Source organism: Polaromonas sp. JS666, from assembly GCF_900103405.1.
Taxonomy (GTDB): Bacteria; Pseudomonadota; Gammaproteobacteria; order Burkholderiales; family Burkholderiaceae_C; genus Polaromonas.
This window is the reverse complement of the sequence record NZ_FNHX01000002.1, coordinates 675,298-785,064: the sequence shown is the minus strand read 5'-3', so window position 1 is coordinate 785,064 and position 109,767 is coordinate 675,298. Positions and strand designations below refer to the sequence as shown.

The 109,767-nt window shown below is 65.3% G+C and carries 109 protein-coding genes and 1 tRNA gene (2 of these 110 cut by a window edge); 57 read left to right on the top strand and 53 right to left on the bottom strand.

Annotated elements, in window-relative coordinates:
• The 3 genes in view from uraD to BLQ85_RS08120 are tightly spaced (at most 2 nt apart) and all read right to left on the bottom strand, a layout consistent with a single transcriptional unit that may run on beyond the window.
• Nucleotides 1-1,327 carry the 5' portion of a 2-oxo-4-hydroxy-4-carboxy-5-ureidoimidazoline decarboxylase gene (uraD, locus tag BLQ85_RS08130; RefSeq protein WP_074575788.1) on the bottom strand. 440 nt of this gene lie to the left of the window's left edge, so 1,327 of the gene's 1,767 nt are visible here — the first part of the coding sequence; the start codon lies at nt 1,325-1,327; its stop codon lies beyond the left edge, outside the window.
• A 2-nt stretch (nt 1,328-1,329) separates the two neighbouring features.
• The gene (puuE, locus tag BLQ85_RS08125; protein WP_074575787.1) at nt 1,330-2,265 is read right to left on the bottom strand and encodes an allantoinase PuuE; all 936 of its coding nucleotides are present in this window, start codon (nt 2,263-2,265) and stop codon (nt 1,330-1,332) included.
• On the bottom strand, nt 2,262-2,921 hold the full coding sequence (locus BLQ85_RS08120) for a GntR family transcriptional regulator (RefSeq protein WP_074575786.1): 660 nt from the start codon (nt 2,919-2,921) through the stop codon (nt 2,262-2,264). The genes puuE and BLQ85_RS08120 overlap by 4 nt, the downstream gene beginning before the upstream one ends.
• Nucleotides 2,922-2,991: 70 nt before the next feature.
• Between BLQ85_RS08120 and uraH the strand changes: the two genes are divergently transcribed.
• Both uraH and BLQ85_RS08110 read left to right on the top strand, forming a co-directional pair.
• Nucleotides 2,992-3,345 carry a hydroxyisourate hydrolase gene (gene uraH / locus BLQ85_RS08115; protein ID WP_074575785.1) on the top strand — a complete coding sequence of 118 codons (354 nt, stop codon included), beginning with the start codon at nt 2,992-2,994 and terminating at the stop codon, nt 3,343-3,345.
• Nucleotides 3,346-3,448: 103 nt separating this feature from the next.
• The gene (locus BLQ85_RS08110) at nt 3,449-4,456 is read left to right on the top strand and encodes a tripartite tricarboxylate transporter substrate binding protein (RefSeq protein WP_074575784.1); all 1,008 of its coding nucleotides are present in this window, start codon (nt 3,449-3,451) and stop codon (nt 4,454-4,456) included.
• 151 nt (nt 4,457-4,607) lie between these two features.
• Here BLQ85_RS08110 and BLQ85_RS08105 read toward each other — a convergent pair whose 3' ends face one another.
• Nucleotides 4,608-5,144, bottom strand: coding sequence for a hypothetical protein (locus tag BLQ85_RS08105; protein WP_254779743.1), 537 nt, complete (start codon nt 5,142-5,144; stop codon nt 4,608-4,610).
• Between the two features lie 133 nt (nt 5,145-5,277).
• Here BLQ85_RS08105 and xdhC point away from each other — a divergent pair, with 133 nt between their 5' ends.
• Nucleotides 5,278-6,111 (top strand): xanthine dehydrogenase accessory protein XdhC, encoded by an 834-nt coding sequence (gene xdhC / locus BLQ85_RS08100; RefSeq protein ID WP_074575782.1) that lies wholly within the window; start codon nt 5,278-5,280, stop codon nt 6,109-6,111.
• A gap of 206 nt (nt 6,112-6,317) precedes the next feature.
• Complete coding sequence (locus tag BLQ85_RS08095; protein WP_074575781.1) at nt 6,318-7,523, top strand: urate hydroxylase PuuD; 1,206 nt, start codon at nt 6,318-6,320, stop codon at nt 7,521-7,523.
• Nucleotides 7,524-7,526: 3 nt separating this feature from the next.
• Here the strand turns inward: BLQ85_RS08095 and BLQ85_RS08090 are convergent, their stop codons facing one another.
• Nucleotides 7,527-8,462: a LysR family transcriptional regulator gene (locus BLQ85_RS08090; RefSeq protein WP_074575780.1), complete on the bottom strand. Its 936-nt coding sequence runs from the start codon at nt 8,460-8,462 to the stop codon at nt 7,527-7,529.
• A 93-nt stretch (nt 8,463-8,555) separates the two neighbouring features.
• Here BLQ85_RS08090 and BLQ85_RS08085 point away from each other — a divergent pair, with 93 nt between their 5' ends.
• Nucleotides 8,556-9,650, top strand: a complete 1,095-nt coding sequence (locus BLQ85_RS08085; protein WP_074575779.1) for a tartrate dehydrogenase — start codon at nt 8,556-8,558, stop codon at nt 9,648-9,650.
• A 117-nt stretch (nt 9,651-9,767) separates the two neighbouring features.
• Nucleotides 9,768-10,688: a Bug family tripartite tricarboxylate transporter substrate binding protein gene (locus BLQ85_RS08080; RefSeq protein WP_074575877.1), complete on the top strand. Its 921-nt coding sequence runs from the start codon at nt 9,768-9,770 to the stop codon at nt 10,686-10,688.
• A 28-nt stretch (nt 10,689-10,716) separates the two neighbouring features.
• On the opposite strand, the gene BLQ85_RS08075 is transcribed toward BLQ85_RS08080, so the two are convergent.
• Nucleotides 10,717-11,049 carry a DMT family transporter gene (locus BLQ85_RS08075; protein ID WP_074575778.1) on the bottom strand — a complete coding sequence of 111 codons (333 nt, stop codon included), beginning with the start codon at nt 11,047-11,049 and terminating at the stop codon, nt 10,717-10,719.
• Between the two features lie 144 nt (nt 11,050-11,193).
• Here BLQ85_RS08075 and BLQ85_RS08070 point away from each other — a divergent pair, with 144 nt between their 5' ends.
• Entirely contained in the window at nt 11,194-12,552 is a 1,359-nt protein-coding gene (locus BLQ85_RS08070) for a glycerate kinase type-2 family protein (protein WP_074575777.1), read from the top strand.
• 57 nt (nt 12,553-12,609) lie between these two features.
• Nucleotides 12,610-13,575: a hypothetical protein gene (locus BLQ85_RS08065; RefSeq protein ID WP_074575776.1), complete on the top strand. Its 966-nt coding sequence runs from the start codon at nt 12,610-12,612 to the stop codon at nt 13,573-13,575.
• A 6-nt stretch (nt 13,576-13,581) separates the two neighbouring features.
• On the opposite strand, the gene BLQ85_RS08060 is transcribed toward BLQ85_RS08065, so the two are convergent.
• The 3 genes from BLQ85_RS08060 to BLQ85_RS08050 are packed head-to-tail and all read right to left on the bottom strand — an operon-like array spanning nt 13,582 to nt 17,296.
• Nucleotides 13,582-15,099: an amidase gene (locus BLQ85_RS08060; protein WP_074575775.1), complete on the bottom strand. Its 1,518-nt coding sequence runs from the start codon at nt 15,097-15,099 to the stop codon at nt 13,582-13,584.
• Between the two features lie 11 nt (nt 15,100-15,110).
• Nucleotides 15,111-16,109 (bottom strand): Bug family tripartite tricarboxylate transporter substrate binding protein, encoded by a 999-nt coding sequence (locus BLQ85_RS08055; RefSeq protein WP_074575774.1) that lies wholly within the window; start codon nt 16,107-16,109, stop codon nt 15,111-15,113.
• A gap of 53 nt (nt 16,110-16,162) precedes the next feature.
• Nucleotides 16,163-17,296 (bottom strand): NAD(P)/FAD-dependent oxidoreductase, encoded by a 1,134-nt coding sequence (locus BLQ85_RS08050; protein ID WP_074575773.1) that lies wholly within the window; start codon nt 17,294-17,296, stop codon nt 16,163-16,165.
• Between the two features lie 76 nt (nt 17,297-17,372).
• Here BLQ85_RS08050 and BLQ85_RS08045 point away from each other — a divergent pair, with 76 nt between their 5' ends.
• Nucleotides 17,373-17,981 carry a helix-turn-helix domain-containing protein gene (locus BLQ85_RS08045; RefSeq protein ID WP_074575772.1) on the top strand — a complete coding sequence of 203 codons (609 nt, stop codon included), beginning with the start codon at nt 17,373-17,375 and terminating at the stop codon, nt 17,979-17,981.
• A 17-nt stretch (nt 17,982-17,998) separates the two neighbouring features.
• On the opposite strand, the gene BLQ85_RS08040 is transcribed toward BLQ85_RS08045, so the two are convergent.
• The 5 genes from BLQ85_RS08040 to BLQ85_RS08020 are packed head-to-tail and all read right to left on the bottom strand — an operon-like array spanning nt 17,999 to nt 22,155.
• Nucleotides 17,999-18,628, bottom strand: a complete 630-nt coding sequence (locus BLQ85_RS08040; RefSeq protein WP_074575771.1) for a hypothetical protein — start codon at nt 18,626-18,628, stop codon at nt 17,999-18,001.
• Nucleotides 18,625-19,263, bottom strand: a complete 639-nt coding sequence (locus tag BLQ85_RS08035) for an SCO family protein (protein WP_074575770.1) — start codon at nt 19,261-19,263, stop codon at nt 18,625-18,627. The genes BLQ85_RS08040 and BLQ85_RS08035 overlap by 4 nt, the downstream gene beginning before the upstream one ends.
• Nucleotides 19,264-19,271: 8 nt before the next feature.
• Nucleotides 19,272-19,880, bottom strand: coding sequence for a c-type cytochrome (locus tag BLQ85_RS08030; RefSeq protein WP_074575769.1), 609 nt, complete (start codon nt 19,878-19,880; stop codon nt 19,272-19,274).
• Between the two features lie 18 nt (nt 19,881-19,898).
• Nucleotides 19,899-20,501, bottom strand: a complete 603-nt coding sequence (locus BLQ85_RS08025) for a cbb3-type cytochrome c oxidase subunit II (RefSeq protein WP_007871606.1) — start codon at nt 20,499-20,501, stop codon at nt 19,899-19,901.
• Nucleotides 20,491-22,155, bottom strand: a complete 1,665-nt coding sequence (locus tag BLQ85_RS08020) for a cbb3-type cytochrome c oxidase subunit I (RefSeq protein ID WP_074575768.1) — start codon at nt 22,153-22,155, stop codon at nt 20,491-20,493. The genes BLQ85_RS08025 and BLQ85_RS08020 overlap by 11 nt, the downstream gene beginning before the upstream one ends.
• Before the next feature lie 325 nt (nt 22,156-22,480).
• Between BLQ85_RS08020 and BLQ85_RS08015 the strand changes: the two genes are divergently transcribed.
• Nucleotides 22,481-23,746: an Nramp family divalent metal transporter gene (locus tag BLQ85_RS08015; protein WP_074575767.1), complete on the top strand. Its 1,266-nt coding sequence runs from the start codon at nt 22,481-22,483 to the stop codon at nt 23,744-23,746.
• 29 nt (nt 23,747-23,775) lie between these two features.
• On the opposite strand, the gene BLQ85_RS08010 is transcribed toward BLQ85_RS08015, so the two are convergent.
• The 4 genes from BLQ85_RS08010 to BLQ85_RS07995 are packed head-to-tail and all read right to left on the bottom strand — an operon-like array spanning nt 23,776 to nt 29,024.
• Nucleotides 23,776-24,195 carry an acyl-CoA thioesterase gene (locus BLQ85_RS08010; RefSeq protein WP_074575766.1) on the bottom strand — a complete coding sequence of 140 codons (420 nt, stop codon included), beginning with the start codon at nt 24,193-24,195 and terminating at the stop codon, nt 23,776-23,778.
• Between the two features lie 8 nt (nt 24,196-24,203).
• Complete coding sequence (locus BLQ85_RS08005; protein ID WP_074575765.1) at nt 24,204-25,214, bottom strand: Bug family tripartite tricarboxylate transporter substrate binding protein; 1,011 nt, start codon at nt 25,212-25,214, stop codon at nt 24,204-24,206.
• Nucleotides 25,215-25,248: 34 nt separating this feature from the next.
• Complete coding sequence (locus tag BLQ85_RS08000) at nt 25,249-26,856, bottom strand: indolepyruvate oxidoreductase subunit beta family protein (RefSeq protein ID WP_074575764.1); 1,608 nt, start codon at nt 26,854-26,856, stop codon at nt 25,249-25,251.
• Between the two features lie 2 nt (nt 26,857-26,858).
• Nucleotides 26,859-29,024, bottom strand: a complete 2,166-nt coding sequence (locus tag BLQ85_RS07995; protein ID WP_074575763.1) for a thiamine pyrophosphate-dependent enzyme — start codon at nt 29,022-29,024, stop codon at nt 26,859-26,861.
• 98 nt (nt 29,025-29,122) lie between these two features.
• On the opposite strand from BLQ85_RS07995, the gene BLQ85_RS07990 reads away from it, so the two are divergent.
• A complete protein-coding gene (locus BLQ85_RS07990) occupies nt 29,123-30,025 on the top strand; it encodes a LysR family transcriptional regulator (protein WP_175456057.1) in 903 nt (300 codons plus the stop codon).
• Nucleotides 30,026-30,041: 16 nt separating this feature from the next.
• Here BLQ85_RS07990 and soxR read toward each other — a convergent pair whose 3' ends face one another.
• Complete coding sequence (soxR, locus tag BLQ85_RS07985; protein WP_074575762.1) at nt 30,042-30,521, bottom strand: redox-sensitive transcriptional activator SoxR; 480 nt, start codon at nt 30,519-30,521, stop codon at nt 30,042-30,044.
• A 102-nt stretch (nt 30,522-30,623) separates the two neighbouring features.
• On the opposite strand from soxR, the gene BLQ85_RS07980 reads away from it, so the two are divergent.
• A complete protein-coding gene (locus tag BLQ85_RS07980) occupies nt 30,624-30,974 on the top strand; it encodes an antibiotic biosynthesis monooxygenase (RefSeq protein WP_074575761.1) in 351 nt (116 codons plus the stop codon).
• Nucleotides 30,975-30,986: 12 nt separating this feature from the next.
• Here the strand turns inward: BLQ85_RS07980 and xdhB are convergent, their stop codons facing one another.
• Entirely contained in the window at nt 30,987-33,431 is a 2,445-nt protein-coding gene (xdhB, locus tag BLQ85_RS07975) for a xanthine dehydrogenase molybdopterin binding subunit (RefSeq protein WP_074575760.1), read from the bottom strand.
• Nucleotides 33,428-34,894: a xanthine dehydrogenase small subunit gene (xdhA, locus tag BLQ85_RS07970; protein ID WP_074575759.1), complete on the bottom strand. Its 1,467-nt coding sequence runs from the start codon at nt 34,892-34,894 to the stop codon at nt 33,428-33,430. The genes xdhB and xdhA overlap by 4 nt, the downstream gene beginning before the upstream one ends.
• A 69-nt stretch (nt 34,895-34,963) precedes the next feature.
• Between xdhA and BLQ85_RS07965 the strand changes: the two genes are divergently transcribed.
• From BLQ85_RS07965 to BLQ85_RS07935, 7 genes are all read left to right on the top strand, one after another.
• Entirely contained in the window at nt 34,964-35,896 is a 933-nt protein-coding gene (locus BLQ85_RS07965) for a LysR family transcriptional regulator (RefSeq protein ID WP_074575758.1), read from the top strand.
• 83 nt (nt 35,897-35,979) lie between these two features.
• Nucleotides 35,980-37,539, top strand: a complete 1,560-nt coding sequence (locus tag BLQ85_RS07960) for an ABC transporter ATP-binding protein (protein WP_074575757.1) — start codon at nt 35,980-35,982, stop codon at nt 37,537-37,539.
• On the top strand, nt 37,526-38,638 hold the full coding sequence (locus BLQ85_RS07955; protein WP_074575756.1) for an ABC transporter permease: 1,113 nt from the start codon (nt 37,526-37,528) through the stop codon (nt 38,636-38,638). Before BLQ85_RS07960 ends, BLQ85_RS07955 begins: the two co-directional genes overlap by 14 nt.
• On the top strand, nt 38,638-39,558 hold the full coding sequence (locus tag BLQ85_RS07950) for an ABC transporter permease (RefSeq protein WP_074575755.1): 921 nt from the start codon (nt 38,638-38,640) through the stop codon (nt 39,556-39,558). The genes BLQ85_RS07955 and BLQ85_RS07950 overlap by 1 nt, the downstream gene beginning before the upstream one ends.
• A gap of 91 nt (nt 39,559-39,649) precedes the next feature.
• Nucleotides 39,650-40,807, top strand: a complete 1,158-nt coding sequence (locus tag BLQ85_RS07945) for a BMP family ABC transporter substrate-binding protein (RefSeq protein ID WP_074575754.1) — start codon at nt 39,650-39,652, stop codon at nt 40,805-40,807.
• Nucleotides 40,808-40,895: 88 nt separating this feature from the next.
• Nucleotides 40,896-41,939: an adenosine deaminase gene (locus BLQ85_RS07940; RefSeq protein ID WP_074575753.1), complete on the top strand. Its 1,044-nt coding sequence runs from the start codon at nt 40,896-40,898 to the stop codon at nt 41,937-41,939.
• A gap of 92 nt (nt 41,940-42,031) precedes the next feature.
• A complete protein-coding gene (locus tag BLQ85_RS07935; protein ID WP_074575752.1) occupies nt 42,032-43,321 on the top strand; it encodes a YbfB/YjiJ family MFS transporter in 1,290 nt (429 codons plus the stop codon).
• A gap of 11 nt (nt 43,322-43,332) precedes the next feature.
• Here BLQ85_RS07935 and BLQ85_RS07930 read toward each other — a convergent pair whose 3' ends face one another.
• A complete protein-coding gene (locus BLQ85_RS07930) occupies nt 43,333-43,737 on the bottom strand; it encodes a tautomerase family protein (RefSeq protein WP_074575751.1) in 405 nt (134 codons plus the stop codon).
• Between the two features lie 134 nt (nt 43,738-43,871).
• On the opposite strand from BLQ85_RS07930, the gene BLQ85_RS07925 reads away from it, so the two are divergent.
• The 5 genes from BLQ85_RS07925 to dcd all read left to right on the top strand — a co-directional run bounded on the left by BLQ85_RS07925 (nt 43,872) and on the right by dcd (nt 48,034).
• A complete protein-coding gene (locus tag BLQ85_RS07925; protein ID WP_074575750.1) occupies nt 43,872-44,756 on the top strand; it encodes a LysR substrate-binding domain-containing protein in 885 nt (294 codons plus the stop codon).
• A 270-nt stretch (nt 44,757-45,026) separates the two neighbouring features.
• Nucleotides 45,027-45,662 carry a 7-carboxy-7-deazaguanine synthase gene (gene queE / locus BLQ85_RS07920; protein ID WP_074575749.1) on the top strand — a complete coding sequence of 212 codons (636 nt, stop codon included), beginning with the start codon at nt 45,027-45,029 and terminating at the stop codon, nt 45,660-45,662.
• Nucleotides 45,663-45,685: 23 nt separating this feature from the next.
• Nucleotides 45,686-46,048 (top strand): 6-pyruvoyl trahydropterin synthase family protein, encoded by a 363-nt coding sequence (locus BLQ85_RS07915; RefSeq protein ID WP_074575875.1) that lies wholly within the window; start codon nt 45,686-45,688, stop codon nt 46,046-46,048.
• Nucleotides 46,049-46,105: 57 nt separating this feature from the next.
• Entirely contained in the window at nt 46,106-47,389 is a 1,284-nt protein-coding gene (guaD, locus tag BLQ85_RS07910; protein ID WP_074575748.1) for a guanine deaminase, read from the top strand.
• A 72-nt stretch (nt 47,390-47,461) separates the two neighbouring features.
• Nucleotides 47,462-48,034 (top strand): dCTP deaminase, encoded by a 573-nt coding sequence (dcd, locus tag BLQ85_RS07905; protein WP_007866203.1) that lies wholly within the window; start codon nt 47,462-47,464, stop codon nt 48,032-48,034.
• Between the two features lie 36 nt (nt 48,035-48,070).
• On the opposite strand, the gene BLQ85_RS07900 is transcribed toward dcd, so the two are convergent.
• Both BLQ85_RS07900 and BLQ85_RS07895 read right to left on the bottom strand, forming a co-directional pair.
• A complete protein-coding gene (locus BLQ85_RS07900) occupies nt 48,071-48,493 on the bottom strand; it encodes a universal stress protein (protein ID WP_074575874.1) in 423 nt (140 codons plus the stop codon).
• 83 nt (nt 48,494-48,576) lie between these two features.
• Nucleotides 48,577-49,494 carry a delta(1)-pyrroline-2-carboxylate reductase family protein gene (locus BLQ85_RS07895; RefSeq protein ID WP_074575747.1) on the bottom strand — a complete coding sequence of 306 codons (918 nt, stop codon included), beginning with the start codon at nt 49,492-49,494 and terminating at the stop codon, nt 48,577-48,579.
• 157 nt (nt 49,495-49,651) lie between these two features.
• Between BLQ85_RS07895 and BLQ85_RS07890 the strand changes: the two genes are divergently transcribed.
• Together BLQ85_RS07890 and BLQ85_RS07885 are read left to right on the top strand one after the other, a co-directional pair.
• On the top strand, nt 49,652-50,038 hold the full coding sequence (locus tag BLQ85_RS07890; protein ID WP_074575746.1) for a hypothetical protein: 387 nt from the start codon (nt 49,652-49,654) through the stop codon (nt 50,036-50,038).
• 60 nt (nt 50,039-50,098) lie between these two features.
• Nucleotides 50,099-50,362, top strand: coding sequence for a hypothetical protein (locus BLQ85_RS07885; protein WP_074575745.1), 264 nt, complete (start codon nt 50,099-50,101; stop codon nt 50,360-50,362).
• Here the strand turns inward: BLQ85_RS07885 and pcp are convergent.
• Nucleotides 50,355-51,038 (bottom strand): pyroglutamyl-peptidase I, encoded by a 684-nt coding sequence (gene pcp, locus BLQ85_RS07880; RefSeq protein ID WP_074575744.1) that lies wholly within the window; start codon nt 51,036-51,038, stop codon nt 50,355-50,357. The genes BLQ85_RS07885 and pcp overlap by 8 nt on opposite strands.
• A 44-nt stretch (nt 51,039-51,082) precedes the next feature.
• Here pcp and BLQ85_RS07875 point away from each other — a divergent pair, with 44 nt between their 5' ends.
• The gene (locus BLQ85_RS07875) at nt 51,083-51,934 is read left to right on the top strand and encodes a 2-keto-4-pentenoate hydratase (RefSeq protein ID WP_074575743.1); all 852 of its coding nucleotides are present in this window, start codon (nt 51,083-51,085) and stop codon (nt 51,932-51,934) included.
• 8 nt (nt 51,935-51,942) lie between these two features.
• On the opposite strand, the gene BLQ85_RS07870 is transcribed toward BLQ85_RS07875, so the two are convergent.
• Nucleotides 51,943-52,677 (bottom strand): DUF4136 domain-containing protein, encoded by a 735-nt coding sequence (locus BLQ85_RS07870; RefSeq protein ID WP_074575742.1) that lies wholly within the window; start codon nt 52,675-52,677, stop codon nt 51,943-51,945.
• A 161-nt stretch (nt 52,678-52,838) separates the two neighbouring features.
• Between BLQ85_RS07870 and BLQ85_RS07865 the strand changes: the two genes are divergently transcribed.
• The 3 genes from BLQ85_RS07865 (at nt 52,839) to BLQ85_RS07855 (ending at nt 56,542) form a co-directional block, all read left to right on the top strand.
• Entirely contained in the window at nt 52,839-53,720 is an 882-nt protein-coding gene (locus BLQ85_RS07865) for a KPN_02809 family neutral zinc metallopeptidase (RefSeq protein WP_074575741.1), read from the top strand.
• A 342-nt stretch (nt 53,721-54,062) separates the two neighbouring features.
• Complete coding sequence (locus tag BLQ85_RS07860) at nt 54,063-55,514, top strand: DEAD/DEAH box helicase (protein WP_074575740.1); 1,452 nt, start codon at nt 54,063-54,065, stop codon at nt 55,512-55,514.
• Between the two features lie 98 nt (nt 55,515-55,612).
• Complete coding sequence (locus BLQ85_RS07855; protein ID WP_074575739.1) at nt 55,613-56,542, top strand: YihY/virulence factor BrkB family protein; 930 nt, start codon at nt 55,613-55,615, stop codon at nt 56,540-56,542.
• On the opposite strand, the gene BLQ85_RS07850 is transcribed toward BLQ85_RS07855, so the two are convergent.
• Complete coding sequence (locus BLQ85_RS07850) at nt 56,534-57,397, bottom strand: symmetrical bis(5'-nucleosyl)-tetraphosphatase (protein ID WP_074575738.1); 864 nt, start codon at nt 57,395-57,397, stop codon at nt 56,534-56,536. The genes BLQ85_RS07855 and BLQ85_RS07850 overlap by 9 nt on opposite strands.
• Nucleotides 57,398-57,420: 23 nt before the next feature.
• Here BLQ85_RS07850 and BLQ85_RS07845 point away from each other — a divergent pair, with 23 nt between their 5' ends.
• Together BLQ85_RS07845 and BLQ85_RS07840 are read left to right on the top strand one after the other, a co-directional pair.
• On the top strand, nt 57,421-58,776 hold the full coding sequence (locus tag BLQ85_RS07845) for a hemolysin family protein (protein WP_074575737.1): 1,356 nt from the start codon (nt 57,421-57,423) through the stop codon (nt 58,774-58,776).
• Nucleotides 58,777-58,949: 173 nt separating this feature from the next.
• Nucleotides 58,950-59,822 carry a DUF2726 domain-containing protein gene (locus BLQ85_RS07840; protein WP_074575736.1) on the top strand — a complete coding sequence of 291 codons (873 nt, stop codon included), beginning with the start codon at nt 58,950-58,952 and terminating at the stop codon, nt 59,820-59,822.
• Nucleotides 59,823-59,850: 28 nt separating this feature from the next.
• Here the strand turns inward: BLQ85_RS07840 and BLQ85_RS07835 are convergent, their stop codons facing one another.
• The 5 genes from BLQ85_RS07835 to BLQ85_RS07815 form a co-directional block, all read right to left on the bottom strand.
• Nucleotides 59,851-60,741, bottom strand: coding sequence for a transporter substrate-binding domain-containing protein (locus tag BLQ85_RS07835; RefSeq protein ID WP_083336773.1), 891 nt, complete (start codon nt 60,739-60,741; stop codon nt 59,851-59,853).
• Nucleotides 60,742-60,957: 216 nt separating this feature from the next.
• On the bottom strand, nt 60,958-61,299 hold the full coding sequence (locus BLQ85_RS07830; protein WP_074575734.1) for a hypothetical protein: 342 nt from the start codon (nt 61,297-61,299) through the stop codon (nt 60,958-60,960).
• A 52-nt stretch (nt 61,300-61,351) separates the two neighbouring features.
• The gene (locus BLQ85_RS07825; protein ID WP_074575733.1) at nt 61,352-61,807 is read right to left on the bottom strand and encodes a FecR family protein; all 456 of its coding nucleotides are present in this window, start codon (nt 61,805-61,807) and stop codon (nt 61,352-61,354) included.
• Nucleotides 61,808-61,818: 11 nt separating this feature from the next.
• Entirely contained in the window at nt 61,819-64,119 is a 2,301-nt protein-coding gene (locus BLQ85_RS07820; protein ID WP_074575732.1) for a two-partner secretion domain-containing protein, read from the bottom strand.
• Between the two features lie 20 nt (nt 64,120-64,139).
• Nucleotides 64,140-65,801, bottom strand: coding sequence for a ShlB/FhaC/HecB family hemolysin secretion/activation protein (locus BLQ85_RS07815; RefSeq protein ID WP_074575731.1), 1,662 nt, complete (start codon nt 65,799-65,801; stop codon nt 64,140-64,142).
• Nucleotides 65,802-66,120: 319 nt separating this feature from the next.
• On the opposite strand from BLQ85_RS07815, the gene BLQ85_RS07810 reads away from it, so the two are divergent.
• Complete coding sequence (locus BLQ85_RS07810) at nt 66,121-66,486, top strand: hypothetical protein (RefSeq protein WP_217631806.1); 366 nt, start codon at nt 66,121-66,123, stop codon at nt 66,484-66,486.
• A 131-nt stretch (nt 66,487-66,617) separates the two neighbouring features.
• Here the strand turns inward: BLQ85_RS07810 and BLQ85_RS24205 are convergent, their stop codons facing one another.
• From BLQ85_RS24205 to BLQ85_RS07795, 4 genes are all read right to left on the bottom strand, one after another.
• The gene (locus BLQ85_RS24205) at nt 66,618-67,274 is read right to left on the bottom strand and encodes a hypothetical protein (RefSeq protein ID WP_139200917.1); all 657 of its coding nucleotides are present in this window, start codon (nt 67,272-67,274) and stop codon (nt 66,618-66,620) included.
• Nucleotides 67,275-67,717: 443 nt separating this feature from the next.
• A complete protein-coding gene (locus tag BLQ85_RS07805) occupies nt 67,718-68,899 on the bottom strand; it encodes an acyl-CoA dehydrogenase family protein (RefSeq protein ID WP_074575873.1) in 1,182 nt (393 codons plus the stop codon).
• Between the two features lie 156 nt (nt 68,900-69,055).
• The gene (locus BLQ85_RS07800) at nt 69,056-69,844 is read right to left on the bottom strand and encodes an enoyl-CoA hydratase-related protein (RefSeq protein ID WP_074575729.1); all 789 of its coding nucleotides are present in this window, start codon (nt 69,842-69,844) and stop codon (nt 69,056-69,058) included.
• A gap of 15 nt (nt 69,845-69,859) precedes the next feature.
• A complete protein-coding gene (locus tag BLQ85_RS07795; protein ID WP_074575728.1) occupies nt 69,860-70,999 on the bottom strand; it encodes an ABC transporter substrate-binding protein in 1,140 nt (379 codons plus the stop codon).
• A 144-nt stretch (nt 71,000-71,143) separates the two neighbouring features.
• On the opposite strand from BLQ85_RS07795, the gene BLQ85_RS07790 reads away from it, so the two are divergent.
• Nucleotides 71,144-72,064 (top strand): LysR family transcriptional regulator, encoded by a 921-nt coding sequence (locus BLQ85_RS07790; protein ID WP_074575872.1) that lies wholly within the window; start codon nt 71,144-71,146, stop codon nt 72,062-72,064.
• A gap of 46 nt (nt 72,065-72,110) precedes the next feature.
• Here the strand turns inward: BLQ85_RS07790 and BLQ85_RS07785 are convergent, their stop codons facing one another.
• Complete coding sequence (locus BLQ85_RS07785) at nt 72,111-73,013, bottom strand: LysR family transcriptional regulator (protein ID WP_175456071.1); 903 nt, start codon at nt 73,011-73,013, stop codon at nt 72,111-72,113.
• A 111-nt stretch (nt 73,014-73,124) separates the two neighbouring features.
• Between BLQ85_RS07785 and BLQ85_RS07780 the strand changes: the two genes are divergently transcribed.
• The 13 genes from BLQ85_RS07780 to BLQ85_RS07720 all read left to right on the top strand — a co-directional run bounded on the left by BLQ85_RS07780 (nt 73,125) and on the right by BLQ85_RS07720 (nt 84,537).
• A complete protein-coding gene (locus tag BLQ85_RS07780) occupies nt 73,125-74,084 on the top strand; it encodes a ketopantoate reductase family protein (RefSeq protein WP_074575726.1) in 960 nt (319 codons plus the stop codon).
• Between the two features lie 38 nt (nt 74,085-74,122).
• Nucleotides 74,123-74,524, top strand: coding sequence for a VOC family protein (locus BLQ85_RS07775; RefSeq protein ID WP_074575725.1), 402 nt, complete (start codon nt 74,123-74,125; stop codon nt 74,522-74,524).
• Nucleotides 74,524-75,015 carry a MaoC family dehydratase gene (locus BLQ85_RS07770; protein ID WP_074575724.1) on the top strand — a complete coding sequence of 164 codons (492 nt, stop codon included), beginning with the start codon at nt 74,524-74,526 and terminating at the stop codon, nt 75,013-75,015. Before BLQ85_RS07775 ends, BLQ85_RS07770 begins: the two co-directional genes overlap by 1 nt.
• Nucleotides 75,012-76,232, top strand: coding sequence for a CaiB/BaiF CoA transferase family protein (locus tag BLQ85_RS07765; protein ID WP_074575723.1), 1,221 nt, complete (start codon nt 75,012-75,014; stop codon nt 76,230-76,232). The genes BLQ85_RS07770 and BLQ85_RS07765 overlap by 4 nt, the downstream gene beginning before the upstream one ends.
• A 56-nt stretch (nt 76,233-76,288) precedes the next feature.
• Nucleotides 76,289-77,110 carry a shikimate dehydrogenase gene (gene aroE / locus BLQ85_RS07760; protein WP_074575722.1) on the top strand — a complete coding sequence of 274 codons (822 nt, stop codon included), beginning with the start codon at nt 76,289-76,291 and terminating at the stop codon, nt 77,108-77,110.
• Between the two features lie 13 nt (nt 77,111-77,123).
• On the top strand, nt 77,124-77,792 hold the full coding sequence (locus BLQ85_RS07755) for an amino acid ABC transporter permease (protein WP_074575721.1): 669 nt from the start codon (nt 77,124-77,126) through the stop codon (nt 77,790-77,792).
• Complete coding sequence (locus BLQ85_RS07750; RefSeq protein WP_074575720.1) at nt 77,793-78,443, top strand: amino acid ABC transporter permease; 651 nt, start codon at nt 77,793-77,795, stop codon at nt 78,441-78,443.
• 61 nt (nt 78,444-78,504) lie between these two features.
• Nucleotides 78,505-79,347, top strand: a complete 843-nt coding sequence (locus BLQ85_RS07745) for a transporter substrate-binding domain-containing protein (protein ID WP_074575719.1) — start codon at nt 78,505-78,507, stop codon at nt 79,345-79,347.
• A 27-nt stretch (nt 79,348-79,374) separates the two neighbouring features.
• Nucleotides 79,375-80,148, top strand: coding sequence for an amino acid ABC transporter ATP-binding protein (locus BLQ85_RS07740; RefSeq protein ID WP_305790504.1), 774 nt, complete (start codon nt 79,375-79,377; stop codon nt 80,146-80,148).
• Nucleotides 80,149-80,184: 36 nt separating this feature from the next.
• Nucleotides 80,185-81,228 carry a Gfo/Idh/MocA family protein gene (locus BLQ85_RS07735; RefSeq protein ID WP_074575718.1) on the top strand — a complete coding sequence of 348 codons (1,044 nt, stop codon included), beginning with the start codon at nt 80,185-80,187 and terminating at the stop codon, nt 81,226-81,228.
• Between the two features lie 23 nt (nt 81,229-81,251).
• Nucleotides 81,252-81,704: a type II 3-dehydroquinate dehydratase gene (gene aroQ / locus BLQ85_RS07730; protein WP_074575717.1), complete on the top strand. Its 453-nt coding sequence runs from the start codon at nt 81,252-81,254 to the stop codon at nt 81,702-81,704.
• Between the two features lie 23 nt (nt 81,705-81,727).
• Nucleotides 81,728-83,638: a bifunctional sugar phosphate isomerase/epimerase/4-hydroxyphenylpyruvate dioxygenase family protein gene (locus tag BLQ85_RS07725; RefSeq protein ID WP_074575716.1), complete on the top strand. Its 1,911-nt coding sequence runs from the start codon at nt 81,728-81,730 to the stop codon at nt 83,636-83,638.
• 65 nt (nt 83,639-83,703) lie between these two features.
• Nucleotides 83,704-84,537 carry a shikimate dehydrogenase family protein gene (locus tag BLQ85_RS07720; RefSeq protein WP_074575870.1) on the top strand — a complete coding sequence of 278 codons (834 nt, stop codon included), beginning with the start codon at nt 83,704-83,706 and terminating at the stop codon, nt 84,535-84,537.
• 155 nt (nt 84,538-84,692) lie between these two features.
• On the opposite strand, the gene BLQ85_RS07715 is transcribed toward BLQ85_RS07720, so the two are convergent.
• The 6 genes from BLQ85_RS07715 to BLQ85_RS07690 form a co-directional block, all read right to left on the bottom strand.
• Nucleotides 84,693-84,768: transfer RNA gene (locus BLQ85_RS07715), tRNA-Thr, on the bottom strand.
• 23 nt (nt 84,769-84,791) lie between these two features.
• Nucleotides 84,792-85,799 carry a class 1 fructose-bisphosphatase gene (locus tag BLQ85_RS07710; RefSeq protein ID WP_074575715.1) on the bottom strand — a complete coding sequence of 336 codons (1,008 nt, stop codon included), beginning with the start codon at nt 85,797-85,799 and terminating at the stop codon, nt 84,792-84,794.
• A 47-nt stretch (nt 85,800-85,846) separates the two neighbouring features.
• Nucleotides 85,847-86,704 (bottom strand): tetratricopeptide repeat protein, encoded by an 858-nt coding sequence (locus BLQ85_RS07705; protein WP_074575714.1) that lies wholly within the window; start codon nt 86,702-86,704, stop codon nt 85,847-85,849.
• 18 nt (nt 86,705-86,722) lie between these two features.
• The gene (gene pepN, locus BLQ85_RS07700) at nt 86,723-89,443 is read right to left on the bottom strand and encodes an aminopeptidase N (RefSeq protein WP_074575713.1); all 2,721 of its coding nucleotides are present in this window, start codon (nt 89,441-89,443) and stop codon (nt 86,723-86,725) included.
• Nucleotides 89,444-89,522: 79 nt separating this feature from the next.
• Nucleotides 89,523-90,627, bottom strand: a protein-coding gene (gene prfB, locus BLQ85_RS07695; protein ID WP_139200916.1) for a peptide chain release factor 2 whose coding sequence is annotated in 2 segments (ribosomal slippage) — nt 89,523-90,545 and nt 90,547-90,627 — 1,104 coding nt in all. Because the reading frame shifts where the segments join, the coding sequence is not laid out codon by codon here.
• Nucleotides 90,628-90,700: 73 nt separating this feature from the next.
• Nucleotides 90,701-91,639, bottom strand: a complete 939-nt coding sequence (locus tag BLQ85_RS07690; RefSeq protein ID WP_074575712.1) for an alpha/beta fold hydrolase — start codon at nt 91,637-91,639, stop codon at nt 90,701-90,703.
• Nucleotides 91,640-91,647: 8 nt separating this feature from the next.
• Here BLQ85_RS07690 and BLQ85_RS07685 point away from each other — a divergent pair, with 8 nt between their 5' ends.
• Entirely contained in the window at nt 91,648-93,417 is a 1,770-nt protein-coding gene (locus BLQ85_RS07685; RefSeq protein WP_074575711.1) for an acyl-CoA synthetase, read from the top strand.
• Between the two features lie 54 nt (nt 93,418-93,471).
• Here BLQ85_RS07685 and BLQ85_RS07680 read toward each other — a convergent pair whose 3' ends face one another.
• The gene (locus BLQ85_RS07680; RefSeq protein WP_074575710.1) at nt 93,472-94,137 is read right to left on the bottom strand and encodes a YiaD family glycine zipper/OmpA-like lipoprotein; all 666 of its coding nucleotides are present in this window, start codon (nt 94,135-94,137) and stop codon (nt 93,472-93,474) included.
• Between the two features lie 272 nt (nt 94,138-94,409).
• Between BLQ85_RS07680 and BLQ85_RS07675 the strand changes: the two genes are divergently transcribed.
• The 3 genes from BLQ85_RS07675 (at nt 94,410) to plsY (ending at nt 96,767) form a co-directional block, all read left to right on the top strand.
• Complete coding sequence (locus tag BLQ85_RS07675; protein ID WP_074575709.1) at nt 94,410-95,471, top strand: aldo/keto reductase; 1,062 nt, start codon at nt 94,410-94,412, stop codon at nt 95,469-95,471.
• 105 nt (nt 95,472-95,576) lie between these two features.
• Nucleotides 95,577-96,089 (top strand): aminoacyl-tRNA deacylase, encoded by a 513-nt coding sequence (locus BLQ85_RS07670; RefSeq protein ID WP_074575869.1) that lies wholly within the window; start codon nt 95,577-95,579, stop codon nt 96,087-96,089.
• 45 nt (nt 96,090-96,134) lie between these two features.
• On the top strand, nt 96,135-96,767 hold the full coding sequence (gene plsY / locus BLQ85_RS07665; RefSeq protein ID WP_074575708.1) for a glycerol-3-phosphate 1-O-acyltransferase PlsY: 633 nt from the start codon (nt 96,135-96,137) through the stop codon (nt 96,765-96,767).
• A gap of 22 nt (nt 96,768-96,789) precedes the next feature.
• Here plsY and BLQ85_RS07660 read toward each other — a convergent pair whose 3' ends face one another.
• On the bottom strand, nt 96,790-97,464 hold the full coding sequence (locus BLQ85_RS07660; protein WP_074575707.1) for a retropepsin-like aspartic protease family protein: 675 nt from the start codon (nt 97,462-97,464) through the stop codon (nt 96,790-96,792).
• A 4-nt stretch (nt 97,465-97,468) separates the two neighbouring features.
• The gene (locus tag BLQ85_RS07655; RefSeq protein ID WP_074575706.1) at nt 97,469-97,954 is read right to left on the bottom strand and encodes a YajQ family cyclic di-GMP-binding protein; all 486 of its coding nucleotides are present in this window, start codon (nt 97,952-97,954) and stop codon (nt 97,469-97,471) included.
• A gap of 63 nt (nt 97,955-98,017) precedes the next feature.
• Between BLQ85_RS07655 and murB the strand changes: the two genes are divergently transcribed.
• Both murB and BLQ85_RS07645 read left to right on the top strand, forming a co-directional pair.
• Nucleotides 98,018-99,082 (top strand): UDP-N-acetylmuramate dehydrogenase, encoded by a 1,065-nt coding sequence (murB, locus tag BLQ85_RS07650; RefSeq protein ID WP_074575705.1) that lies wholly within the window; start codon nt 98,018-98,020, stop codon nt 99,080-99,082.
• A gap of 59 nt (nt 99,083-99,141) precedes the next feature.
• On the top strand, nt 99,142-99,945 hold the full coding sequence (locus tag BLQ85_RS07645; protein ID WP_254779741.1) for a glycine-rich domain-containing protein: 804 nt from the start codon (nt 99,142-99,144) through the stop codon (nt 99,943-99,945).
• A 29-nt stretch (nt 99,946-99,974) separates the two neighbouring features.
• Here the strand turns inward: BLQ85_RS07645 and BLQ85_RS07640 are convergent, their stop codons facing one another.
• From BLQ85_RS07640 to BLQ85_RS07620, 5 genes are all read right to left on the bottom strand, one after another.
• Nucleotides 99,975-101,123: a hypothetical protein gene (locus tag BLQ85_RS07640; RefSeq protein ID WP_254779739.1), complete on the bottom strand. Its 1,149-nt coding sequence runs from the start codon at nt 101,121-101,123 to the stop codon at nt 99,975-99,977.
• A gap of 257 nt (nt 101,124-101,380) precedes the next feature.
• Nucleotides 101,381-102,550, bottom strand: coding sequence for a DUF58 domain-containing protein (locus BLQ85_RS07635; RefSeq protein ID WP_083336772.1), 1,170 nt, complete (start codon nt 102,548-102,550; stop codon nt 101,381-101,383).
• Nucleotides 102,551-102,559: 9 nt separating this feature from the next.
• The gene (locus BLQ85_RS07630; RefSeq protein ID WP_074575701.1) at nt 102,560-103,522 is read right to left on the bottom strand and encodes an AAA family ATPase; all 963 of its coding nucleotides are present in this window, start codon (nt 103,520-103,522) and stop codon (nt 102,560-102,562) included.
• A gap of 108 nt (nt 103,523-103,630) precedes the next feature.
• The gene (gene argG, locus BLQ85_RS07625) at nt 103,631-104,968 is read right to left on the bottom strand and encodes an argininosuccinate synthase (RefSeq protein ID WP_074575700.1); all 1,338 of its coding nucleotides are present in this window, start codon (nt 104,966-104,968) and stop codon (nt 103,631-103,633) included.
• Between the two features lie 28 nt (nt 104,969-104,996).
• Nucleotides 104,997-105,323 (bottom strand): pyrimidine/purine nucleoside phosphorylase, encoded by a 327-nt coding sequence (locus BLQ85_RS07620; protein WP_074575699.1) that lies wholly within the window; start codon nt 105,321-105,323, stop codon nt 104,997-104,999.
• Between the two features lie 175 nt (nt 105,324-105,498).
• On the opposite strand from BLQ85_RS07620, the gene BLQ85_RS07615 reads away from it, so the two are divergent.
• Both BLQ85_RS07615 and BLQ85_RS07610 read left to right on the top strand, forming a co-directional pair.
• Nucleotides 105,499-106,074, top strand: a complete 576-nt coding sequence (locus BLQ85_RS07615) for an RNA polymerase sigma factor (protein WP_074575698.1) — start codon at nt 105,499-105,501, stop codon at nt 106,072-106,074.
• Nucleotides 106,071-106,844: an anti-sigma factor gene (locus tag BLQ85_RS07610; RefSeq protein WP_074575697.1), complete on the top strand. Its 774-nt coding sequence runs from the start codon at nt 106,071-106,073 to the stop codon at nt 106,842-106,844. Before BLQ85_RS07615 ends, BLQ85_RS07610 begins: the two co-directional genes overlap by 4 nt.
• A 73-nt stretch (nt 106,845-106,917) precedes the next feature.
• On the opposite strand, the gene BLQ85_RS07605 is transcribed toward BLQ85_RS07610, so the two are convergent.
• Together BLQ85_RS07605 and BLQ85_RS07600 are read right to left on the bottom strand one after the other, a co-directional pair.
• Nucleotides 106,918-107,613 carry a glycine zipper 2TM domain-containing protein gene (locus tag BLQ85_RS07605; RefSeq protein WP_074575696.1) on the bottom strand — a complete coding sequence of 232 codons (696 nt, stop codon included), beginning with the start codon at nt 107,611-107,613 and terminating at the stop codon, nt 106,918-106,920.
• Between the two features lie 227 nt (nt 107,614-107,840).
• Nucleotides 107,841-108,185 (bottom strand): ArsC family reductase, encoded by a 345-nt coding sequence (locus tag BLQ85_RS07600; RefSeq protein ID WP_074575695.1) that lies wholly within the window; start codon nt 108,183-108,185, stop codon nt 107,841-107,843.
• Between the two features lie 170 nt (nt 108,186-108,355).
• Between BLQ85_RS07600 and pip the strand changes: the two genes are divergently transcribed.
• Complete coding sequence (pip, locus tag BLQ85_RS07595; RefSeq protein ID WP_074575868.1) at nt 108,356-109,288, top strand: prolyl aminopeptidase; 933 nt, start codon at nt 108,356-108,358, stop codon at nt 109,286-109,288.
• 48 nt (nt 109,289-109,336) lie between these two features.
• Nucleotides 109,337-109,767, top strand: partial view of a bifunctional tetrahydrofolate synthase/dihydrofolate synthase gene (gene folC / locus BLQ85_RS07590; protein WP_074575694.1) — the 5' end (the start) only. The gene runs 880 nt beyond the window's last position; 431 of the gene's 1,311 nt are visible here — the first part of the coding sequence; the start codon lies at nt 109,337-109,339; its stop codon lies beyond the right edge, outside the window.

Here is a 109,767-nt window from a genome sequence, read left to right as displayed (position 1 = left end):
CCACGGTGCCGACGGAGTCGCCGTCCTGCGCCGCGCGGCGCTCCACATACAGCAGCAGTTCGGCAGCGGCAGCGGCCGCGTCGCGGCGGCGGTTCATGGGCGTGGTGCCGGCGTGGCTGGCCATGCCGGTGATCTCGCAGAGGTAGCGCACATTGCCGTTGATGGAGGTGACGATGCCCAGCGGCAAGTCCAGCTCGTTGAGCACCGGGCCTTGTTCAATGTGGACTTCGACAAAGCCGAGGTAGTCCTCGGCCCGGCGTTTGATCTTGATGATGTCTTCCGGCTTCAGGCCGGCGTTCAGCATGGCTTCGCGCATGGTGATGCCGTCGGCGTCCTTCTGCTCCAGCCACTCGGGCTTGAAGTCGCCTATCAGCGCGCCCGAACCGAGGAAGGTCGCCTTGTAGCGCTGGCCTTCCTCTTCGGCAAAACCCACGACCTCGATGTTGAAAGGCAGGCGCTTGCCCTGGCGGTGCAACTCGCGCACACAGGCCATGGGCGCGAAGATGCCGAGCCGGCCGTCGTATTTGCCGCCGTTGCGCACGGTGTCGTAGTGGCTGCCGGTCAGCAGGGTCTTGGCGCCCGGCGCCGAGGCCTTGTAAACGCCCACCACATTGCCCACCGCATCGATGCTCACGTCGTCAAAGCCGCAATCGCGCATGGTGCGGCTGATGTAGGCCGCGCAGGCGCGGTGCGCGTCGGTCAGGTAGGTCACCGTGAGCTGGCCTTTTTCGAGGTAGCCCGGGTCGCTGTACTGCGACAGGGCCTCGTGCCAGTCCCAGACATCGTTGCCCAGCGTGGGTGCGGCGGCGAACTTGTCATTGAGCCTGAGCTCCACCACGCGGTGGATGTTGCGCAGGTTTTCCTGCAGCTCGAAGTCGGGGTGGTTGAGCAGGCGGCGCGCGAAGGTGTCGATGATCTGCTGTCGGCTCAGGCCGGTGCCGCGCGGGCCGCGCACCGCGAGGATGAAAGGAAAACCGAACTTGGTGTTGTAGTCGGCATTGAGCTTTTGCAGCGTGGCGAATTCTTCGGGCGTGCAGTCGGCGAGTCCGGCCTTGCCCTGTTCGTTCGCGGATTCGGCCGTGAGGCTTTTGCTCACCATGGCCTTGCCGGCCAGCTCGGGGTGGGCTTGTATGAGCTTGACCTGTGCGTCCCCGCCGGCTTGGCGCAGCACCTGGGCCATCGCGTGCTTGAGATGCGCCAGCGAGCGGAAGGGGCGGGCATCCAGCGCTTTTTCGGCCACCCAGGGAGAGTGCTCGTAAAGCCCGTCCAGCAGTTGCAGCGCCTGTTCGCGCGGCGCGGTGTTGACCTGTTCAAGGGTGATGGCCATGTTCAGCTTTCCTGCCGGGGCATGTAAGGGTGGTTGGCCTGCCAGTGGCGGGCGATGTCGAGGCGGCGGCAGACCCAGACGCGGTCGTGCTTTTGCACGTGGTCCAGGAAACGCTGCAACGCGACGATGCGGCCGGGCCGGCCCAGCAGGCGGCAATGCATGCCTATGCTGAGCATCTTGGGCGACGTGTCGCCTTCGGCGTACAGCGCGTCAAAGCTGTCGCGTAGGTAGATGAAAAAGTCCTCGGCCTGCGCAAAACCCTGGGGCAGGGCAAAACGCATGTCGTTGGTGTCCAGCGTGTAGGGCACGACCAGGCGGGGCACGACGGCGCCGTCGGTGCGCCTGACCTCGGTCCAGAAGGGCAGGTCGTCGCCGTAGTAGTCGCTGTCGTATTCAAGCCGGCCGTCGTCGGCCACCAGCCGGCGCGTGTTGGGGCTGTCGCGGCCGGTGTACCAGCCCAGCGGACGCGTGCCGGTGAGTTTTTCAATCGCGTCCAGGCCTATGCGCATGTGTTCGCGTTCCGTGGCTTCGTCGATCTGCTGGTAGTTGATCCAGCGCCAGCCGTGGCAGGCGATTTCATGGCCCAGTTCGGTGAAGGCCGCGGCGACCTCGGGGTGGCGCTGCAAGGCCATGCCGACGCCGAAGACGGTCAGCGGCAAGCCGCGCTTTTCAAATTCGCGCAGGATGCGCCACACGCCCACGCGCGATCCGTACTCGTAAATGCCTTCCATGCTCAGGTGGCGGTCGGCGTAGCTGGGCGGGTTGGCCATCTCGGAGAGGAATTGCTCGGAGCCGGCGTCGCCGTGCAGCACCGAGTTCTCGCCGCCTTCTTCGTAATTGAGCACAAACTGCACGGCGATGCGGGCCTGGCCGGGCCACTGCGCGTGCGGCGGGTTGCGGCCGTAGCCAATCAAATCTCTTGGGTAGTTTGTACTCATGACAGCGCCATGGAAATATCGTTGGTCGGCACCTTGCGGTCGAAGGCCAGGTTTTCCTCGACGTGCAGCAGGTGTTCGGTCATCAGGCGCACGGCCAGGGCTTCGTCCCTGGCGGCCAGGGCCTTGACGATTTCGGCGTGTTCGTCGTTGGAGTGCTCGGCGGCGGTGGCCGTCTGGTACATCAGGGTGATCAGCGCGCAGCGCGAGATCAGCTCGCCCAGCATTTGCGCCAGCACCTCGTTGCCCATGAGTTCGGCCATGCGCACATGGAAGTCGCCCAGCAGCTCGGTGCGGCCGGGCACGTCGTCCAGCGCGGATTTCTCGCGCGCCACATGTTCCTTGAGCGCCTTGATCTTGGCGGGCGTGACCTCGCGCACAAAAGCGCGCGTCATTTCGGCTTCCAGCATGCGGCGCACCGCGAACACCTGGCGCGCCTCCATCGCCGAGGGCGCCGCCACAAAGGCGCCGCGCGCCGGCTCCAGGCGTATCAGCCGGTTTTTCGACAACTGGAACAGCGCCTGCCGCACCAGCGTGCGCGAAACGCCGAAATGGTCGGCGAGTTTTTGCTCCGCCAGCTTGGTGCCCGGGTGCAGCCTGTGCTCCACAATGGCCTTGGTCAGCGCCTCGACGATGGCATGGGTGGTGGATGATTCCATCGGGCCATGATAGCCGCATATTCAAAAACTGTATACACTTTTGGTAAACCGAAATCACAAAGGGACTGCCATGGGCTTGAGCACACATGTACTGGACACCATGCACGGCGTGCCCGCGGGCGGCATGAAGGTGTCGCTGTTCACCACGCAGGGCGGGCAGGCCGCGCTGGTAAAAACCTTCACCCTGAACGCCGACGGCCGCAACCCGGACGGGCCGCTTTACGACAACGCCAGCCTGAAAGCGGGCACTTACCGCCTGGTGTTTGAGGTCGCGGCCTATTTCAAGGCGCGCGGCGTGGTGCTGCCCGAGCCGGCCTTCCTGGACCAGGTCAGCCTGGACTTTGGCGTGGCCGATACCGGCAGCCATTACCACGTGCCCCTGCTGGTCAGTCCCTGGAGCTACTCGACTTACCGCGGCAGTTAATAAGGTAAGGGAAAGCACGGAAGGCACGGTCGCCGCCGTGTCATCCCCGCGTCATGCGGCGCGGCGACAATCAATGGTTTTGATCACTTCTTCCCTTTCCCGCATGAATGTCAAGCCAATGGGCGCCCTGAGCCGCCGCCAAGCCCTGCTGCTGTCCGCAGGCACCGCCGCCAGCCTGGCGCTTCCCGCCGCCATGGCGCAAGGCCCTTCCGGCGTTTACCCGGATCGCCCCGTCAAGATCGTCGTGCCCTTCGCGCCCGGCGCCGGCACCGACGCCATGGGGCGGCTGGTCGCGCAAAAACTCGGTGAGGTGCTGAACGCCACCTTTGTGGTCGACAACCGCGCCGGCGCTTCGGGCGCGATAGGCACGCAGTTCGTGGCGCAGTCGCCGGCCGACGGCTACACCCTGCTGCTGGTGGCCTCGCCTTTCACCACGGTGGCGGCCTCGCTGCCCAGCGCCAACTACGACCCGCTGCGCCACTTCACGCCGGTCGGCATGATCGCCAGCGGCCCGCTGGTCTGGGCCGCCAACACCAAGCTGCCGGCCAGCAACATGAAAGAACTGGTGAGCCTGGCCAAACAAAAGCCGGGCGCGCTCAATTACGGCTCGGCCGGCGCGGGCGGCGTCAACCACCTGGTGCTGGAGCTGCTCAAGGCCCGCACCGGCACCTTCATCACCCACATCCCTTATCGCGGCGTGGCGCCCGCCACCATGGACATGATCGGCGGACAGATCCACCTCGTCACCGGCACCATCCCGGCGCTGCTGCCCTTCATCAAGAACGGTAGCGTCAAGCCGCTGGCCGTCACCAGCGCCAAACGCTCCAGCGCCCTGCCCGATGTGCCCAGCATGGCCGAAGCCGGTCTGCCCGGCATCGACGTGGTCAACTACTTTGCGCTCATGGCGCCCACTGGCACCCCGCCGGCCATCGTCAACACCCTCAACGCCGCCATCAACAAGGTGGTGCTCATGCCGGAGGTGGTCGCCCGCTTCAAGGCCGACGCCGTCGAAGCCGCACCAGGCTCCCCCGCGCTGCTGGGCCACTTCATTGAAGCCGACTACCGTGCCTGGCGCAATGTCGTCAAAACCCAGAACCTCCAGATTGAATAAAGGGCCGGTCCCAGATGGGGGACTGCGGCAAAGCGATGCGAAGCGAGCCGTCTAAGGCCAGCATGAGCCGCGGAACCGGCTTCGCCGGGCCGCAGGCGGGCGGCCCCCTCGGGGGGCAGGGAGCTACACGCAGTGAGCGACCGTGGGGGCCCTAATCTTGTCCTTCAGTGAGCGTGTCCAGCTGGAACTTCCCGCTCTTGTGCCACAGCCAGGTGTCGGTATAGACCACCTTGCCCATGCGCGTGGGCGCCGGGAAGGGCGAGGCTTCCTGGATCATCTTGGTGATTTCCGCCATCACTTCGGGGGCGTGGCGCGGGGCGCGCATCCAGTCCAGGCGGGTCACGCGGCCGGCGCGGTCGATTTCCACATTGAGCACGCCCACCGCGTACAGCAGCGGTGGCATGCGGCCTTTGTAGACGCGCTCGTGATTGAGGCCGTAAATATGCGTGGCGCCGTCTTCGCGGTAAGCGCGTGGTGTGGTCGCCCCTGAGCTTCTGGCCGAGCCTTTCGGGCCCGCGACAGGCCCAATGACCGGTGAGTCGGGTGCCGCAGCAGGGGCGGCGGGCGTGGCCTCGGGGGCCGTCTTGCAGGCGCTGACCACGGCGGCCGCAACGCCGGACAGCAGGGCCACCAGCCAGAAGCGGCGCGGGGCGGGGGAGGAAGATGAAGGCATTTCGGGTGTTGTCATGGTTTGCCTTTCGGCGGTTCATGGTGTTTTGCATATACCCGTCATCACGCTTGCGAAGCGCGCGCTGCCCGGGTGGTGCTAAGGTCTAATTTAGCCCACTATTTCATCCGCTTACAGCGCAAACACGTCACCAATGGTTTCCCGCAACACCGATTTGTTACTGGAGTCCCTGCTGGCCCGCCTGGCTTCATCGCCAGCGGTGCTGGTGCAGGTGGCCCAAACCCAGGGCTCGGTCCCGCGCGAGGCGGGCACCTGGATGGCGGTGTTCGCCGACGCCATCGTGGGCACCATAGGCGGCGGCCACCTGGAATACGACGCCATCGCGCGGGCCCGCGCGCTGCTCGGCGGCGATGGCCCGGCCGATGCCGGCGCGCTGCTGCGCGTGGCGCTGGGCCCTTCGCTGGGCCAGTGCTGCGGTGGTGTGGTGCAGCTGCGCTTTGAGCCGGTACAGGCCGGCGATGCGGCGGCGCTGGCGCAGCGGCTGGGTTCGTCGCGGCCCACGCCGGTGGCGCTGTTCGGCGGCGGCCATGTGGGCCATGCACTCGTGCGGGTGCTCGCGCCTTTACCGTTTGAATTGAGCTGGATAGACAGCCGTGATGGCATATTTCCGGACAGCGCGGCGCCGCGCGTGAGCTGCGAACACTCCGATCCGGTGCAGGCCGCCGTGCCCGGCCTGGCGCCGCAGTCGCGTGTGCTGATCATGAGCTTCAGCCACGCCGAAGACCTGGACGTGCTGGCCGCCTGCCTGAAGCGCCAGCGCGAGCAGGGCGACCTGCCTTACATAGGCCTGATAGGCAGCAAGAGCAAGTGGGCGGCCTTTCGCCACCGGCTGGAGGCCAGGGGCTTTACGGCGGCCGAACTCGCGCACGTCACTTGCCCCATAGGCGTGCCAGGTATCACGGGCAAGGAGCCCGAGGTCATCGCAGTGGCCGTGGCCGCCCAGTTGCTTCAAGCCCAAAGCCTTTGAAAACGTGAATTGCGCCGGCCACTTGTTGCTACAAAGAGTACAAAAACTATAAACTCGCCACACCAGGTCGCAGCGGAGCCGGGAATCAGGGCATCAAATACAAAGCCCCGTTTCTCTTGTTCGTGACCCTTTTCTGCTTACAGCGCCCGCAGTGGTGAGCAGGCTGAGCGCGGTGCCGCCTGGGCGCCGCAAGGGTTAAGAGAGATATGGAAAGCTACCTCCTGGACTGGGCCAACCTGCTGCTGCGCTGGGTCCACGTCATCACCGCCATCGCCTGGGTCGGTTCCTCGTTCTACTTCGTCTTCCTCGACAGCAGCCTCACGCCGCCCGTGGATGAGGACTTGAAGAAGCAGGGCGTCAGCGGCGAGCTCTGGGCCGTGCACGGCGGCGGTTTTTACCACCCCGTCAAATTCGCGGTCAAGCCGCCGCAGCTGCCGGCCCACCTGCACTGGTTTTACTGGGAAAGCTACAGCACCTGGCTGTCGGGCTTTGCGCTGTTCACAGTGTCCTACCTCTGGCACGCCGGCACCTACCTGGTCGACAAATCGCTGATGAACTGGTCGCCGGGCGCGGCGGCCGGCGTCGCGCTGTCTTTCTTCGTGGTGTTCTGGATGCTTTACGACGGCATCTGCCAGCTTTTCGGCAAGGGCAAGAATGGAGACACCATCGTCGGCGCGCTGGTCGCGGTGCTGGTCTGCATTGCCTCCTGGCTGGCCTGCCACTGGTTTGCCGGCCGCGCGGCCTTTTTGCTGGTGGGCGCCATGATGGCCACCGCCATGAGCGCCAATGTGTTTTTCTGGATCATCCCCGGCCAGCGCAAGGTGGTGGCCGCGATCAAGGCCGGTGAGCCTGTGGACCCGGTGCACGGCCAGCGCGGCAAGCAGCGCAGCGTGCACAACACCTACTTTACGCTGCCGGTGCTGTTCGCCATGCTGAGCAACCATTACAGCTTCACCTGGAGCCATCCGCAGAACTGGCTGGTGCTGATTTTGATGATGCTGGCCGGCGCGGCGATACGCCAGTTTTTTGTGCTGCGCCACGGCTACAAGCTGGGCCGCAACCGGCACCCGCTGGGTTATGCGCTGGCGGGCGTGGCGGCCATCATCGGCGTGATCGTCTGGATGAAACCGGCGCCCACGGCTGCGGCAGCGCCGGCCGCCATTTCATCCAGCGCCGGCTATGACAAAGTGCAAGCCATACTGGCCTTGCGCTGCTACCAGTGCCATGGCGAGCAGGTGCAGATGAAGAATGTGCGCCTGGATTCACCCGCGGCCCTCAAGCAACATGCGTCGCAGGTCTACCAGCAGGCCGTGGTCACGCGGCTCATGCCCATGAACAACGCGACCGGCATCACCGAGGCGGAGCGGCAGGTGATCAAAAACTGGTTCGACGCGGGCGCGAAGACTGAGTAGCGGCTACCAGTCAATCGCCAGCCCCGCGGCCCGTGTGGACGGCTTCTCAAAATGCCGCGCCAGGAAATCCACAAAAGCCTTGACCCGGGCCGAATGCTGGTGGCGGGCCGGGTAGACCGCATGGATGTCGGCCGCCGGCGTGCGGTAGTTCTCCAGCACCTGCACCAGCCTGCCGCTGCGCAGGTATTTGGCGATGTCCCACTCGGCGCGCATCAGGATGCCGTGGCCGTCCAGCGCCCAGTTCACCGCGATCTCGCCGTCGCTGGTGCTGAGGTTTCCATGCACCTTGACGGCCTGCGTGTGTTTGCCCGACGCCAGACGCCAGATGCCGTAGGCCTCGTCGCCCTGGCGTATGCCTATGCAGTTGTGCCGCGCCAGGTCGTGCGGCACCTTGGGTGTGCCGTGGCGCGCCAGGTAGGCCGGTGAGGCGCAGAGCAGGCGGCGGTTCGGCGCGATCAAACGCGCCACCACACGCGCGTCGGGCGGCTCGCCAAAGCGTATGCAGACGTCAAAGGCGTCCTCGGTCAGCGGCGGCGGGTTGACGGTGAGCTGCAGCTGCACCTCCATCTCGGGGTGGGCTTTGACAAAACGCGAGATCAACGGCGCCACGTGGCTGCGGCCAAAGCCCAGGGTGGCGTTCACGCGCAGCAGGCCCTTGGGCGCCGCCACGGCGCTGGAGACCTGCTGCTCCATGTCGTCGATGTCGGCCAGGATGCGGCGCGCGTGCGTGAGGTAAATCTCGCCTTCCTGCGTGAGGCTGGCGCGCCGCGTCGTGCGGTTGAGCAATTGCACGCCCAGGCGGGCCTCCATCTGCGCCAGCCGCTTGCTGACCGCCGCCGTGCTGACGCCCAGCTCGCGCGCCGTGGCCGACAGGCTGCCGTAGCGCGCCAGCAGGCTGAAAAAAGCCATCTCGGAAGGGGCTGGGTTGGACGGAGTCATTCGTAACCTGAAGTTAATAATGGACTCACTTTACGTGATTTTGTTGTTGCCGCCAATCGCTACATTGGACGCCTCACAACCCGAGGAATTTTCATGAAGACTTACAAGATCGCCTGCATCCCCGGCGACGGTATCGGCAAGGAAGTCGTTCCGGCCGGCCAGCAGGTGCTGCAGGCCCTGGCCGCCACGCAAGCCAATTTTCGCTTTGAGTTCACGTCCTACGGCTGGGGCGGCGACTGGTACCGCGAGCACGGCGTCATGATGCCCGACAAGGGGCTGGACGAGCTGCGCGACAAGGACGCCATCCTGTTCGGCTCGGCCGGCGACCCGCACATTCCCGACCACATCACGCTCTGGGGCCTGCGCCTGAAAATCTGCCAGGGCTTTGACCAGTACGCCAATGTGCGGCCCACACGCATACTGCCGGGCATAGACGCGCCGCTCAAGCGCTGCACGCCCGAGCAGCTCAACTGGGTCATCGTGCGCGAAAACTCCGAGGGCGAGTATGCGGGCGTGGGCGGGCGGGCCCACCAGGGCCACCCGATCGAGGTGGCGACCGATGTCTCGATGATGACGCGCGCCGGCGTCGAGCGCATCATGCGCTACGCCTTCAGGCTGGCGCAGTCGCGCCCGCGCAAGCTGCTCACCGTGGTGACCAAGTCCAACGCGCAGCGCCACGCCATGGTGATGTGGGACGAGATCGCGCTGCAAATCAGCAAGGAGTTCCCCGACGTCAGCTGGGACAAGGAACTGGTCGACGCCTGCACGGCCCGCATGGTGAACCGCCCGGCTTCGCTGGACACCGTGGTCGCCACCAACCTGCACGCCGACATCCTGAGCGACCTGGCCGCCGCGCTGGCCGGCAGCCTGGGCATCGCGCCCACCGGCAACATCGACCCCGAGCGCCGCTACCCCAGCATGTTCGAGCCCATCCACGGTTCGGCCTTCGACATCATGGGCAAGGGCCTGGCCAATCCGGTCGGCACTTTCTGGAGCTGCGTGATGCTGCTCGAGCACCTTGGCGAGCACACCGCCGCCGGCCAGCTGATGCAGGCCATCGAAGCGGTGACGGCCAACGCCTCCCTGCACACGCGCGACCTGGGCGGCCAGGCCACCACGGCGCAGGTCACCAAAGCGGTCTGCAACTGCTTTGCCGACACCGCCAGGCCCGTGGCCGCGGCGGCCTGATTCCAGAAAACCTACAAAAGGAGACAAGACATGCGATCACAAGAACAAGGGCGCGGCGGGTACGCTTTAAGGCTGGTGCACGCACTGGCCCTGGGTGCCGTGGCGGCGACGGGCTTGATGGGCGCCCCGGCTTTTGCGCAGGCCTGGCCCGCGCGGCCCATCAGCCTCATCGTGCCTTTCCCGGCGGGCGGCACGACGGACGTGCTGGCACGCGCCGTGGGGCTGGAGCTGTCGAAAAGCCTGGGCCAGCCCGTGGTGGTGGAAAGCCGTCCCGGCGCCGGCGCGACGCTGGGTGCGGATTTTGTGGCCAAGTCCAAAGCCGACGGCTACACCTTGCTGATGGGCGCGGTACACCACACCATCGCCACCAGCGTCTACAAAAAACTGCCTTACGACTTCCAGAAGGATTTTGCGCCCGTCAGCACCGTGGCGCTGGTGCCCAATGTGCTGGTGGTGAACCCGGCGGTCCCGGCGAAGAACGTGAAGGAACTCCTGGCACTGGCCAAGGCGGAACCCGGCAAGCTGACTTACGGCTCCAACGGCAACGGCACGGGCCAGCACCTCATAGGGGCGCAGTTTGAAAGCATGGGCGGCGTGCAGATGCTGCACGTGCCTTACAAGGGCAGCGGGCCGCTCACCACCGATCTGCTGGGCGGGCAGATCACCATGTCCTTTGACACCATCACGCCGGTGCTGCCGCACATCAAGGCAGGCAAGCTGCGCGCGCTGGCCGTGACGACCAACAAACGGTCTGCGGCCTTGCCCGATGTGCCCACGCTGGACGAAGCCGGCCTCAAGGGTTTTAACCTCGGCACCTGGTTCGGGGTGCTGGCGCCGGCGGCCACCCCCAGGGACATCGTGGCGCGCCTGAGTACCGAGCTGGCCAGGATCGTCAACTCGCCGGAGTTTCGCAAGAAGATGGACGATATAGGCGCCGAGCCCGTGGGCAACACGCCCGAGCAGATGGCGCGGCAGATCGCGGAAGACACGGAGCGTTTCGCCAGGCTGGTGAAAGACGCCAAGGTCGCGATTGAGTAGGGCGCAAGGGCCGGCGTGCCGGCCCCCGTCACGCCGTGGTTGATTTCGAAAACAGGTTGAGCACCACCACCCCCGCGATGATCAGCGCCATGCCGACCATGCCCCAGAGGTCTATCTTCTGGTGGTGGACAAAAAAGCCGGCGATGCTGATCAGCACAATGCCCAGGCCCGACCAGATGGCATAGGTCACCCCGGTGGGGATGGACTTCATGGTGACCGTGAGCAGGTACAGCGCCACGCCGTAGCCCGCGATGCTGATCAGCGATGGCACGAGCCGGGTGAAGCTCTCGCTGGACTTGAGCGCCGTGGTGGCGATGACTTCGGCAACGATGGCAATGCCCAGGGCGAGGTAGGCGTTCATGCGGTGTCTGCTTTCTTCTTCGGTGGGTGAATGGGTGAAGAACCATTCTAGGCAGCGCGTGTTTTGGCCCTATCCCCCAAACCCCGTGGGTTTGCCGGGTTACTGCCCGGTTACCACGGCACAATCGAGGGTGGAGACCTTTCAATGACCGCAGCCAAGACACCCCACACGATTCCCGACGCCGCCCGCCAGCCGCGCGAGTTCCTCGAGCACCTGTACCGCGCCGCCGTCACGCGCGCGCTGCCGCTGGAGAACACCGCGCGCTACCTGCCCCAGCCGCCCACCCAAGCCAGCGGCGGCCGCACCATCGTGATAGGCGCGGGCAAGGCCGGCGGCTCCATGGCGCAGGCGGTCGAGGCCTTGTGGCCGGCCGACGCGCCGCTCGAAGGCCTGGTCGTCACGCGCTACCACCACATCCCGCCGCGGCCCGAGGGCCTGAAGCAGCGCATAGAGATCGTCGAGGCCGCCCACCCGGTGCCTGACGCGGCCGGCCTGGCGGCCGCCCAGCGCATCCTGGCCATGGTGCAGGGCCTGACCGAAAACGACCTGGTGCTGTGCCTGATCTCGGGCGGTGGCTCGGCCTTGCTGACCCTGCCGGCCGAAGGCCTGACGCTGGAAGACAAGCAGCGCATCAACAAGGCGCTGCTCAACAGCGGCGCGAATATTTCCGAGATGAACTGCGTGCGCAAGCACCTCTCGCGCATCAAGGGCGGGCGCCTGGCCGCGGCCTGCGCGCCGGCGCGCGTGGTGACGCTCACCATCAGCGACGTGCCGGGGGACGACCCGTCCATCATCGCCAGCGGCCCCACCGTGCCCGACGCGACCAGCTGCGCCGAGGCGGTGGCGATTTTGCAGCGCTACGGCATCGAAGTGCCCGGCGCCATCATGAGCTTGCTTGAGCAGGGCGCGCTGGAAACCCCCAAGCCCGGCAACGCGGTCTTCAAAGGTCATGAAGTGCACATGATCGCCACGCCCCAGCAGTCGCTGGAAGCCGCCGCCGCCGTGGCGCGCGCAGCCGGCCTGCAGGCCTACATCCTGAGCGACGAGATGGAAGGCGAATCGCGCGAGGTCGGCAAGGTGCATGCGGCCCTGGCGCGCGCCGTGGCGCTCAAGGGCCAGCCTTTCAGCAGGCCCTGCGTGATTTTGAGCGGCGGCGAGACCACGGTCACGGTCAAGAAGCAGGCCGAGGGCACGCCACGCGAACAACGTGGAAGAGGCGGCCGCGCCGGCGAGTTCTGCCTGGGCCTGGCACTCGCCCTGCAAGGGCAGCCCGGTGTGTATGCGCTGGCGGCTGATACCGACGGCATAGACGGCGTGGAAGACAATGCCGGCGCCTTTGTGGCGCCCGACACCTTGCAGCGCGCGCTGGCCAAAGGCATGAAGATAGACCAGTACCTGGACCGCAACGACGCCTATGGCTATTTCGAGCCGCTGGGCGGCCTGGTGATCACCGGACCCACGCACACCAACGTCAACGACTTCAGGGCATTGCTGGTGCTGTAACCAGAGGTATGTTGTCGGGGGCGCTACAGTGTGGGCTGGTTCGCATCAGGAGTCTGCATGTCCAACGGCAAAAATACACCGCCATCCCTTGACGCTCGCGACAAGGCGGCGATCGAGAGCGCCATCGAAAAGGTTAACCGGCAGCTCAAGATACTGAGGGCCTTCAAGGTATCGGTGAAGCAAACGGACTGGGACTCGAGCGTGGAGTCCTTGCAAAAGAAAATCAACACCACCTTGGCCGACAGCTTTGGCGCGGGTACGCCCGAGTACCGGCAGTTCGCCGTTGCGATTCAGGATTTCCTGCTGGATAAAACCTTTGGTGACCGCTTCTCGGACGACGAACGCCAGCAAAAAGTCAAGGAAGGTGTCGACCTGGCCACTGTTCGCGTGACTGCAGCCAAAAAATTGCTGACAGAGCGCCTTGAGGGTTCGGCCAGCGTCACGCCGGAGGCGGCCCCGGTTGGGGAGGCGGAGCCGGTATCGGCACCGCCACCGCCACCGCCACCGCCGCCTGAGCCGGCATCAGCCCCCCCTGAGCCTGAGCGCCCACCCGCACCAGCCCCCGCGCCTTCATCGTCCACTCCAGAGAGGATTCCCATGTCCAAGACCGAATTCCCTTCTCCCTTTTCCGCCACGGCGCCCGGTACCCGTGTGGCCATCCTGGGCCTGGGCGGCGATGCGGTCGGCGATGCATGCGAGTTCGTGGAGCGGCTGGGCCTGGAGGCGGCGGTACTCGACGCTGTTTCCATCGACCAGCTTGAGGGGCTGCGCAATTTGGGGTTTGTGCTGCTCCTGCCGGGCAACAAACCTGATTCGCCCGCGGCCATGCTGGCCATAGGCTTTATGCTGGCCGCGCTAGGCCGCAGCCGTATTGCCTGCCTGCTGTCCGGAGACGACACCCTGCCGGATGTCCTCAAGGGCGCGACCAGCATGACGGTCGACGAGGGAGGCTTGTGGCAGCTGCTGCTGGCGCGCGAGATGAAGCGGGCGGGCCTGGACGTGGACCTGAACCGCGCCGTTTGAGCGGCATCAGACCGCCGTCAGCCCGCCTCCACCCTGGACGCCCACCATTTCGGGCGGATGCGTCACGATGGACTTGAGCTCAGGCCTGGCTGCCTGCAAGGCCTGGAGGTCGGGCACAGGCCGGCGCAGGCTGTCACTGCCCGCAAACACCTGTTCCAGCGCCTGGCTTGCGGCCAGCAGCTGCGCATCGCCATGCAGCCGCCCTATGACCTGCAGGCCGAAGGGCATGCCGTGCTCGTCCTTGCCGCAGGGCAGGGCCAGCGCCGGGTTGGTGGCCAGCGTCACCACATAGGTCAGGCCCAGCCAGTGGTAGTAGTTGCGCATGGCCTGGCCGTCGATATTGCCGGCGAACAGCTCCGTCCAGGGGAAGGGCGTGACCGGCGTGACCGGCGCGAGGATCAGGTCGTACTGCTCGAAGGCTTTGGCGAAGCGGCGCGAGATGCGCGTCTGCTCCAGGTGCGCCCAGGCGCGGTCGGCCAGCGTGATGGCCGCGGCGATCTCCATGTTGTCGCGCACATTCGGGCCCAGGGTTTCCGGGGCCTTGCGGTAGGTGTCGGCAAAGGCCGCGACAAAACTCTCGGCGCGCAGCGTGTCGAAGGCGCGGTCGGCGTCGTCCAGCTGCAGGTCCACCGGTTCGCAGCTGGCCACCAGCGGGCGTATGGCCTCCACACGCTGGCGAAACACGCGGCGTATCTCGGGATCCACGATGCACATGCCGAAATCTTCCGTCGTACCCACGCGCAGCGTGGACAGGTCCACTGATTTGAGCGGCCAGAAGGCGGAGGCGTCCACCGGGTAGGACAACGGGTCGCGCGCATCGGCCCCCACGCTGGCGGACATCAGCAGCGCCGTGTCGGCCACGTTGCGGCCCATGGGCCCCAGCACCGAAATGACCGACCAGCCCAGCGGCCGCGCGTCATTGGCGACCAGCCCGGGCGAGGGCCGCAGGCCGACCACACCGCACAGCGAGGCCGGTATGCGCAGCGAGCCGCCGGTGTCCGAGCCGGTGCAGATGGGCAGCATGCCGGCCGCCAGCGCCGCGGCCGAGCCGCCCGAGGAGCCGCCCGCATTGAGCGCGGGGTTAAAGGGGTTGCCGGTCGCGCCCCAGACCGGGTTGCGGGTGTTGGCGCCCGCGCCCATGTCGGGCACATTGGTTTTGGCCGTGACGATGGCGCCCGCCGCGCGCAGCTTGGCCACGAGGGCGTTGTCCTTGGCCGGCACATTGCCGCGCAGCCCCACATTGCCGTAAGTGGTCAGCAGGCCCGCGGTGTCCTGCAGGTCCTTCACGCCCAGCGGCAGCCCATGCAACGGCCCCAGCGGGCCGCCGCGCATCACCTGCGCCTCGGCCGCGCGCGCGGCTTCTCTCGCCCGCGTGAAGTCGGTCGCGCAGATTGCGTTGATGGCCGGGTTGAGGTTTTCGATGCGGCTGATACAGGCGTCCATCAACTCTACCGGCGACACCTGTCGGCTGGCGATCAGGCGGCGGAGTTCTACGGCGGAGATGTCGGGCAGCGTGGAGGGCATGGTGTGTTTGTTCAGTCGGTTTTGATTTGCGAGCGTTCGGCCAGCGTCTTCATGCGCGCGATCTCGGCCGTGACCATGCCCGGCCAATCGGCAATCGCGGCATAGCCGGGCTCAAAACCTGCACCCTTGAGCTTGTCGATGATCTCAGGGTTGGCCATCACCGTGGCCAGCGCTTTCTCGAGCCGCGCCTTGACGGGCGCCGGCACGCCCTTGGGCGCCACCACGGCCAGCCAGGCGTTCATGTCGACAGTGGGATAGCCGGCTTCGGCCATGGTCGGCACATTCGGCAGCAGGGCCGAGCGCTTGTTCATGGCCACGGCCAGCACGCGAATCTTGCCCGACTTGAGCTGCTGCGAGGCGGCGACCACGGTGTCGAAAGACACCGGGATCTGCCCGCCCATCAGGTCGGTCATCAGCGGGCCGGAGCCCTTGTAGGGCACATGCGTCATCTTCAGGCCGGTGGCTGTGTTGAACATCGCGCCGGCGAAATTGGAACTGGTGCCGTTGCCGAAGCTGCCGTAGACGTATTTGTCCGGGTTGGCCTTGGCGGCGGCCACAAACTGGTGCACGTCGGTGGCGGTGACCGAGGGGTTCACCAGCATCGCCAGCGCCACCGAGCCCACCAAGCCGATGGCGTCAAAACCCTTGGCCGGGTCGTAGGACAGCTTGGGCTGCAGGGCAGGGTTCAGCGTAAAGGTGGAGTTGGAACTCACCAGCAGCGTGTAGCCGTCGGGCTTGGCGCTTGCCACCGCGGCCGCCCCTATGGCGGTGCCGGCGCCCGGCTTGTTCTCGACCACCACGGGCTGGCCCAGCTGGTCGCCCAGGGCCTTGCCCAGGATGCGCGCCAGCACGTCGGCCGCGCCGCCGGCCGGGAAGGGCGCGACCAGTGTCACAGGCCGTTCCGGAAAGTCGGCGGCGTGGGCGGGCCCGCCCACGGCTGCCAGCCCGCAGAAAAGGACGCCGCCGGCAATCAGCGTGCGGCGCAGTGCATTGAATGACATGTGTTCCATGGTAGGCCTCTTTTGAAGTTTCGGTCGAGAGTGGGACGGGGGCGGTGTCAAGGTCATCGCAGGCGGGCGGGCGACAGTGCGCGGGCATCCAGGCCCTGCTGCAAAAGTTCTTCGGGCAGCGCGGCCTCGCGCAGCAGCGCATCGGCCAGCGCGCTCGCGCCCGCCGCGCTCTGGATGCCGTAGCCGCCTTGCGCCGCGAGCCAGAAAAAGCCGGGGCTGGTGTCGTCATGGCCTATCACCATTTCGCCGTCGGGCACAAAGGAGCGCAGGCCGGCCCAGGTGCTGGCGGGCCGGCGTATGGTCAGGGTGGTGACGCTTTCAATCTGGTGTATGCCCATGGCGATATCGAGTTCCTCGGGCACCACGTCGTGCGGCACCGTCGGGTCCGCATTGGCGGGCGAACCCAGCAACTGGCCCGCGTCGGGCTTGAAGTAATAACTTTCATCGACGTCGACCACGGCCGGCCAGTGCGAAGCGTCCACACCCTCGGGGCCCTTGAAGGTGAAGGCGCTGCGGCGATGCGGCACCAGGCCCACGGGCCGCACGCCGAACACGGCGGCCAGCTCGTCGGCCCAGGCCCCCGCGGCATTCACCACGGTGCGGGCGCGCAGGGCCTGGCCGTCACTGAGCTCCACGGTCCAGCAGCGGCCGTCATGCGCGGCCCGCGTCACGCCGGCACTATTGCGCAGCTCGCCGTCCGCTCCGGCCTTCTGGCGAAAGCCGCGCAGAAAACCCTGGTGCAGGGCGTGCACATCCATGTCCTGCGCGCCGGCGTCGTAGAGCGCGCCGTGCACCAGATCGGGCCGCAGGCAGGGCACATGGGCCAGCGTGGTGCGGGCGTCCAGCGTCTGCAGGCCGGGGCAGTTCGCCAGCAATTCCTTGCGGGTGTTCGCCAGTTCCTGTTCCTGGCCGTGCGTGGCCAGGTACAGCACGCCGCGCGGCTGCATCAGGTCCGGGGCAAAGCCCTCGGGCGGCAGCTCGTAGAAGGCGCGGCTGGCGCGCGTGAGCGCCCGCACCATGGGCGGCCCATAGGTTTCCATGAACATGGCGGCCGAGCGGCCCGTGGAGTGGTAGCCCGGCTGGGACTCGCGCTCCAGCAGCGCGACGCTGCGCTGGCCGGCCAGGCGCCAGGCCAGGGAAGCGCCCGCAATGCCGGCGCCGACGATCAGGATGTCAAATTCTCGCATTTGAGAATTCTCACATGCGAGAATCGTGCCTGTCCAGCCGATTTACCCGATTTAGCCCAAACAAAGGGAAAACACCATGCCTGCACGCCCCGCCCGCGCTCCCGCCGCCGCCCCCGAGGCCGACCGCGTGCAACTTGGTTTGAGCCTGCGCGGCCATCGCAAGGCGCGGCGGCTGACGCTCAAGGACTTGTCCGGCCATTCCGGCGTGGCGCTGTCCACCTTGTCCAAGATGGAGCTGGGGCAGATCTCGGTCAGCTATGAAAAGCTGGCCGCCGTGGCCCGGGCGCTGTCGCTCGATGTGGGGCAGCTGATAGACGCGCGTGGCGCGGCGCCGGCGGGGGCTGCGGCACCCGTCGTGGTGTGGTCTGAAGCAGGCGGGGAGGCGACCTACAGCTCGGGCCACTACGACTACCGCGCGCTGGCCAACGGGTTTCCGGGAAAACGCATGACGCCCGTGCTGGGCCGCGTCATGGCGCGGCAGCGGGAACAGTTCCCCGACTTCATTCGCCACCCCGGGCAGGAGTTTGTCACGGTGCTTTCAGGCCGGGTGCGCATCGAGTTTGAAACCGGTGAAATCGTCGAAGTCGGGCGCCATGAGTCGGCCTATTTCAACAGCGGCATCGGTCACATCTATACCTCGCTGGGCCGTGCCGACGCGCGGATACTGGTGGTCATGAGCGAGTAGCTGCTCTTGCGAAAGACTCAGTGCGCTGTGGGTTCGGTCGCTGCGGCGGCATCGCCGGACAAGGCCGCGGCATCTCTTTGCATCAAGGCGCGCACCAGCCAGGCAAACCATGCAGCGGCAATTGCCGCCGAAATCCACACCAGCATCTGCCCCAGCCGCGCCTGGTCGTCCAGCAGGTAGGCGTTGCAGACGCGCAGCGGCGATGTCTCATACAGGTTGCCGACGACCGCCATCATGGGCAGCGCATTGCCCAGAAAGAAACCCTGCACCAGCAGGCCCGCCGGCCGCCATGACAGGCCGATCGCGGCGCCGCAAGCCAGCAGGGCCAGGTATTTGAGGGTTTCGATGCGGCCGTCCACCAAGGCCAGGTCCAGCACGCGGGGAACCATCAAGATCGCCAGCATCAGCGCGGCGGCGAACAGGCCGCTGATGCCGTGGGCATTCCAGCGGTGCAGGCGCACCGTCCAGCGCTGCGGCAACGCGGCGGCGAGCAGGTAGCCGGCCAGTGCCAGCAAGGGGTATTGCACCAGCATGTGGCGCGTCATGCTGGCCTCCAGGCCGTGCCGCACACCGGGCCAGGCCAGCAGGCACAGCAGGGCCGCGGCCATGAGGGCCATTGCGCCGCGCGAGGGAGTGGGCCGCTTCATGGCGACGGCGCGGCTGCGCCCGCGAGGTGCCGCGCATAGTCGAGCGCGAGCTGCTGCTCCGCATAGTCAAAGATGCGAACCAGCCGGCCTTTCTGGTCGACGAGCAGCAGCGCCGCGTTGTGTTCAAAATCGCCGCGCCCGTCGGGCACCACCACGACCTGGAAATCCGCCAGCAGGTGCTGGGTGGCTTGCGGGTCCGGCATGCGCGCAAAACGCCATAGCGCGGGGTCGGCGCTCAAGCGCGCCGCATAGGCTTGCAGCACGACGGGTGTGTCGTGGCTGCCGTCGAAGCTGATGGACAGCAGCCTCACCTGGCCGCCCTGGCCGCCGCGCTCCCGCAGCGCGCGCTGCATCTGCTGGAAACTGCTGCCCATCGCGAGGCAGACGGTCTGGCATCGTGTGTAGACAAAGTCCACCAGGGTGACCGACTGTCCGTCCGCCAGATATTGCGACAGCGCCTGCGGGCCTATGCCGGGCCCGTCGACTTCGACCGCCGGGCTTGGCACCGGTTGCAAGGCGACTTCAAGCCGGCGCGCGCCCTCGGCGGTCCAGACCTGGAAATCGTGCGTCAGCCACGCGGCGGCGGCGTAAGCCGCCAGGGCCAGCATGGCGCTCAGCAAGGCGGTGCGCAACATCGGCAGGCTTAGGAGGCTTTGCCGGTGAGCGTCTTGAGCTCGGCGCCGCCGTTAAAGGGGGTGGTGCGCGTGCCGGCCTTGCGTTCGGCCTCGAACAATTCAGGCTTGATGGCGCCCGCCTTGTTGGACCATTCGGAGCGGATGTAGCTGGCCACCGCGGCCAGTTCGGCGTCGCTGAGTTGCGGGAAGGCCGGCATGGCGCCCTTGAAGCTGTTGCCCATGACGCTGATCTCGCCGGTGACGCCATGCAGCAGGATGTTGGCCACGGTGCGCTCGTCGCCGGTCACCCATTCGGAGCCGTCCAGCGGCGGGAACACCCCCGGCAGCCCTTTGCCGCTGGCCTGGTGGCAGGCCGCGCAGTTGGCGGTGAACAGCTGTTTGCCGTTGGCGGATGCGCCCGCGGCGGGGGCGGCCGGGCCGGACAGGTCGGCCAGGGTGCGTTTGTCGCCGAGGTCGGCGCGGCCGAAAGAGCCGGACAGCGCGATGTAGCCCGCGCCCCACAGCACCAATGCCGCCGCCCCGACCAGGAAGAGCAGTGGAATGGGCTGGCCTTTTTCGGAGGGTTCGGCCTGTTCGCGCTCCTGTGCCCGGCTCTCGGATGTCTTGTCGTTCAGCATGGCGTCACCTTGTGGGGCTCAGGGCTTGGGGGCGGGCGGCAGCACCGGGTAGGTGTGGTTCAGGCCCTGCAGGTACTTGACCAGGTCCAGCGCCTGGGGCGTGGGCACCACCACCTGGCCCACGTTGGGGCCGTAGGCGGGCGGCAGGGCCAGCGGCGTCTCGCCTTCGCTTTCCGCGTCTTTGGCGTCCTTGACGACGAAGAGGTAGGGGTAGGACGGCATGATGGAGCCGGGCACGTAAGCGCGCGGCTGGTACAGGTGGCCCAGGTGCCAGTCCTTGCTGGGCTGGCGCGCCCCGATGTTGAACAGGTCGGGACCGGTGCGCATGCTGCCCAGCAGGTGGGGCTTGTCGTAGAAATAATCGCCGGGCACCGAGGCCCGGCCCCAGCCGCGCTCCGCATCGGGGCCGAAGTTGCGGTCGCGCGGCTGCTGGCTGTGGCAGTAGACGCAGCCGTTGGCGATGTAGACCTCGCGCCCGCGCAGCTGCGCGCTGGTGTAGCCCTTGAGCTGTGGCGGCGGCTTGATGTCGCGCACCTGCATATAGGGCATGACCACCAGGGCCGCCGTGGCAATGCCCAGCGCCACCATGGCGCCGGATGCCAGCTTGACTTCATTTTCCATGGGGGGCTCCCAGTTCCGCGCTACGCAGGTCGTTGGGCCAGAACAGGGCGGCGCCCGCGCGGCCCGGCCCGAAGCGCAGCGCCATGGCCAGGAAATGGCCGACGAACACCAGGTGGCTGAGCACCATCAGGCTGCCGCCTATGGACCGCCATTGGAGGTAGGGCAGCGTCACTTCCACCGAGGCCATGAAGGGTTGCGCGGCGTCCAGCATGGCCACACCCTGGAGCCAGCCGCCGATGGTGAGTCCGACGAAATAAATCATCGCCCCGACGGCCGCCAGCCAGAAGTGCAGGGTGATCAGTTTCGGGTAGGGCCACTCCCAGTTCAGCACCCGGGGCATCATGAAATAGATGGCGCCGAACAGTACCATGGTGACGAAGGCATAGGCGCCCAGGTGCGCGTGGGCTACCGTGAAATGGGTGAAGTGGGTGATCTGGTTGACGCTGCGCAGCGCCTCCAGCGAGCCCTGCAATGAAGAGGCCAGGTACATCAGCCCGCCGAACATCATGAAACGCAGCGTGGGTGAATAGCGCGCCAGGTGCATGCGCCCCCGCAGGGTGGCGCCCATGTTGATGCTGAAGGCGATCACCGGAATCACCATCATCACGCTTTGCACGATGGACAGCGTGATCAGCCAGCCCGGCACCGGCCCGCCTATGAGGTGGTGGCCGCCCACCTGCCCGTAGAAAAACGCCAGCGTCCAGAAGCCGAGCAGCGAGAGGTTGTAGGAGCGTATCGGCCGGCCTATGACCTTGGGCAGGAAGTAATAGATGGCGCCCACGCTGACCGGCGTGAACCACAGGCCCAGCACGTTGTGGCCGTACCACCAGTTGGTGGTGGCCTGCTGCACGCCGGTGTGCACGCCCGGCATCTTGCCGACCAGGAAGAGCAGGGCGATCCACAGCAGCGCGGCCGTCATGTACCAGACGCTGACGTAGAGGTGCGAAACCTTGCGGTTGACCAGCGTGTACAGCACCGGCAGTATCACCAGGGCAAAGCCGGCGAACATGAAGATCGCGATCTGCCACGGGATCTCCAGGTACTCCATGCCGTCGTTCCAGCCGGTGGCGATGGCGCCTATGCCGCCGGCGATGCCCATGTTGATGAGCGCGCCGCCCAGCATGACCCAGATCGCGCCGTACAGCCGCGTGCGCAGCAGGCGCGGCAGCAGCCACACCACCATGCCCAGCGCGGCATTGGTGATCCAGCCGTAGAGCACGCCGGTCAGGTGCACCGTGCGTATGCGGCCGAAGGTCAGCCAGGCATAGTCGGTGAGCCAGTCGGGCTCATGCAGCTTGATGGACGAGATCAAACCCGCCGCCGAGCCCACCACCAGCCACATGCAGGCAAAGGTGATGAACATGAACACCGGGAAGGCGGTGGAGCGGTCGGAGCTGATGCGGTCCAGCAGCTCGGCGGCGTCTGCGGCGTGCGCCTGGAGGCCGCCTTCCTTCGCCGCCTTCTGCATGGACGCCTGGGCGGCGCCCTGCAGGGCCGGGTCGTCCACCTGGCCGACTTCGCCGTGCGCGAAGATCACCGAGGCGGCGGTCGGGTTCTCCACCAGCAGCCCTTTGCGCAGCGACCAGATAAACACAAACAGGCCGATGATGGACAGCAGGAAGGCGCCCAGCAGGCTGAAGACGGCGCTGTCCATCATGCGGCCTCTTCAGCCTGCGCGGCCTGCTCGCTGTTCCGGGGGGAAACGGTCATGAATCACTCCTCCACTGTGTGTATTGAAGGGAAGCTTGCGCCTGGCGACAGCTTTTTTTGGGCCCTTGGGCCGAAGCCGGCGGTGGCCGCGTGCGGAGCGCCCATCCTACGCTTTTGGCCCCGCGCAGGCCAGCCCGCAAAACCGGCAACGTGCCGGCTGCTATGAATTTTGTAGCTTTTTTGCATTCGATGCGGCGGGCATGGGCGCGCGCCCGAGGTTTTTGTACGAATTAAGTTTCGCCTCATCAAGCCGTGCTAGCCTCGCGCGCATGTTGTTGAACCGCATCCCCTCCTTCCTGCGCCATGTCGGCCCGGGCGTTGTCACCGGCGCCGCCGATGACGACCCGTCCGGCATCGCCACCTACACGCAGGCGGGGGCGCAGTTCGGCACCGGGCTGCTCTGGACGGTGTTCTTGTCGCTGCCCTTCATGATCGCCATCCAGTTGGTGAGCGCCCGCATAGGGCGGGTCACCGGCAAGGGCGTGGCGGCCAACCTGCGGGAGCACACGCCGCGCGCCTTCCTGATGGCCATGGTGTTTTTACTGGTGGTGGCCAACACCATCAACATCGCCGCAGACATCGCCGCCATGGGCGAGGCGTTGCAGCTCGCGGTGGGCGGCGGCGACCACTTCCATGCGGTGGCTTTCGGCGTCATCACGGTGCTGTTGCAGGTCTTTGTGCCCTATCGCAAGCTCGCGCCCATCCTCAAGTGGCTGACGCTCTTCCTGTTCGCCTATGTGATCGCCGTGTTCCTGGTGCAGGTGCAGTGGGCCCAGGTGCTGCACGACCTGGTGATCCCCAAGCTGCAATGGACCTCGGGCTACTGGATGATGATCGTCGCGCTGCTGGGCACCACGATTTCGCCCTACCTGTTTTTCTGGCAGGCCTCGCAGGAAGTCGAAGAGCTGCGCCTCAAGGGCGCGGGCCACGGCTCGGAGCAGGAAGTGCGCCGCGACCTGCGCCGCGTCAAGCGCGACACCTATATCGGCATGTTTTTCTCCAACGCCATCGCCTTCTTCATCATGGTGCTGGGTGGGGCCGTGCTGTATACGGCGGGCATCCATGACGTGACCTCTGCCGCGCAGGCGGCGCAGGCCCTGCGGCCGCTGGCCGGCGACTTTGCCTTCGCGCTGTTTGCCGGCGGCATCATCGCCACCGGCCTGTTGGCTGTGCCGGTGCTGGCCTCGTCAGCCGCCTACGCGGTGGCCGAGGCTTTTGGCTGGCCCGAGGGCCTGGAGCGCCACTGGTACGAGGCCAAGCGCTTTTACGCCATCATCGTCATCGCCACGGTGGTCGGCACTGGCATGGACTTCACCAGCATAGACCCGATGAAGGCGCTGTACTGGAGCGCGGTGATCAACGGCGTGGTGGCCGTGCCCATCATGGCCGGCCTGATGATGCTGGCCGGCCGCAAGTCGGTGATGGGCAAGTTCACCTCGGGCTTGAAGACCACCTGGTTTGGCTGGGGCGGCGTGGTGGTGATGGGTTTTGCGGTGCTGATGATGTTCCGGGATGTGGTTTTGCAGGCGCTCTAGGGCGCCCGGCATCGCACTGCGGTCCTGCGTCAGCCGCAGAGGCTCCTGATCTCCGGCGGTATCGGCACAGCCCGTATGCCGGCCGGGTCGCCTTCGCGCCGCGCGGCGAAAATCCGCACCTCCTCGCATTCCATGACCAGCTGTTCGGCGCGCATCACGCGGTAACGCTGCACAAAACTTTTGTTCCTCCATTCGGCAATGCTGGTGTGGACGGCCAGCGTGTCGCCGTAGGTGGCGGCGCAGACAAAACGTGAACGCGTGTCCACCAGCGGTGTGCCGATCACGCCCAGCGTTTTTTCGGTTTCCTGCCATGAAGGCACGCCGCATTGCACAAAGAAGTGGCGCGAGGCGGCGTCTATCCAGCGAAAGAAGTTGGGAAACCACACAATGCCGGCGGGATCGCAGTCGCCAAATTCCACGCGCACGGTGTGGGTGATCTGTTTGCTCATAGGTGAACTCAGTCACCCTTGATGTTGCGTGCCCGTATGAGTGCACCGAAGCGCGTGCCGTCGATGGCGGCCCGGCTGCCGAAGTCCGACGGCGACATGGGCGCCGGCACCCCGCCAATCGCCGAGATACGATCGCGCACCGCCTGGGTGCCGAGGATTTTGTTGATCTCGCGGTTCAGCCGGCTGACCACCTCGGCCGGCGTGCCGGCCGGTGCGTAGAAGCCGAACCAGGTGTCGGCATCAAAACCCTTGAGGCCGGCCTCCTCCAGCGTGGGCACGTCGGGGAACAGGGGCGAACGTTTGGCGCTGCCCACGGCCAGCAGCTTGAGCTTGCCGGCTTTCACATGCTGCAGGCCTATGCCCGGGTCGAACATGAAATCGAGCTGCCCACCCAGCAGGTCCTGCATGGCCGGGGCCGCGCCGCGGTAGGGCACATGCACGGCGTAGAGGTTGGCCTGGGCTTTCATCATTTCGGCCGCGAGATGCGGCGAGCTGCCGTTGCCCGGCGAGCCGAAAGACAGCTTGCCGGGATTGGCTTTGAGGTAGGCCAGGAACTCTTTGATGTTGTTGGCCGGAAGCGCTGGTTTGACCTCCAGGAACACCAGCACGCGCGCCGCGGCCGCCACGGGCGTCAGGTCCTTGGCCGGGTCAAATGCCATCTTGGGGTAGAGGTGCGGGTTGACGGAGACCATGCCGCCCGAACTCATCAGCAGCGTGTAGCCGTCGGCCGGGGCCTTGGCCACCACCTCGCCGCCGATGTTGCCGTTGGCGCCCGCGCGGTTTTCGATGACCACCGGCTGGCCCAGGACATCGGCCAGCGGCACACCGATGGCGCGCGCCAGCTGGTCGGCCGCGCCGCCCGGCGGGAAGTTGACGATGAGGCGGACCGGTTTGCTTGGCCACGCATGCGCGGCCGGCGCTGACGCGGTTTGTGCCTGGACGGCGGGAAACAACATGCTGGCGGCGGCCAGCGCCAGCACAGGCCATGCGCGCAGGCCGGATGGGAAGGGAAGTTTCATGGGGTGTCTCCTTTTTTCGTTTGAACGGGGTGCTTCAAATCGCCTTGGCGGCGCGTGATTTGCGGTGCGGGTTGTCCACCCACCGGATCGGTTGCGCCTTCACGGGGCGGGCCGGCGCGCCGTGCTGCGCCAACGCCTGGTCCAGCGCCTTGCCGGCTTCGTCTTCCAGTGCCGCGGCGCGCGCCTGGGCAATGGCGGCGGCGCGTAAGTCGTGCGAGGCAAAGGGCGCACCAGCGGCCAGGTGCTCCAGCACATGCATGAGGTTGTCCTTGCCGCGTTCGTTGGTGCTGCCGTAGCCCTTGATCAGGCGGCCGCACAGCGCGATCTCATGGCCCAGCTGCCAGTGCTGGCGGGTGCCTTTCACGACACCCGCCAGCCATTGCTCGATCAATGCCTGCTCCGCGGCAAAACGGCTGCCGCGCACGCGCAGCCACTTGAGGCTGGCCAGCAGGCGCAGCGACAGCATGCCGAAGACGGAGTGCGTGCCCACCTTCAGGGGCATGGCCCATGCCGTCTTGCCCCTGGCCACGCGCGAGCGGTCCCAGCGGGTCACTCGCGCGGCCAGGCCCTGGGGCAGCAAGGCGGCGAATTCCGCCGCGCCGGGCTTGAAGTGGTCGTAGACCCGCAGCAGGTCGGCCGCGCCCGCCCCGGCCTCGCCGCTGACGCGCCGCCAGCGGCCGGCGCTGCTTTTCAGGTCGGCCACCCGCACGATGTCGTCAAACGCCATCCACAGCGCCAGCCAGCGCGCCATCTCGCGCGTGGTGGCATAACCGTTCGTGGCGACGGGGTCGGCCAGCTGTTCGGCCTCCAGCACCTGCCGCAGGCGCCGCACATACAGGTCGGCATAGCCGCGGTCCTGGTACTCCAGCATGCGTGCATGGCCCAGGCCCAGCATCTCGTGCACCGGTTGCGGAAAGAGGCGGGCCAGGTCGGCTTCCAGCTCCTGGGGTACGGGTGCAATTGGATCCTGGCCGGACAGCAGCTGGGTGACCAGGGCTGTTTGCGCGCCTTGTGCGCCTATCTGCCTGAATGCCCGGTCAAAGCCGCGCAGGCTGGCCTCGGCGCCTTTGCCGCCGTGCCGGATGACGGTTTCATAGGCTTCGCGCGCAAAGGGCAGCAGGCCGCTGCCGGCAATCGCGCCCAGCATCACGGCGCTGACCACCGTGCCGCAGTCTTTGGCAATCCGGTCCATGGCCAGCACCTGGCTGGCCCGGCTTTGCGCCGCGATGGCCTGCAGCAGCGGCGCGTCCGCGGTGCGGCCGTCGCCGGCCACCACACGTTCGGCCGTGGTCAGCGTGCGGCTGCTGGAGGTGATGACCAGGGTGCGCTGCGGCGAGCTCATGCCGTTGCCGACCTGGCGCGCGGTTTCCAGCAGCTCGGATGACACCAGGCCGTCGAGCGCGCCCGGCACGGGGTTGAGGCTGAACACCGGCCGCCTGCCTTGCAGCTCGGCCAGCGGCACCGGGAACACCTCCAGGTAATAGGTGGTGGCGCCGGTGCGCTGCGCCACGCCGGGGATGGAAGTGCTTTGCGCCGCGTAGCCGCTGGCCAGCGCGATGTCGACCAGCCATTCGGTCAGCACGCCGCCGCCTTCGCCGCCCAGTGCGCAAATCAGCAGGGTGATGGGTTTTTGTTGATTCATGTTCATGCAGTTTGCATTGCTCGCACCAGCACGGCGCGCACGCCGTCCAGCAGGCGTTCGTGCCACTTGGGGTTCTGGATGACTTCAGCGCGGTAAAACGAAGGGCACAGGGTGGCCGCATGCGCATTGGCGCCGCACAGGCCGCAGCCGACGCAGCCGTCGATCACCGTGGCCACCGGGTCCACCTTGAGCGGGTCGGGGTTGTCTTTTAAGGTCAGCGTCGGGCAGCCCGAGAGGCGGATGCAGGCGTGGTCGCCGTTGCAGACGTCTTCATCGACGCCGTACTTCACGCGCACCACACGCTTGCCCTTCTTCAGCAGGCCGGCCAGCCAGGGCTTGATGCGGCGCTGGCGCTCGAGCTGGCATTCGCCCTCGGCGATGATGACTTTCAGGCCCTTGAAATCAGTGGTGAAAGCCTCATTGAGCGTCTGGCGCATTTCCTCGACGTGGTAGGTGTGCACCGTGCGCAGCCATTGGACGCCCAGGCCCTGCAGGGTTTTTTCGATGGTGGTGTTGGTGCCGGTCAGGCTCTGCAGCTTGTCGGCCGCATTGAACTTGGCGTCCGTGCCGGGCGTGGAAATGATGTCCTGTGTGCCGGTGGCCGAGGTGTAGCCGTTCTTGAAGATCAGCAGCACCGCGTCGTCGCCGTTGAACAACGCCGACTGCACGCCGGTCAGCAGGCCGTTGTGCCAGAAACCGCCGTCCCCCATGATGGACAGGGTGCGCCGCGCCATCATCGGCGACACGCCGGCGCGGCTGGCCAGGCTCATGCCGTAGCCCAGGATGGAATGGCCGAAAGAAAAGGGCGCAAAAGTGCCGAAGGCGTGGCAGCCGATGTCGGCCGCGATATGCACCGGTCCCACGTCCTGTTGGGCGAGCTTGAGTGCGGAAAACACCGGCCGCTCCGGGCAGCCTATGCAAAAGCCGGGCGGGCGCGCCGGCAGGGGCTGGTTCAGCTGCGCCTCGATCTGCCGGCCCACGGCCTCGCGGCGGCCGGCATTGCCCTGCAGCCAGCCGGCGGCCGCCGCCGTGTCCACGTCGGGGGCGTAGCGCGCGACAAACGCCGCCAGGCCGGCGGCCACAACTTCCACCGAATATTCACCGCCCGAAGGCAGCATGTCCTTGCCGTGCAAACGCGTGTTGATGTCGCGCCTGCGCAAAAAAGTCGCGATCTCCTGCTCGATGTACTCGGGCTGGCCTTCCTCGACCACCAGCACCGCATCTTTGCCCAGCGCGAATTCCGCCACCTGCTCGGGCACCAGCGGGTAGGTGACGTTGAGCACGAGGATGGGGATGTCGGTTTGGCCGAAGGCATCGCACAGGCCGAACTGCTGCAGCGACCGGACCAGCGTGTTGTAGATACCGCCCTGCACGATGAGGCCGAGGTTTTTGCGCGGACCGTCCATCAGCTCGTTGAGCCGCTGCTCCATGATGTAGCGGCGGGCGGCCGGGATGCGCTCCTGGGTTTTGAGTTTTTCATGCCGGAAGGTGACAGGCGGGTGGGCCAGCTTCGCGTAGTCGAAGGCGGCGGGTTCTGCCATCAGCTGCCGGGTCGATATCGCGGGCGGGCGGTTGTCCTTGCAGGCAAAGCTGCCGCGCACGTGGCAGGCGCGTATGCGCAGCTCCAGGATGGCCGGCATGTTCGAGGCTTCCGACAGCCGAAAACCGTGCTCGACCATCTCCACCATTTTTTCCAGGTCCGGGCGCGGGTCCAGCAGGCACATCGAGGACTTCAGCGCATAGGCATGGCTGCGCTCCTGGATCACGCTGGCGCCTTCGCCGTAGTCCTCACCGACCACGATGAGCGCGCCGCCCAGCACGCCGGGCGAGGACAGGTTGGACAGCGCGTCGGCGGCGACGTTGGTGCCGACGATGGATTTCCAGGTCACCGCGCCGCGCAGCGGGTAGTGGATGGAGGCGCCCAGCATGGCCGCGGCCGAGGCCTCGTTGGAGCAGGCCTCCACATGCACGCCCAGCTCGTCCATATACGGTTTGGCCTGCACCATGACGTCCAGCAGATGCGAGACCGGTGCGCCCTGGTAGCCGCCCACATAGGCCACGCCGGACTGCAGCAGTGCCTTGGTGATCGCGAGTATGCCCTCGCCGCGGAAAGTCTCGCCCGCGCCCATGCGCAGCGACTCGATCTCCTTGCTGAATGAAACTTCCACGCGTGTCTCCTTATGCCTTGTTGTCGTGGGAAGCCTGGAGTTTGGCCCTCGGGAAACCATTCATCAATAAAATAAGAAAACTATCTAGTATTCATTCAATGCATATCAAAGACATAGACCTGAACCTGCTGAGGCTGTTCGACGCGGTCTACCGCACCCGCAACGTCAGCCGCGCGGCCGAGCTGCTGGACCTGACCCAGCCCGCCGCCAGCCAGGGCCTGACGCGCCTGCGCCTGCTGATCAAGGACCCGCTGTTTGTGCGGGCCGGCGGCGGTGTGCAGCCCACACCCAAGGCCGACCGGCTGGCCGACGCGGTGCGCAGCGCGCTGGCCACGCTGGAGCAGGCGCTCAATGAGTCGGCGCTGTTTGAGCCGCTGCAGTCGCGCAAGGTGTTCCGTATCCACATGAGCGACATCGGCGAGGGCCGCTTCCTGCCGGACCTGATGGTGGCGCTGCGCCGGCAGGCGCCCGGCGTGCGCATCGAAACCTTGCCCGTGGCCCGCGGCGAGATAGCCGCATCGCTGGACAGCGGGCGCATCGACTTTGCCTTTGGCTTTTTGCCCACGGTCAAGGACACCCAGCGCGTGCAGCTGCTCAAGGACCGTTATGTGGTGCTGCTGCGCGCGGGCCATCCTTTTGCCGGCACGCGGCGCGGCGGCCAGGCGCTGCTGGATGCGCTGCGCCAGCTGGAGTTTGTGGCGGTGCGCACCCACTCCGACACGCTGCGCATCCTGCAGATGCTGCAGCTCGAAGACCGGCTGCGCCTGACGACGGAGCATTTCATGGTGCTGCCGTCCATCGTCAAGGCCACCGACCTCGCGGTGGTCATGCCGCGCAACATCGCGAGGATATTTGCCGCGACGGACAACTACGAGATCATCGAGCCGCCGTTTCCCCTGCGCGACTTCACGGTGTCGCTGCACTGGAGCAAACGGTTTGAGTCGGATCCCGGCAACCGGTGGCTGCGGCAGACCATCGTGGCGCTGTTCTCCGAAGGCTGAACGGGCGCGGGGCGGCTCAGCCGGCAGCCTTGTGCTTCACCCACAAGCGCTGCGGCCCCGCACCCTGTTCGCCCAGCTTGTCATAAGGATTGCGCAGCCGGCATTTGTCGATCGACAGGCAGCCGCAGCCTATGCAGTCATCCAGCGTGTCGCGCAGTTTTTTGAGCTGCGCCATGCGTTCGTCGAGGTCGGCGCGCCAGGCGGCCGACAGCCGCTCCCAGTCCGCGCGGCTGGGCGCGGCCTTCGCGGGCAGGGTGGACAGGGCTGCCTCGATATCGGCCAGCGCGATGCCGACCCGCTGCGCCACACGCACAAAAGCCACACGGCGCAGCATCTCGCGCGCATAACGGCGCTGGTTGCCCTCGGTGCGTGTGCTGCTGATCAGCCCCTTGGTTTCATAAAAATGCAGGGTTGAAACCGCCACGCCGCTGCGGCGCGCCATGTCGCCGACCGAGAGCGTGGGGAAGATGCCGGCCTGTTCGAGTTCCGTGCCCATGGCTTTCCTTGAAAAAAGTGCTTGACCTCAACTTTACTTGAGGTTCCAGACTCCTGCTTTTACGGGCCAACCCGGCCCGTTTTTTTCAAAGGAGTTGTTTCCATGTCCAGCGATTCATCCAGTCCTGCTTCCTCTTCTGCCTCTGCCTCCGTGTTCCGAGTCGACAAGTTTGTCGTGCCCTCGCAGTCCATCTCCGCTTTTGTCGAGCGCATCCACCAGGTCCAGCGCATGCTGGGCGAGCAACCAGGCTGCCTGCAAAAACATGTGCTGACCCAGACCGGCGACAGCAGCGAGTTCGATGTGGTGACGGTGGTGGAATGGGCCAACGCCGATGCGGTGGCCGCCGCCCAGGCCGTGATGCAAAAGCGGCTCGCGAGCGAGGGCTTTGACATCCAGGCTTTCAGGAAAAAGCTGGGCGTGCGTGGAGATTCGGGGATGTATCGCGCGGCGTGAGTGCCGTGGTGGTCAGCGCCTACCCAACGCCTCGAGCACATGCTCTGGCGTGGCCGGCGCCTCCAGGGCGATGACTTGACCCGGCCGCGCGAAAGCAACCGCATCCCGCAAAGCCTCATACACACTGATCGCCAGCATCAGCGGCGGCTCGCCCACGGCCTTGCTGCCGAAGACGTTGTCTTCGCGATTCGGTTCGGGCCACAGGGCTATCCTGAAGTGTTCGGGCACGTCGCCGGTCGCGGGGATTTTGTAGGTGCTGGGTGCGTGGGTGCTGAGCAGGCCCTTGTCGTTCCACACCAGTTGTTCGGTCGTGAGCCAGCCCATGCCCTGGATAAAACCGCCTTCGATCTGGCCTATGTCTATGGCCGGGTTGATGGAGGTGCCCACGTCGTGCAGGATGTCGACCTTGAGCACGCGGCTTTCGCCGGTCAGCGTATCGATGGCGACCTCGGTGCAGGCCGCGCCGTAGGCGAAGTAATAAAACGGCCGGCCGGTCAGCGTGGCCTTGTCGTAGTGGATTTTCGGCGTGCGGTAAAAACCGTCGCTCCACAGCTGTATGCGGTTGGCATAAGCCAGTTTCACAACCTCGGTAAAAGGCCGGGTGCCTGCCGGCGTGACGACCTCGCCGTTTTCAAACTGCACGGCGCCCGCGCCGCAGCGGTCCAGGCCGGCGACGAACTGCGCGAGGTTGTCGCGCACATTGCGGGCCGCGTACTGCGCGGCGCGCGCATTGAGGTCGGTGCCGGCCGAGGCGGCGGTGGCCGAGGCGTTGGGGACTTTGCTGGTGTCGCTGGCCGTGGCCAGCACCTGGGCCAGGGGCACGCCGAGTTCGTCGGCCACGATTTGCGCGACCTTGGTGTTCAGGCCCTGGCCCATTTCGGTGCCGCCGTGGTTGACCTGCACGCTGCCGTCGGTGTAGACGTGCACCAGCGCGCCGGCCTGGTTGAACAGCGTGGCGGTGAACGAGATGCCGAATTTGACGGGGGTGAGGGCGATGCCGCGCTTAATGACTTCGCTTTTGGCATTCCAGGCGGCGATGGCCTGGCGGCGCTGCCGGTACTGCGAGGTCTGCTCCAACTTCGCCAGCAGCGGTTCAAGGATGTTGTCCTCGACCTTCATCTGGTAGTGCGTGGTGTCGCGGCGCCGTTCCGGCGCGGTCACGCTCGCCGCTGCGACGACTTCGTCGCTATACAAGTTGCGCCTGCGCACGTCCAGCGGGTCCAGGCCCAGGGTGCGCGCAATGTCGCCCATGATGGTTTCGATGACGATCATGCCCTGCGGGCCGCCGAAGCCACGGAATGCCGTGTTGCTCTGGGTGTTGGTCTTGCAGCGGTAAGAGGCGATCTCCACGTCTTCGAGGAAATAGGCGTTGTCGGCGTGGAAGACCGCGCGGTCGGCCACCGGACCTGAAAGATCGGCGCTAAAGCCGCAGTTCACCGCCATCATGAGCTTGAGGCCGGTGAGCCGGCCGCTGTCGTCAAAACCCACCTCGTATTCATAGGCAAAGGGATGGCGCTTGCCGGTGACCATAAAGTCGTCGTCGCGGTCCAGCCGCAGCTTGACGGGGCAATGCAGCTTGTGCGCGGCAATCGCGGCCCAGACGGCCATCTGGCCCGACTGGGTTTCCTTGCCGCCAAAGCCGCCGCCCATGCGCCTGCACTCCACGCGCACCGCATTATTGGCAATGCCCAGCGCATGCGAGACCCAGTGCTGGATCTCGCCGGGGTGCTGGGTGCTGGAATACACCAGCCATTGCTGCTGCTCCTGCGGCACGACGTAGGCCACCTGTCCTTCGAGGTAGAAGTGTTCCTGGCCGCCGACTTCGAGTGTGCCTTGCAGCCTGTGCGCGGCTTTTTTGAGCGCGGCGGCTGCATCGCCACGTTTTACAAACACCGGCGGCAGCACATAACTTTGGGCCTTGAGCGCGTCCTGCACCTTGAGCAGTGCCGGCAGGGGCTGGATATTGCACACCACCTTGCGCGCGGCGCGGCGCGCCTGCATCACGGTGTCGGCCACCACCACACCTATAACCTGGCCTATGTGCTGCACGGTATCTTGCGCGAACACCGGCTCGTCATGCGAAAAATTGCCCAGCACAGTGTCGCCGGGGATGTCGCGCGCCAGGATCACATCACGCACACCGGGCATGGCCAGGGCCGCGGCTGTGTCAACGCCCAACAGCTTTCCATGCGCGACGGTCGACAGGATGGGGGCGGCATGCAGCGTGCCGCGCAGTTCGGGAATGTCGTCGACATAGGTGGCGGCGCCGGCCACCTGCGCGCGCGCACTTTCATGCGGTGTGGAGCGGCCTGCGGCCCGCGCGCCGGCGGGTTGGCGGGCCAGCGACTGTTTTTGGGCCGGGTCGGCGGGCGGCACGCTGTCGGTACGCGCATTGGCCGCGCGCACCCCGGGGTCGGCCACCACGTCGCGGCTCACGGACATGTCCTTGGCATTCATGCGGCTTCCTCCAGCCGGAAGGAGGCCAGGTTGATCTGTTGCAGGCCCTGGCTTTCGAGCCAGTAGCGCTGCAGCAGGTTGCCCAGTACCTCGCTGCGGTAAGCGGCCGAGGCCCGCATATCGGAGATAGGCGAAAACTCGGCGCGCAGAGCGGCCATGGCCTGGCGCACGGTGGCCTGGGTCCAGGGCTGGCCTTTGAGCACGGCTTCGGTCTGCACCGCGCGCACGGGCGTGGCGGCCACGCCGCCCGCGCCAATCGAGGCGGCGATGACCTTGCCGTTTTCAATTTGCAGATTGATCGCCAGGCAGACGGCGGAGATGTCGTCGTCGTAGCGTTTGGAGATTTTGTAGACCTTCATCGCTTCCCCGGGCTGCGGCCTGGGCACCTTGATCCAGGCCAGCACCTCATCCGCGGCCATCACATGCTTGCGGTAGCCGGTGTAAAGCTGCTCCAGCGGCATCTCGCGGTGGCCGCGCACGCTCATCAGCACGACGTTCGCGTTCAACGCGATCAACAGCGGCATGGAGTCGCCGATCGGCGAGCCGTTGGCGACATTGCCGCCCAGGGTACCCGAGTTGCGCACCGGCAGGCCGGCAAATCGGGTGGCGAAGTTGTGCAGCTGCGGCCGGTCTTTCACCAGGGCCGCATAGGCGTCGACCAGCGTCACGGCCGCGCCTATGGCGATGTGATACGGGTAGTGTTCAACACGCCGCAGCTCTTCGACCTTGGTGACATCGATCACCTGGCCGAATTCCAGGTGCATTTTGGTGACCCAGAGGCCGACGTCAGTGCAGCCGGCGACCAGCTGGGCGCCGGGCTGGTCAGCGCGGGCCTGCAGCAGGCCGGCCAGGGTGCGCGGGGCCAGGTAGGCTGTTTCGGTCACGCCGGGTTCCGAGCGCAGGGACTGGAGCTTGCGCAGCAGCGCGGTCTCATCGACCTTCACGCGCGGCAGTGCCGCCATGGCCTGGGCGGCATCCAGGATGGGCCGGTAGCCGGTGCAGCGGCAGAGATTGCCCGAGAGTGCTTCCTGCGCGAGCTCGCGGGTAATGGGCTCGCCCTTGCAAACGTGGTTTTGGTACATGCCGAACAGGCTCATGACAAAACCGGGGGTGCAGAAGCCGCATTGGGAGCCATGTTCATTCACCATGGCTTGCTGGGCCGGATGCAGGGCGCCGTCTTGCGCCAGGTCCTCCACGGTCCACAAGGCCATGCCGTCCACCGAATGCGCCAGCCGAATGCAGCTGTTGATGGCGCGGTACTGGACCTGCCCGCCGGCCGCCTCGCCCAGCACCACGGTGCAGGCGCCGCAGTCGCCCTCGCCGCAGCCTTCCTTGGTGCCGGTGCAGGCCAGGTCCTCGCGCAGCAAGTCCAGCAGGGTGCGGCCGGGTGGTACATTGCTGACGGAAACAACTTCGCCCCGCCTGATGAAGCGGATGGGTCTGGAAGAAAGTGGAACAGCCATGCTTCAGGTTAAACACTCGCGCCGTGCCCGGCATATCAAAGCCCATATCAAACGCATGGGTGAAAAGGTATGAAAGACCAGGCGCTTTTCGACAAGATAGACCTCCATCTCATCAGGGTCTTGAACACCGTGCTTACTGAACGCAGCGTATCACGCGCCGCCATCCGATTGGGTATGTACCAGCCCGCCGTCAGCGCGGCGCTCAAGCGCCTGCGCGTGCTGGCCGGCGACCCCATCCTGGTGCGCTCGGGCGCGGGCATGGTGCCCACCGATGCCGGCCTGCGCATGATCGAGCCCTCGGCCAGCATTTTGCGCGCGGCCGGCATGCTGTTCAGCGACGCCCGGGGCTTTGACCCGGCCACGGCCGACACCACCTTTCGCCTGGCGGCCAGCGACTACCTGGACCCGCTCTTTTTGCCGCAGCTGGTCGCGCAGGTCAAGGCGCAGGCGCCGCGCTGCCGCATCGAGATCCAGCCGCTGTCGGCCGACTCCGACTACCGCGCGCAGCTGGCCCAGGGCCAGGCCGACATCGTGATTGGCAACTGGGCCGCGCCGCCCGACGACCTGCACATGGCGCGCCTCTTTGGCGACGAGGTGGTGTGCCTGGTGGCCAAGGACCACCCCGCGGTGCGCCGCGGCTGGGACACCGCGAGCTGGCTGGAAGCCGAACACATCGCGCCTTCGGCGCTGCACCCGGGCGCCAAGGGCGTGATCGACGAGCACCTGGACGCGCTGGGCCTGGCGCGCAACATCACGGTGCGCTGCCCGCACTTCGGCCTGATGCCGTCCATGGTGGCATCAAGCTTGCTGGTGATGACCACGGGCCGCCAGTATTGCGAACGTTTTGCCGGCATCCTGCCGGTCGCCATACTGCCCAGCCCGGTGGCGTTCCCGCGCATGATGTATTACCAGCTCTGGCACGAACGCACCCATGCCTCGAATGCCGCGAAATGGCTGCGCGAGAGGGTCAAGTCCGTGGCCTCCATGCTGCGAAAAGAATGACTTTGCGTGACGGCCGGGCATGTGCCGCCGGCCTGGCTCCCTAGAATACCGACCACCCCAAAAAAACGGACACCACGAGACAAATGAGCACAGCGCAGCCCCCCAATGACAGCCCCTCCGGGCCGCAAGCGCGGCTGCGGCTGGAGGGCATCAGCAAAAGTTATCCCGGCGTGCTGGCCAACAGCGGCATCTCGCTGACTGTGCGGCCCGGCGAGATCCACGCCGTGCTGGGCGAAAATGGGGCCGGTAAATCCACGCTGATGAAAATCATCTACGGCGCCGTCAGGCCCGACGCCGGCACCGTGGCCATTGACGGCCAACTGGTGACGGTGCGCAACCCGCACGAGGCGCGGGCCCTGGGCATCAGCATGGTGTTCCAGCATTTCAGCCTGTTCGACACGCTCACCGTGGCCGAGAACGTCTGGCTGGGGCTGGATAAACACCTGAGCCTGGCCGAGGTCTCGGCCCGCATCGTGCAGACCACCCAGGCCTACGGCCTGCAGCTGGACCCGACGCGGCCGGTGCACACGCTCAGCGTGGGCGAGCGCCAGCGCGTGGAGATCGTGCGCGCGCTGCTCACGAATCCCCGGCTGCTGATCCTGGACGAGCCGACCTCGGTGCTGACGCCGCAGGCGGTGGAAAACCTGTTTGTCACCCTGCGCCAGCTGGCCGCGCAGGGCTGCAGCATTTTGTACATCAGCCACAAGCTGCATGAAATCCGCGCGCTGTGCACCGCCTGCACGGTGCTGCGCGGCGGCAAGGTCTCAGGTGAATGCGACCCGCGCCAGGAATCGAATGCCTCGCTGAGCCGCCTCATGATTGGGGCCGAGCCGCCCGCGCTGGAGCACCGCGAGCTGCACGCCGGCGCCGTGGTGCTGGACGTCAAGCGGCTGGATTTGCCCAAGGAAGAACAGTTCGGCGTGGACCTGCACCAGGTGGCGCTGCAGGTGCGTGCCGGCGAGGTGGTCGGTATTGCCGGCGTCTCGGGCAACGGCCAGAAGGAATTGCTCTACGCGCTCTCGGGTGAAGACACCCGCGCCGCCGGCGATGCCATCGTGGTCAAGGGCCAGGCCGTGGGCAAGCTGGGGCCGCACCGGCGCCGCGCGCTGGGCCTGCATTTTGTGCCCGAGGAGCGACTGGGCCGCGGCGCCGTGCCTTCGCTCTCGCTGGCGCGCAACCTGCTGCTCACGCGCAAGGAGTCCGTCGCCGGCAACGGCTGGCTGAACCGCGGCGCGCTGCAGGCGCAGGCCGAACGCATCATCGCCGCCTACAAGGTCAAGTCGGGCGGGCCGCAGGCCGTGGCCAAGTCGCTGTCGGGCGGCAACCTGCAGAAATTCATCATGGGCCGCGAGATCGACGCCCAGCCCACGCTGCTGATCGTCTCGCAGCCGACCTGGGGCGTGGACGTGGGCGCGGCCACGCAGATACGCGGCGAGCTGCTCAAGCTGCGCGATGCCGGCTGCGCGGTGCTGGTGGTCAGCGAGGAGCTCGAGGAGTTGTTCGACATTTGCGACCGGCTTTATGTGATGGCCAAGGGCCAGCTTTCGCCTTCGCTGCCGCGCGCCGACGCCACGGTGGAACGCGTGGGGCAGTGGATGAGCGGCCTGTGGTCGCAGACGGAGGCCTCGCATGCCGCAGCTTGAAGTCCGCCCTCAGCCGTCCTCCTTCTGGAGCTACGCCTCGCCGCTGCTGGCCCTGCTGATCACCGTGCTGATAGGTGTGGCGCTGTTCGTGGCGCTGGGCAAGGACCCGGTCAAGGGCCTGCAGGTGTTTTTCTGGGAACCCATCAAGTCGCCGTACGCCATCGGCGAGCTGCTGGTCAAGGCCACGCCGCTGCTGATCATCGCGCTGGGGCTGGCCGTGTGCTTTCGCTCCAATGTCTGGAACATAGGCGCCGAAGGCCAGTTCGTCATGGGCGCCATCGCGGCCGGCGGCATCGCACTGCTGGCGGAGAAAACCACAGGCCCCTGGATTGTTCCGGCCATCTTGCTGGCCGGCATCGCGGGCGGCATGGCCTGGGCCGGCCTCACGGCCTTGCTGCGCGACCGCTTCAACGCCAATGAAATCCTGGTCAGCCTGATGCTGGTCTATGTGGCCGACATGGTGCTCAACTTCCTGGTCTTCGGGCCCTGGAAGGACCCCAACGGCTACAACTTCCCGCAGACCAAGACTTTTGAGGCCGTCACGCAGATCCCGCGGCTCATGCAGGGCTCGCGCGTGAACATCGGCATCGTCCTCGCGCTGCTGGGCGTGGCCGGGCTGTGGCTGTTTTTGTTCCGCACCTATGCGGGCTTCCGGCATGAAGTCAGCGGCCTGGCGCCCGCGGCCGCGCGCTACGCCGGCTTTTCATCGCGCCGCGCGCTGTGGCTGGCCTTGCTGACCTCGGGCGCCGCCGCGGGCCTGGCCGGCGCGCTCGAAGTGGCCGGCCCCATAGGCCAGCTCACGCCCTATGTGCCGGCGGGCTACGGTTTTGCCGCCATCATCGTCGCCTTTGTCGGGCGGCTGCATCCGGTGGGCGTGGTGTTCTCGGCCATCCTGATGAGCATGTTTTATATAGGCGGCGAGCTCGCGCAGTCGCGCCTGGGCCTGCCCAAGTCCATCACCGGCGTGTTCCAGGGCCTGCTGCTGTTCAGCCTGCTGGCCTGCGACACCCTGATCGCCTACCGCCTGAGGCTGGCCAAGCCCATCACCATGCCGGTGGCCACGCCGCCGTCTTCCGAAGTCCTGAAAGGAGCCGAGTGATGGATTCGACCGCACTGCTGATCGCCGCGACGCTGAGCGCCGGCACCGTGCTGGCCATCGCGGCGCTGGGCCTGCTGATCAATGAAAAAGCCGGCATCGTCAACTTGGGCGCCGAGGGCATGATGTTGTGCGCCGCCATCGCCGGTTTTGCCACGGTGGTGCACACCGGCAACAGCTGGCTGGGCTTTGCCGCCGGCATGGCGGCGGGCGCCTTCCTGGCGGCCGTTTTCGGTGTGCTGGTGATCTGGCTCAACACCAACCAGTACGCGACCGGCCTGGCGCTGAGCCTGTTCGGTGCGGGCTTTTCGGCCTTTGCCGGCATCAAGTACGTGCAGGAAAAACTGCCCGAGCAGGCGCATTACCCGATTCCCTTCCTGGCCGACGTCCCGCTGCTGGGCCCGGCGCTGTTCCGCCAGCATCCCATGGTCTATATCGCGATGGCACTGACGGCCGGGCTGGTCTGGTTTTTGTACCGCACGCGCGCCGGCCTGGTGCTGCGCTCGGTCGGCGAAAGCCCCGAATCGGCGCATGCGCTGGGTTACCCGGTGCGGCGCATACGGCTGGCGGCCGTGGTGGCCGGCGGCGCGCTGTGCGGCCTGGCCGGCGCCTATGTGTCGGTGGCCTACACCCCGCTGTGGGTCGAGGGCATGATCGCCGGCAAGGGCTGGATCGCGCTGGCGCTCACCACCTTTGCCACCTGGCGCCCGGCACGGGTGTTGCTTGGCGCTTACCTGTTCGGCGGGGTGACCATGCTGCAATTCCACCTGCAAAGCCTGGGCGTGAACGTGCCCACGCAGTTTTTGAGCATGCTGCCCTACCTGGCCACCATCGTGGTGCTGGTGCTGATTTCGCGCAACCCGCTGTGGATTCGCGTCAACATGCCCAGCTCCATCGGTAAGCCGTTTTACCCTGGCGCCTGAGGACCTGTTCGGAGTTTCCGCCGCATAATTGCATTTTTTCCGTGCACCCTGTTTTACTTTCTTCACCTTCCTTCCACGAAAGCGAGATGACATGACTGACCTGCAAAAACGTTCCCTGCTCAAGCTGGCGGCCCTGTCCGCAGTGGCTGCGGCGGCCCTGGTGGGTTGCGGCAAAAAGGAAGAGGCGGCACCGGCAGCTCCGGCCGCCGCGCCCGCAGCTGCGGCGCCGGCCGCCAAGGCCGAGCCCCTGAAGGTGGCGTTTGCCTACGTCGGCCCGGTGGGCGACGGCGGCTGGACCTATGCCCACGACAACGGCCGCAAGGCGGTGCAGCAGGCCTACGGCGACAAGGTCGTCACCAGCTTTGTCGAAAAAGTGCCCGAGTCGGCCGACGCCGAACGTGTGATCCGCGACATGGCGGCCCAGGGCAACAAGCTGATTTTCGGCACCACCTTCGGCTATATGGAGCCCATGCTCAAGGTCGCCGGCGACACCAAGGACGTCAAGTTCGAGCACGCCACCGGCTACAAGCAGGCCGACAACATGCGCACCTATGACAGCCGCACCTACGAAGGCGCCTACATGGCCGGCGTGATCGCCGGCAAGATGAGCAAAACCGGCACGCTGGGCGTGGTCGGCTCGGTGCCGATTCCCGAGGTGGTGCGCAACATCAACAGCTTCACGCTGGGTGCGCAGTCGGTCAACCCCAAGGTCAAGACCAAGGTGGTGTGGGTCAACGAATGGTTCAACCCGCCCAAGGAAACCGAAGCGGCCACCGCCCTGATCAACGGCGGCGCCGACGTGCTGTTCCAGAACACCGATTCCTCCGCCGTGCTGCAGACCGCCGAAAAAATGGGCAAACGCGCCTTCGGCTGGGATTCCGACATGACCGCCTACGGCCCCAAGGCCCACCTGGCCTCGGCCATCATCAACTGGGGCCCTTACTACGTGAAGGCCGTGGGTGAGGCGCTCGAAGGCAAATGGAAAGGCAACACCGCCTCCTGGTGGGGCGTCAAGGAAGGCGCGATCGACATCGTGTCGATTGCCGCCGACGTGCCCGACGACACCAAAAAGCGCATCGACGAAGTCAAGGCCGGCCTGAAGGACGGCAGCTTCTCGATCTGGAAAGGCCCGATCACCGACAACACCGGCAAGGAACTGCTGGCCAAAGACGTGGTGGCCGACGACAAATTCCTGGGCGGCCTGAAGACTTACGTCAAGGGCGTTGAGGGCAAGGTGCCCGGCAACTGATGCGTCTTTCACCCCCTCTCCTTCGGGAGAGGGGATGGATCCGGATTCGGCTGCCTCCAGGCAGCCTTTTGTTTTTCAGGGAGCCGATATGTCTTTTTCCGTGAAACCCGTGGCCGCTGACCGCCTGCCCGAGCTGCTCAGGCGCATGCCCAAGGCCGAGCTGCACATGCACATCGAGGGCTCGCTGGAGCCCGAGCTGATCTTCGCGCTGGCCAGCCGCAACAATGTCTCGATTCCCTACGCCAGCGTCGAAGAACTGCGCAACGCCTACGCCTTCACCAACCTGCAGAGTTTTCTCGACATTTATTACGCCGGCGCCAGCGTGCTGATCACCGAGCAGGATTTTTACGACATGGCCCAGGCCTACCTGCGCAAGGCGGCTGCCGACAACGTGCTGCACACCGAGATGTTTTTTGACCCGCAGACCCACACAGCGCGCGGCGTCAGCATGGCCACCGTCGTCAATGGACTGCACCGCGCCTGCGTGGATGCACAGGCCGAATTCGGCGTCAGCGCCTCGCTGATCCTGTGCTTTTTGCGCCACCTGAGCGAGGAAGACGCGTTCGAGACGCTGGAGCAGGCCTTGCCGTTCCGGGACAAATTTATCGGCATAGGCTTGGACTCGGGCGAGGTCGGCAACCCGCCCGAAAAATTCGCGCGCGTGTTTGCGCGCTGCCGCGAGCTGGGCTTTCACCTGGTGGCCCATGCGGGCGAGGAGGGCCCGCCCGAATATGTCTGGACGGCGCTCGATGTGCTCAAGGTCGAGCGCGTCGACCACGGCGTGCGTTCCAGCCGCGATGCAGCGCTGATGCGGCGCCTGGCGCAAGACCGCATTCCGCTCACGGTGTGCCCGCTGTCCAACCTCAAGCTCTGCGTGTTCCCCGACCTGGCCAGCCACAACCTGCGCGAACTGCTGGACGCCGGCCTGGCCGCCACCGTCAATTCCGACGACCCGGCCTACTTCGGCGGCTACATGAACGAGAACTTCACGCAGACCTTCGCGGCCACCGGCATGGATGTGCGCCATGCCTACACGCTGGCGCGCAACAGCTTTGAGGCGAGTTTTATCGACGCCTCGGCCAAGGCGCGTTATGTGGACCGCCTCAACGAAAGCTTTGAGCACTTCAGTTAGGGGTCACGGGGTTATTCCCGCCGCCGGCTGTCCCGGCGGCGGCCCAAACGTATGATCCGGGTAGAACCCTAGAGCAAGCAAGGATCCCGGGCATGGCCTCCACATCGCAGCCGCATCAAGAGTCTTCCCCCGCGCCGCACGGCGCCTGGCCCATCGCGCTGGCCGGGCTGGTGGCACTGGCCGTGGCCATGGGCATAGGGCGTTTTGCTTTCACGCCGCTTTTGCCCATGATGCTCAGCGACGGCGTGGTTGACCTGCCTACGGCCAGCTGGCTGGCCAGCGCCAACTACTTCGGCTACATGCTGGGCGCGATTCTCTGCACCTTGCAGCCCTGGCTGTGGTCGCGCTTCAAGGGGCTGCCTTCGCTGGCGTATTCCTCGCTGGTGCGCGCCGGGCTGCTCGCCACGGGCGTGCTCACGCTGGCCATGGGCTGGCACTTCCCGGCCGCGTGGCCGTTGCTGCGTTTTGCGGCGGGCGTGACCAGCGCGGTGGTGTTTGTGTTCACTTCGGGCTGGTGTCTCTCGCAGCTGGCCAGGCGCGGTGTGCCCGCGATGGGCGGCATTATTTATGTGGGCCCGGGCGCCGGCATTGTGCTCAGCGGCCTGTTCGCCACCGGCATGGTGGCTTGGCACTGGACGGCCGCCACGGGCTGGATGCTGTTTGGCGTCTTGTCCTTTGTGCTGGCGGCCCTGGTCTGGCATGTGCTGCGTGGTGGCGACGAGCGCCTTGTCGCGCTGGCGCCGCGCGCCGCCGCCTCGGCCGGCGCGACGCCCCGGCACGGCCAGGCCGAAATGACGCTGCTGACGCTGGCCTACGGCCTGGCGGGTTTCGGCTACATCATCACCGCCACTTTTTTGCCGGTGATCGCGCGCGCGGCGCTGCCGGGTTCAGCCTGGCTGGACATGTTCTGGCCCATCTTCGGCCTGGGCGTGATGCTGGGCGCGCTGCTGGCCACGCGATTGCCGCCGGGCAAGGACTTTCGCCTGCTGCTGGCGGGCTGTTATTTCCTGCAGGCCCTGGGCATCGCGGCCAGCCTCTGGAGTCCCAGCCTCGCGGGCTTTGCCATTGGCAGCCTGATGCTGGGCATCCCATTCACCGCCATCACCTTTTTTGCAATGCAGGAAGTGCGCCGTCTGAAACCCGCCACGGCCGCGAGTTTTATGGGCCTTTTGACCGCCACCTATGGCGTCGGCCAGATCCTGGGCCCGCCGCTGGTGGCCGTGCTGCTGCGCCACACGCCCAATGCGGGCGCGGGCTTTACGCTGTCGCTGGAGATTGCCGCCGCCACGCTGCTGCTGGGCGCCGGCCTCTACCTGTGGATGGCCAGGGCCTACCCGGTGCAGCCGGCGCTGCCGTCCGGCCAGACCGTTGCGGGAAAATAGGGCGCCTGGTTTCAGCCCGGGCCGGGCTGCTGCACCAGCGCCATGGCGAACTTGCCGCCGCCCACCGACCAGTCCGAGTAGTCGTTCTCGTGCATGAAGATAAACACATCGTCGGGCGCCACGCCGGCATTGGCTTTTAAATTGCGCGCGATGGCCGCGTAAAGCGCGCGTTTCATCGCATCGCTGCGGCCGCGCCGCAGCGTGATCTCCACGACCACCGGCCTATCCGAGCGCGCCATGCCGTTGAAAGTCGGGTCGAAGAAAAACTGTCCCGCGCCGTAGTCGCTCACCATGTTGAACAATTCGTCTTCGGGCATGCCTATGCTGTCGATCAGGGCCTGGTGTATGCCCATGACGATGCCTTGCCGATGCTCGGGGCTGGTGCTTTGGTGGACGTTGGTACGGATAAAAGGCATGTGATTTTTCCTCAATTTAAGTTGTTGCAGGCGAGCTGCCTGTTTTGCCAAGGTACTGCGAATTCTGCCGGGCAAGGTTGATCAGAAAAAACGATTTCTTGGCGCGTTCTATGTGCAATAAACTCACATCAATCATGAAGCGCCGCCTCCCACCCCTGAATGCCTTGCGCGCCTTTGAGGCCGCCGCCCGGCTGGGCCGCATGACGGCCGCCGCCGAGGAACTGTCGGTCACGCCGGGCGCCATCAGCCGGCAGGTGCGGCAGCTGGAGCAGGCGCTGGGCGTGGTGCTGTTCGAGGGCGCCAAAAACAAGCCGCAGCTGACGGCCGCCGGCGCCTCGCTGTGGCCGGCGCTGTCCGCCGCGCTGGACCAGATGGAAGCGGCCGTGCGCGAGGTGCGCAGCGACGAGGCCGGGACGCTGGACGTGTCCTGCTTCAGCACCTTCACCGTCAAATGGCTGATTCCGCGCCTGTACGGCTTTAACGCGCTGCACCCGGACACCGAGATCCGCCTCAGCGCGGCCGAGCATGCGCCGAACCTGGACCGCGACCGCTATGACCTCGTCATCACGGTGGCCGAACGCGGCAGCCAGGCCTCGCCCACCTTGCTGCCGCTGTTTGTGGAGCGCCTGGGGCCCGTCATGGCGCCCGCGTTGGCGGCCAGGGCGGCTGTGCGCCGGCCCCAGGACCTGGCCGGCCTGCCGCTGCTGCATACCAGCACGCGGCCCGACGCGTGGAGGGAGTGGTGCGCGTCGCGCGGCATTGACCTGGCGGTGCAGGCCGGCCCGGCCTTTGAGCACTACTACTTCACGCTGGAGGCCGCGGTGGGCGGGCTGGGCGTCTGCATTGCGCCCTGGCACCTGGTGATGGACGACCTGCGCGCCGGCCGCCTGGTGGCGCCGTTGGGCTTTGAGGAAAGCGCCTACCAGTACGTGGCCAGGCGCCGTGCCGGGCCGCATGCGCGGCTGGACAGCTTTTGCGGCTGGCTGCAGCAGCAGGCGCGCGAGATGCCTGTGCCCTGAGGCTTTGAGGCCGTAATCCGCCCGCAAATCCCCTGAAATCCCCCCATCCGGCTTGAACCGGTAAAATCAGGGGCTTCAGCGTGCTGCCCCGGCGCGCCCGCATCTGTTTATCTCCGGGGCCATGTAGAGGACCACCATGTATAAAAACCTCGCGCCCCCCGGTCTTTCGGCTTGTGTGGGCGCCTGTTTTATCTCCCCTGTTCAACTTCCTGTTTCGCACCGGCTGATGCCCGCGGCGGGCTGCGGCCGTGGCCGCGCGAAAGCCGCGCCATGAGCTACCAGGTCAAGGAAATTTTCTACACGCTGCAGGGCGAGGGCGCCAATGCCGGTCGGCCCGCGGTGTTCTGCCGCTTTGCGGGCTGCAACCTCTGGTCCGGCCGCGAGCAGGACCGCGCGAGCGCCGTCTGCAAATTTTGCGACACCGATTTTGTAGGCACCGACGGCACCCTGGGCGGCAAGTTTGCCGATGCCGACGCGCTGGCCCAGCAAATCGAAGCGCAGTGGCCGGCCGGCGACAGCGCCCACCGCTTTGTGGTCATGACGGGCGGCGAGCCGCTGCTGCAGGTCGATGCCGAATTGATTGCGGCCCTGCATGCGCGCGGTTTCCAGATTGCGGTCGAGACCAACGGCAGCATTGCCGCCCCTGAGGGCATCGACTGGATTTGCGTGAGCCCCAAAGCCGGTGCCCCCTGGGTGCAGCGCGCGGGCCAGGAACTCAAGCTGGTCTGGCCCCAGCCCAGTTTTGACCTGGCCGAGCTCGAAGCCGCCGACTTCACGCACCGCTACCTGCAGCCCATGGACAACCCGCAGCGGCAGCAAAACACCGAAACCTGCATACAGCTGTGCATGGAGCGCCCGGCCTGGCGGCTCAGCCTGCAGACCCACAAGATCACGGGCATCCGATGAAAAAGCTTCCCACGCCAGAACCCATGCGCTGCGAGATCAGCCAGACTTTTTACTTTGACGCGGCCCACACGCTCAAGCGCGCCATCGAGGCCGAAGGCAGCAAGCGCGTGCACGGCCATACCTACAACGCCGAGGTGTTTGTGGCCGGCGAACCCGACGCGGCCACCGGCATGGTCATGGACCTGGGCCTGGTGCGGCGCGAAATCGCCGTGCTGCGCGAGGAGCTGGACCACCACATGCTCGACGACGTGAAAGAGCTGGGACCGCCCACGCTGGAAAACCTCTGCCAGTTCATTTTCCGCAAGCTGGACGCCCGCCTGCCGGGGCTGACATCCGTGCGTGTCTGGCGCGCCTCGCTGGGTGACGGTTGCCGCGTGAGCCGCTGATACCCTTTATCGGGATTTGCATATCGTGGCGCGCACCTGCTGGGGTAACCTAGCCCCATGAAAGCCTACCGCGCCGCCCTCCTGTATTTCACCGGCCCCGCCCAGGCCGCCTATGAGGCCGACGGCCTGCTGGTGGTCGGCCCCGACGCGCAGGGCCGCCAGGTGGTGCAGGCCGTGGGCAGCTACCAGGCCCTGGCGCCGCGTTTTGCCGAGCTGCCTGTCGAACAGCTGCCGGGCCGCCTCATCGCGCCGGGTTTTGTGGACATGCACATCCACTACCCGCAGCTCGACGTGATCGGCTCGCCCGCCGAAGGCCTGCTGCCCTGGCTGGAAAATTACACCTTTCCCGAAGAAAGCCGCTTCTCGGCCGCCGGGCACAGCGCGCAGGCTGCCACTTTTTTCGTTGACGAGCTGCTGCGCAACGGCGTTACCACCGCACTGGCTTTTGCCACCTCGCATCCCGCGTCCGTCAACGCGCTGTTCAGCGAAGCGCAAAAGCGCAGCCTGCGCCTGATGACCGGCAAATGCCTGATGGACCAGAACTCGCCCGAGGGCGTGCGCGACGACACCGCGCAAAGCCTTATCGACACCGAAGCCCTGATCCAGCGCTGGCACGGCGTGGACCGCCTGGGCTATGCCATCACCCCGCGTTTTGTGCCCAGCTGCAGCGAGGCCCAGCTGCGCGGCGCCGGCGAGCTGGCCGCGAAATACCCCGACGTCTGGATACAGTCCCACGTCGCCGAGAACAAGGACGAGATCGCCTGGGTGCGGCAGCTGTACCCGAAGGCGCGCAGCTATTTGAGCGTGTACCAGCAGTTCGGCCTGCTGCGCCCGCGCGCCGTTTATGCCCACTGCATACATATCGACGACGAAGACCGCGCGCTGATGCGCGCCACCGGCACGGCGGCCGCCGTGAGCCCGACCAGCAACCTCTTCCTGGGCAGCGGCTTTTTTGACTACGAGGGCGCCGAGCGCATCGGTTATCCCTACGGCCTGGCCAGCGACGTGGGCGGCGGCACCTCCTTCAGTCCCTTCCACACCATGCTGGCCGCCTATTACGTGGGCCGCGAAGGGCAGACCAAGCCGGGCCTGTCGCTCTTGCCGCAGCAGCTGTGGTGGCAGCACACGGCGGGCGCGGCGCGCGCGTTGGGCCTGGAAGGCGTGGTCGGCAACCTGCAGCCCGGCTGCGAGGCCGATTTTCTGGTGCTCAACCCGCAGGCCACGCCGCTGCTGGCGCGCAAGACCGCGCTGGCCGACAACCTGGGCGAGCTGCTGTTCGCGCTGATCGTGCTGGGGGATGACCGGGTGGTGGAGCGCACCGTGATTTCGCAGGCTTTATAGCCGGCTCCCTGCCCCTGGGAGAGGGGGCGCCAACCTTGCCTACAATCGGGTCACAGTGAGGAGTTCCCCCGAATGAGCATCAAGAGCGATAAATGGATACGCCGCATGTCCGAGCAGCACGGCATGATCGAGCCTTTCGAACCCGGCCAGATCCGGCAGCGCGACGGCCACAAGATCATCAGCTACGGCACCAGCAGCTACGGCTACGACATCCGCTGCGCACCCGAGTTCAAGGTCTTCACCAACATCCACAGCACGGTGGTCGACCCCAAGAACTTCGATGAAAAAAGTTTTGTCGACTTCCACGGCGACAGCTGCATCATCCCGCCCAACAGCTTCGCGCTGGCCCGCACCGTCGAATACTTCCGCATCCCGCGCAATGTGCTGACCATCTGCCTGGGCAAAAGCACCTATGCGCGCTGCGGCATCATCGTCAACGTCACGCCCTTTGAGCCCGAATGGGAAGGTTATGTGACGCTGGAGTTCTCCAACACCACGCCGCTGCCCGCCAAGATCTACGCCGGCGAGGGCTGCGCCCAGGTGCTGTTCTTCGAGAGCGACAAGGACGACGTCTGCGAGGTCTCATACAAGGACCGCGGCGGCAAGTACCAGGGGCAGGTTGGGGTGACGCTGCCCAAGGCTTAAACAGGCCGGGGGGCGCTGGCCGCGCGCGGGCGGCCTCTATTTGACCAGCAGCACCGGGACATCACTCTCCGCGACCACACGCTGGGCCACGCTGCCGATCAGCGCGCGGCTCAGCAAACCCTGGCCGTGCGTGCCCATGACGATGAGGTGGGCCTTTTCGCGTTTGGCGGCGCGCAGGATTTCGTCGGTGGGCGTGCCGACCACGGCAACGGTCTTGAAGGACAGCTTGTGGCGCTTGAGGAAGCGTTCTATGGGCGCCAGCACTTTTTGCGACTCTTCGGCATGGTAGGCCTTGACGTTGGCCGATCCCAGCATGCTTTTGACGCGGCCCGGCACGGGCGCCTGCACATTGACCACCACCACCTCGCCTTCGGCGCCGGCGAGGTCTTCATGGTTGACCAGGAAGGCCAGGGCTTTTTTGGTGTACTTGCTGCCGTCGGCAGCGAACAGAATCTTCATGGTGTTACCTCCGGTGTGGATGGGCCAGCGTAACACCGGCATCGCAATTCCGGTGTAGGTGAGCGCCTGCTTGCGCTCGACGTTCAGGCCAGCGCCGTGCGCGCCGCGGCCAAATCCCAGCCCGCCCAACCGCAGCTTTTGAAGAGCACCGGCCCGTCGGGCTTTTTCATGTCCTGGCGTATCACTTCGCCCAGGCTGGCGAAGCGGGCCACGTCCAGGCCGGCCTGCAGCAGGTCGCCGGCCTCATGCACGGCGTCGGGGGTGTCGACCAGCACGCTGCCCTGCGCCGCGACGTACTGGCACAACGCGGCGCTGAGCTCCACCATGGCCGGCGTATAGGCGCCCACGGCGCTGATAAAACCGTCGTCGCGCGGCAGGGCGCTGAGCACCACGCCGCCGGCGGGCGTGCAGGTGGCGGCCAGCGGGCAGTCGGCCAGCGCGGCATCGGCGTCGGGCACGACGCGGCCGTTCAGGCCCAGCGATTGCGCGTGCTGCGCCAGGGCCTGGGCGCTGGCGTGGCTGCGCGAGGTGATGCGGAAGTCGCGCACGCCCAGGCCCTGGGCAAAGGCTTCGAGATGCGCCACGCCCTGCACGCCGGCGCCAACGATCAGCATGGGCCCGCGGGTGTTGGGCGCCAGCCGCTGCGCGGCCAGCAAGGAGACGGCGGCGGTGCGCCTGGCGGTGACGGTGGGGCCGTCCAGCATTAGCCGGCGCCGGCCGGTGGCCACGTCAAACACCACCACGTCGCCCTGGATGGCGGGCAGGCCGCTGCCGGCGTTGGCAGGGGTCAGGGTGATGAGCTTGGCGATCGCGGTGCGGGCGTCCAGCGCCGGCATCACGAACAGGCTGCCGCCGCCCGGCAGGGGCTGCACCACCCGCTGCGGGACCTTGACCGACTCGTCCTTGAGCAGGCGTATGAGTTCGGTGACCAGCAGCGGGTAGGGTAGCCGCGCGGCGGTCTGTCCGGCGTCCAGCGAGGTGGGATACGGATGGAGCGTCATGCCTGCGATGGTAAGCGGGAAGGCCCGCGAAGTGGTGGAGGGGCCGGCGCGCGGCCAAATGTCACGAGAGGTTTTTATCCTACAGCGGGACGGGCAAGGCGCCGAATGGACTATTGCCAGCCCGCCCTAGCATGGTGTAACCAACGGGGAGGTTGCCATGTTTTCTGTGCATTTGAGGAAGTTCGACGAGCTGCCCTACAAGACGCTGCTGATGGTCGCGGCGGGCCTGGTGATCCTGTGCCAGCTGGCCGCCATGGCCTTTGTGGCGGATTCGCAGGTAACAAAGGCCAAGGTGCGCGATGAGCAGCGGCGGGCCGAGCTGGTGGTGATCGCGCATTGCATGGAAACCAGCGCGGGCGCCGCGCGCCATAGCTGCATCCAGCAGGCCCGCGTCGTCGCCGGCGCATCGCCGCCGCCCGCCGCCGAGGGCGCGCCCAAGGCGCCGGCTTTTGCCGAAGCCTCGGCTTCCGCGGGCAGCGTGATGCCGGCCCACCCGGCGCGCTCAGCCCAGGGTTTGATGGCCGCGTCGTTTGCCATTCGTTAGGGCCTGTTAACAGGCCCTGCTTGTCAGGCCCGCGTAGGGCCTGCGCGGTTAGCATGGGTGATGCCACCGTCACGCCCTCTTTCCCGCCTCTACCAGCCGCGCAACCCGCTGTTCTGGCTGATGCTCACGCTCAATGGCCTGTCGCCGCTGCTGGCCTGGGTGGTGCACAACCACCCCTTGACCGCCTGGGCCACGCTGCTGCTCACCGGTTTTGCGCTGGGCAACGCCATCCTCGGCACTTTTTTGCTGTGGCGATTGCTGCGCGACGAACCCGCCGCGCCCGCGCGGGATTCCGGCACGCGGGACGACACCTTGGCTAGCTGACGGCCCCCGCGCCCTTGGCAATGTCGCGCGGTGTGGCCAGCGCGGCTGCCACGGCCAGCCGCAGCCCGCGCACGATCTCCTCCAGCGGCATGCTGGGCGCGCCCTGTTCGGGCAGGTAGGGCACATGGATAAAACCGCCGCGCGTGCGCTTGAAGCCGCGCCGGGTGGCCAGCGCGTGCATGAGCGCATAAAACACGTGGTTGCAGACAAAAGTGCCCGCCGTCTGCGAGACCTCGGCCGCCACGCCCGCGGCTTGCAGCGCCTGCAGCATGGCCTTGATGGGCAGGCTGCTGAAATAGGCCGCGGGCCCGCCGGCCACCACCGGGGTGTCCACGGGCTGCGCGCCGATGTTGTCGGGGATGCGCGCGTCGTTGACGTTGATGGCGATGCGTTCCAGCGAGATCGCGCCGCGCCCGCCGGCCTGGCCCACGCAGACCACCAGCGCCGGCTTGTGCAGCTGGAGCAGCCGCGTGAGTTCGTCCACCGATGCCTGGAACACGGTGGGCAGCTGCGCCGCCACCACGAGGTGGCCGCCTATGCGCTTGCCGTGCAGCGCCTTCACCGCCAGCCAGCTGGGGTTCAGGGGCTGGCCGCTGTGGCCGGTGTCGCCAAAGGGGTCAAAACCGGTCAGCAGCACGCGGGGAAGGGAAGCGGTGAGTGTGGAGGAAGAGGGCATGCGGCCATTGTGAGCGAAGGCGGCTTTTTGGCTACCATGGCCCGATGAACAACACCCCCTCGCACCCGGACATTCCCGCGCTGGTCGCCGACCTGGCCCGCGCCCGCCTTGAAGCCCGACCGCTGCCCTGGCCCGCCACCGTGCCGGCCGACGTGCCGCTGGCCTATGCCACCGCGCTGGCCGTGCGCGCCGCGCGCAGCGAGCAAGGCGACGCGCCGGTCGGCTACAAGGTCGGCTTTACCAACCGCACCATCTGGCCGCGTTATGGGGTCTACGGGCCCATCTGGGGCACGGTGTGGCGCAGCAGCCTGGTGCAGATTGATGCCGCCGCGCCCAATGAGGGCGTGATCTCGATCAAGGGCTTGTGCGAGCCGCGCATAGAGCCCGAGGTGGTGTTCGGCCTGCGCGAGGCGCCGCCGCCCGATTGCACGGCCGCGCAGCTGGTGGCGGCGATCGCCTGGGTGGCGCACGGCTATGAAATCGTGCACACGCATTTCCCGGGCTGGAAGTTCAGCGCCGCGCAGGCCGTGGCAGACGGCGGCCTGCACGGCCGGCTGCTGGTGGGCCATACGGTGGCGCTGCCCGCCGCAACGGAACCCGAGGCGCTGATAGACGCGCTGGCCGGCCTGCGGCTCAAGCTGTATGCCGACGGTGTGCTCAAGGACCAGGGCGTGGGCGCCAATGTGCTGGATGGCCCGGTGCAGGCCTTGCTGCATTTTGTGCGCGAGCTGCGCGCCACGCCGGGCGCGCCGGCTTTGCGGGCCGGCGATCTCATCACCACCGGCACGCTGACCGACGCCTGGCCGGTGCAGGCCGGGCAGCGCTGGCATACCGAGATAGCAGCGGACGGCCCGCTGGCCGGCGCGCTCAAGGGGCTGGCGGTCCGGTTCGAGTAATCGGCGCGCTATTTTTTGATCACGGCGCCGGTTTTTTCGTCGAACTTCACGACGCGCACCTGGCCGTTCTGGCCCGGGAAGTCGTCGAACACCGCGCGCACCAGGTAGGGCACGACCAGCGGCAGGTCGCCGCTGCCGCCTTCGTAAATGGCACGCGATTCAAACACCGTGCGCGGCGGCTTGCCGGGTGGTGTGCCCTGGGTGTCGAGCAGGCGCAGGCGCAGGCTGTTGGTGTAAACCGTCACATTGACCGGCCGGTCGCCCACGTAGCGCGGCCCGAAGGGGTCGGGCACCCAGCCGCCGCCGTAGAGGCGGCCCGCGGCGTCGCGGTAGGGCGGCAGGAACACCATGTTGTCCTGGTAGACCGGCTGCAGCCAGGTTTTTTCCTCGCTACGGCTGCTGGCCGCCACGTCGACCTGCAGGCGGCCGGCCTGGCCTTCTGGCGCGCGTTTGAGGCCGCGTTTTTCGAGTTCGGCCTGCACATAACCTTCGTAAGTGGCTTGCTCCAGCTGCCGCGTGGTGTCCATGGGCGTGATGTAGCTGAAGGTGCTGCCCGCCGCGTCGGCGGGCCACTGGTTGAAACTGGTCACGCGGGTGGTGATGGGGCTGGCGCAGGCCGTGAGCAGCATGGCCAGCAGCAGCGCCAGGGCCAGGCGCGGCGAGCGGAACAACAGGGACGACACGGCGCCGGCGCTGCGCTGCGGGCCGCGGCCTGTGGGCGAGGAAAGGGCAAAAGTGTTCATGGGAAATGGATACACCGGGGTTCAATTTTGTTCCGCGGCGGGTGCGCCGCTCAAGTAAAGTCGGCGCATGTGCTGACACGCGCCCGGGGCATTGCGGCGGTGCCTGCCCGGCGGACGCCAACAAGTATTGCACGGTAAGTGCATTGGACAAGGGGAAGATCATGAAATGGGAAGGCAATCGCGAATCCGACAACGTCGAAGACCGGCGTGATGACGGCGGCGGGGGTGGCGGCGGCTTCGGTTTTGGCGGGCGCAGCATAGGCATTGGCACCATCGTGGTGGCCCTGGTCGGCGGCTGGATCTTCGGCATCAACCCGCTGACCATCCTGGGCCTGCTCAGCGGTGGCGGGCCGCCGGCCCAGGTGCAGCAGCAGGGGCCGGCCCACAAGCCGCCGGCCGACGACCGCATGGCGAAGTTTGTTTCCACCGTGCTGGCCGACACCGAAGACGTCTGGACCGACGTGTTTGCCAAGGGCGGCGCCACTTACAAAAAACCCCGGCTGGTGCTGTTCCGCGGCGCCACGCCCACGGCCTGCGGCCAGGGCCAGGCGGCCATGGGGCCGTTTTATTGCCCGGGCGACCAGAAGGTCTACATCGACCTCGGTTTTTACGAAACCCTGCGCAGCCGCCTGGGCGCGCCCGGCGACTTCGCCCAGGCTTATGTGATTGCCCACGAGGTGGGCCACCATGTGCAGAATCTGCTGGGCATCAGCGCCAAGATGGAGCAGATGCGCGGCCGCGTCAGCAAGGTTGAATACAACGCGCTCAGCGTGCGGCTGGAACTGCAGGCCGACTGTTTTGCCGGGGTCTGGGCGCACAACGCGCAGAACGCCCGCCAGATCCTGGAGCAGGGCGACGTCGAGGAAGCCATGAATGCGGCCGCCAAAATCGGCGATGACGCCCTGCAGCGCGCCGGCGGCGGCGCGGTGGTGCCCGAAAGCTTTACCCACGGCACCAGCGCCCAGCGCCAGCGCTGGTTCGATACCGGCTTTAAGACCGGCAGCGTCAAGGCCTGCGACACCTTTAGTACCCGGAATTTATAGCCTGTCTGGCCGGATTCATTGACTGGCGGGGATTGATAGCTATAAGATTAATAGCAATTTGCCACCGCAAGCGGCCCGGGCGCCGGGCCCCCGGCAGGCCCTGAAACCGCGAATCCCCGGCAAAACCAGCCAATGGGCCCAAAGTGCGACAATACGGGGCTGAGGAAGCCCTGCACAAGCCCTGCCGCGCGGTCGAGATCGCGCGGACCCGGGCGGTCTGCGGTGTTACCTTTCCCGCCAACGGCTGTGCTGTTGGCCGCACGCGCGCCCAGGCAACCCCATCCCCCGATACGCGCGCTACCACCGACAGAGATACCCGCAAGCGTTACGCAGAGCTTTCTTATGACATCCTCTTTTTCGAATCTTTCGCTGGCTGAACCGCTGGCCCGCGCCGTCGCCGAAATGGGCTACGAGACCATGACCCCCATCCAGGAGCAGGCCATTCCGGTCGTGCTGCAGGGCCGGGACGTGATGGGCGCCGCGCAGACCGGTACCGGCAAGACCGCCGCTTTTTCGCTGCCGCTGCTGCAGCGCATGATGAAGCACGAAAACCCCTCGACCTCGCCCGCACGCCACCCGGTGCGTGCGCTGGTGCTGCTGCCCACGCGCGAACTCGCGGTGCAGGTGGCCCAGCAGGTCGAGCTGTACGCCAAGTACACCAACCTGCGCAGCACCGTGGTGTTCGGCGGCATGGACATGAAGCCGCAGACGGCCGAGCTCAAAAAAGGCGTGGAAGTGCTGGTGGCCACGCCGGGCCGCCTGCTGGACCACATCGAAGCCAAGAACGCGGTGCTCAACCAGGTCGAGTACGTGGTGCTCGACGAAGCCGACCGCATGCTGGACATCGGTTTCCTGCCCGACCTGCAGCGCATCCTGAGCTACCTGCCCAAGCAGCGCATCACCTTGCTGTTCTCGGCCACCTTCTCGCCCGAAATCAAGCGCCTGGCCTCCAGCTACTTGCAGGACCCGGTCACCATCGAGGTGGCGCGCTCCAATGCCACGGCTTCTACTGTCGAGCAGCATTTCTACAGCGTGGGCGCTGACGACAAGCGCCGCGCGCTGCACCAGATCCTCAAAGAGCGCGGCATGAAGCAGGCCTTTGTGTTCGTCAACAGCAAGCTGGGCTGCGCGCGCCTGGCCCGCTCGCTGGAGCGCGAGGGCCTGAAGACTGCCGCACTGCACGGCGACAAGAGCCAGGACGAGCGCCTCAAGGCCCTGGAAGCCTTCAAGAAGGGCGAAGTCGACTTGCTGGTCTGCACCGACGTGGCCGCCCGCGGCCTGGACATCAAGGACGTGCCGGCGGTGTTCAACTTCGACGTGCCTTTTAATGCCGAAGACTATGTGCACCGCATCGGCCGCACCGGCCGCGCCGGCGCCTCGGGCCTGGCCGTGAGTTTTGTGGCCAGCAGCGACAACCGCCTGGTGGCCGATATCGAGAAACTGATCAAGACCAAGATCGAACTCGAGCCCCTCGAATTCGACGAAGACCGCCCGCGCATCAAGGAGCAGGGCCGCATCAACGACGGCCGCCGCATGTACCGCGAAGGCGAGGACGGCGGCAGCCCGCGCGAGGCACGCCAGCCGCGCGAGCGCCGCGAATACACGCCGCACCGCCAGCCGGCCGCGCCGCGCGACCCCTTCTTCGACCAGCCCTACGAACCGACGGCCGCGCCCGACGCCCAGCCCGCCTGGGAAGCCGCCGCCAAGGCTGCCCCCGCGCGCAGCGGCGTGTCGGCCAACATCAAGCCCAAGAAAAAAGTCGCGGCGCTGTTCAAGACCCAGTCCACGGTCTGAACCGCGGCTTCAAAACCGCCCCGCCGTCGGTCCAAGCCTACGGCGGCTAGAGGGGCTGTCCGGTGCGGGCCGCGCGTACCGCCTTTTACGCTGTCCCCATGATGGCGAATTCCGATCCCGACCTGAAGCCCTCTTCGCCGGCGGCTTTCGGGTTTGCCGCGCTCTCCCCTCAAGTCCTGAAAATCTTCCGCCCCTTGTGGCGCGCCGTCGACCACTGGATTGAGGCCGGCGGCATGCGCATGAGCGCGGCCATGTCTTTTTACGGCATCCTGAGCCTGGCACCGCTGCTGGTGCTGCTGGTCGCCGTGCTGGGCTGGTGGCTGGACCGCGCCTACCTCGAAACCAGCCTGGTCGACCAGATCCGCAGCGTCATAGGGGCGCAGGGCGCCCAGGTGGTGCAGCAGGCGCTGTCCAGCGCGCAAGCGCCTTCCGAGGGCATCACGGCTTCGCTGTTTGCCTTTGCGCTGCTCCTGTCGGGGGCGACGGGCGTGTTCGCGGAGTTGCAGGATGCGTTTGAGCGCCTGTGGCGGCAAGGCAGCGGCGAAGTGCCGCAGCAGAAGTGGTGGCACAGCGCATCCCTGCGCCTGCGCGGGGTGGCCTACATCCTGGCGTTTGGTTTCCTGCTGCTGGTCTCGCTGGCGATTTCGACCTTTTTAAGCCTGCTGTCGGGCTGGGCGGGCAGCTACCTGCCGGTCGAAAAACTCGCCTGGGTGCTCAACGAGCTCGTGTCTTTCGGTTTTTGCGTTGCATTGTTTGTGGCCCTCATGAAGATGAGCGTGGGCCCCAAACCCGCTTTACGCTATCTGGTGATGGGGTCAGCCGCGGGGGCCATCCTCTTTGCGGTCGGCAAGCACCTGATGGCCTTTTACCTCTCCACCGCCGCCGTGGTGTCGGCCTATGGCGCGGCCGGCTCGCTGGTGGTGATCCTGATGTGGATTTATTTTTCGTCGGCCGTGCTGCTGCTGTCCGCCAGCGTGGCGCGTGCCTGGGCCGACGAGGCCGGCCGGGGCCGGCCCGCCTCAGCCTGATTTGCCGGCCTTGCCGGGTTTTTGCGCCTGTTCGCAGGGTACGGCGATCAGCTCGAATGTTCCGGCCTGCGCCCCCAGTCTGGCCGCCGTGAGGCAGCCGCCCCAGACGCAGCCGGTGTCCAGCGGCAAAGTGTTGTTGCGCAGGCGCGGCGCGGCGCCGTCCTTGGCCAGGGTGGACCAGTGGCCGAAGGCCAGCGGCGTGCCGGCGGTCTTGCGCCCGGGTACCTCAAACCACGGCAGGTAGCCGGCGGGCGCGCCATCGGCGCCTTCGGTGCTGTCAAACTCCATCACGCCTTCGGGCGTGCAAAAGCGCAGGCGCGTGAGCGCGTTCACCACCACGCGCAGCCGGTCGGCACCCTGCAGGCCGTCGCTCCAGCGCTCCGGCGTGTTGCCGTACATGGTGCTGAAAAAATCCTTGAGGTCGCCGCCGCGCAGCACCTGCTCCACCTCGGCCGCCAGCGCCATGGTTTGCGCCACCGTCCATTGCGGCAGCACGCCCGCATGCACCATCAGCCAGCCGTGGCGCTGCAGCGCCATGGCGCGATGCCGCAGCCAGTCGAGCAGCGTGCCGGCGTCGCCGGCCTGCAGGATCTCCTGCATGGTGTCGTGGCGGCCCGGCTTGCGCGCGCCCTGCCACAGCGCGAGCAGGTGCAGGTCGTGGTTGCCCAGCAGGCATTGCGCGGCATCGCCCAAGGCCGCCAGGCGGCGCAGCACCTTGAGCGACTCGGGGCCGCGATTGACCAGGTCGCCGAGGATGTAAAGGGTGTCGCGGCTGGGCGAAAAATCCAGCTTCTCCAGCAGCCGCCCCAGGGGCGCGTCGCAACCCTGCAGGTCGCCGATACAGTACATTGACATGTGTTTATTTTGCGCCAGGCCTCATGGACTTTCTGCTGATTGCTTTTTTGACGCTGCTCAACGGCGTGTTTGCCATGTCGGAAATGGCCCTCGCCTCCAGCCGCAAGGCCAGGCTCACGGCCATGGGGGAGTCCGGTGACAAGGGCGCGCAGTCCGCGCTGGGCCTGCTGGACAACCCCACGCAGTTTCTTTCGTCGGTGCAGGTGGGTATCACCTCCATCGGCATGCTCAACGGCATCATCGGCGAGGCCGCCTTCAGCGACGGCCTGGCGGCCTGGATACAGACTTTCGGCGCGCCGGAGCGCGCCTCCCAGATCACCGCCACCGCGCTGGTGGTGACCGTCATCACCTTCATCACCATTGTTTTCGGCGAACTGGTGCCCAAGCGCATAGGCCAGCTTTACCCGGAAACCGTCGCGCGCCTGGTGTCGCGGCCCATGATGTGGGTGGCGACGGGCGCCAAGCCTTTTGTCAAGCTGCTGTCCATCAGCACGCTGGCGGTGCTCAAGCTGCTGCGCATCGACAACACCGCCGGCCGCGCCGTGACCGAGGAAGAAATCGCCGCCAGCCTGGAAGAGGGCGTGGATGCCGGCCTGATCGAGGAGCACGAACACCAGATGGTGCAGAACGTGTTCCTGCTCGACGACCGGCTGCTGACCTCGCTGATGCTGCCGCGCTCCGACATCGAGTGGCTGGACGCCTCGGACACCGTGGCCCAGGCCATTGACAAGGCCGGCGCCACCGGCCATTCCTGGTACCCGGTGTGCCGCGGCAGCCTGGACGACGTGGTGGGCGTGGTCAACGTCGCCAAGCTGCTCGCGCTGCGCGGCCAGATCCAGTCCGCGTCTTCCAGCCGGGAACCAGGCCAGGGCCCGGGCGCCGTGCCCTCGGTGGCCGACCGCATAGGCGCTTACGCGGTGCCGGCCGTCTTTGTGCCGGAAACGCTCACGGGCATGGAGCTGCTGGAGCAGTTCCGCGCGCGCTCCACCCGCATGGTGTTTGTGGTCGACGAATACGGCGTGGTGCAGGGCCTGATGACGCCCATGGACATGCTGGAAGCCATCACCGGCGAGCTGCAACCCGGCGCCCAGGTGGACGCCTGGGCCACCGAGCGCGAGGACGGCAGCTGGCTGATCGACGGCGTCATGCCGGTGGCCGAACTCAAGGCCAGGCTGGACATCAAGGAGCTGCCCGAAGAAGGCAAGGGCCGCTACAACACGGTCGCCGGCCTGCTGCAAAGCGTTTCGGGCCGCTTGCTGAAGACGGCGGAAATCGTCGAATGCGCGGGCTGGCGCTTCGAAGTGCTGGACCTGGACGGCAAGCGCATCGACAAAGTGCTGGCCAGCCTGTTGCCGGAAGCCGACTCGCCTGAGTTGTAATCCTGTGTTCTGGACGCTGTGGCGGTTTTGCTGCTTTTAGATGCTGTTGTGCGATATAAGTGACCACTTACCGCAGGCTGACGAGAGGTGAGACGCCGCAACAACACCCAAGTACGTAAATGGTTGTAACTTCAAGGGTGCTGTGTTTAAACTGAAAAAAAGTTAAGGCACACATGTTTGATGTTTTTGTGTTGGCACTGACGGCGACGGCGGTGTCAGGGATGGCAACAGGGGCGGCATGCCACCACGGCTGGCTGGCGCGCGCCGCCCGCAAAAAAAGGCGTATTCCCGCGCAGTGGCACCTTCAGCCCAGGCCTTTGCTGCTCGATGCCGAGCAGGAAGTCTGGCATTGGCTGCAACGCGCGTTTTTCGACCACCACGTGGTGGTCAAGGTCCCGGTCATCCGTTTTGTCTCGCCGCGCAACGAGGCCGAAGGCCAGCGCTCCTTCGAGCTGCTCAAAAACGTCTATTGCAGCTTCACGGTCTGCGCCGCCGACGGCACCGTCATCGGCTGCCTGGACGTTCCCGGCCCCCAGGGCCTGAGGGCCAGCAGCCGCGACCTCAAGCGAAAACTGTTTGCCGAATGTGGCATTGCCTACGCCGTGGTGCGCGCCAGCAACCTTCCCACGCTGGAAGCCGTGCGCGCCGCCTTTCTCGGTGAAATCGATTTGTCGGACGACGAGGCGCCGTCCTCACCGGCCGTGCTCGGCGAGCCGCCCATGGCCTTGCCGCTGGAGGCCGAGGCCGACGCCCTGGCCACTGTACCCGACACCATGCGCGCGGCCGACGGCGGCGCCCTGGTCGCCGAGGTGCCGCATGTGGAAGCTGTGCAAAAGGGGAACCAGGTGGATCTGGCCGCCATAGCCGCGGCTCGCAGCAGCCTGCGCGCCAAGCTGGAGCGCAACCGCAAGATACGTTTTACCAACTTTGACCCGTTGAGCACCGGCTCCGGCATTGTTCACGACAACGTCGACCACCAGTTCGCGGTGGCCTGGGAAGACTCCTTCATCACGCCCGAGGACGCCCCGCCGCCTGCCGGCGCCTGAGCCAGGGGCCTTCTGCGAAGGGCCCCGCTCAGTTCGCCTTGGCGGCGTCTATCAGCGTTTTCATCTCCGCCGGCATGGCCGTGAACAGCGGCTTGCCGCCGGGCTTGGCCGGCTTTAAAAACCACTGCTCGTACCAGCCCTGGGCGGCGCCGCTGCGCATGGACTCCTTGATGGAGGCATTGACCAGCGCGCCCATGGCGGCATCGCCCTTGCGGTAGCCGATGGCGATGGTCTCCACCGACAGGCGCTCCGGCAGTATGGTGTAGTTGCCCGCGTCGGGCAGGCTTGCGAGCTGTGCCGCCAGCATCACGCCGTCGCGCGCATAACCGGCCGCCCAGCCCAGCTGCAACTGCCCCAGCGCGGCGTCGGGGTTCACGGCCTTGGCGTGCTGCCAACTCAGCGCGTGCGATTGCGCATAGCGGTCAAGGGCCGGCACCACGGTGCTGCCGTCTATGCCGACAATGCTTTTGCCCTTGAGCTGCTCCAGCGTGCTGATCATGTCCTTGTTGCGCACGGCGACCTGGATGGCGTCGACAAAAATCGGCGTGGAAAAATCCATGCGCGCGCGCCGCTCCGGCGTGTCGGTCACGTTCTCGCAGAGCAGGTCCACGCTGCCCTCGGCCAGCAGGCGCACGCGAACGTCCACTTCGGTCGCGATGTAGCGCACCGGCAGGTTTTTGTTGCCGGCGGCCTGGCGCAGGCTCTCAATCATGGGCTTGCAGAAATCGATGCTGTAACCCATCGGCTTTTCCGGCGTCTGGTGAAACGAGAAGGGCGCGGCAAGTGCGCGGTAGCCCACATTGATCTGCCCGCGGCTCTTGATTTTCTCCAGTGTGGCCTGGGCTTGGGCCCACTGCGGTATGGCCAGGGCCAACAAGGCGAAGGTGGCCGGCAACAGTCCTAGAAATGGTGTCTTCATCAGAACCTCCCGTTGTTCGGGTCCATTCTTAGGCAAAGGCCCTGAATACGCAACGCCGCCAGGGCAGGGCTTCCCCGGGTACGACCAAGGTATTCATTGTTAGTAGCCGTTGCTGCGCGAGGGCATAAAAAAGCCCCTGGTTCGCAAGAACAGGGGCTTTCAAGCTGCCGCGAAGATAAACCGGGCTCCAGCCTTGCCGGGCGCGGTATCCGGGGTTTAGCGCACGATGCAATCCACTGCGGGCCTGGCACCGGTCGACGAGCCGGTGGGCGAGGTCGGCTGGTTGAACGCCGGCGGCAGCGTGAATGGGAGCCCCGGGTTTTTCGGCACCATGGCAGGCACCTGCATAGGCGAGGCGGTGTAGCCAAACTGGCCGGCCGCGAAATTCGTGGTGCCGGCCGGGTTGGTGACCTTGATCAAACCGTCCAGCACGGCCACATACAGCCCCGGCGCGCGCGCGCCGGTGGGAGAGGGTATGACCGGAGTGTTCTGCGCCAGGGCCGCGGTGGAGGCCAGCGCGGCCAGCAAGGCCAGCGAAATCGACGTGAATTTTTTCATGGGGTTTCCTGCGATGTGGGTTGTCGAAGAAGTTGCTCGGGCGGCCTTATAGCTACCTGAGCGAAACCTCCATGCTGGCGCTGCCCTGCAGATTGCCCGCGGGCGTGGTGATCGCGGTGGCGTCGGGGCTGCGTTTACCCAATGCGCCGGCCGTGCTGCTGAAGCCGCCTTGCGTCAATTCCAGCTTCACCTTGTCGAGTTCGGGCTTGCCCGCGTCGTAGCGGTAGTGCGTCAGCACCAGCAGAGACTCGGGCTGCAGCACCATGGCCGCGCCATCCACAAACTCCAGGCGGCCGAAGGTATTGCGCCCGGTGCTGATGGTGTCGCCCTGGCGCAGCGGCGAGTTCTCGGCCAGCACCCGGCTGCGGCCCTCGGTGCTCTTGGCCACCATCAGGCCCGAGACCTTGGTGACGGTGCCCACCACCTGGGCCTGCGCCAGCGGGGCCAGTGCCAGCAGGGCCAGTGCCAATGCGGGGAGCAGGCGGGTGAAAAAAGTTGGCTGCTTCATGTCATGCGCCTTTAATTGCAATACATTTTTTTGGACGGCTCGTTTTTGGCGACGGTCGTTTTGACTTCCGCCGACTTGTCGTCCTTTTTGTCGGGAGCCAGCTTGTCCTTGTCCTCTTGTGTTGCCGCGCTGCCGGCCGCTGGAACGGAGACCGGCATCGCGGCGACCTGCTCGGGGCTGGAGTCGCTAGGCGGCGGGGTAAAAAACAGTGCTGCGCCGGTAGCGAGCGGTCTGATGCTGGAGTCCAAGGCCGTGGTGACGGCCGTGGTGGCAGGCTGGATTGCGACCGCGACGGGGACGGCGGCCGACAGCACCTGGCAGAGCACTGAATTCGGCGCGATCGAGCAGATGTTCGCGGAGGAAGCGGTTGTCGTGATGCGGGCAACGGTAGTGCCTGTGCCGGGGTAGCTGAGGACCAGGCTCGCCGTGCCGGAGCTGGAGGTGATGTTGGGTGCATCGACCGTACTGAAACTGCCGCTGCCCGAACCCGTTGCCGTCAGAAAATTGTAAATCGAATCGGCAGGCGGCACAAAGCCGTTGAGCCCGCGGACGTTGAGCCTGCCGTTCAGGCTGGCGGTGCTGCTGATGACGAGCCTGTCAAAGCTGTCGGTGCCCGCCAGTCTGATGTTCAGCACCCCGGTGCTGCCCTGCGTGTACTTGCCCTGGACAAACAGCGTGCCGGCGGATCCTGCCGTGCCCGGTGACACGGTGCCGTTGTTCAGCAGCGTCCCGGTGCCGCCCAGCGCCAGGGTGCCGGTACCGGCCAGCGTGCCGCCGGCCTGCACATTCACGCCCGCGGCGTTGATGGCCGAGCCGCCCGCCAGCGTTGTCGTGCCGCCCGCGATATTGAGCGTGCCGTTGCCACTGCCCCCGCTTTGCGACACCGTGAGCGCGCCGCCGTTCAGCGCCAGGTCGGCATTGAGCTGCACCGCGTGGTTGTCGGCCGGGTAGTTGTTCAGGTAGTTGCTGTTCAGGTTCAGAGCCAGCTTGTTTGAGCTGCTGGTGATGGGCGCATTGATGACGATGTTGTTGTTGGCGTTCAGCGTCAGCGCCGCATCGCCCCCGGCGCTCTTGGTGATGGCGGCCGACACCGTGATGTCGCCGTGCACCATGTCCATGGCAGGGTTGCCCGTGCCCGTGGTGATGCTCACATTCGTGCCGGCATCAAGCTGGGCAACAATGGTCGCCGCGCTGATATGGGCACCGGTCTCATTGGACACAATGGCATTGGTGCCCATGACGCCGCCATCCGGCCCGGCGGCCACGATCTCGATGTCGAAGGGGTCGATATGCCATTCGCCGCCCTGGCCGACCGTCGGCACGTTCACCACGTCGAGTGAACGATGGCCCGAGGTATCGACATAGCCGCCGCGGCCCGTGCTGCCCGTGGCCGACACCTGGCCGTCAATGGAGGCCGCGTTCTCGGCGATCAGCACGATGTTGCCGCCCGTCGTGCCGTTGGCGCTGATGCTGGAGGTCGCCGAGGTCCTGACATCGCCCGAAGCGCGCAGGAAAATCCGGCCTCCCTCGCGCACCGCGCTGGAGGCGCTGATCGTGCCGCTGTTGCTCACCAGGCCCGCGGCCAGGCCTATGCGCCCGGCTTCGGCCGTGATCTGGCCTATGTTCCGGGCCTCGCCCGGCGTGCCGGTGATGGCAACGGAAACGCCGGGCGTCGCGGTGTCCACCATCTGCACGGTTTGGCCCGCTGCCAGCAGCACCTCGCCCTGGGGCGCGTTCAGGCTGCCGGTGTTGGCGACGTTAGCGCCTACCAGGTAAATACTGCCGCCGCTGGCCGTGTTAATGGTGCCGGCATTGCGCACATCGCCCGGCGTGCCCGTGCCCTTGAAGTTCATGCGGCCGGCCAGGAAGTCGCTGTCGCTCACGTTCAGAGAACTGGCGATAAACCGCGCCACGTCAATGCGCGCGCCCGGTCCCACCATGATGCCGGCCTGGTTGATCAGCCACAGGGCGCCGTCGGCCCGGATGCCGCCAAGAATCTGGGAAGGGTCGCCGCCGTTGACCCTGGCCAGCAGGGCCGCCGAACTGTTCAACTGGCGCAGGTCGACCAGCGCGGCCGAGCCCACATTGAAGCTCGAAAAATTGGCAATAGCCTGCTGGCTGGTCTGGTGGATGGTGAGCGTGTTGCCGCTCTGCGCGAAGGTCGCGCTGCCTGACGTGACGTTCCAGCCTGTGGGCAGGGCGTTGGCCGGCAAGCCTTGTGCAAAGGCCTGCGTGGCGCAGGCCATCCACAGGGCGCTGGCCAGCAGCGAGAGGCGAAGGGGGCTGGAATGCAGGTGCGTGGACATGGGCATGGTGGTCTACCTTGTGTTCTTCAGAACGCCAGCGAAGCGCTCAGGTGGGCATTCCAGTCGCCCCGTTTTTCCGTGAGGGAGGTGCCCGCGTTGTTCACGCGCGCCAGGTCCACGTTCAGGCTGAAATCGCGGCTCAGCACATACCGCAGGCCCGCGCCCACGCTGGACACCGTGACACTGCCGGGCAAGCCGCTGCTGCCCACCTTGTTGTTGCTGCCATGGCCCGCGTCAATAAAAAACACGCCGCGCAGCTGGCCGGGCAGCCCGACACGGCCGGAGAGCTCCGGCGTATAGAGCTCGGCATTGGCCACGATGCCGCTGTCGGCCGTCACCGCGCGCTCCTGGAAGCCGCGCACGGTCGTCGATCCGGCCAGGCCGAACTGCTCGCCCGCGAGCAGCGGCGTGTCGGTGTACTGGGCGCTGCCGGCCAGGCGCAGCTGCCAGCCGCTGGCCAAAGACTTGAACAGCGAGGCACTCGCGCGCGCGGCCATGAAATCGTCGCGCGTGCTGCGGTTGCCCGGCGTCAGGTAAGAGTAGCGGTCCGTGCGGCCGTCGATATTGGTGTAGCGCTCACCGCTGGGAATGTTGCGCGACAGGCCGACGCTGTAGCCCGACACCTGGTCGGCGCCCTCGGTCTGGCTGCTGTAGGTGATGCTCAGCGGCGTGGTGGTGTAAGGCACACAGGAGGCAATCGGCGGCGTGGGCGGCGCGATGCTGACCGTGACGCCGCCGACTTCGCAGCGCGAGTCAATCAGCTTGTGGTCCAGGCCCAGCACCAGCTTGGCCGTGCTTTCACCGCGGCGGCCCAGGAAGTGGTTCCAGCGCAGGCCGTACACATCGCCCTTGCCGGTAAAGCCCAGCAGGCCGCCCAGCACAGGGGAACTGGCGGGCGAGTTGACGCTCGACTTGCCGTAAATAAAGTCCACGCTGTCGCCATACGCATACAGCGGGACGCGGTAGCCCACCGAATAGACATTCAGGTTCACGCCCGAAGGGCTGTCGGGCGAGGTGGTATAGGCCAGCGTGCCCACATGGTCGCGGTTAAACAGGTTGGCATGCTGCACGGCCACACCGGTGCGCCAGCGGCCGCTGGAGGGTGAGCCCGTGTTGTCCAGCGTGGTGATGATGCGCAGCGGCTTGTGGTCGTCGACCAGCACCTTGGCGTCTATGGTGCCCGGCTTGTCGCCTTCGGCCAAGGTGACGCCGACCTGCTTGGCCGGGCTTTCATTGGCCAGCTGTATCGATTCGGAAATCGCGGCCAGGCTGGGCGAGCGGCCCACCTGCAGCCGCACCAGGCTGGCGCGGATGTTGGCCTCGTCGAAATGTTGGTTGCCCGTCACGGTGATCGAGGAAATCACGGTTTCCCGCACCAGCAGCTTCACCGCGCCGCCGGCCAGTTCCTGCTCGGGCACCGACACCAGCACCGTGCTGTAGCCGGCCTTGCGATAAGCCTGCTGCAAGGCCTCGACTGCAAGCTGGATATCGGCAAAGCCGCGCTGCGGGCCGGCTAAAGGGCCGACCAGGCGATCCACTTCCGCCGCGGGCAGCAGCGTATTGCCTTCTACCTGGAAACGCGTGATCTCAAAACGTTCATCGGCGGCCGCCAATGCCGCTGCAGCGGCAGTCAGCGCCAGCGCGCCGCTCAGGCCGCAACGGGCCAGGTAAGTGATCAAGCGACTCATTTGTTCCTATCCACGGGGACCAGTGGGCTGAACAAATGGCTTGGAAAATGGAGCTCTCAAGGGGCTCTGTTCAGGGTGTTGTTCATCGTAACAGGACGTAAGTAAAAGGCATGCTTTTTGGCTGGGCCTTTTACAAATGACGCTCTCCTGTGTTGTTACATCGCCGCAATTTGCGGGAATGTACGGTGCCGGCGTTTGATCTCTCCGCTACAACGAGGACAGTCGAGGTTTCAGTGTCAGACTTCAGCGCAATTCAAATAATCGTGGGAAGAAAATGAGATTTGGCTTCAAACTGCTTTGTGCCTTTGTATTGGGGCTGATGGCATTTCTGTTTGCTCTGAACGGTTGGAAGGGGATGCTCGTAAGCATTGCCCTTCTGTGCGCTGCAAGCGCGCTCCTTATTGACAACACCCTCCGGCAATCCATTGCGGGCCTCATCGGTGGCCTGTCACTCGGCGCATTTTGTTTCAGTGCCGGCCTGGACTATTTCATGGATAACGCCCGTTATGTGCCGGATGCATGCAATGGGCGCCGACGGTGGCTTTGCCAGGCCGTGGAAGAAGTTTTGCAAAGCGGTGGGCCGAAGTTTGTGGGCCTGCTGTGGTTTGGTGTCGCGGCTGGCTTGTTCCTGTTTTCGTTGAAGGCTTTCAGCTACGTCTGGAAGAGACGCCAGATACTGAAATGAGCCAACTGATGGTGCAGGCGAAAATTAGGCGTGATAAACGTGGCGACGCGGGATCAAACTCGGGTCAGACTTCAGCGCAATTCAGCACGCATCCCTATATGGATCTGCTGCAAGCAACGCGTATTCGTATGTCATTTGGAGGCTCCCCGAATTGGCGATTTCATGGGGTCTGAGCTTGCGGGATCGACTTCAGGTGGTCGACTCAAAAAATAGTTGTCAGGGGTGGGAGGATGCTTTAGCAACCAGCCAGCCTTCTGGTTTAGCGTCAATCGAGTGCCGTCAAACTTGGCCCACTCATCTGCTGTCCCTACAAGAAGCAGCATGTTTATTATTTTGAATTTGGCGGGCAACCGTTTCAGTGAGATGGGCTGCCACTTCCCGTCCAGCAGCGCTATCGTCCGGTGACCACCTGGTGCCTCGTATTCCCCCCAATATTGACCGGTTGTCTCTTTATATTTGGTGAAATATGCGCCCTCCAATACCGCGTACCAAACTCCATCGTCTCGATCGAGAAAAACCGGTCGAAAATTCCTGAAAAGCTGGCCAACCTTTCCGGCAGGCACCCCTGCATCAAATGAGAGCGTGCAGTCTCTCGGAACGATCATGCCACCATAGGGAAGAATGCCTTGAGTGATCCGCGCAAAGGTATGTTTCACGTGAGCCACGATCACACTTTGATCATGTAGCTGGATTTCTTCTTCCCATTCAAACGCGAAGATATCGTCGTAAAGGCAAGCACTCAACAAAGGTGCCGTGACTGCTGCAGCCGCAAATGTTCGACGTTTCATGGATATGTTCCCTCGGGGATTTTGATAACCGTAGTAGCGAGTGACTTAGCGTCAGTATGAAGAGAGTAGCCGTTTCGGTTGGCTGTTCTTCTGAGAAATCTTCACAATTTTTCCTCTCACCCTCAATCACCGCCATCTGTTTGGGCTGCGATGGGCCCGAGGCGGTCGATGGACCGTCATTAGCCGGAGCTCTCAGGCCGAACTGAATGGCCTCATCGACCTGCAACCCCGCGGCAGGACATGCGCAATGATTGATTGATGGTCTGGGTGAAGTGCTCGGCCGTCTGATTGTCGAGATTGCTGGTGGTTTCGCCGAAAACCAAGACCTTGCGCTTCTTGAGCAGGGCCCGGGCAATGTCAATGCGTTGACGTTGCCCACACCCGACAAGCCGACACCAGGCTCGCCCAATGGCGTCTGGTATGGGTTTGAGCAGGATGGCGCTTCAAGCGGTGATATCGAACAGCGACGCCCCATGCCGCATCAGGCTGCGCGCGACCACCGTACGATGAATTTCGGAGGTGCCGTCGAAAATCCGGTAAATCCGGGCGTCGCGGTAGTAGCGTTCAATCGGCAGCTCCTTGCAGTAGCCCATTCCTCCAAATACCTGGACGGCCCGATCGGTCACGCGGCCCAGCGCCTCTGCGGCCTGCACCTTGACCATGGAGATCCAGTCGCGGGCATCGAGGCCTTGGTCGATCATCCAGGCGGCATGCAGAACCATGAGGCGAGCGGCGTTGATGTCGATCACGCTGTCGGCGAGCATTTGCTGCACCAGCTGGAAGTCCGCGATCGGTTTGCCAAACTGTTTTCGCTGTGCGGCGTAGTCGACCATCAATGTGAGGACGTGGCTGGCTTTTCCCACTGCCCGCGCACCGACCTGGGCGAGCCTGACGCGACCCAGCACACCCAGGGCCTGCTGCAAGCCTTTGCCTTCATCTCCCAGCAGTGCGATGGGCTCAAGGGGGACGTTGTCGAACCACAACTCGAGGTGGCTGGTGCCGCGCAGGCCCATCATTTTTTGGTCCTTGCCGAGGGTAAAGCCAGGCAGGCCCTTGTCGACGAGGAACAGCGATATCTTTTTCTTTCCGTCCTTGTCGTCGGCCGCGCCGGTCAGCGCCGACACCACAAAGAAGTCGGAGATTTCGCCGTCGCTGATGAAGTGCTTGCTGCCCGAAAGGCGCCAGCCGTCGGCCGTTTTGACGGCACGCGTCGTGATGCCGCCGGCATCCGAACCGGCGCCGGCTTCGGTGATGGCGATTGAGCAGACCCGTTCGCCGCGTACCGCCGGTTCGAGCCAGCGCCCCACCTGCTCCCCCCGGGCGGCAAGCAGCACCTCATAGACATTGCCAAACGCGCGGCGAATCAGGATGTCGGTCGTATGGCCGAACTGCTCTTCCAGCAGCATGGTATCGACCGCGCCGAGCCCGCCGCCCCCGAACTGGACGGGCATGTTCGTGGCGTACAGGCCGAGTGCCCTGGATTTTTCGTGGATGGCGCGCGCCTTGTCCGGATCCAGAAAGCCCTGCTGTTCGACTTCGTCTTCAAGCGGCCGGAGTTCTTCGTCGATGAAACGGCGTACCGTTGCGACCAGCATTTTCTGCTCTTCGTTGAGTGCGAAATCCATGTCTTTCTCCAGGTCGTCTTGTATGCGGCGGGTCATACCGGGCGCCTCCGGCAATTCGATGCCCGCATGAGGGATAAAGCGTACAGGAGCCCGGCGGCGCTTTTCTCCCGGTCGGGCGGTGTTTTTGGCGGGCCGCAACCTGCGTGTCGCTATGTTCTAGCGACCTGTCCACACCGGTTTGCGTTTCTCGGCGAAGGCCAGCGGACCCTCGATCGCGTCCTGGCTGGCCAGCATCCTTTCTGCCGCCTCGTAGCGGGCGCTCATGGCCGTTTGCAGATCGGGCATGTCAAGGCTTTGCAGCATCACCTGTTTGGAGGCCTGCACCGCCAAGGGCGCACAGGCGAGCACGCGCCCGGCCAGGGCGAATGCCGCGGGCATCAATTCCTGATGCGGTACCACCTCGTTGATCAGGCTGATGCGCCTGGCTTCCTGCGCGTCAATGCGCCGGCCGGTCAGGATCAGCATCATCGCGTCTTTCATCGGCATCTCGCGCGCCAGTCTCTGCAAGGCGCCCCCACCCAGGGCGGCAAGGCCCACCAGCGGCTCCGGCATGGCGAAACTGGCGCTGTCCGAGGAGACCGCCAGGTCGCAGGCGGCCACCATCTCGGCGCCGCCTCCGAGGCACAGGCCGTTGACCGCCGCGATCACCGGCTTGAAAAGGTCGAAACGCGTGGTGATGCCGCCGAAGCCGCTGGCCGGTTTGCGGTGCTCGCCTGTTCTTGAGAGCTCCTTCAGGTCGGTACCCACGCAAAATGCGCGTTCTCCGCTGCCGGTCAGGATGGCCACGTGCAGGTCGGGGTCCGCGGCGTAGAGATCAAAGGCCTGCGCCATCTCGAAATGGGCAGCCGGGTTCAACGCGTTCAGAACCTGCGGACGGTTGATCGTGATGACAAGAACGCGCCCGTGCCGCTCGTACCTGCAGTGCTCGAAGGAGGGGCCGGCCATGTTGACGCGCCCCCCTTACCTGGCAGCCGGCTTGAGCGTTTCTATGACCTGCGCCTTGCCGTTGACGATTTTGACGATGAAGCTCTCTCGATCAAGGTCGCCCTTGTCGTCGTACTTGACGTCGAACAACACCCCTGGATATTGCTTTGCCGAGATACTGGCGCCGTGCATCGCGGCCGCGAACGCCTTGGAATCGATCTTTCCTATCTTGTCGAAAATGGCCTTGGCGGCGTGCATGCCGGTATAGCCTTTCATGGCGTTGTGATCCGCCTTTGACTTGTACTCGTCGAGGTACCGTTTGGCAAAGGCCTGCACGGTCGGATTCGGCGCATCCGGGGTCAAGCCTACGTGCGCCACCACGCCGTTGGCTGCTTCCCCCGCGAGTTCGATGACCTTGTCGTTTGCCAGGGTGGTTTCGCCGATCACCGGCTTGTCATAGCCTTGTTTGCGCACCTCTTTCAGCACCCGGGCGGATTCCTCCTCATTGCTGTAGACAAAAAGGGCATCCGCGCCGGACTGCTTGGCCTTCAGCACCGCGCTGGAGAAATCGAGCTGGCCGGCTTCTGTCGAGATATCGGCGAGCACCTTGATATCGGCAGCCTGGAGCTCCTTGAGGACCATGTCCCGTCCACCCTTGCCGAAGTCGTTGTTGACGTAGATGATGGCCACGCTCCTGGCCTTGACGCTGTCGCGGATATAGCGGACCACCTTGGGCATGGCGGCGGCCTGGGTGAAGGAGCTTCGGAACACGTAAGGATTGCCCTGCTGCGTGATCGCGGCGGCCTCGCCGCCTATGACGTTGGGAACTTCCGCCCTGCGGGTTTCGGCCATGCTGACCAGGATAGAGCCCGAAAACACCGGCCCCATCACCAGGGGCGCCCCCTGGTCGATGGCCTTGGTCGCCAGTGACTTGGCAATGCCGGGATTCGACTGCGTGTCCCAGGCGCTGTAGCTGATCTTGCGGCCCAACACGCCGCCGGCCGCATTGATTTCCGCAATGGCCAGCTTCACGCCGTTGTTGTAGTTGGTGCCTGCGGTGGCACCGGTTCCCGATAGCTCGACCAGCCCAACGATGGAAACAGGCTGTGCGGGGGTGAGGGTGTGCATGGCCGCAAAGGCCAGGCCTGCAGCGGCGAGGCGCAGTGGTTGAAGCATGGTTGTCTCCTGACGAATAGTTGTGTGCCTGGGTTCCACGGTCCATGGAACTGCAGGAGATGCTAGGTGGCACACCATCGTTCGTCCATTCGATGGATCCGATTTGCATCATCGAGAAATTCGATAATGGTGGACAATGCCGCGATGGACCTCGATCCCCCGCTTCTCGACGTCAAATTCCTTAGGCTGCTGGATCTGCTCTGCGCCACCGGAAGCGTGACCCGATCGGCGGATGCGCTGGGCCAAAGCCAGTCAACCATCAGCACCTGGCTTTCGCAGCTGCGCCAGCAGCTCGATGACCCCCTGTTCATCAGGACGTCCAAAGGCATGCTCCCGACCCCACGCACCGAAGCCTTGATCGGGACGGTGCGGGAGATATTGGCCGGCATGTCGCGCCTGTCGCGGCCGGAAAAACCGTTTGACCCGGCGACCGCCGAAAAACGCTTTTCGATCTGCATGACGGATGCCAGCCATATCACCTTGCTCCCGAGCATCCTCAACCATGTCCATGTGGTTGCGCCCGGCATCTCCCTGCAGGCCAGCGTCATCGGCCCGGACCTGGCGGACAAGCTGGAGTCGGGTGAGGCCGATATCGCCCTCGGCTATTTGCCCTGGCTCGATGCCGGCTTCTACCAGCAGACGTTTTACAAGCAGGACTGGATATGCCTGGCCAACGCCAACCATCCCCGCATTGGCGATAACCTGGCGCAGTGCTGGAGCCTTGAGGCCTACCAGGCGGAAAGGCATATCAGCATCAGCTCCGGGACCGGCCATCAATTGCTTGACAACGCCATTGAGTCGCTGCAGATCCGGCGCAAGGTGGGCCTGGAACTGCCGGGCTTTCTGGGGCTGTCATCGATCCTGGGCGGCAGCAACCTGATCGCCACCTTGCCCCGCATGATCGGGGAGACTCTGGCGCGCGCGGGCCACTTGCGGGTGCTGCCGTGCCCGTTCGAAATTCCGGGCTTTACCGTGAAGCAATACTGGCATGCGCGGTACCAGCAAGACAGTGCCAACAAATGGTTGAGAGGCGTCTGCGCGGGGCTTTTTATGCACCAGGCATGAAGAAGCAAGAGAGGGTCGACCGTTGAGGGACTGAATCCGCCGCCACTCAAGACTTCAGGAACAGGTTTGCACAAACGCCGCGCAGCCACCGGTTGGCGGCATCGTGGTGATAGCGGGCGTGCCAGTGCTGCTTGACGGTGAATGATGGAATGGCCACGGGACAAGCCAGCACCCTGAGGCCGGCCATGCGCGCCAGCGTTTCCCCGATCTGCCGCGGCAGGGTTGCGATGAGGTCGGTTGAGGACAGGATGGCGCTCAGGCCCAGGAAGCCCGGCAGCTCCAGCAAAACCTTGCGCTCGATTTTCTGGCGTTTCAAGGCGTCGCCGAGCAATATCGAACCCGTGCCCGAGCCGATCAGGATGTGCGACTCGTCGGCATATTGGTCAAGGCTCAATGTGTCGCCGATGCGCGGATGGCCGGCATTGGCAAGGCAGACCCAGTCCTGGGTGAACAAGGTTTGCTGGTAGAAGCCGGCTTCGAGCTGGGGGATCAGCCCGATCGCAATGTCGGCATCGCCGGCCTGCAAGGCTCGCGGCATGTCGGCATCGATGCGCGCCGCGTCGAGCCGGATGCCCGGCGCCAGCGCGCGCACATGCGAGAGCAACAGGGGCAGCAGGGTGATGTGGCTCGCATCCGTCATGCAAATGCGGAAGGTTCGCACGGCGGATGCCGGATGGAAGACGGGTTCACTTTCCGAGAGCTGGCGCAGGGACTCCAACGCCGCACGAACAATGCCGACCAGCGCTTCGGCACGAGGTGTGGGCTGCATGCCCTCGGTCGTCCGCACAAAAAGCGGGTCATTGAATTGCTTGCGCAGCTTTACCAGCCAGATGCTCACGGTCGGCTGGCTCAATCCAAGCAGTTCCGCCGATCGGGTGACGCTGTTGGTGCTGTAGAGCAGGTCAAACAGGCGCAGCAGATTCGTGTCCACCATCTCGGACGGGGTCAATCGGGTTGGGGTGGTCATAGCGGGCTTGAGCTGCTGTATTGAAAAACGCAATGTTATCTATTCTAGGCATTGGATAGACGAGAGTTGGGTGCGTCCCTAGCATCCATCCCTATGAAAATCTGCATATTGGGAGCCGGCGCGCTGGGGTGTGCGATCGGTGGTGTGTTGACCGAAGCCGGCCATGAGGTCTGGTTGATCAATCGCGGTCGATCATTGGTAGAAACCCTGAGTCGCGACGGGCTCAAGGTGCGCGACGAGCGCGGCGACAGGCTGGTTCCGGTGCATGCCGCAACGCATTGCGACCAGGTGGACACCAGCACGGGGCCGGCAGACCTCATCGTTGTACTCGTCAAGTCCTTCCATACCCGTGAGGCGATCGAGTCGGCCCACGCCGTGATGGGGGCTTCAACCGTCGTGCTCTCGCTGCAGAACGGCCTGGGCCACGAGGATGTGCTGGCCGATGTCGTTGGACGCGAGCGTGTCCTCGCCGGCAAGACCTATGCGGGCGGCGTGACACTCGGGCTGGGCCACATCATCTCGGGTACGCGCGGCAAGGAAACCATCGTCGGCGAGCTTGACGGCCGGGTCAGTGAACGTGCACTGCGTATCGCCGAGACCTTCACCAGCGCGGGCCTTGTGACGACCGTGAGCCGCGACATCATGGGCACCATGTGGGACAAGCTGCTGGTCAATGTGGCGACCGGCGCACTGAGCGGCATCACCCGGCTGAACTACGGCGCGCTCTACGCGATCCCGGAAGTCGAAAACTGTGCCATGGCGGCCGTCGCCGAAGCCATCGCGGTCGCGCGCGCCGGTGACATCGCGCTCACCACTTCCGATCCCCGGCAACCCTGGCTGAAAGCCGCCGAGGGCCTGCCCCCTGAGTTCAAGGCCTCCATGCTGCAGAGCCTTGAGAAGGGCTCGGTCACCGAAATCGACTACGTCAACGGCGCCGTTGTGCGCTGGGGCGCGCGCTACGGCGTCGCGACACCTGTCAATTCCGCGCTGGTGGCCTGCATCAAGGGCATAGAGCGAGGCCTCCCGCTGCCAAGCACCGCCAAACAAACCTAAACATAAACGTAAACACAAACATAAATAGAAACAGAGACATGAGCTATCCCCAAAAATCCTATGTTGAGCACGTCGCGGTGCGCGTTCGCGACATCCAGTGGCACATCGACTTTTTCTACCAGGTACTCGGCATGGACGTGCGCGAGATCGACGGCCCCGCCGATGCGCCGAACCAGTACTGGACGATAGGCGGCATGCAGCTGATGTCCACGCCGGGCTTTGAGGCGCCGCCGAGCAACGACGCGGGCTGGCTCGCGCACATCGGCATCATGGTCGAGGATCTCGACGCCGCGATTGCCGAGGCGCACAAGTGGAAGGTCAAGCAGCTGCCCCAGGGGCGCAACTGGCTGCAGCTGCCGGACGGGCTGGCGATCGAGCTGATCCAGGCGAGCGGCAACTCTGTGGTCGAAGTTCTGGCCATCAACCCGAGGGCCCAGTGATGCGCAGTTTCACCACCCCCGAAAAATACTGGGACGATGCGGTCGTCGGTGACAGCTGCAAGAGCCCGACCTACACCGTGACGGCGGAGCGCATCGACGCTTACGCCGAGCTCACCGGCGATTTCACCCCCGTGCACGTGGATGAGGAATACGCGCGCAACAGCCATTTCGGCCAGCGCGTGGCACACGGCCTCATGGGCCTCTCGGTGGCCGACGGGCTGAAGACCCAATGCGAATACCGCTTCCTGCCCGGCATGTCGCTGGGCTGGACATGGGATTTCGCGCTCCCCATCTACATCGGGGACGTGCTGCACATTGAGTTCACCGTCGGCAGCATGCGCGCTTCCAAAAGCAAGCCGGACTGGGGCATCGTCATATTGCCCACCCGACTGTTCAACCAGAAGGGCCAGGTATTGCAGCAGGGCGAACACCGCCTCATGATCCCGCGCCGTCCCGGTGCCCGAAACCCCTCTACGGAAACCGCACCATGACTGCCCAATCCCTGCCGCTCAAAGGTATCCGTGTCATCGACTACTCGCACTTCCTCGCGGGTCCCTACATGGGCCGCTGCCTCGCGGCGCTCGGTGCCGAGGTCATCAAGGTAGAGCGCCCCACGATGGGCGACGCGGGCCGCGCGCACCCGTTCTTTGTGAACGGGCAGAGCGGCTACTTCCTCCAGCAAAACATGGGCAAGCAGGGGCTTTGCGTCAATCTCAAGGACCCGCGCGGGCTTGAGATGATGCACAAGCTCACCGATACCGCCGATGTGTTCCTCGAGAACTACCGGCCCGGCGCGCTGGACCGGCTCGGCCTTGGCTATGCCGAACTTTCGAAGCGAAACCCCAAACTCGTTTACTGCTCCGTCTCGGCCTATGGCCACACCGGTCCCGATTCGCATCGCGCGGGCTTCGGTTTGATCGCCGAGGCCAAAAGCGGGATCATGGCCATGGTCGGCAATCCGGGCGAGGCGCCGCCGCTGTTGCGCATCGCGCTGGGCGACATGTATACCGGCATCCACGGCGTTGCCGCAGTCTGCGCGGCCCTGCTGGGTCGTGTGAGTTCCGGGCTGGGCCAGCACATCGACATGGCGCTCTACGACTGCCTCGTCTCGATGCATGAATACGCGGTGCAGTGCTACACCTTCTCCGGCGGCACCGAGATCCCGGTGCAAACCGGCCACGACCTGCCGCAATCGACCCTGTACGGCGTGTTCAGCGCCACCGACGGCTATATCGTGATCGCCGCCCAGGTTGACGATGCCTGGAAACGGCTCGCGGCCCTGGTGGGCGGCCCGGCTTTCGCCGCTGATGCGCGCTTTCACAGTGCGAGCGGACGGAACGCGAACCGCCTCGAAATCCTGCCCGTCGTAAGAACCTGGGTGTCGACCCGAACGGTCGCGGATTGTCTCGCGCAACTCGATGCCATCGAAGTGCCAAGCGCCAAGGTCCAGGGCATCGATGAGGTCGTCGCCGACCCCCAGGTGCTTGCCCGCGGCATGTTGATCGAGCAGGAGCACCCCGTCCTCGGCAAGGTCAAGCTACCGAACCTGCCTTTCCACTTCTCGGGGTGCGATACGACGATCACGATGCCGGCCCCGCTGATGGGCCAGCACAACCGCAGTATTGCCGCAGGCCTTGGCTACTCGGCGGCGGAGATCGACCGGATGGTCACGGACGGCGTGCTTTACGCGGAGAGCGCCGTGAAATAAAGGCGGGTGTCTGGAACAAAGAAGCCAGTCCACTGGCGGAAATCGGAGACAAATCAATGACTGACCAATACGCCGTGATCGGCCGTCCGATCGGGCACAGCAAATCACCGCTGATACACGGCATGTTCGCCGAGGCCACCGGGCAAGACATGGCCTACCGGGCGATCGAGGGTTCTCCTGAAAGCTTTAGAGCTCAACTGGATGAATTTCGGGCTTCCGGCGGCCGCGGCATGAACATCACCGCGCCTTTCAAGCTCGATGCCTTCGCCTATGCGGGAAAGCGTTCCGAGCGGGCCGAGCTGGCGGGGGCGGCGAACGCGCTCAAGTTCGAAAACGACGTGGTGTACGCGGAGAATTTCGACGGCGTGGGCCTGGTCCGTGACGTCACCCACAACCTTGGCTGCGCGCTCAAAGGCAAGCGCATCCTGATGCTGGGCGCGGGCGGCGCCGCCCGCGGTGCATTGCTGCCGTTTCTTGCCGAAAAGCCGGCTTTGTTGTTGATCGTCAACCGGACTCTTTCAAAATCTTCCCAATTGGTCAGCGAGGTCAGCAGCGATATCCCGTTGACATCGTGCGGTTATGGGGACCTGGCCGGCCAGCATTTCGACTTGGTCTTCAACGCCACCTCGGCCAGCCTGAGCGCCGAGCTGCCGCCTGTTCCTGCAACGGTTTTCGCCAACTGCGAGCTGGCCTACGAATTGGCTTACGGCAAAGGGTTGACGCCCTTTCTTCGCCTTGCCCGGAACGCCGGCGTCAAACGTATTGCCGACGGTGTCGGCATGCTCGCCGAACAGGCTGCCGAAGCCTTCGAGTGGTGGCGCGGCATGAGGCCCGACACCCGCCTGGTGATCGAAAAACTGACCGTGCCCCTGGGTTGATCGGGAATTTCGCATGAATTACAAATTCGACTTCAATCCGGTGCTCAACGGGTTTCCAGACCTGCTGATGGGGTGTGCCGGCACCCTCGGCCTCGCCTTTGCGGGCCTTCTGCTTTCCTCGGTGATTGGTGCCGTCGGCGTCGCGCTCAGGGGGTCTCATGTGGCGCCGGTACGCTGGATGGTCATTACGTTCGTCGAGCTCATCCGCAACACGCCCTTCCTGGTCCAGATCTATTTCGTGTTCTTTGCCTTGCCCTTGGTGGGCATCCGGCTGGATCCGACACCGACGGCGATCATTGCGCTGGGCGTGAACGGCGGCGCCTATGCCATCGAGATTCTGCGCGGCGGTGTACAGGCCATCGACAAAGGGCAAATCGAAGCGGGCCATGCCCTGGGCCTGAGCAAGCTCCAGGTGTTCCGCCTGATCGTTTTCAAGCCTGCCTTGCGGGCGGTGTTTCCTTCCCTGGCCAGCCAGTTCATTTTGTTGACCTTGACGACGAGCATCGCCTCCGCGATCTCGGCCTATGAGTTGACTTCGGTTGCGCAGCGCATCGAATCGGACTCGTTCCGCAGTTTCGAGGTCTACGGCACGGTGACATTCCTCTATCTTGCGATGTCGACGGCGCTACTCATGGGCATGAGCGCCATTGCCCAGCGCATGTTCAACTACCCGGTGAAATAGATGGACGCCTTCACCATTTCCCAATTCCTGTTCCTGCTCAAGGGCTTGCAGTGGACGGTTGCCTTGTCGCTGATCGGCTTGTCCCTGGGCGCTGTGGCCGGATTGCTCATCGCGCTCGCGCGAACCTCCGGTTTCAGGACGCTCAAGCGCATCACCGGCGGCTACATCATGTTGTTCCAGGGAACGCCTTTGCTGATGCAGTTGTTCGTGACCTACTACGGCCTGGCATTGATTGGGCTGAAGCTCGACCCGTGGGCTTCCGTTGCGATTGGTTTCACGCTGCATGCCAGCGCATTTCTCGGTGAAATCTGGCGCGGCTCGATCGAAGCGATTCCGCGCGGCCAGACCGAAGCGGCAAACGCCCTTGGCGTCAACTACCTCACGCGGATGCGCAAGATCGTCTTGCCCCAGGCGCTGCGTATTTCCCTTCCGGCGACCATCGGCTTCCTGGTTCAGCTGATCAAGGGCACCTCGCTCGCGGCGATCGTCGGGTTTAACGAGCTTGCCCGCAGCGGCAGCATCGTCTCGAACCAGAATTTCAAGCCGCTGCTGGTCTATGCCGTCGTAGCCATTCTTTACTTCTCGATGTGCTGGCCGCTCTCCCTCTATGGGTCGCGGCTGGAACGCCGACTTGCCACGGGCGCCCGGTGACCGCTCCTGACAAGCTTCCAGTCACCCGCTTTCAAAAAAAACCTAAACCGGAGACCATGACATGACTTTCAAAACGATTTCTTCCAAGCGCCGCCAGCTGATGCTCGGCGTTGCAGGCCTGATCGCCGCGTCCACGCTGATCACCGCTCCCGCCCGGGCCATTACCTCGGCCGAGATCAAGGCCAAAGGCAAGCTGGTGGTCGGCATCCAGGCCGCCAACCCGCCCTGGGGCTTCGTCGATTCGACGACCGGCCAGGCCGACGGCATCGACGCCGACATGGCGAAAGCCTTTGCCAAGGAGCTCGGCGTGCCGGTCGAATTCGCCGGCCTGGAGGTCGCCAACCGCATTCCGGCGCTGACGTCCGGACGTGTCGACGTGCTGTTCGCGACGATGGCCATGCTTCCGGACCGCGCCAAAGCCGTGCAGTACAGCAAGCCCTATATCGGCAACTCGATCTTTCTGGTGGCGGCCAAGTCCGTGGTGGTGAAAACCAATGCCGACATGGGCAAGCTGGTGATCGGCGTGCCGCGCTCGAGCACCCAGGACAGCGACGTGACCAAGAATGCGCCTCCGGGCACGGTCATCCGCCGATTCGACAACGATGCGGCCACGATACAGGCGCTGCTTTCCGGTCAGGTCCAGGCCGTCGGCGGCAATGTGTTCTATGCGCGCCGCCTCAATGAAGCCACGCCCAATACCTACGAGAACAAGCTCGAGTTCACGCAGCTGTTCAACGGCGCCTGCACCAGGCTGGAAGACAAGGAGCTCAACACCGTCCTCAACGCCTTCATCGACAAGATCAAGGCCAACGGCGAGCTCGCCAAGATCCAGCAGAAGTGGACCGGAACGTCGATGACGAACTTCCCGGCCAGCATCGAAGGCGTTCCCTTCGTTGCCAAGTAATCCCGTCGTCCGGAAAGAGCCAGAGCCATGAATCAAACCGCCAACCAGCCTGCCGGCGCGGGCACCCCGATGATCGTGATGGAAGACGTCGATAAATGGTACGGCTCCTTCCAGGCCCTGACCGGCATCAATTTGTCGGTCCGCGCAGCGGAAAAAATTGTCCTGTGCGGGCCCTCGGGCTCGGGCAAGTCCACCTTGATCCGCTGCATCAACCACCTTGAGGGCTACTCCAAGGGGCGCATCCTCGTCGATGGCATCGCGCTGACCAATGATGCCAAGGCGATCAACGCCGTGCGCGCCGAGGTCGGCATGGTATTCCAGCAGTTCAATCTTTTCCCGCACCTGACGGTGCTGGAAAACTGCACGCTCGCGCCCATCAACACGCGTAAGCTGTCCAAGGCCCAGGCGGAGGCCACGGCGCGGCGCCTGCTCGAGCGGGTGCGGATCGGGGAGCAGGCTGAAAAATACCCAGCGCAACTGTCTGGCGGACAGCAGCAACGGGTGGCGATTGCGCGTGCGCTGTGCATGGAACCCAAGGTCATGCTTTTCGACGAACCGACCTCGGCGCTGGACCCCGAGATGGTGAAGGAGGTGCTCGATACCATGGTCGCGCTGGCGAACGATGGCATGACCATGATTTGCGTCACGCATGAAATGGGCTTTGCACGCGCCGTCGCGGACCGCGTGATCTTTATGGCCAGCGGACAGATCGTCGAAGAAGGCCCTCCCAAGGAGTTCTTCGCGAACCCGAAACACGAGCGCACGCGGGCATTTCTCGGTGACATCCTGGCCGGGCACTGAAGCCGGAACCAGACTAGCTCCGCGCAGAGGAAGCCCATGCCAAAAACCAGGATCGCGGTAGCCGGTGCCGGCTATATCGGGCAAGCCCACGTGGGCGTGGTGCGCAGCAGCCCCACCTGCACCTTGTCCGCCATTGTCGATCCGGCGCCTGGCGCCGCCGCACTGGCGGCCGCTGCCGGCGTGCCGCATTACGCATCGCTGGAGGAACTGATTTCGAAGGACCGTCCCGATGGCATCGTGCTTGCGACACCCAACCAGCTGCATGTTGAGCATGCCATGTGCTGCATCGACGCCGGTTTGCCGATGCTGCTCGAGAAGCCGCTGGCACCGACATTCGCCGAAGGCGAGCGCCTGGTCCAGTTGGTCGAGCGCTCTGGTGCCAAGGTGCTGATTGGCCACCATCGCGCCCACAGCCCGATCATGGCCAAGGCTAGCGAGGTCGTGGAGTCCGGCCAGCTCGGCCGGCTGGTCTCGGTGACTGGCAGTGCAACCTTTCTGAAGCCCGACAATTATTACGATGACGCGCCATGGCGGCGGGAGCCGGGCGCCGGGCCTATCCTGCTCAACATGATCCACGAGGTCCATAACCTGCGCATGCTCTGCGGCGAGATTGTGGCGGTGCAGGCCATGGCTTCGCACGCGGTACGCGGGTTTCCCGTTGAAGACACCGTGGCGATCTCCCTGAGGTTCGCAAGTGGCGCGCTCGGGACCTTCATGCTTTCGGATACAGCCGCCAGCGCCCGAAGCTGGGAGCAGACCTCGCAGGAAAACAAGGCCTACCCCAGCTATGACGACGAGGATTGTTATGTCATCTCAGGCACCAACGGCAGCCTGTCGGTGCCGACGATGAGGCTCAAAACCTACCCGCGTACCGAAGACCGCTCCTGGTGGAAACCGTTCGAACAGGGGGTGGTAGGCATGGTTCGCGACGACCCGATCAAGCGCCAGATGGAGCATTTCGGCGCGGTGATACGCGGCCAGGCGCAACCCCTGGTGAGCGCGAGGGACGGCCTGGCCAACCTGCGCGTGACCGAAGCGATCGTGCAGGCGGCGAAGTCCGGCCGCACGGTGGAACTTTGATTTTTCACAGAAGAAGGAACCCGATGAAGATACTCATGCTGCACGGCATTAACCACAACATGTTCGGCAAGCGCGACCCGGTCCAGTACGGCACCATCACACTTGACGAGATCAATGCCACCCTCATGGCGCTGGGCCGGGAGCTCGGCGCGAGCATTGAACATTTCCAGACCAACAGCGAGAGCGCCATGTGCGAGCGCATCCACCAGGGCTTCACGGACGGCGTCGATGCCGTCCTGATCAACGCCGGCGCCTGGACCCACTACAGCTACGGGATTCGGGATGCACTGGCCATCCTCACGGTGCCCATTGTTGAAATCCATATGTCCAATATCCATGCCCGGGAGCAGTTCAGGCACCACTCGGTCTTCGCTGAAATCGTCAAGGGCCAGATCTGCGGATTTGGCGTCGACAGCTACACACTGGGCTTGCGCGCGGCGGTGTCGGCCGCGCAGGCCGCCCGACGGACGGCTTGAACCCGATCGTCGCGAGGTCTACGATGCGTCGATCCATTGCCACCGTGTCGCTGTCGGGCATGCTGAGGGAGAAGCTGCAGGCCGCGGCGGCCGCGCGGTTTGACGGTGTCGAGATATTCGAGAACGATTTGCTGCAGTTTCCGGGTTCGCCGCGCGATGTGCGCCGCATCGCCGAGGACCTGGGCCTCTCGATCGACATGTTCCAGCCCTTCCGCGATTTCGACGGCGTGCCCCCGGCGCAGTTGCTGCGTAACCTGGATCGCGCGGAGCGCAAATTCGACGTCATGCAGGAACTCGGTGCGCCGCTGATACTGGTGTGCACCAACGCCCAGTCCGATGCGTCGGGGGATGTCGAAATCCTGGCTGAGCAGATGCACCAGCTCGCCGAGAGGGCGGGGCGGCGCGGCCTGCGGGTCGGGTATGAGGCGCTCGCCTGGGCGCCGCAGATCAACCGCTTCGGCCAGGCCTGGCAGGTCGTGCAGCGCGCCAACCATCCGCACCTGGGGCTTGCCCTGGACAGCTTCCACACGCTGGCCCTGCGCGATGACCCCCTGCCGATCGCACAGATCCCGGGAGACAAGATCTTTTACGTGCAGCTGGCCGATGCGCCCTGGGTCAAGCTCGATGTTCTCAGCCACAGCCGCCACTACCGCTGTTTTCCGGGGCAGGGCGAGTTCGAGATGGCGAAGTTCACGGCCGCGGTGCTCGATGCCGGCTATACAGGCCCGCTATCGCTCGAAATTTTCAACGACGAATTCCGCGCCGCGCCGGCGCGCGCGACCGCAGCCGACGCGATGCGCTCGCTGCTCTGGCTCGAGGAACAGATGCGGGACGTGGCCTCGCTGAAGACCGGGAAGTCCCATGGCGAAAGCCGCAGGGTCTCGCTGTTTGATCCACCGCCGCCGCCGGTCCTGCGCGGCTGGTCTTTTGTCGAATTTGCGGTCGACGCCGGTAGCGCGGCACGGCTCGCCCAGTTTTTGCAGGCCATAGGGTTTCGGCGCATCGGCAAACACCGCTCCAAGGCGGTCGATCTTTATGGCCAGGGCGAGGTGAGGGTGGTGCTCAACCTCGAGGAAGACTCTTTCGCGCGCGCCTATTTTGAAGCCCACGGGGTGTCGGCCTGCGCCACCGCGCTGGCGACCGACGATGCGCTGGCGGCGCTCAGCCGCGCCGAGGCGTTCGGTTGCACGCGTGTGGCCGGCCGGGTGGGCCAGAACGAGCTGACGATTCCGGCGGTGCGCGCGCCCGACGGGAGCCTGCTTTACTTCTTTGACGTGCACGCAGGCGGCGAACATGGCTTCGAAGCCGATTTCATCATCGACAACGCGCCGTCCGCCGGCACCGCCTTTGGCGAGGGCGCGCGCATCGACCACCTGGTCCAGGTGCTTCCAACCGGTCAGGTCGAGCCCTGGACCCTGTTCTATCGCGCGGTCCTGGGCTTGAAACCCGGGTCCAGCACCGTCATGCACGATCCCTACGGCATCATCCGCAACCGTGTCATGGAGTCCTCGGGCCGGGAGGTCCGGTATGCGCTCAATGTCTCGGAGCGTGAGAACACGTCCACCGCCAGGACGGTCTCGCAGTTCGGCGGCGCGGGTGTCCAGCAGATCGCAATCTCCGTGGGCGACCTCGTGGCCGCCATGCGCAGGCTCAAGGCGCAGGGCGCAAGCCTGCTTGCCGTTCCCGGAAATTACTACGATGACCTGGCAGCGAAATACGACCTGGACCCGGCGCTGCTCGCGTCCATGCGGGAGCTCGGCATCATGTACGACCGGGATGCCGACGGTGAATTTTTCCAGGCGTATACGACACCATTTGACGGCCGTTTTTTCTTCAGCATGATTGAGCGCTGCGGCAATTACCAGCAGTACGGCATTGCCAACGCCCCCGTGCACCTGGGTGCGCTGGCGCAATGGCGGGACGCCGCCGCCTGAAGACGCGTCTGCCTGCCACCCGACAATATTCCATCGTTTCCACCAGGACCATCAAGAAGGCTTTCATGATCAGCGGCAAGACCACCTTCATCGCCCACATCGGATTTCCCACGCATTCGTTCAAGGCGCCGATGATCTACAACCCCTACTTCGAGCAGGTAGGCATTGACGCGGTCGTCGTGCCCATGGGATGCCGCTCCGAAAACTACGCGGCCTTCCTGAAGTCAGTCTTCACGCTCGAAAACATCGGCGGCGCGCTGATCACCATGCCCCACAAGGTGAGCACGGTCGGATTGCTCGACGAGGTTTCGCCGACAGCGCTGATCGCCGGTTCGTGCAACGCGGTTCGCCGTGGTGCCGACGGCCGCCTGCAGGGCGATATGTTTGACGGGGAAGGATTTGTGCGCGGCATCCAGCGCAAGGGCCTGAACCTGCCCGGCAAGCGGGTGCTGGTGGTGGGCAGCGGCGGCGTCGGTTCGGCGATTGCGGCCTCACTGGCCGCAGCCGGCATTGAAGCGATCAGCCTTTTTGACGTCAATGCCGCGTCCGCTGAAGCGCTGGCCGGCCGGCTCAAAAAGCATTACCCCAAGCTGGGCGTGAGCACTGGGTCCAACGATCCCGCCGGCTACGACCTGGTCGTCAATGCCACGCCCATGGGGATGGAGGAGGGCGATCCCCTGCCGATGGACGTCTCACGCATCGCACCCAACACTTTTGTGGGCGAGGTGGTCATGCGCAGCGAAACCACCGCCTTCCTGAAGGCGGCGATCGCGCGCGGATGCCAGGTTCAGGTGGGAACGGACATGTTGTTCGAGCAGATCCCGGCGTACCTGGAGTTTTTCGGCCTGCCCACTACAACACCGGAGATTCTGCGTTCGGTCGCGACAATCAGGTATTGAATGGGCGCCAGTTTCCTGCCGAGGGGCCTGCTGCTTCGGCATGGGCGAAAAAAAAGCCTCCGTCAGGAGGCTTTTTGATGCGGAACCCGGCTGTCACCAGAGATGACACCAGCAATCACCTGTAAGTGACCACTATCGCTGTTTTCCGCTTGAATTGGTGCCGGAGAGATGAATCGAACACCCGACCTTCTCATTACGAATGAGCTGCTCTACCGACTGAGCTACACCGGCTTATTCTGAAATACAGCCTGCGATTATAGCCCGGAGTGGTAGGAGGTTACTCTTTCGACCTCATTTTTGGATCCCAGCATGACGCTGACCCGCTCATGCAGCTTGCTGGGCTGCAGATCCAGGATGCGCTGTTTGCCGTTGGTGGCGGCGCCGCCGGCCTGCTCGATCAGCCAGCTCATGGGGTTGGCTTCGTACATCAGGCGCAGCTTGCCGGCCTTTTCGGGTTCGCGTTTGTCCCAGGGGTACATAAACACGCCGCCGCGGGTCAGGATGCGGTGCACGTCGGCCACCATGGAGGCGATCCAGCGCATGTTGAAGTCCTTGCCGCGCGGGCCGTCCTTGCCCTGCAGGCATTCGTCGATGTAGCGTTTCACCGGCGCGTCCCAGTGCCGCATATTGCTCATGTTGATGGCGAACTCTTTCGTGTCCTCGGGAATCCTGACGTTTTCCTCTGTCAGCACGAAGGAGCCTTGCTCGCGGTCCAGGGTGAACATGGCCACGCCGTCGCCCACCGTCAGCACCAGGGTGGTTTGCGGGCCGTAAATGCAGTAGCCGGCCGCGACCTGTTTGTTGCCGGCCTGCAGGAAGTCTTTTTCCTCGACGCCGGCATGGCCTTCGGGCTTTTTGAGCACGCTGAAGATGGTGCCAATGCTGACGTTGACGTCGATGTTGCTGGAGCCGTCCAGGGGATCGAACAGCAGCAGGTATTCACCCTGGGGGTAGCGGTTGGGCACCACATAAATGCTGTCCATTTCTTCGGAGGCCATGGCCGCCAGGTGGCCGCCCCATTCATTGGCTTCGATCAGCACCTCGTTGGCGATGATGTCGAGTTTTTTCTGGACTTCGCCTTGCACGTTCTCGCTGGAGGCCGTGCCCAGCACGCCGCCCAGCGCGCCTTTGTTGACGGCCTGGCTGATGCTTTTGCAGGCGCGGGCCACCACTTCCAGCAGCAGCCGCAGCTGCGACGGGATGTGGCCGTCCATGCGCTGCTGCTCCACCAGGTAGCGGGTCAGGGAGATTTTCTGGGACATGGGGGTGGCTCCGTTCGGTTAAGGGGTGGTTCGGTGGGGCGAGGCGGTCAGCCGGGCTGGCCTTGCTGTTCGCGTTCTTCAAATTCGGCGAGCGTGGCCAGGGCGCCCTCCAGCAGGTCTTCGTCGTCCTTCGTGCGCGCAATGTCCACGCGTTGCTGGAAGAGGGCGCGCGCCTCGGCGGGCCGGCCGGTTTCGTGGGCCAGCACGCCGAGCTGGAACAAGGTGTCCAGCACGATGTCGGTGTCCTGCGAGGCCTGGCCCAGCGCCAGGCGCTGTTGCAGCCAGGCCTGTGCCTGTGCGTGCTCGCCCAGCTCATAGGCATTTTGCGCCAGGTTGTTGATGAGGCCCGAGAGGCGCTCGTCCGTGCTGGAGCCGAAGGCGCTTTGGGCGTCGGCCAGCAATTGCCGGTTGTGCGCCAGTGCTTCGGCAAAGCGGCCGGCCTCGTGCAGGGCGTAGCCGATCTCTTCGCGGATGCCCAGCTTCTGGTCGATGCCCAGCGTGGCCCCTTCGTGTGCGGCCCAGTGGGACGACTGCTGAAGGTGTTCGACGGCGGTGTCGTAGTCCTCGGCCTCCAGGGCCGACTCGCCTAAGGCGTAATGCTGTTCGTAGCGTTCGGTGGGCGTGAGGCCGCCCTTGGCCGCGCGCAGGGCCAGGGCGCGCAGGCCCAGGGGCAGGCCCTCGGTATGCAGCTGGCGTTTGCGGAACACCACGAACTGCAGCCACAGCCAATCAGCCAGCTCGGCGGAGTCGGCGCCCACGCTTTCAGCCAGGGGCTCCAGCGCGGCCAGGTCGGCCGACATGCGCGAACCGCTGAACATGGCGTCGGCGTCGTACACCGTGTCGCGCAGCGGGTTGAACTTCTTCGCAAACCGCTGTGCGGGGGTACCGAATGTGAAGAGCGCCATGGCGGGTGCCGTCCGTGTTCAGTCGGCCAGTGCGCGAGAGACCACTTCGTGCGTGTCCTTGCTCAAATCGGTCTTGGCCGCGACGCGCGCAATCGCCTCGCGTGCCGCGCTGCGGTAGGGCTCGGCCAGCTTGCTCCAGCGGTCCAGGGCGCGCGCCAGGCGGGCAGCGACCTGGGGGTTGATGGCGTCGAGCTCCATCACGCGCTCGCTCCAGAACACATAACCGGCGGCATCGGCGCGGTGGAAGGCGGCCGGGTTGCCCTGGCAGTAGGTGCTGACCACGCTGCGCGCGCGGTTCGGGTTGCGCAGGCTGAAGTCAGCATGCTTCATGAGCTGCTTGACGGCGGGCAGCACATTGCCGCCGCGGTCGGGCGCGCCGGCCTGCAGGCCGAACCATTTGTCGATGACCAGGGCTTCGTCCTTGAACATGGCGTGGAACAGCGGCAGCGCCTCGCCGGCCAGGGCATGGCCGCTGGAGACCAGCGCGGCCAGCGCGTTGAAGCGGTCGGTCATGTTGCCGGCGTCCTTGAAGCGCTGCAGGGTCTTGCGCGGCCAGCCGGCATCGCCGGTGCTTTGTGCCGCCAGGCACAGATAGGTCAATGCCATGCCCGCGAGCGCGCGGCGGCCGCTGGAGACGGAGTCGGGTGTGTAGGCGCCGGTGTCGTGGTTGGCGTCGTAGGCGGCCTCCCAGTCGGCTGCGAGCGCCGTGGCCAGCTGCAGGCGCATGGCTTCGCGCACCGTGTGGATGCGCTGCGGGTCCACCACCTCGAGCTGCTCGGCCAGGTAGGTTTCGGACGGCAATGTGAGCACCAGCTCCTTGAAGGCCGCGTCCAGCGTGGGGTGGCGCAGCACCTGGCGCATGGCGTCCAGGTAGGCCTCGTCCAGCACGGCGGCGGGTGCGGCGGTCGTGGTGATGGCCGCGATGGCGCGGTTGACGGCCAGGCGCTGGCCGGCTTCCCAGCGGTTGAAGGGGTCGCTGTCGTGCGCCAGCAGGTGCAGCAGCTGGGCGTCGCTGTAGTTGAACTCGAGCACCACCGGGGCGCTGAAGCCGCGCAGGATGGAAGGCACGGGCTCGGCGTCTATGCCGGTGAAGGTGAAGCTCTCTTCGGCCTGTGTGAGCACCACGGTGCGTGTACTGGCGGGGGCCTGGCTTTCACCGGCCAGCTGCAGCGGCAGGTCCTGGCCGTCCGCGCCCAGCAGGCCCAGGCCGACCGGGATCACAAACGGCTGCTTGACGGGCTGGCCCACCGTGGGCGCGCAGCTTTGCGACAGCGTGAGGGTGTAAGTGCGGGCGTCGGCGTCGTAGCGGCCTTGCGCGCGCACGCGCGGCGTGCCGGCCTGGCTGTACCAGCGCTTGAACTGGGGCAGCAGGCGCGCCAGGTCCGACATGGGGTTGGCGTCGGCAATCGCCTGCGCGAAGTCGTCGCAGGTCACGGCCTGGCCGTCGTGGCGCTCGAAGTACAGCGTCATGCCGCGGGCAAAGCCGTCACGTCCCACCAGGGTCTGCATCATGCGCACGACCTCGGCGCCTTTTTCATAAATGGTGACGGTGTAGAAGTTGCTGATCTCGACGTAGCTGTCGGGCCGCACCGGATGCGCCATGGGGCCGGCGTCCTCGGGGAACTGGGCGGTGCGCAGCACGCGCACGTCCTCGATGCGCTTGACGGCGCGGGCCGAGGGGGAGCCGGCCAGGTCCTGGCTGAACTCCTGGTCGCGGAACACCGTGAGGCCTTCCTTCAAGCTCAGCTGGAACCAGTCGCGGCAGGTGACGCGGTTGCCGGTCCAGTTGTGGAAGTACTCGTGGCCGACCACGCTTTCGATGTTGGAAAAATCCACGTCGGTGGCGGTGGCCTGGTTGGCCAGCACGTACTTGGTGTTGAAGATGTTCAGGCCCTTGTTTTCCATGGCGCCCATGTTGAAGTCGCTGGTGGCGACGATCATGAAGCGCTCCAGGTCCAGCGGCAGGCCGAAGCGGGCCTCGTCCCAGGCGACCGAATGCATCAGCGAGGCCATGGCGTGCTCGGTCTTGTCGAGGTCGCCGGGGCGCACATAGACCTGCAGCGTGTGCTGCTTGCCGGCGCGCGAGGTGATGCGCTGCTCGCGGCTGACCAGCTGGCCCGCCACCAGGGCGAACAGGTAGCTGGGCTTTTTGTGCGGGTCCACCCATTTGGCGAAATGCCGCGCGCCGTTGGGGCCGGGCTCCAGCGGGCCCTGGTCCACCAGGTTGCCGTTGGACAGCAGCACCGGGTACTGGGCCTTGTCGGCGCGCAGGGTCACGCTGTAGCTGGCCATCACGTCGGGGCGGTCCAGGAAGTAGGTGATGCGGCGAAAGCCCTCGGCTTCGCACTGCGTGAAGAAAGAGTCGTTGCTGACGTACAGGCCCATCAGCTTGGTGTTCTTGGCCGGGCAGGTGGTGGTGAAGATTTCCAGCTCGAAGGGCGCGTCGCCCTCGGGCAGGTTTTCCAGCACCAGCCGGCTGCCTTCCATCTTGAAGGAAGTGCCCTGGCCGTTGACCAGCACGCGCGCCAGGTTGAGCTCCTCGCCGTCGAGCTTGAGCGGCTGGGGCGGCACGTCGGGATTGCGGCGCAGGCTCATCTTGTTGAGCACGCGGGTCTTGGCCGGATCCAGGTCGAAGCACAGGTCGACGGTGTCTATCCAGTAGGCGGGGGCGATGTAGTCGGCGCGGTTGACCACCGTGGGCCCTTGTCCAGATCCACGGTCATCGGGCATTTGCAACATGGCTACTTCCTCAAAAACAATCTAAAACTCAAACAATCACTCAACAAAACCCCCGGGGCCGCGCCGGCCGCCGCGGGCATCAAACGCCCTGCTTCAGCGAGGCTTCGATAAAAACGTCCAGGTCCCCGTCCAGCACTTTCTGCGTGGCCGAGACCTCGACGTTGGTGCGCAGGTCCTTGATGCGGCTGTTGTCCAGCACGTAGCTGCGGATCTGGTGGCCCCAGCCCACGTCGGTCTTGGTGTCTTCCAGCTTTTGCTGGGCTTCCTGCTGCTTGCGCAACTCGAAGTCGTACAGCCGCGAGCGCAGGCGCTTCCAGGCCACGTCGCGGTTGCTGTGCTGGCTGCGGCCGTCCTGGCACTGCACCACGATGCCGGTCGGGATGTGCGTCAGGCGCACGGCCGAGTCGGTCTTGTTGATGTGCTGGCCGCCGGCGCCGCTGGCGCGGAAGGTGTCGGTGCGCACGTCGGCGGGGTTGATCTCGATCTCGATGGAGTCGTCGATTTCGGGATAGACAAACACCGAGGCAAACGAGGTATGCCGCCCGCCCGAGGAGTCAAACGGCGACTTGCGTACCAGGCGGTGCACGCCGGTTTCGGTGCGCAGCAGGCCGAAGGCGTATTCGCCCTCGATCTTGATGGTCGCGCCCTTGATGCCGGCGGTGTCGCCGGGCGATTCGTCCTCGACCGTGGTCTTGAAGCCCTTGCGCTCGGCGTACTTGAGGTACTGGCGCAGCAGCATGCTGGCCCAGTCGCAGGCTTCGGTGCCGCCGGCGCCGGCCTGGATGTCCAGGAAGCAGGGCAGGGGATCGGCCGGGTTGTTGAACATCCGGCGGAATTCCATTTTTTCGACCTCGGCGGCGATCTTGGCGGCCTCGCCTTCAATCGTCGCCATGCCGGCGTCGTCGCCTTCGCCCTTGGACATCTCGAAGAGCTCGCTGTTGTCGGAGAGCTCAGAGCTCAGGCGGTCGATGACGTGGACCACGTCTTCCAGCGATTTTTTTTCCTTGCCGAGTTCCTGCGCGCGCTTGGGGTTGTCCCAGACTTTCGGGTCTTCCAGCGCGGCGTTGACTTCGTTCAGCTTTCGTTCTTTGGCAGGGTAGTCAAAGATACCCCCGAAGCTCGTTGACCCGGTTGCTGAGGTCCACAAGCTGGTTGCTGATGAGGTTGATGCGTTCTGCTTCCATGGTTCTTCTGTCCTGAATAAGGTGGTAGCCGCAAGAGGGCGGCTGAACCCGTCATTTTCTCACGACACAGGGACTATTGCTCCAGAAAGCCCTCAATCAGTGTTGCCAGCTGTTCCGGCTGGTCGTGGTGCAGCATGTGGCCGGCGTCCTGGATCACGGCGACACGGGCCTGGGCCACCTGTTTCAGGCGCTCGTGGTACTGGTCCAGGCTGTATTTGCCCTGCCACCAGGTGGCCAGCGAATCGTCGGAGGCCTCGACGGCCAGCGTGGGCGCGCTGATGCAGCGGTAGATCGCCAGCGCCTCGTCGACGCGGTAAAGCTGGGCGCTGGTGATCTTGTGCGCGGCCTCGCCCAGGATTTGCCATTTCCCCGCCGCATCGGGCCGTGCCCAGTGGCCGGCCAGCCAGCCCGCTTTGTCGGCCGACAGGCGCGGGTTGGTCTTCATGAGGCGGCGCGCCACGCCGTCCACGCTGTCATAGGCCTTGAGCGCGAGTTCACCGCGCTGCAGGCTTTTGAGCTCGTCCATCCATTTGGCATAACGGCCCGGCGCCTGTTCGGGCTTGCTGGGCGGCAGGCCGAAGCCTTCGAGGTTGACCAGCCGGCGTATGCGCGCCGGCCGCACGCCGGCATACAGCATGGCGACATTGCCGCCCATGCTGTGGCCGACCAGGTCCACGGGCTGCTCGCCCGCGTAATGGTCGAGCAAAAAATCCAGGTCGGCGAGGTAATCGGCAAACCAGTAGTTGTCGGCGGGGCTGCCGTCCGGGCCCGAGCCCGTGAGCCCAAAGCCGCGCCAGTCGGGTGCGATGATGGTTCGGCCTTGCACGAAGGCGTCGGACAGGGCGTCCACCATGAACTGGTAGGAAGCGGCCACGTCCATCCAGCCATGGACCAACAGCAGCGGCGGCAGCGCGGGGTTTGTGCCCGAGGGGCTTTCCCAGAGGCGGACGTGGTAACTGAGGCCGCGTATAGGGACAAACTCGCTGCGGGAAGAGCGTTTTTCTTTGTACATTGGATCCCATGATAAAGAGACATGAACCACAGCGCAGTCAACACAGGGACAAGCCGGCCGGCGCCCAATCTGACCACTACGCGGCGCTGCACGCCGGCTTTCGCTGGCAGGTGGATGAATTTTTCAACATCGCCGAGGCCTGCTGCAGCCGCTGGGCGCGCGAGCAGCCCCGGACCGCGATACGCGAGCACAAGCCGGGCGCAAAGACGGTGTTGCACAGCTTCCAGGAGCTGCAAAAGGCCGCCGATGCGCTGAGCCAGGTGTTGACGGGCCTGGGTGTGCAGCGCGGCGACCGCGTCGCCATCGTGATGCCGCAGCGCCTGGAAACCGCCGTGGCCTATATGGCGGTGTTCCAGATGGGCGCGGTGGCCATGCCGCTGTCCATGCTGTTTGGGCCCGAGGCGCTGGAATACCGGCTGCAGGACAGCGATGCCGCGGTGGCCATTTGCGATGAAAGCTCCATTGCCAGCCTCAAGGCCATTCGCGGCAACTGCCCGGCGCTGCGCACGGTGATCGCCGCCGGCAGCGCCCGGGGCCAGGGCGATATGGACTATGAAACCGCGCTGGCGGCGCAAAAAGGCGTCTTCACGGCCGCCAAGACCAAGGCCGACGAAGGCGCCATCCTGATCTACACCAGCGGCACCACGGGCCCGCCCAAGGGCGCGCTGCTGCCGCACCGCGCGCTGATAGGCAACCTGCCGGGTTTTGTCTGCAGCCACAACTGGTTTGGTTTCGACGGCAAAACGAACAAAAAATCGGACGCGGTGTTCTGGTCTCCGGCGGACTGGGCATGGACTGGAGGCTTGATGGATGCCTTGTTGCCCAGCCTTTATTTCGGCCGGCCCATCGTCGCTTTTAACGGGCGCTTCAGCCCTGAGCTGGCCTTCAGCCTGATGGCGGAGCAGGGTGTGACGCACACCTTTTTGTTCCCCACGGCCCTCAAGGCCATGATGAAGGCTTACCCCCGGCCCGGGCAGCACTTCAAGTTGACATTGCAAGCCATGATGAGCGCAGGCGAGGCTGTGGGCGATGCGGTGTTTGCCTACTGCCAGGAGCAGTTGGGCGTGACCGTCAATGAAATGTTCGGCCAGACCGAAATCAACTACGTCGTGGGCAACTGCAGCCGCTTCTGGCCCGCCCGGCCGGGCAGCATGGGCAAAGGCTACCCGGGCCACCGCGTCGCGGTGATAGACGATGAGGGCCATGAATGCCCGGTGGGCGTGCCGGGCGATGTCTCGGTGAACCGTTATGACGTGCACGGCGATCCCGACCCTATCTTTTTCCTGGGTTACTGGAAAAAAGAAGAGGCCACCCGCAACAAGTTCACCGGCGACTGGTGCCGCACCGGCGACCTGGCGCGCCGCGATGCCGAGGGCTACCTCTGGTACGAGGGCCGCGCCGACGACGTGTTCAAGGCCGCGGGCTACCGCATAGGCCCCGGCGAGATCGAGAACTGCCTGGTCAAGCACGCGGCCGTCGCCAACGCGGCCGTGGTGCCCAAGCCCGACCGCGAACGCGGCGCCGTCGTCAAGGCCTATGTGGTGATCGCGCCCGACCAGGTCGCGGCCCGCGCGGCGCATCCGGGCGGTGCGGCCGGGTTTGACGAAGAGCTCACCGCCAGGCTGCAGGCGCATGTCAAAACCATGCTGGCGCCTTACGAGTACCCCAAGGAGATTGAATTCATAGATGCGCTGCCCATGACGACCACGGGAAAGGTGCAAAGGCGCGTGTTGCGGCTGCAGGAAGAAGCGCGGTTCAAGGCGCAGTCGCCGGCCTGACGCAGGCATAAAAAAAGCACCCGAAGGTGCTTTTTTTATGAGTGAAGCCTGTGCTCAGCGTGCGGCAACTTGTTCGGCTACGTAGATCTCAACGCGGCGATTCTTGTCGCGACCTTGTTGCGTGCTGTTGTCAGCCACAGGCTCGCGCGAACCGCGGCCGTCGGTCACGATGCGGGTGCGGGCCACGCCGCGGCTGACCAGGTAGTCGCGGGCCGCGTCGGCGCGGTCCACCGACAGCGGGTTGTTGATGGCGTCGGAGCCGGTGTTGTCGGTGTGGCCGATGATGGTGACCGTCGTGACCGGGTTCTGGTTCAGGCTGGTCGCGAACTGGTTCAGGATGGGCGCGAAGTTGGGCTTGATGGCCGAGCGGCCCACGTCAAACGAGACGTCGCTGGGGATGTCCAGCTTCAGGCGGTTGTCGGTGGTCTGGCTCACGGCCACACCGGTGCCCACGGTGGCGCGTTCCATCGCGGCTTTTTGTTCCTGCATCTTCTTGGACCAGATGTAGCCGCCGCCCGCGCCGACCGCACCGCCCAGCACCGCGCCAGTGGCCGCGCCCTTGGAGCCGCCGGTGGCCGCGCCCAGCAGCGCGCCCGCGACCGCGCCTATGCCGGCGCCCTTGGCCGTGTCGGACTGGGTTTCCGTCATGTTGGCGCAGCCGGAAAGCATGGCGGCGGCCAGGACGGCGCAGCTCAGGGAAGTGGTGGTCAGTTTGTTCATGGAAATTCTCCTCGGGAAAAATTGGGTGATGTCGTTATTGAAATGTGTTGATGAATTCAGTTCAGGATTCAACCACGCAGGGATTAAATCGCCGGTCTGTGAATACTAGGCAGGCAATTGGTGAGCAGTTGTAAGACAAGGGCCCGAGTTGGGGCCGCCAGCACGCCGTCTTCAGAGCCCTTAAACTAGCCGCTTTGTGAACTTCGTCACACTCGCTTCTCATTGGCGCAACAACGCTTTTCGTCGTCTTTTCTCCTCAACCCGCAAATCCCATGAATAAAGTTCAACTCGGCTCCAGCGACCTGCATGTGACCCCTGTCTGCCTGGGCACCATGACCTTTGGCGAACAGGTGGATGAAAAAACCTCGCACGCCATCCTGGACCGCTCGCTGGCGCGCGGCGTCAATTTCCTGGACACGGCCGAGATGTATTCGGTGCCGGCGCGCGCCGAGACTTTCGGGGCCACCGAAACCATCATCGGCAACTGGTTCGCCAAAAACCCGTCGGCGCGCGCCAAGGTGCTGGTGGCCAGCAAGGTGGCCGGCCCTTCGCGCGGCATGCCCTGGGTGCGCGAAGGCAGCGGCATGACGGCCAAGGACATCGTGGCTTCCTGCGACGCCAGCTTGAAGCGCCTGCAGACGGACGTCATCGACCTGTACCAGATCCATTGGCCCGAGCGCCATGTGCCGGCCTTCGGCGCGCTGTATTACAACCCCGCGCAGGAACGCTCGGCCACGCCCATCCATGAACAGCTGCAGGCGCTGGCCGGCCTGGTCAAGGCGGGCAAGGTGCGCGCCATAGGCCTGTCGAACGAAACGCCTTACGGCGTGCATGAGTTCGTGCGCCTGGCCGAGCAGCACGGCCTGCCGCGCGTGGCCTCGGTGCAGAACCCGTATTGCCTGGTCAACCGCACGGTGGAAAACGGCCTGGACGAAAGCATGCATCGGCTGGGCGTTTCGCTGCTGGCCTATTCACCGCTGGGCTTCGGCCTGCTGACGGGCAAGTACGACGAATCGGGCTTTGAAGGCGCGAAGGCGCCCAAGGAGGCGCGCATCGCCAAATTCGAGTCCACGCGCAAGCAGCGCTGGGGCCGCCCCGAGGCGCTGGCCGCCGCGCGGCGCTACAACGCGCTGGCGCGCGCCAACGGCCTGACGCCCACGCAAATGGCGCTGGCCTTTTGCTACACCAAGTGGCAGGTGGCCAGCACCATCATTGGCGTGACTTCGGTCGCGCAACTCGATGAAGACCTGGACGCCTGGGGTACCACGCTGACGCCCGAAGTGCTGGCCGAGATCGACAAAATCCGCTGGGAGCTGCGGGACCCCGCGCTCTAGAGATGGCTTCCCCCCGACGCGCCTTCGGCGCCTCCCCCTCCGGGGGGCGTCCGCTGCGGCCCGGCGAAGCCGGTTCCGCGCCGACCCTTGGTGTGGAGCGACCTGGTGAGTAAGAAGGGCCACGTTAGCGAGACGCCGGCTACCCAGCTGCTGAAAGCCAGCAAGGTGGCCTTCACCGAGCACCCCTACGAGTACCTGGAGCACGGCGGCGCCCAGCACAGCGCCGAGGTGCTGGGCTTGGATCCCTTCACCGTCGTCAAGACCCTGGTCATGCAGGACCAGGACGCCAGGCCGCTGCTGGTGCTGATGCACGGCAACCGCAAGGTTTCGACCAAAAACCTGGCGCGGCAGATAGGCGCCAAGTCGGTGGAGCCCTGCAAGCCCGAGGTCGCCAACCGGCACAGCGGCTACCTGGTGGGCGGCACCTCGCCCTTCGGCACGCGCAAGGCCATGCCGGTCTATATCGAGGAAAGCATCCTAGCTTTGCCTAGAATCGCCATCAACGGCGGGCGCCGCGGTTACCTGGTCGGGCTGGACCCGCAGGTCTGTGTCACATTGCTCGGTGCAAAATCGGTGAACTGCGCGCTGAGCCTGGACAATGCTGCCGGCTACGGCTGAGCGCGGGCCTACAGGCCGGCCGCCACCATACATAAAGAGGGACACATGATTTACGCATACGCAATAGTCGCCACGCTGCTGGCCTACCTGCTCGGCTCGCTGTCCTTCGCGGTCATCGTCAGCAAGCTCATGGGCCTGAGCGACCCCCGAAGCTACGGCAGCAAAAACCCGGGCGCCACCAATGTGCTGCGCTCGGGCAGCAAGCCGGCTGCCATTGCCACCCTGCTGCTGGACGGCCTCAAGGGCTGGCTGCCGGTGGTGCTGGTGAAATGGTTTGGCGCCGACTACGGCCTGGGCGACGGCACGATGGCTGCCGTCGGCTTCGCGGCTTTCCTCGGGCACCTGTACCCGGTGTTCTTCCAGTTCAAGGGCGGCAAGGGCGTGGCGACGGCGGCGGGCGTGCTGCTGGGCGTGAGCTGGGTGCTGGGCCTGGCGACGCTGGCGACCTGGGTGATCATCGCCTTTTTCTCGCGCTACTCCTCGCTGGCGTCCCTGGTCTCGGCGGCCTTCGCGCCCCTGTATTACCTGTTCGGCGACCGGGAGGCCTGGTATGTCGACAAGGCCATGCTGCTGGTGATGTTCGCCATCAGCGCGCTGCTGGTGTACCGCCACCGCGAGAACATCAACAAGCTGCTCAAGGGCACGGAGTCGAAACTGGGAAGCGGCAAGAAAGCCTGAGCCGGCGCGATCCTTGTTCCGGCTAGAAGCGCCGGGTCAAGACCATTTCTTCATTGGTGCGGTTCATCTGGAAGCGCGTGAGGAAGCTGTTGCCCAGCAGGATAAAAGGCATCTCGCGCGCCGCCACCACGGCCGGCACGTTAAACACCTCCACATCCCCCACACGCACCGAGGCGAGCGAGGTCTGCCAGCCGATGATGGGGCCGTTGGCCGTGGTCAGCTGTACGGGCCGGCCCGATTTGTAGTCAATGCCCATGCGTTCGGCATCGGCCAGCGACATGGACACGGCGCTGGCACCGGTGTCGACCAGGAACTGGGCCATCTTGCCGTTGATCTGGCCCTGTGTCATGAAGTGGCCGCCGCTGCCCGCCGTCAGCACGATGCGGGTGCCCTGTCCGGCCTGCGTGCCCGGGCCGCCGCCGGCGCCCACACTCATGGGCGCTTCGCCGATGCGCAGCGCATGGCGCTTGCCGCCCAGCTCCACCACCGCCTGGTCGCCCGCGGTGGAGACCACCTTGACGCCCTGGTGGGTTTCCCCTGGCGCCACCGTCTTGGGCGGGCCGCCGTCGACAATCAGCAAGGCCTTGTTTCCCAGCATGCCGGCCAGGCCCACGGTCTGGGCCTGTGCTGCGCCTTGCAGCAGGGCAAACACCAGCAGCAGCGGTGCCGTGCACGCGGTGGCAAGCCTGGGGGTCATATGTTCAATCTCTGAAGTTGTTAAAACTCAGCGGAAAGTCGCTGATTTCTGCGCGGATCATGGCCATGGCTGTCTGCAGGTCGTCGCGCTTGGCGCCGGTCACGCGTACCGCGTCGCCCTGGATGGAGGCCTGCACCTTGACCTTGCTGCCTTTGATGAGCTGCTGGATTTTTTTGGCCTGCTCGGCTTCGATGCCGTTGCGCACCTTGGACACTTGCTTGACCTTGTCGCCGCCGATTTTTTCGGCCTTGCCGATATCGAGGAAGCGGATGTCCACGCCGGCTTTGGTGAGCTTGTTGCGCAGGATGTCGTTGATCTGGTCGAGCTGGAAGTCGCTGTCGCCGATCAGCGTGATGTCCTTGTCCTTGAGCTCGATGGAGGCGGAGGTGCCCTTGAAGTCGAAGCGCGTGGTGATTTCCTTGCCGGTGTTTTCCACGGCGTTTTTGACCTTGACCAGATCGGCTTCAAGAACGGTGTCGAAAGAGGGCATGGTGCGAGTCTTTATGAGGGGGAGGGGGGCGGTTAGGGGCGTCGGGGTGAGACAATCCCCCGGATGTTAGTCGAGAAAAACGTTCCGCTCCAGCATTCCAACAGCTTTGGCATCGTGGCCAAGGCCCTGAGCCTGGTCCGGGTGGCCGATGAAGCCGATATCGCCGCCGTGCTGCGGGATACGGCCCTGAAGGCCGCGCCCAAGTTTGTGCTGGGCGGCGGCAGCAACATCGTGCTGACCGGCGACGTCAAGCCGCTGGTGCTCAAGGTCGAGATCATGGGCAAACGGCTGCTGCGCGAAGACGCCAAATCCTGGATCATCGAGGCTGGCGCCGGTGAAAACTGGCACGACCTGGTCAGCTGGACCTTAAAAAACGGCTATCCCGGCCTGGAAAACCTGGCCCTGATTCCGGGCACGGTGGGCGCGTCGCCGGTGCAGAACATAGGCGCCTACGGCGTGGAGCTGCAGGACCGCTTTGAATCGCTGGACGCCATCGACCTGACGACAGGCCAGGCTTTTTCCCTCAATGCCGCGCAATGCGCCTTCGGCTACCGCGATTCGGTGTTCAAGCATAGCAGCGCGGCCCCCGCGCCGGGCGGCCATGGCTTTGGCCTGGAAGGCAAGGCCGTCATCACCCGGGTGCGCCTGGCCCTGCCCAAAGCCTGGAAGCCTGTGCTGGGCTATGCCGACATCGAGAAAAAGATGCAGCAGCTGGGTGTGCAGGCGCCCGATGCGATGCAGATTTACGAATGGATTTGCGAGATCCGCAAGGCCAAGCTGCCCGACCCCAAGGTCATAGGTAATGCCGGCAGCTTTTTCAAGAACCCCACGGTGTCGCCCGAGCAGTGCGCCGACATCATCCAGCGCGAACCCAAGATTGTTCACTACCACCTGGCCGACGGCGCGGTGAAGCTGGCCGCGGGCTGGCTGATAGACGCCTGCGGCTGGAAAGGCAAATCCATAGGCAATGCCGGCGTCTACGAAAAACAGGCGCTGGTGCTGGTCAACCGCGGCGGCACGGCCGACCCGGTCACGGGCGGCGAGGTCATGACGCTGGCAAAAGCCATCCAGACCAGTGTCTATGAACGCTTCGGCATCCTGCTGGAGCCTGAACCGGTGGTGGTCTGACGATGGCGCGGCTAGGCAAGGTTTACAGGGGGCCCGAAGTATCGCCCTGGCGCCGGTTGATGCTAAGGCATTCGCGTTCCACGGCCGCCATGCTGGCCTTCGCCTGGGTTGGCTTGATGCTGGGTGCGATATTCGCGGGCTGGCGGCCGCCGGGCTGGACCATGACCACGATTTCCGTGCTCTTCGTCCTCATGCTGGCCGCCGGCATCTGGGCCGCCCGCGAGCGCAGCCGGCTGGTCCGTGAAACGCCGCTGCCCCGCTTCCTCAGGCGCAAGCTGATGGACAGCTACCCACACCTGAGCCTGCGCGATGCCGAACTCGTGGAGCGCGGGCTGCGGCAGTTTTTTATCGCCTGCCAGCGCAGCAACAAACGTTTTGTCGCCATGCCCTCGCAGGTGGTGGACAGCATGTGGCACGAGTTCATTTTGCACACCTCGGCCTACCGCGAGTGGTGTGACCTGGTGATAGGGCGCTTCATCGACCATGTGCCGGCCGAGGTGCTGGGCCGCAAAGCCTCGACCAACGACGGCCTGCGCCGCGCCTGGTTCTGGGCCTGCCGCGACGAATCCATCAACCCCAAGCAGCCCAGCCGGCTGCCGCTGCTGTTCGCGCTGGACGCCAAGTTCGCGATTCCCGGCGGGTTTGTCTACCTGGCCGATTGCAAAGGGGTGCGCCGCGACGACGGGCAGGCGCAGGCCTATTGCGGCGAAAGCTTTTCGGACGGCAGCTACAGCGGCGATGCCGACGGGTTTGGCGGCAGCCAGTCCTCGAGCAGCAGCGACTCCAGCGGCGGCGGGGATTCTGATGGCAGCAGCGGATGCAGTTCGGGTTGTGGCTCGGGTTGCGGTGGGGGCGGCGACTAGCGCGCAGGCATCTATCGCGGGCTTTCGCCTCAAGGCTTTCTGAGCTCGGGCGCGTAACCTTTGACGACCTGGGTAGCTGCGCTGACTGCCCGGCGCATGTTTCTGGCCCTGGCGTGTGTGGCCGGGGCGGCGCCAAAACGGGTCTCGCAATAGAGCTCCACCGCGTAGCCCAACCAGCGGCGTACCAGTTCCGGCTGGCCCGGCGCGGCTGCGACGTATTCCCGCACCGACTGGCCGGACAGGCTTTTATGGCCGGCCTCCCTCAAGCAGAGCTTGATGGCCTGCGCCGACAGGCGCATCGACAGCATGGGACGGACAGGGGCCAGCAGCCAGGCGGCGAAATGCAGCAGCTCAATGCCCAGCCAGTAACGCCAGCGATAGATCAGCCAGGCCAGCAACAACGCCAGCAACAACGCCACCAGCGAAGCGATGGCATTCGCTGTTTTTTCGATCGGGGAGGGACTGCCGCCCGAACCGGACTTGCCGGGCTGGGGTTGCGGCTCTCCCGGTATCTCCCCCAGGTCGAGCAGTTTTTCGAGAAGGTCTTTTTGCCATTGCGGCATGGCCGGGTCCTTGAGTGCCGGACGCATTTTCCTCAGCATCTCCTGCCAGCGACTCTGCCAGCTTTGGCTTCTTGCCGTGTCATGGCCTTCGCCTGCCATGCCGCCCGGGGCGTCTCCTGGACCGACGGTTTTGCCCGCGTCTTGCCTCTGCCCCGTTCCGGCTTCGCCCGGGGGCTTGCCGGCGGGCTGGCCCAGCAGGCCTGAAGCATCGCCCGCGGGAGGGATAAAGCCGAAACCGAGCACCGGCGGGCGCGGCACGAAGAAAAACAGCAGCGCGGCGATCAGCGCCGTGGCCGCGACAAAGCCCAGGTTCATGCCCAGCCGCCTCGCGTGTCCGATTGCCCTGGACGGCGCGTAGTCCCAGGTCAAGGCCAGCCCGGCGAATATCCAGGCCGGGCCCAGGTAGAGCCACAGAGTCCAGTTGGCCGCGTGATGGGTCGCCGCCATGAAGCTCACGGTGAAACAGGTCGTCAGGCACAGATAGAGATCACGCCGGGTATGCATGGAAGGTGCGCGCGCGGCCATGACCAGCAGCAGCAGCACGCAGACCCAGCGCAGCATCGAGTACATGAAAAGCGCGGGAAAAATGGCCAGCACCACGGCAACGGCCGTCATCACCCTGCTGAGACCTTTGCCCGCGGGAGCGGCCCTGCCAGGTATCAAGGAGCCGCCCGCAAAACCCAGCGCGGCCCAGGCGACCCAAAACAGGCTTTCAGCCTGGAAATGGCCATATCGCCTGTCCAGGTAGGAAAAGCCGACGGCCACGCATAAATAACAAAGCCCGGTGAAAGCGACAATCAGGCGACTGGAGAGCCCGTCCTCCGCGGTTCGCGCCGTTGCAACGGCGGCTGTTGAGATTGGCAGTGCCGGCATCAGGGTTGCCCCGGGTACTGTGAAATGACCTGGAAACCGGCTTGCGCCAGCGCTTGGGCCAAGGCCGGTGCGAGTGCCAGGTCGCCGATCGCTTGTGCTGGGTGGGTCGCGATGTACACGGTCACTGGGCAGCGTCCGAGTTCGACGGCCGAGAACTCGCGCAGCAACAGGGAAGCCGCCCAGCGTGGGCTGACCACTACCAGCAGCTGGGAACCTTCCGAGAGGCGGCCTTGAAGCCGGCCCAGCGCTTCGCGAAGCGGCAGGCTGTCGGGCATCGCGCCGGCAAGCGCGCGGTGGATGGCCCGGGTATCCCGTAGCGGTTCGGCCTGCTGTGGCAGATAGACGCGCAGGCGCGCGCCCGCTTCCTCGGCCGCCTCGCACAGGCCGGCAACCACGCGCAAAGCTTGTTCAGTGGGGGCATCGGGGCGCGCCAGTTCGTTGCTGGAGGGAATATCCGTCACCACATGCAGCAACGGCGAGCCGCTTTGTTGAAATTGCTGGATCACCAGCTCGCCGGAACGTGCGGAAGCCCGCCAGTTGACGCGCCCAAGGGGCTCGCCGGCCACATAGTGGCGCAGGTTGCCGAGTTCGAACGATTGCCCCAGGCGGCGCGTAACCTGGTTGCCAACGGGATCGTGCGCGGCGCTCAGGTCCGCGGGCAAGAACACCTGCTCGGCCTTGGGCAGCACCAGCACAGCGACGCCCTGCAGGGCAATGGTGCGACGGGCAATCACCAGCCCCAGCGGGAAGCCGCTGGCGAGCACCACCTTGGCCAGGCGGTAGTCGCCGCGGCATGGGAAGATGATCTGGTGGCCCAGCGCGCTTCGCTGGCGCGCGCGTATGAGCGCTAGCGTATGGCTCAGCACGATGGTTCTCGGGCCCCATTGCCAGTGCGTTTCCACATCCACCATAAAAGCCGGCCACCATGCCCGGCGCTCGATCAGTAATTGCACACCGCAGGCTTGGCCCTCGACGGCTTCCGAGCTGCCGCTCGCGAACACCTGCATGGACCTCAGCGACAGCCAGGGCAGGAGCAGTCCCAGGGCGCTCAGCGTGGCGAGAAACAGGAACATGCCGAACACCGTCGGGTCGTGCCGGTTTAGCGCCGACAGCAGCAGCACGCCGCTCAATGCCAGCAATACGCGTGATTTGCTGAGCCAGCGTTCCATGGTGGCTGCTTATTGCGGCGTTCGCAGGGAGGCCAGGATTTCCTGGATCAGCGCGGCTGGGGGCTTGGCCTGTGCACCCTGCGTCTGCACGATGATGCGGTGCGCCAGCACAGGTACGGCCAGTTCCCGCACGATGGCCGGATCGACGTAGGCTAGGCCTCGTATGCAGCTCAGCGCGCGCGCCATGCGGGCCAGCCCCAGCGTTCCGCGCGGACTGGCGCCGAAGCGGATGCCGGGATGCTTGCGCGTGGCCGCCACGATGGCGGTGATGTACTGCGAGATCTCCGGAGAAATCAGTGTGTTTTTGGCATTGGCCACCAAGTGGGCGAATTCCACCGGCCGGCAAACTGCCGCGAGGTGGGAAATCGGATGCTCGAACTGCTGGGTGGCTATCAAGCTGGTTTCCACTTCGGGGCTGGGGTAGCCCAGCGACAGGCGAATCAGGAAGCGGTCGAGCTGTGCTTCGGGCAGCGGATAGGTGCCCGCCATGTCGATCGGGTTCTGCGTGGCCAGCACCAGGAAGGGCTCGGGCAGGCGCAGCGTCTGGCCGTCCAGGGTGATCTGCCCCTCTTCCATGCATTCCAGCAAGGCCGACTGCGCGCGCGGATTGGCGCGATTGATCTCATCGGCGAGCACCACATTGGAAAACGCCGGCCCGGGCCGCAGGGCGAAACTGCCGTCCTTGGGGTTGTAGACAGGGCCCCCGACGATGTCCGAGGGCATCAGGTCGGCCGTGAACTGGATGCGGCGAAACTCCAGCCCGATGGAAATGGCCAGGGCCCTGGCGAGCATGGTCTTGCCCAGCCCCGGGACATCTTCAATCAGCAGGTGGCCGCCGGCAATGGCTGCGGCCAGCGCGAGCTCCACGCCCTGGTGCTTGCCCTGTAGCACCTTCTCGATGTTCTGCACGATGCGCTGCGCAAACCGGGCTGCGTCCGGTGCCGTCCAGCGCTCGATGGTCATTTGATCCATGGTCTACTCCCTTGACGCGGCAGTGTAGCCGAGTGCCTGGCGGAACCTGCGCCGCTCGCGCGCATGAAAAAGCCGCCCTAAGGCGGCTTTGTTGCGGCGTCTTGGTGTTTACTCGCCGGTTTTTCCCAGCTGCGGGATGGCCGCGCCGGGCTCCAGCGATAGCAGGCCGGAGCGCGTGTAAATGCCCAGCTTGTCGCGCGTGTCGACGATGTCCAGATTGCGCATGGTCAGCTGGCCAATACGGTCAGCCGGCGAGAAGGGCGCGTCCTCGACTTTTTCCATGCTCAGGCGCTCGGGCTTGTAGGTCAGGTTGCTGGAGACCGTGTTCAGGATGGAATAGTCGTTGCCGCGGCGCAGCTCGACGGTGACTTCGCCGGTGATGGCGCTGGCCACCCAGCGCTGGGCGGTTTCGCGCAGCATGATGGCTTGGGGGTCGAACCAGCGGCCCTGGTAGAGCAGGCGGCCCAGCTTGCGGCCGTTGTCGCGGTATTGTTCGATGGTGTCTTCGTTGTGGATGCCGGTGACCAGGCGCTCGTAGGCGATGAACAGTAATGCCAGGCCCGGGGCTTCGTAGATGCCGCGGCTCTTGGCCTCGATGATGCGGTTTTCGATCTGGTCGCTCATGCCCAGGCCGTGGCGCCCGCCTATGCGGTTGGCTTCCAGGATCAGCTCGACCATGCTGCTGAAGGTCTTGCCGTTCAGCGCGACAGGGCGGCCTTCTTCAAAGCGCACGGTGACTTCCTCGCGCTTGACCTCGACTTCGTCTTTCCAGAAAGCCACGCCCATGATGGGGTTGACGATCTTCATGCCGGTGGCGAGTTCTTCCAGGTCCTTGGCCTCGTGCGTGGCACCCAACATGTTGGAGTCGGTCGAATAGGCTTTTTCTGCCGACATCTTGTAGCCGAAGCCGGCCTTGGTCATAAAGGCCGACATTTCGGCGCGGCCGCCGAGTTCGTCGATGAAAAGCTGGTCCAGCCAGGGTTTGTAGATCTTCAGGCCCGGGTTGGTCAGCAGGCCGTAGCGGTAAAAACGCTCGATGTCGTTGCCCTTGAAGGTGCTGCCGTCGCCCCAGATGTTGACGTCGTCTTCCTTCATGGCCGATACCAGCATGGTGCCGGTCACGGCGCGGCCCAGCGGCGTGGTGTTGAAGTAGGTCACGCCCGCGGTGGTGATGTGGAAGGCGCCGCTTTGCAGGGCGGCAATGCCCTCGGCCGCCAGCTGGCTGCGGCAGTCGATCAGCCGGGCTTTTTCGGCGCCGTACTGCATGGCCTTGCGCGGGATTTCGTCGTAATCGGGCTCGTCGGGCTGGCCCAGGTTGGCGGTGTAGGCGTAGGGAATCGCGCCCTTGAGCTTCATCCAGTGCAAGGCGGCGCTGGTGTCGAGTCCGCCCGAAAAGGCGATGCCGACTTTCTGGCCGGCGGGAAGGTTCTGGAGTATGGTGGCCATGGGGGTTTCCTGGAAGGCGTGGGAGGGATCAGCCGAAGTGGCAGATGTAGTGGTAAGCCGCTTCGCCGGCGGCGACGCGGATCTCGAATTTGGCGTTGCCGGGGACGCTGAATTTTTCGCCGGCCGAGGATTTGACCCAGCTGTCGCTGCCGGCCAGCTTGTATTCGCAGGCGCCGGCCACGCATTCCATGACCTCGGGCGCGCCGGTGTTGAAGGTGAGGGTGGCCGGCAGGATCACGCCCACCGATTTTTTGCTGCCGTCGGCGAAGGTGATGCCGTGGCTCACGCATTTGCCGTCAAAGTACACATTGGCCTGGGTGCTGACACTGACGTTGTCGATTTTTTCGGTGGGCATGAGGAGGGCTGAAAAGAGGGCGAAAGGTAGAAAAAAGGCGATGAAAGCGCCGCGTATCGCGGTCCGGCGCCAAAAACCCCTGATTTTAGGTCACGGCGGGCCTTGGGGCCGTGCCGGCCTTGAATCCACCCGGCCCTCTATCGCGTACCCCCATGAATAACCCAGAATGTTGTCCATGAAAGCACAAAGCCCGGATCTTCAATTGATTGCGCTGATAGAGCGTGTGGCCGGGGCCGATGAGAAGGCCCTGCGCGAGCTGTACGACTTGAGCTCGTCCAAGCTGTACGGCGTCGCGGTGCGCGTGGTGGGCAAGCGCGAATGGGCTGAAGACGTGTTGCAGGAGGCGTTTTTGACCATCTGGCGTATTGCCGGCGACTACAAGGCCAGCCTCTCGCCGCCCATGGCCTGGTTGGGGCTGATTGTGAGAAGCCGCGGCCTGGATTTTTTGCGCCGCCGCGCTTCCGACCGGGCCGACCTGATGCAGGAGCTGGACGATGTGCTCACCGACACCGTGGCGGGCGACTCGCCCAACCCCATGGACACCACCCAGGCCAGCGAGCAGGCCTGGGCCCTGCACCAGTGCCTGGGCCGGCTGGAACAAAAACAGCGTGAAGTGGTGAGCCTGGCCTATTTGCGCGACCTGAGCCACAGCGAGCTGGCCGAGCAGTTAAAACTTCCTTTGGGTACCGTGAAAACATGGATACGCCGGGGACTTGAGCAACTGCGCGGTTGCATGGCGAGGTTTGCATGAACATCCAGAACAACCCCGCCCTGATGGAGCAGCTCGCGGCCAGCTATGCGCTGGGCACTTTGCGTGGCGGCGCGCGCCGTCGTTTTGAGGCGCTGGCGCGCGACAACGCCACCTTGCGCGCCGCGGCACTGGTCTGGCAAAGCCGGCTGGCTTCCGTGGCCGAACTGCAGCCGCAGGCGGCGCCCAGCCCGGCGGTCTGGACGCGTATTGAAAACCTCGTCAGGGCCGACAAGGAGGCGCGCGCCATGCAGGCCGCGCGCGGTGCCGCGCCGGCGGCGGGCGGCTGGTGGGCCAGCCTGGGTTTGTGGCGCGGCATGAGTGCGGCGGGCGCGCTGGCGGCGGTGCTGGCCGTTGTGGTCGGGCTCAATGTGAACTCGCGGCTCAGCGGGCAGGTCGGCGAGCTGTCGGCCAGATTGACGGCCACGCCGGAAATTGAATACGTGGCCGTGTTGACCGACGACAAGGCCTCGGCCTCGCTGCTGGTAACTTTTGACCCGAAAAACAAGACGCTGGTGCTCAAACGCGTGGGCGGCTTTCGGGAACAAGCCGACAAATCGCTGGAGCTGTGGGCCCTGCCGCCCGGCGCGGCGCCCAAATCGCTGGGTGTGCTCAATGCCGACCCGGTGGTTCGCCTGGCTGCCGCGGGTACCGACATGCGGCAGGTGCCGACGCTGGCAATCACACTGGAGCCCAAGGGCGGCGTGCCGCCGGGCAGCGGGCCGACCGGGCCGGTGCTTTTCAAGGGCGCACTCCTGGAAACGCCGAAGTGAGGGTCATTCCAGGCGGGCAGCAAAAAGGGGCGTTGATAACGCCCCTTTTTTGATTCAGCCGGAACCGGCCGGCTTAGCGCCAGTGGTGGTGGCCGTAGCCCCGGCTGTAGCCGAAGTTCAGCGACACGCCTATGGGGGCGTAGTAAGGCGCGTAGTAGGGCCGGGGGTAGTAGGCCGGATAGACCACGGGCTGCACATAGGCCGGCTGCACGTAGACAGGTTCCGGCGCCGGCTGCACATAGGCCTGGGGCTGCTGGGGCGCGGACTGGAAGGTTTGCGGCGCGGGCGCCATGGCCCCGACCGGCGTGACCTGCAGGCGCACGTACTGGCCGGGGTCGTTGGCCATCTGGGTGCTGTACTGCGTGCCCTGGTATTCATAGACCACGTTGTAGTGGCTGGGGCGGTTTTCGTAATAGGTCTGCGTCGTGCATTGCTGCATGTTCTGGACCTGGGTGTTGTTGCCCTCGATGCGGTCGCCGATCATGGCGCCGCCGACCAGGCCTATCACCGTGGCCACCGCACGGCCGCCGCCGTTGCCGATGGCATTGCCGGCCGCGCCGCCGGCCAGGGCGCCCATCAAGGCACCTGCGCCGGAATTGGGGCTTTGCGTGACGACCGGCTGGTTGGTGCACACCTGGCGCGGCACAGCGACCTGCTGCACCACCGGCGTGCTGGAGATCACCCGCGCCAGGATGTCCATGGCGGAGGCGGGCACGGCGGCAAGGCCTGCGGCCGCGGCGATGGTGGAAAGGACGAGTGCTTTTTTCATGTTTGAACCCCTTTTCAGCAAATCGCTGAAGTTGCGCCGCCGGAGGATGCTGCCCGTGGTGTGGGCGACGGCTCTGGCGGCTGGAACGATTTTAGTAAGTCAGAGCCGTTTTGGGGCCTGGAGTTCGGTAAATCGGCTGTAAAGCTCACCGAAGCATGTAAAGCGTGGCCAAACTGGCCCAAAAACGTGAAAAAACACCTATTTGTGTGGCGCGCAAGGCGTGCTGGTTAAATCCGCGCCGCCCAGCCTGCGGCATCAAAACCGACCGTGATGCCCTTGCCCCAGTCCACCACGGGCCGCTTGATGACGCTGGGGTTGGCCAGCATCAGGGCCTGGGCGCCGGCGCTGTCGGCCGCACCGGCTTGCGCCGCCGCGTCCAACTTGCGCCAGGTCGTGCCTTTGCGGTTCAACAGCGTTTCCCAGCCGGCGGCCTGGGCCCAGCGCTGGAGCTGCTCGGGCGGCACGCCCTGTTTTTTGAAATCATGGAACTGGTATTCGACGCCGTTTTCATCGAGCCAGGTCCTGGCCTTTTTGACCGTGTCGCAATTCGGAATGCCGTAAAGAATGATCATGCGAAGATTCTGGCAGATGCCGGGAAGACAGTGCGCCAGCAGGCCAATTGCAGGGCTGGAATAATCAAACGGCGCCGGGCCGTCCGGCAGCCCCTGTTTGCTCCCACCATTTCACGGATCCCTCATTCATGACCGCTGCTTCGGCCACGCCCGTTTCGTCCCCCGCCGTGCTGTACCCGCCCATAGAGCCTTTTCGCACCGGCGTCCTGGAAACCGGCGACGGCCACTCGATCTATTGGGAGCTGTGCGGCAATCCCAAGGGCAAGCCGGCGGTCTTCCTGCACGGCGGCCCGGGCGCCGGCTGCTCGCCCGAGCATCGCCGCCTGTTCGACCCCGAGCGCTACTGCGTGCTGCTGTTTGACCAGCGCGGCTGCGGCCGATCGCGCCCGGCCGCCTCGCTGGACAACAACACGACCTGGCACCTGGTGGCTGACATCGAACGGCTGCGCAGCCTGCTGGGCGTGGAGCGCTGGCTGGTCTTCGGCGGCTCCTGGGGCAGCACGCTGGCGCTGGCCTATGCCGAGGCGCACCCGGCACGGGTGTCTGAGCTCATACTGCGCGGCATTTTCGCGCTGCGGCGCGCAGAGGTGCTGTGGTACTACCAGGAGGGTGCCTCCTGGCTGTTTCCCGACCTGTGGGAGGCTTTTCTTGCGCCCATCCCCGAGGCCGAGCGTGGCGACCTGATGGCCGCCTACCGTAAACGCCTGGTCGGCAGCGACAGGGCGGCGCAACTGGCGGCCGCCCGCGCCTGGAGCCTCTGGGAAGGCCAGACCATCACGCTGCTGCCGGACCCGGCCTTCACGGCGCTGCACGGCGGCGACGACTTCGCGCTGGCTTTCGCGCGCATCGAGAACCATTATTTTGTGCACGCCGGCTGGCTGGAAGAAGGCCAGCTGATACGCGACGCGCATAAGCTGGCCGGCATTCCCGGCGTCATCGTGCAGGGCCGTTACGACGTGGCCACGCCGGCCAAAACCGCCTGGGATTTGCACCGCGCCTGGCCCGAGGCGGATTTCCAGCTGGTCGCCGACGCCGGCCATGCTTTTAACGAGCCCGGCATTCTGCAGCGCCTAGTTGCCGCTACGGATCGCTTCGCTCGCTGAGTCCGGCCAGTGCAGGGGTTTTGACCCCTGCGCGACAATGCTGGTTGTATGCAAAACCTCAAGACTCTCGACGACTGGCTGGCCTACTGCGAGCACCTGCACCCCGTGGGCATAGACATGGGCCTGACGCGCATCAGCGCCGTCGCCCAACGCGTGGGCCTGGCCTTTGACTGCCCCATCATCACGGTGGCCGGCACCAACGGCAAAGGTTCGACCTGCGCCATGCTCGAAGCCATCCTGCTGCAGGCCGGCTACCGCACCGGCGTCTTCACCTCACCGCACCTGGTGCATTTTGAAGAGCGCTGCCGCGTGCGCGGCGACATCGTCAAGGCGGCCGACCTGGTGGCCCAGTTCGCGCGTGTCGAGGCGGCCCGCACGCAGGGCGGCGAGGCGATTTCGCTGACCTATTTTGAATTCACCACGCTGGCCATCCTGCAGCTGCTGGCCGACGCGAAGCTGGACGTGGTGATCCTGGAAGT

Bases quoted from the DNA above. Each gene is read 5' to 3' on its own strand.
- BLQ85_RS08045 (WP_074575772.1), top strand. From the start codon at position 17,373: ATGCCTGCACGCCCCGCCCGCGCTCCCGCCGCCGCCCCCGAGGCCGAC.
- BLQ85_RS07765 (WP_074575723.1), top strand. From the start codon at position 75,012: ATGACTGCCCAATCCCTGCCGCTCAAAGGTATCCGTGTCATCGACTAC.
- BLQ85_RS07740 (WP_305790504.1), top strand. From the start codon at position 79,375: ATGAATCAAACCGCCAACCAGCCTGCCGGCGCGGGCACCCCGATGATC.
- BLQ85_RS07845 (WP_074575737.1), top strand. From the start codon at position 57,421: ATGGACTTTCTGCTGATTGCTTTTTTGACGCTGCTCAACGGCGTGTTT.
- BLQ85_RS07960 (WP_074575757.1), top strand. From the start codon at position 35,980: ATGAGCACAGCGCAGCCCCCCAATGACAGCCCCTCCGGGCCGCAAGCG.
- BLQ85_RS07660 (WP_074575707.1), bottom strand. From the start codon at position 97,464: ATGACCCCCAGGCTTGCCACCGCGTGCACGGCACCGCTGCTGCTGGTG.
- BLQ85_RS07980 (WP_074575761.1), top strand. From the start codon at position 30,624: ATGTCCAGCGATTCATCCAGTCCTGCTTCCTCTTCTGCCTCTGCCTCC.
- BLQ85_RS07600 (WP_074575695.1), bottom strand. From the start codon at position 108,185: ATGATCATTCTTTACGGCATTCCGAATTGCGACACGGTCAAAAAGGCC.
- BLQ85_RS07965 (WP_074575758.1), top strand. From the start codon at position 34,964: ATGAAAGACCAGGCGCTTTTCGACAAGATAGACCTCCATCTCATCAGG.
- BLQ85_RS07610 (WP_074575697.1), top strand. From the start codon at position 106,071: ATGAACATCCAGAACAACCCCGCCCTGATGGAGCAGCTCGCGGCCAGC.
- BLQ85_RS08010 (WP_074575766.1), bottom strand. From the start codon at position 24,195: ATGAGCAAACAGATCACCCACACCGTGCGCGTGGAATTTGGCGACTGC.
- BLQ85_RS24205 (WP_139200917.1), bottom strand. From the start codon at position 67,274: ATGAAACGTCGAACATTTGCGGCTGCAGCAGTCACGGCACCTTTGTTG.
- queE (WP_074575749.1), top strand. From the start codon at position 45,027: ATGAGCTACCAGGTCAAGGAAATTTTCTACACGCTGCAGGGCGAGGGC.
- plsY (WP_074575708.1), top strand. From the start codon at position 96,135: ATGATTTACGCATACGCAATAGTCGCCACGCTGCTGGCCTACCTGCTC.
- BLQ85_RS07690 (WP_074575712.1), bottom strand. From the start codon at position 91,639: ATGTACAAAGAAAAACGCTCTTCCCGCAGCGAGTTTGTCCCTATACGC.
- BLQ85_RS08040 (WP_074575771.1), bottom strand. From the start codon at position 18,628: ATGAAGCGGCCCACTCCCTCGCGCGGCGCAATGGCCCTCATGGCCGCG.
- BLQ85_RS07685 (WP_074575711.1), top strand. From the start codon at position 91,648: ATGATAAAGAGACATGAACCACAGCGCAGTCAACACAGGGACAAGCCG.
- BLQ85_RS07605 (WP_074575696.1), bottom strand. From the start codon at position 107,613: ATGAAAAAAGCACTCGTCCTTTCCACCATCGCCGCGGCCGCAGGCCTT.
- BLQ85_RS08055 (WP_074575774.1), bottom strand. From the start codon at position 16,109: ATGGAACACATGTCATTCAATGCACTGCGCCGCACGCTGATTGCCGGC.
- BLQ85_RS07815 (WP_074575731.1), bottom strand. From the start codon at position 65,801: ATGAGTCGCTTGATCACTTACCTGGCCCGTTGCGGCCTGAGCGGCGCG.
- BLQ85_RS07720 (WP_074575870.1), top strand. From the start codon at position 83,704: ATGATCAGCGGCAAGACCACCTTCATCGCCCACATCGGATTTCCCACG.
- BLQ85_RS08080 (WP_074575877.1), top strand. From the start codon at position 9,768: ATGGGCGCCCCGGCTTTTGCGCAGGCCTGGCCCGCGCGGCCCATCAGC.
- BLQ85_RS07855 (WP_074575739.1), top strand. From the start codon at position 55,613: ATGATGGCGAATTCCGATCCCGACCTGAAGCCCTCTTCGCCGGCGGCT.
- BLQ85_RS07940 (WP_074575753.1), top strand. From the start codon at position 40,896: ATGTCTTTTTCCGTGAAACCCGTGGCCGCTGACCGCCTGCCCGAGCTG.
- argG (WP_074575700.1), bottom strand. From the start codon at position 104,968: ATGGCCACCATACTCCAGAACCTTCCCGCCGGCCAGAAAGTCGGCATC.
- BLQ85_RS07800 (WP_074575729.1), bottom strand. From the start codon at position 69,844: ATGGCCGGCCCCTCCTTCGAGCACTGCAGGTACGAGCGGCACGGGCGC.
- BLQ85_RS07770 (WP_074575724.1), top strand. From the start codon at position 74,524: ATGCGCAGTTTCACCACCCCCGAAAAATACTGGGACGATGCGGTCGTC.
- xdhA (WP_074575759.1), bottom strand. From the start codon at position 34,894: ATGGCTGTTCCACTTTCTTCCAGACCCATCCGCTTCATCAGGCGGGGC.
- xdhC (WP_074575782.1), top strand. From the start codon at position 5,278: ATGGTTTCCCGCAACACCGATTTGTTACTGGAGTCCCTGCTGGCCCGC.
- BLQ85_RS07745 (WP_074575719.1), top strand. From the start codon at position 78,505: ATGACTTTCAAAACGATTTCTTCCAAGCGCCGCCAGCTGATGCTCGGC.
- BLQ85_RS07620 (WP_074575699.1), bottom strand. From the start codon at position 105,323: ATGCCCACCGAAAAAATCGACAACGTCAGTGTCAGCACCCAGGCCAAT.
- BLQ85_RS07775 (WP_074575725.1), top strand. From the start codon at position 74,123: ATGAGCTATCCCCAAAAATCCTATGTTGAGCACGTCGCGGTGCGCGTT.
- BLQ85_RS07885 (WP_074575745.1), top strand. From the start codon at position 50,099: ATGCCACCGTCACGCCCTCTTTCCCGCCTCTACCAGCCGCGCAACCCG.
- BLQ85_RS08030 (WP_074575769.1), bottom strand. From the start codon at position 19,880: ATGCTGAACGACAAGACATCCGAGAGCCGGGCACAGGAGCGCGAACAG.
- uraH (WP_074575785.1), top strand. From the start codon at position 2,992: ATGGGCTTGAGCACACATGTACTGGACACCATGCACGGCGTGCCCGCG.
- BLQ85_RS08020 (WP_074575768.1), bottom strand. From the start codon at position 22,155: ATGGACAGCGCCGTCTTCAGCCTGCTGGGCGCCTTCCTGCTGTCCATC.
- BLQ85_RS07640 (WP_254779739.1), bottom strand. From the start codon at position 101,123: ATGACGGCCGTTGCCGTGGTGCTGGCCATTTTTCCCGCGCTTTTCATG.
- BLQ85_RS08110 (WP_074575784.1), top strand. From the start codon at position 3,449: ATGAATGTCAAGCCAATGGGCGCCCTGAGCCGCCGCCAAGCCCTGCTG.
- BLQ85_RS08105 (WP_254779743.1), bottom strand. From the start codon at position 5,144: ATGACAACACCCGAAATGCCTTCATCTTCCTCCCCCGCCCCGCGCCGC.
- BLQ85_RS07680 (WP_074575710.1), bottom strand. From the start codon at position 94,137: ATGAACAAACTGACCACCACTTCCCTGAGCTGCGCCGTCCTGGCCGCC.
- BLQ85_RS08050 (WP_074575773.1), bottom strand. From the start codon at position 17,296: ATGCGAGAATTTGACATCCTGATCGTCGGCGCCGGCATTGCGGGCGCT.
- aroQ (WP_074575717.1), top strand. From the start codon at position 81,252: ATGAAGATACTCATGCTGCACGGCATTAACCACAACATGTTCGGCAAG.
- BLQ85_RS08090 (WP_074575780.1), bottom strand. From the start codon at position 8,462: ATGACTCCGTCCAACCCAGCCCCTTCCGAGATGGCTTTTTTCAGCCTG.
- BLQ85_RS07865 (WP_074575741.1), top strand. From the start codon at position 52,839: ATGAAATGGGAAGGCAATCGCGAATCCGACAACGTCGAAGACCGGCGT.
- BLQ85_RS07890 (WP_074575746.1), top strand. From the start codon at position 49,652: ATGTTTTCTGTGCATTTGAGGAAGTTCGACGAGCTGCCCTACAAGACG.
- pcp (WP_074575744.1), bottom strand. From the start codon at position 51,038: ATGCCCTCTTCCTCCACACTCACCGCTTCCCTTCCCCGCGTGCTGCTG.
- BLQ85_RS08120 (WP_074575786.1), bottom strand. From the start codon at position 2,921: ATGGAATCATCCACCACCCATGCCATCGTCGAGGCGCTGACCAAGGCC.
- BLQ85_RS07835 (WP_083336773.1), bottom strand. From the start codon at position 60,741: ATGAAGACACCATTTCTAGGACTGTTGCCGGCCACCTTCGCCTTGTTG.
- BLQ85_RS07630 (WP_074575701.1), bottom strand. From the start codon at position 103,522: ATGGATCAAATGACCATCGAGCGCTGGACGGCACCGGACGCAGCCCGG.
- BLQ85_RS07675 (WP_074575709.1), top strand. From the start codon at position 94,410: ATGAATAAAGTTCAACTCGGCTCCAGCGACCTGCATGTGACCCCTGTC.
- BLQ85_RS07930 (WP_074575751.1), bottom strand. From the start codon at position 43,737: ATGCCTTTTATCCGTACCAACGTCCACCAAAGCACCAGCCCCGAGCAT.
- BLQ85_RS08025 (WP_007871606.1), bottom strand. From the start codon at position 20,501: ATGGAAAATGAAGTCAAGCTGGCATCCGGCGCCATGGTGGCGCTGGGC.
- BLQ85_RS07795 (WP_074575728.1), bottom strand. From the start codon at position 70,999: ATGCTTCAACCACTGCGCCTCGCCGCTGCAGGCCTGGCCTTTGCGGCC.
- xdhB (WP_074575760.1), bottom strand. From the start codon at position 33,431: ATGAATGCCAAGGACATGTCCGTGAGCCGCGACGTGGTGGCCGACCCC.
- BLQ85_RS07615 (WP_074575698.1), top strand. From the start codon at position 105,499: ATGAAAGCACAAAGCCCGGATCTTCAATTGATTGCGCTGATAGAGCGT.
- BLQ85_RS07705 (WP_074575714.1), bottom strand. From the start codon at position 86,704: ATGGCGCTCTTCACATTCGGTACCCCCGCACAGCGGTTTGCGAAGAAG.
- BLQ85_RS07860 (WP_074575740.1), top strand. From the start codon at position 54,063: ATGACATCCTCTTTTTCGAATCTTTCGCTGGCTGAACCGCTGGCCCGC.
- puuE (WP_074575787.1), bottom strand. From the start codon at position 2,265: ATGAGTACAAACTACCCAAGAGATTTGATTGGCTACGGCCGCAACCCG.
- BLQ85_RS08095 (WP_074575781.1), top strand. From the start codon at position 6,318: ATGGAAAGCTACCTCCTGGACTGGGCCAACCTGCTGCTGCGCTGGGTC.
- BLQ85_RS07990 (WP_175456057.1), top strand. From the start codon at position 29,123: ATGCATATCAAAGACATAGACCTGAACCTGCTGAGGCTGTTCGACGCG.
- BLQ85_RS08085 (WP_074575779.1), top strand. From the start codon at position 8,556: ATGAAGACTTACAAGATCGCCTGCATCCCCGGCGACGGTATCGGCAAG.
- BLQ85_RS07870 (WP_074575742.1), bottom strand. From the start codon at position 52,677: ATGAACACTTTTGCCCTTTCCTCGCCCACAGGCCGCGGCCCGCAGCGC.
- BLQ85_RS08015 (WP_074575767.1), top strand. From the start codon at position 22,481: ATGTTGTTGAACCGCATCCCCTCCTTCCTGCGCCATGTCGGCCCGGGC.
- pepN (WP_074575713.1), bottom strand. From the start codon at position 89,443: ATGTTGCAAATGCCCGATGACCGTGGATCTGGACAAGGGCCCACGGTG.
- BLQ85_RS07655 (WP_074575706.1), bottom strand. From the start codon at position 97,954: ATGCCCTCTTTCGACACCGTTCTTGAAGCCGATCTGGTCAAGGTCAAA.
- BLQ85_RS08075 (WP_074575778.1), bottom strand. From the start codon at position 11,049: ATGAACGCCTACCTCGCCCTGGGCATTGCCATCGTTGCCGAAGTCATC.
- BLQ85_RS07850 (WP_074575738.1), bottom strand. From the start codon at position 57,397: ATGTCAATGTACTGTATCGGCGACCTGCAGGGTTGCGACGCGCCCCTG.
- BLQ85_RS07725 (WP_074575716.1), top strand. From the start codon at position 81,728: ATGCGTCGATCCATTGCCACCGTGTCGCTGTCGGGCATGCTGAGGGAG.
- BLQ85_RS07830 (WP_074575734.1), bottom strand. From the start codon at position 61,299: ATGAAAAAATTCACGTCGATTTCGCTGGCCTTGCTGGCCGCGCTGGCC.
- BLQ85_RS08070 (WP_074575777.1), top strand. From the start codon at position 11,194: ATGACCGCAGCCAAGACACCCCACACGATTCCCGACGCCGCCCGCCAG.
- BLQ85_RS07755 (WP_074575721.1), top strand. From the start codon at position 77,124: ATGAATTACAAATTCGACTTCAATCCGGTGCTCAACGGGTTTCCAGAC.
- BLQ85_RS07935 (WP_074575752.1), top strand. From the start codon at position 42,032: ATGGCCTCCACATCGCAGCCGCATCAAGAGTCTTCCCCCGCGCCGCAC.
- BLQ85_RS07710 (WP_074575715.1), bottom strand. From the start codon at position 85,799: ATGTCCCAGAAAATCTCCCTGACCCGCTACCTGGTGGAGCAGCAGCGC.
- guaD (WP_074575748.1), top strand. From the start codon at position 46,106: ATGAAAGCCTACCGCGCCGCCCTCCTGTATTTCACCGGCCCCGCCCAG.
- BLQ85_RS07900 (WP_074575874.1), bottom strand. From the start codon at position 48,493: ATGAAGATTCTGTTCGCTGCCGACGGCAGCAAGTACACCAAAAAAGCC.
- soxR (WP_074575762.1), bottom strand. From the start codon at position 30,521: ATGGGCACGGAACTCGAACAGGCCGGCATCTTCCCCACGCTCTCGGTC.
- BLQ85_RS07925 (WP_074575750.1), top strand. From the start codon at position 43,872: ATGAAGCGCCGCCTCCCACCCCTGAATGCCTTGCGCGCCTTTGAGGCC.
- BLQ85_RS07635 (WP_083336772.1), bottom strand. From the start codon at position 102,550: ATGGAACGCTGGCTCAGCAAATCACGCGTATTGCTGGCATTGAGCGGC.
- BLQ85_RS08035 (WP_074575770.1), bottom strand. From the start codon at position 19,263: ATGTTGCGCACCGCCTTGCTGAGCGCCATGCTGGCCCTGGCGGCTTAC.
- BLQ85_RS07950 (WP_074575755.1), top strand. From the start codon at position 38,638: ATGGATTCGACCGCACTGCTGATCGCCGCGACGCTGAGCGCCGGCACC.
- BLQ85_RS07955 (WP_074575756.1), top strand. From the start codon at position 37,526: ATGCCGCAGCTTGAAGTCCGCCCTCAGCCGTCCTCCTTCTGGAGCTAC.
- BLQ85_RS08060 (WP_074575775.1), bottom strand. From the start codon at position 15,099: ATGCCCTCCACGCTGCCCGACATCTCCGCCGTAGAACTCCGCCGCCTG.
- BLQ85_RS07825 (WP_074575733.1), bottom strand. From the start codon at position 61,807: ATGAAGCAGCCAACTTTTTTCACCCGCCTGCTCCCCGCATTGGCACTG.
- BLQ85_RS07780 (WP_074575726.1), top strand. From the start codon at position 73,125: ATGAAAATCTGCATATTGGGAGCCGGCGCGCTGGGGTGTGCGATCGGT.
- BLQ85_RS08000 (WP_074575764.1), bottom strand. From the start codon at position 26,856: ATGAATCAACAAAAACCCATCACCCTGCTGATTTGCGCACTGGGCGGC.
- BLQ85_RS07945 (WP_074575754.1), top strand. From the start codon at position 39,650: ATGACTGACCTGCAAAAACGTTCCCTGCTCAAGCTGGCGGCCCTGTCC.
- BLQ85_RS07840 (WP_074575736.1), top strand. From the start codon at position 58,950: ATGTTTGATGTTTTTGTGTTGGCACTGACGGCGACGGCGGTGTCAGGG.
- BLQ85_RS07915 (WP_074575875.1), top strand. From the start codon at position 45,686: ATGCGCTGCGAGATCAGCCAGACTTTTTACTTTGACGCGGCCCACACG.
- murB (WP_074575705.1), top strand. From the start codon at position 98,018: ATGTTAGTCGAGAAAAACGTTCCGCTCCAGCATTCCAACAGCTTTGGC.
- BLQ85_RS07875 (WP_074575743.1), top strand. From the start codon at position 51,083: ATGAACAACACCCCCTCGCACCCGGACATTCCCGCGCTGGTCGCCGAC.
- BLQ85_RS07645 (WP_254779741.1), top strand. From the start codon at position 99,142: ATGCTAAGGCATTCGCGTTCCACGGCCGCCATGCTGGCCTTCGCCTGG.
- BLQ85_RS07895 (WP_074575747.1), bottom strand. From the start codon at position 49,494: ATGACGCTCCATCCGTATCCCACCTCGCTGGACGCCGGACAGACCGCC.
- BLQ85_RS07750 (WP_074575720.1), top strand. From the start codon at position 77,793: ATGGACGCCTTCACCATTTCCCAATTCCTGTTCCTGCTCAAGGGCTTG.
- BLQ85_RS08005 (WP_074575765.1), bottom strand. From the start codon at position 25,214: ATGAAACTTCCCTTCCCATCCGGCCTGCGCGCATGGCCTGTGCTGGCG.
- dcd (WP_007866203.1), top strand. From the start codon at position 47,462: ATGAGCATCAAGAGCGATAAATGGATACGCCGCATGTCCGAGCAGCAC.
- BLQ85_RS07820 (WP_074575732.1), bottom strand. From the start codon at position 64,119: ATGCCCATGTCCACGCACCTGCATTCCAGCCCCCTTCGCCTCTCGCTG.
- aroE (WP_074575722.1), top strand. From the start codon at position 76,289: ATGACTGACCAATACGCCGTGATCGGCCGTCCGATCGGGCACAGCAAA.
- BLQ85_RS07805 (WP_074575873.1), bottom strand. From the start codon at position 68,899: ATGGATTTCGCACTCAACGAAGAGCAGAAAATGCTGGTCGCAACGGTA.
- BLQ85_RS08065 (WP_074575776.1), top strand. From the start codon at position 12,610: ATGTCCAACGGCAAAAATACACCGCCATCCCTTGACGCTCGCGACAAG.
- BLQ85_RS07810 (WP_217631806.1), top strand. From the start codon at position 66,121: ATGGCATTTCTGTTTGCTCTGAACGGTTGGAAGGGGATGCTCGTAAGC.
- BLQ85_RS07790 (WP_074575872.1), top strand. From the start codon at position 71,144: ATGGACCTCGATCCCCCGCTTCTCGACGTCAAATTCCTTAGGCTGCTG.
- BLQ85_RS07735 (WP_074575718.1), top strand. From the start codon at position 80,185: ATGCCAAAAACCAGGATCGCGGTAGCCGGTGCCGGCTATATCGGGCAA.